The 114,300-nt window shown below is 67.4% G+C and carries 102 protein-coding genes, 4 tRNA genes and 1 pseudogene (2 of these 107 cut by a window edge); 52 read left to right on the top strand and 55 right to left on the bottom strand.

The genetic code is table 11. The features are described from left to right. On the top strand, positions 1–377 hold the 3' end of the coding sequence (locus tag MTY59_RS10875; protein ID WP_221045645.1) for an SDR family NAD(P)-dependent oxidoreductase. 397 nt of this gene lie to the left of the window's left edge; the window shows 377 of its 774 coding nt (coding positions 398–774); the start codon falls outside the window, past its left edge; the stop codon is at positions 375–377. After that, on the top strand, positions 374–970 hold the full coding sequence (locus tag MTY59_RS10870) for a TetR/AcrR family transcriptional regulator (RefSeq protein ID WP_221045644.1): 597 nt from the start codon (positions 374–376) through the stop codon (positions 968–970). The genes MTY59_RS10875 and MTY59_RS10870 overlap by 4 nt, the downstream gene beginning before the upstream one ends. 6 nt (positions 971–976) lie before the next feature. Here the strand turns inward: MTY59_RS10870 and MTY59_RS10865 are convergent, their stop codons facing one another. Then, positions 977–1,966: a D-2-hydroxyacid dehydrogenase family protein gene (locus MTY59_RS10865; RefSeq protein WP_221045643.1), complete on the bottom strand. Its 990-nt coding sequence runs from the start codon at positions 1,964–1,966 to the stop codon at positions 977–979. After that, a complete protein-coding gene (locus MTY59_RS10860; RefSeq protein ID WP_221045642.1) occupies positions 1,954–3,408 on the bottom strand; it encodes a short-chain fatty acyl-CoA regulator family protein in 1,455 nt (484 codons plus the stop codon). Before MTY59_RS10860 ends, MTY59_RS10865 begins: the two co-directional genes overlap by 13 nt. A 109-nt stretch (positions 3,409–3,517) precedes the next feature. On the opposite strand from MTY59_RS10860, the gene prpD reads away from it, so the two are divergent. The 4 genes from prpD to MTY59_RS10840 are packed head-to-tail and all read left to right on the top strand — an operon-like array spanning position 3,518 to position 10,453. Next, on the top strand, positions 3,518–5,023 hold the full coding sequence (gene prpD, locus MTY59_RS10855; RefSeq protein ID WP_221045641.1) for a 2-methylcitrate dehydratase PrpD: 1,506 nt from the start codon (positions 3,518–3,520) through the stop codon (positions 5,021–5,023). Further along, on the top strand, positions 5,023–5,940 hold the full coding sequence (prpB, locus tag MTY59_RS10850; protein ID WP_221045640.1) for a methylisocitrate lyase: 918 nt from the start codon (positions 5,023–5,025) through the stop codon (positions 5,938–5,940). The genes prpD and prpB overlap by 1 nt, the downstream gene beginning before the upstream one ends. Then, positions 5,937–7,064, top strand: a complete 1,128-nt coding sequence (locus tag MTY59_RS10845; protein WP_221045639.1) for a bifunctional 2-methylcitrate synthase/citrate synthase — start codon at positions 5,937–5,939, stop codon at positions 7,062–7,064. The genes prpB and MTY59_RS10845 overlap by 4 nt, the downstream gene beginning before the upstream one ends. A gap of 5 nt (positions 7,065–7,069) precedes the next feature. After that, the gene (locus MTY59_RS10840) at positions 7,070–10,453 is read left to right on the top strand and encodes a pyruvate carboxylase (RefSeq protein ID WP_221045638.1); all 3,384 of its coding nucleotides are present in this window, start codon (positions 7,070–7,072) and stop codon (positions 10,451–10,453) included. A gap of 28 nt (positions 10,454–10,481) precedes the next feature. Here MTY59_RS10840 and MTY59_RS10835 read toward each other — a convergent pair whose 3' ends face one another. The 3 genes and pseudogenes from MTY59_RS10835 to MTY59_RS10825 all read right to left on the bottom strand — a co-directional run bounded on the left by MTY59_RS10835 (position 10,482) and on the right by MTY59_RS10825 (position 13,953). Beyond that, complete coding sequence (locus MTY59_RS10835; protein ID WP_221045637.1) at positions 10,482–11,396, bottom strand: HpcH/HpaI aldolase/citrate lyase family protein; 915 nt, start codon at positions 11,394–11,396, stop codon at positions 10,482–10,484. A 16-nt stretch (positions 11,397–11,412) separates the two neighbouring features. Continuing rightward, on the bottom strand, positions 11,413–12,597 hold the full coding sequence (locus MTY59_RS10830; RefSeq protein ID WP_221046378.1) for a CaiB/BaiF CoA transferase family protein: 1,185 nt from the start codon (positions 12,595–12,597) through the stop codon (positions 11,413–11,415). Further along, positions 12,590–13,953: pseudogene (locus MTY59_RS10825) on the bottom strand (LLM class flavin-dependent oxidoreductase). The gene MTY59_RS10830 and the pseudogene MTY59_RS10825 overlap by 8 nt, the downstream one beginning before the upstream one ends. Positions 13,954–14,021: 68 nt before the next feature. On the opposite strand from MTY59_RS10825, the gene MTY59_RS10820 reads away from it, so the two are divergent. Then, positions 14,022–14,672: a GntR family transcriptional regulator gene (locus MTY59_RS10820; protein ID WP_221045636.1), complete on the top strand. Its 651-nt coding sequence runs from the start codon at positions 14,022–14,024 to the stop codon at positions 14,670–14,672. A 378-nt stretch (positions 14,673–15,050) separates the two neighbouring features. Here the strand turns inward: MTY59_RS10820 and MTY59_RS10815 are convergent, their stop codons facing one another. The 5 genes from MTY59_RS10815 to MTY59_RS10795 all read right to left on the bottom strand — a co-directional run bounded on the left by MTY59_RS10815 (position 15,051) and on the right by MTY59_RS10795 (position 19,522). Then, entirely contained in the window at positions 15,051–16,022 is a 972-nt protein-coding gene (locus MTY59_RS10815) for an LLM class flavin-dependent oxidoreductase (RefSeq protein WP_221045635.1), read from the bottom strand. Positions 16,023–16,035: 13 nt separating this feature from the next. Then, entirely contained in the window at positions 16,036–16,518 is a 483-nt protein-coding gene (locus MTY59_RS10810; protein ID WP_221045634.1) for a VOC family protein, read from the bottom strand. Further along, positions 16,515–17,753, bottom strand: coding sequence for an MBL fold metallo-hydrolase (locus MTY59_RS10805; protein WP_221045633.1), 1,239 nt, complete (start codon positions 17,751–17,753; stop codon positions 16,515–16,517). Before MTY59_RS10805 ends, MTY59_RS10810 begins: the two co-directional genes overlap by 4 nt. 14 nt (positions 17,754–17,767) lie before the next feature. After that, positions 17,768–19,039: a sulfotransferase family protein gene (locus MTY59_RS10800; RefSeq protein ID WP_221045632.1), complete on the bottom strand. Its 1,272-nt coding sequence runs from the start codon at positions 19,037–19,039 to the stop codon at positions 17,768–17,770. Positions 19,040–19,135: 96 nt separating this feature from the next. Beyond that, positions 19,136–19,522, bottom strand: coding sequence for a DUF2237 family protein (locus MTY59_RS10795; protein WP_065027515.1), 387 nt, complete (start codon positions 19,520–19,522; stop codon positions 19,136–19,138). Positions 19,523–19,652: 130 nt separating this feature from the next. Between MTY59_RS10795 and MTY59_RS10790 the strand changes: the two genes are divergently transcribed. From MTY59_RS10790 to MTY59_RS10780, 3 genes are all read left to right on the top strand, one after another. Then, a complete protein-coding gene (locus MTY59_RS10790) occupies positions 19,653–20,129 on the top strand; it encodes an NINE protein (RefSeq protein ID WP_221045631.1) in 477 nt (158 codons plus the stop codon). 230 nt (positions 20,130–20,359) lie between these two features. After that, positions 20,360–21,493 carry a cellulase family glycosylhydrolase gene (locus MTY59_RS10785; RefSeq protein ID WP_221045630.1) on the top strand — a complete coding sequence of 378 codons (1,134 nt, stop codon included), beginning with the start codon at positions 20,360–20,362 and terminating at the stop codon, positions 21,491–21,493. 138 nt (positions 21,494–21,631) lie between these two features. After that, the gene (locus tag MTY59_RS10780; protein WP_221045629.1) at positions 21,632–23,302 is read left to right on the top strand and encodes a putative alpha/beta hydrolase; all 1,671 of its coding nucleotides are present in this window, start codon (positions 21,632–21,634) and stop codon (positions 23,300–23,302) included. A gap of 637 nt (positions 23,303–23,939) precedes the next feature. On the opposite strand, the gene MTY59_RS10775 is transcribed toward MTY59_RS10780, so the two are convergent. The 6 genes from MTY59_RS10775 to MTY59_RS10750 form a co-directional block, all read right to left on the bottom strand. Then, positions 23,940–24,416, bottom strand: coding sequence for a CAP domain-containing protein (locus MTY59_RS10775; protein WP_221045628.1), 477 nt, complete (start codon positions 24,414–24,416; stop codon positions 23,940–23,942). A 129-nt stretch (positions 24,417–24,545) separates the two neighbouring features. Beyond that, complete coding sequence (locus tag MTY59_RS10770) at positions 24,546–25,550, bottom strand: glycoside hydrolase family 6 protein (protein WP_221045627.1); 1,005 nt, start codon at positions 25,548–25,550, stop codon at positions 24,546–24,548. Positions 25,551–25,648: 98 nt separating this feature from the next. Next, positions 25,649–26,365: a cutinase family protein gene (locus MTY59_RS10765; protein WP_221045626.1), complete on the bottom strand. Its 717-nt coding sequence runs from the start codon at positions 26,363–26,365 to the stop codon at positions 25,649–25,651. A 157-nt stretch (positions 26,366–26,522) separates the two neighbouring features. After that, positions 26,523–26,612: transfer RNA gene (locus MTY59_RS10760), tRNA-Ser, on the bottom strand. Positions 26,613–26,641: 29 nt separating this feature from the next. Further along, entirely contained in the window at positions 26,642–27,100 is a 459-nt protein-coding gene (locus MTY59_RS10755) for a nucleoside deaminase (RefSeq protein ID WP_221045625.1), read from the bottom strand. A gap of 38 nt (positions 27,101–27,138) precedes the next feature. After that, positions 27,139–27,660, bottom strand: a complete 522-nt coding sequence (locus MTY59_RS10750; RefSeq protein WP_221045624.1) for a tRNA adenosine deaminase-associated protein — start codon at positions 27,658–27,660, stop codon at positions 27,139–27,141. A 129-nt stretch (positions 27,661–27,789) separates the two neighbouring features. Here MTY59_RS10750 and MTY59_RS10745 point away from each other — a divergent pair, with 129 nt between their 5' ends. Beyond that, complete coding sequence (locus MTY59_RS10745) at positions 27,790–28,734, top strand: prephenate dehydrogenase (protein ID WP_221046377.1); 945 nt, start codon at positions 27,790–27,792, stop codon at positions 28,732–28,734. Here MTY59_RS10745 and MTY59_RS10740 read toward each other — a convergent pair. From MTY59_RS10740 to MTY59_RS10720, 5 genes are read right to left on the bottom strand one after another with little or no spacing between them, the layout of a single operon-like run. Continuing rightward, the gene (locus MTY59_RS10740; RefSeq protein WP_221045623.1) at positions 28,697–29,296 is read right to left on the bottom strand and encodes a putative glycolipid-binding domain-containing protein; all 600 of its coding nucleotides are present in this window, start codon (positions 29,294–29,296) and stop codon (positions 28,697–28,699) included. The genes MTY59_RS10745 and MTY59_RS10740 overlap by 38 nt on opposite strands. Beyond that, on the bottom strand, positions 29,297–30,013 hold the full coding sequence (locus tag MTY59_RS10735) for an ABC transporter permease (protein ID WP_221045622.1): 717 nt from the start codon (positions 30,011–30,013) through the stop codon (positions 29,297–29,299). It abuts the gene before it with no gap. Further along, positions 30,010–30,696 (bottom strand): ABC transporter permease, encoded by a 687-nt coding sequence (locus MTY59_RS10730; protein ID WP_221045621.1) that lies wholly within the window; start codon positions 30,694–30,696, stop codon positions 30,010–30,012. Before MTY59_RS10730 ends, MTY59_RS10735 begins: the two co-directional genes overlap by 4 nt. A gap of 3 nt (positions 30,697–30,699) precedes the next feature. Next, positions 30,700–31,812: an ABC transporter ATP-binding protein gene (locus MTY59_RS10725; RefSeq protein WP_221045620.1), complete on the bottom strand. Its 1,113-nt coding sequence runs from the start codon at positions 31,810–31,812 to the stop codon at positions 30,700–30,702. 1 nt (position 31,813) lies between these two features. Then, on the bottom strand, positions 31,814–32,707 hold the full coding sequence (locus MTY59_RS10720) for an ABC transporter substrate-binding protein (protein WP_415822769.1): 894 nt from the start codon (positions 32,705–32,707) through the stop codon (positions 31,814–31,816). 153 nt (positions 32,708–32,860) lie between these two features. On the opposite strand from MTY59_RS10720, the gene MTY59_RS10715 reads away from it, so the two are divergent. Then, positions 32,861–33,211: a LapA family protein gene (locus MTY59_RS10715; protein ID WP_221045618.1), complete on the top strand. Its 351-nt coding sequence runs from the start codon at positions 32,861–32,863 to the stop codon at positions 33,209–33,211. Here MTY59_RS10715 and MTY59_RS10710 read toward each other — a convergent pair. After that, positions 33,208–34,260, bottom strand: a complete 1,053-nt coding sequence (locus MTY59_RS10710) for a phosphotransferase family protein (RefSeq protein WP_221045617.1) — start codon at positions 34,258–34,260, stop codon at positions 33,208–33,210. The two genes, MTY59_RS10715 and MTY59_RS10710, sit on opposite strands and share 4 nt — an antisense overlap. Before the next feature lie 62 nt (positions 34,261–34,322). Continuing rightward, positions 34,323–34,961 carry a histidine phosphatase family protein gene (locus MTY59_RS10705; RefSeq protein ID WP_221045616.1) on the bottom strand — a complete coding sequence of 213 codons (639 nt, stop codon included), beginning with the start codon at positions 34,959–34,961 and terminating at the stop codon, positions 34,323–34,325. Positions 34,962–35,087: 126 nt separating this feature from the next. Here MTY59_RS10705 and MTY59_RS10700 point away from each other — a divergent pair, with 126 nt between their 5' ends. From MTY59_RS10700 to MTY59_RS10675, 6 genes are all read left to right on the top strand, one after another. Beyond that, positions 35,088–35,759, top strand: a complete 672-nt coding sequence (locus MTY59_RS10700; RefSeq protein ID WP_221045615.1) for a class I SAM-dependent methyltransferase — start codon at positions 35,088–35,090, stop codon at positions 35,757–35,759. Between the two features lie 52 nt (positions 35,760–35,811). Further along, positions 35,812–36,867, top strand: coding sequence for a phosphotransferase family protein (locus MTY59_RS10695; protein ID WP_415822761.1), 1,056 nt, complete (start codon positions 35,812–35,814; stop codon positions 36,865–36,867). Position 36,868: 1 nt separating this feature from the next. Beyond that, on the top strand, positions 36,869–37,633 hold the full coding sequence (locus tag MTY59_RS10690; protein WP_221045613.1) for an SDR family NAD(P)-dependent oxidoreductase: 765 nt from the start codon (positions 36,869–36,871) through the stop codon (positions 37,631–37,633). Positions 37,634–37,722: 89 nt separating this feature from the next. Beyond that, the gene (locus MTY59_RS10685; protein ID WP_221045612.1) at positions 37,723–39,006 is read left to right on the top strand and encodes an acyl-CoA dehydrogenase family protein; all 1,284 of its coding nucleotides are present in this window, start codon (positions 37,723–37,725) and stop codon (positions 39,004–39,006) included. Beyond that, on the top strand, positions 38,987–39,610 hold the full coding sequence (locus MTY59_RS10680; protein ID WP_221045611.1) for a TetR/AcrR family transcriptional regulator: 624 nt from the start codon (positions 38,987–38,989) through the stop codon (positions 39,608–39,610). The genes MTY59_RS10685 and MTY59_RS10680 overlap by 20 nt, the downstream gene beginning before the upstream one ends. Further along, positions 39,610–40,578, top strand: coding sequence for an NADPH:quinone oxidoreductase family protein (locus tag MTY59_RS10675; protein WP_221045610.1), 969 nt, complete (start codon positions 39,610–39,612; stop codon positions 40,576–40,578). Before MTY59_RS10680 ends, MTY59_RS10675 begins: the two co-directional genes overlap by 1 nt. Before the next feature lie 7 nt (positions 40,579–40,585). Here MTY59_RS10675 and MTY59_RS10670 read toward each other — a convergent pair whose 3' ends face one another. Beyond that, positions 40,586–42,472, bottom strand: coding sequence for an alkyl/aryl-sulfatase (locus MTY59_RS10670; protein WP_221045609.1), 1,887 nt, complete (start codon positions 42,470–42,472; stop codon positions 40,586–40,588). Between the two features lie 166 nt (positions 42,473–42,638). On the opposite strand from MTY59_RS10670, the gene MTY59_RS10665 reads away from it, so the two are divergent. Beyond that, complete coding sequence (locus MTY59_RS10665; RefSeq protein ID WP_221045608.1) at positions 42,639–43,124, top strand: lipoprotein LpqH; 486 nt, start codon at positions 42,639–42,641, stop codon at positions 43,122–43,124. Positions 43,125–43,129: 5 nt separating this feature from the next. Here the strand turns inward: MTY59_RS10665 and MTY59_RS10660 are convergent, their stop codons facing one another. The 6 genes from MTY59_RS10660 to MTY59_RS10635 all read right to left on the bottom strand — a co-directional run bounded on the left by MTY59_RS10660 (position 43,130) and on the right by MTY59_RS10635 (position 47,454). Next, complete coding sequence (locus tag MTY59_RS10660) at positions 43,130–44,659, bottom strand: sensor histidine kinase (RefSeq protein ID WP_221045607.1); 1,530 nt, start codon at positions 44,657–44,659, stop codon at positions 43,130–43,132. Further along, positions 44,637–45,341, bottom strand: a complete 705-nt coding sequence (locus MTY59_RS10655) for a response regulator transcription factor (RefSeq protein WP_064880192.1) — start codon at positions 45,339–45,341, stop codon at positions 44,637–44,639. The genes MTY59_RS10660 and MTY59_RS10655 overlap by 23 nt, the downstream gene beginning before the upstream one ends. A 151-nt stretch (positions 45,342–45,492) precedes the next feature. Beyond that, complete coding sequence (locus MTY59_RS10650; protein ID WP_155765891.1) at positions 45,493–45,648, bottom strand: DUF6131 family protein; 156 nt, start codon at positions 45,646–45,648, stop codon at positions 45,493–45,495. A 22-nt stretch (positions 45,649–45,670) separates the two neighbouring features. After that, positions 45,671–45,907, bottom strand: coding sequence for a hypothetical protein (locus MTY59_RS10645; protein WP_221045606.1), 237 nt, complete (start codon positions 45,905–45,907; stop codon positions 45,671–45,673). A gap of 105 nt (positions 45,908–46,012) precedes the next feature. Next, on the bottom strand, positions 46,013–46,423 hold the full coding sequence (locus MTY59_RS10640) for an MmcQ/YjbR family DNA-binding protein (protein WP_221045605.1): 411 nt from the start codon (positions 46,421–46,423) through the stop codon (positions 46,013–46,015). A gap of 86 nt (positions 46,424–46,509) precedes the next feature. Then, positions 46,510–47,454 carry a class I SAM-dependent methyltransferase gene (locus tag MTY59_RS10635; RefSeq protein WP_221045604.1) on the bottom strand — a complete coding sequence of 315 codons (945 nt, stop codon included), beginning with the start codon at positions 47,452–47,454 and terminating at the stop codon, positions 46,510–46,512. 125 nt (positions 47,455–47,579) lie between these two features. On the opposite strand from MTY59_RS10635, the gene MTY59_RS10630 reads away from it, so the two are divergent. Genes MTY59_RS10630 through MTY59_RS10615 form a run of 4 tightly spaced genes read left to right on the top strand, consistent with a single transcriptional unit; the run spans position 47,580 to position 50,053 of the window. Next, complete coding sequence (locus MTY59_RS10630) at positions 47,580–47,936, top strand: nuclear transport factor 2 family protein (RefSeq protein ID WP_221045603.1); 357 nt, start codon at positions 47,580–47,582, stop codon at positions 47,934–47,936. 39 nt (positions 47,937–47,975) lie between these two features. Continuing rightward, a complete protein-coding gene (locus MTY59_RS10625) occupies positions 47,976–48,974 on the top strand; it encodes a phosphotransferase family protein (RefSeq protein ID WP_415822768.1) in 999 nt (332 codons plus the stop codon). Between the two features lie 19 nt (positions 48,975–48,993). Then, on the top strand, positions 48,994–49,473 hold the full coding sequence (locus MTY59_RS10620) for a hypothetical protein (protein ID WP_221045601.1): 480 nt from the start codon (positions 48,994–48,996) through the stop codon (positions 49,471–49,473). Between the two features lie 10 nt (positions 49,474–49,483). Beyond that, positions 49,484–50,053 (top strand): GNAT family N-acetyltransferase, encoded by a 570-nt coding sequence (locus MTY59_RS10615; RefSeq protein WP_221045600.1) that lies wholly within the window; start codon positions 49,484–49,486, stop codon positions 50,051–50,053. On the opposite strand, the gene MTY59_RS27685 is transcribed toward MTY59_RS10615, so the two are convergent. Then, complete coding sequence (locus MTY59_RS27685; protein WP_284145693.1) at positions 50,050–50,178, bottom strand: hypothetical protein; 129 nt, start codon at positions 50,176–50,178, stop codon at positions 50,050–50,052. The genes MTY59_RS10615 and MTY59_RS27685 overlap by 4 nt on opposite strands. Positions 50,179–50,818: 640 nt before the next feature. Between MTY59_RS27685 and MTY59_RS10610 the strand changes: the two genes are divergently transcribed. Continuing rightward, positions 50,819–51,103, top strand: coding sequence for a hypothetical protein (locus tag MTY59_RS10610; RefSeq protein ID WP_221045599.1), 285 nt, complete (start codon positions 50,819–50,821; stop codon positions 51,101–51,103). A gap of 4 nt (positions 51,104–51,107) precedes the next feature. On the opposite strand, the gene MTY59_RS10605 is transcribed toward MTY59_RS10610, so the two are convergent. Further along, positions 51,108–51,180 (bottom strand) — tRNA-Arg (locus MTY59_RS10605). 43 nt (positions 51,181–51,223) lie between these two features. Beyond that, positions 51,224–51,312, bottom strand: a tRNA-Ser gene (locus MTY59_RS10600). Between the two features lie 83 nt (positions 51,313–51,395). Between MTY59_RS10600 and hisC the strand changes: the two genes are divergently transcribed. Continuing rightward, on the top strand, positions 51,396–52,463 hold the full coding sequence (gene hisC, locus MTY59_RS10595; protein WP_221045598.1) for a histidinol-phosphate transaminase: 1,068 nt from the start codon (positions 51,396–51,398) through the stop codon (positions 52,461–52,463). Between the two features lie 9 nt (positions 52,464–52,472). Then, positions 52,473–52,934 (top strand): DUF4334 domain-containing protein, encoded by a 462-nt coding sequence (locus MTY59_RS10590; protein WP_221045597.1) that lies wholly within the window; start codon positions 52,473–52,475, stop codon positions 52,932–52,934. Positions 52,935–53,018: 84 nt separating this feature from the next. Here the strand turns inward: MTY59_RS10590 and MTY59_RS10585 are convergent, their stop codons facing one another. Beyond that, the gene (locus tag MTY59_RS10585) at positions 53,019–53,603 is read right to left on the bottom strand and encodes a TIGR03086 family metal-binding protein (protein ID WP_221045596.1); all 585 of its coding nucleotides are present in this window, start codon (positions 53,601–53,603) and stop codon (positions 53,019–53,021) included. A 23-nt stretch (positions 53,604–53,626) separates the two neighbouring features. On the opposite strand from MTY59_RS10585, the gene MTY59_RS10580 reads away from it, so the two are divergent. Genes MTY59_RS10580 through MTY59_RS10565 form a run of 4 tightly spaced genes read left to right on the top strand, consistent with a single transcriptional unit; the run spans position 53,627 to position 57,092 of the window. After that, a complete protein-coding gene (locus MTY59_RS10580; RefSeq protein WP_221045595.1) occupies positions 53,627–54,451 on the top strand; it encodes a crotonase/enoyl-CoA hydratase family protein in 825 nt (274 codons plus the stop codon). A 25-nt stretch (positions 54,452–54,476) separates the two neighbouring features. After that, positions 54,477–55,715: a lipase LipE gene (lipE, locus tag MTY59_RS10575; RefSeq protein ID WP_221045594.1), complete on the top strand. Its 1,239-nt coding sequence runs from the start codon at positions 54,477–54,479 to the stop codon at positions 55,713–55,715. A gap of 29 nt (positions 55,716–55,744) precedes the next feature. Next, complete coding sequence (locus MTY59_RS10570) at positions 55,745–55,933, top strand: hypothetical protein (protein ID WP_221045593.1); 189 nt, start codon at positions 55,745–55,747, stop codon at positions 55,931–55,933. Positions 55,934–55,970: 37 nt separating this feature from the next. Then, positions 55,971–57,092, top strand: coding sequence for an Rv2629 family ribosome hibernation factor (locus tag MTY59_RS10565; RefSeq protein ID WP_221045592.1), 1,122 nt, complete (start codon positions 55,971–55,973; stop codon positions 57,090–57,092). Between the two features lie 3 nt (positions 57,093–57,095). On the opposite strand, the gene MTY59_RS10560 is transcribed toward MTY59_RS10565, so the two are convergent. Beyond that, positions 57,096–57,182, bottom strand: a tRNA-Ser gene (locus MTY59_RS10560). A 37-nt stretch (positions 57,183–57,219) separates the two neighbouring features. Here MTY59_RS10560 and MTY59_RS10555 point away from each other — a divergent pair. Beyond that, on the top strand, positions 57,220–58,194 hold the full coding sequence (locus tag MTY59_RS10555) for an NAD(P)H-quinone oxidoreductase (protein WP_221045591.1): 975 nt from the start codon (positions 57,220–57,222) through the stop codon (positions 58,192–58,194). A 16-nt stretch (positions 58,195–58,210) separates the two neighbouring features. Here MTY59_RS10555 and MTY59_RS10550 read toward each other — a convergent pair whose 3' ends face one another. After that, on the bottom strand, positions 58,211–59,407 hold the full coding sequence (locus tag MTY59_RS10550) for a cysteine desulfurase-like protein (protein ID WP_221045590.1): 1,197 nt from the start codon (positions 59,405–59,407) through the stop codon (positions 58,211–58,213). 118 nt (positions 59,408–59,525) lie between these two features. On the opposite strand from MTY59_RS10550, the gene MTY59_RS10545 reads away from it, so the two are divergent. From MTY59_RS10545 to MTY59_RS10490, 12 genes are all read left to right on the top strand, one after another. Next, positions 59,526–61,499, top strand: a complete 1,974-nt coding sequence (locus MTY59_RS10545) for a DUF6541 family protein (RefSeq protein ID WP_221045589.1) — start codon at positions 59,526–59,528, stop codon at positions 61,497–61,499. A gap of 77 nt (positions 61,500–61,576) precedes the next feature. Further along, positions 61,577–62,026, top strand: coding sequence for a bacterial proteasome activator family protein (locus MTY59_RS10540; protein ID WP_250160858.1), 450 nt, complete (start codon positions 61,577–61,579; stop codon positions 62,024–62,026). A 15-nt stretch (positions 62,027–62,041) separates the two neighbouring features. Continuing rightward, on the top strand, positions 62,042–62,890 hold the full coding sequence (wzt, locus tag MTY59_RS10535; protein WP_221045587.1) for a galactan export ABC transporter ATP-binding subunit Wzt/RfbE: 849 nt from the start codon (positions 62,042–62,044) through the stop codon (positions 62,888–62,890). Further along, positions 62,883–63,803: a galactofuranosyltransferase GlfT1 gene (gene glfT1 / locus MTY59_RS10530; RefSeq protein ID WP_221045586.1), complete on the top strand. Its 921-nt coding sequence runs from the start codon at positions 62,883–62,885 to the stop codon at positions 63,801–63,803. Before wzt ends, glfT1 begins: the two co-directional genes overlap by 8 nt. Further along, the gene (gene wzm, locus MTY59_RS10525; protein WP_221045585.1) at positions 63,800–64,630 is read left to right on the top strand and encodes a galactan export ABC transporter permease subunit Wzm/RfbD; all 831 of its coding nucleotides are present in this window, start codon (positions 63,800–63,802) and stop codon (positions 64,628–64,630) included. Before glfT1 ends, wzm begins: the two co-directional genes overlap by 4 nt. Before the next feature lie 102 nt (positions 64,631–64,732). Continuing rightward, the gene (locus tag MTY59_RS10520; protein ID WP_221045584.1) at positions 64,733–65,611 is read left to right on the top strand and encodes a TauD/TfdA dioxygenase family protein; all 879 of its coding nucleotides are present in this window, start codon (positions 64,733–64,735) and stop codon (positions 65,609–65,611) included. A 102-nt stretch (positions 65,612–65,713) separates the two neighbouring features. Continuing rightward, positions 65,714–66,193: a GreA/GreB family elongation factor gene (locus MTY59_RS10515; protein WP_221045583.1), complete on the top strand. Its 480-nt coding sequence runs from the start codon at positions 65,714–65,716 to the stop codon at positions 66,191–66,193. A gap of 43 nt (positions 66,194–66,236) precedes the next feature. Beyond that, the gene (locus MTY59_RS10510; RefSeq protein WP_250160798.1) at positions 66,237–66,671 is read left to right on the top strand and encodes a GtrA family protein; all 435 of its coding nucleotides are present in this window, start codon (positions 66,237–66,239) and stop codon (positions 66,669–66,671) included. A gap of 32 nt (positions 66,672–66,703) precedes the next feature. Beyond that, positions 66,704–68,095, top strand: coding sequence for a decaprenylphosphoryl-beta-D-ribose oxidase (dprE1, locus tag MTY59_RS10505; protein ID WP_221045582.1), 1,392 nt, complete (start codon positions 66,704–66,706; stop codon positions 68,093–68,095). Further along, complete coding sequence (gene dprE2, locus MTY59_RS10500; protein ID WP_221045581.1) at positions 68,096–68,860, top strand: decaprenylphospho-beta-D-erythro-pentofuranosid-2-ulose 2-reductase; 765 nt, start codon at positions 68,096–68,098, stop codon at positions 68,858–68,860. A gap of 2 nt (positions 68,861–68,862) precedes the next feature. Further along, positions 68,863–70,785 (top strand): galactan 5-O-arabinofuranosyltransferase, encoded by a 1,923-nt coding sequence (locus tag MTY59_RS10495; protein WP_221045580.1) that lies wholly within the window; start codon positions 68,863–68,865, stop codon positions 70,783–70,785. Positions 70,786–70,791: 6 nt separating this feature from the next. After that, positions 70,792–74,067: an arabinosyltransferase domain-containing protein gene (locus MTY59_RS10490; RefSeq protein WP_221045579.1), complete on the top strand. Its 3,276-nt coding sequence runs from the start codon at positions 70,792–70,794 to the stop codon at positions 74,065–74,067. A gap of 75 nt (positions 74,068–74,142) precedes the next feature. On the opposite strand, the gene MTY59_RS10485 is transcribed toward MTY59_RS10490, so the two are convergent. Further along, complete coding sequence (locus MTY59_RS10485) at positions 74,143–74,391, bottom strand: hypothetical protein (protein ID WP_221045578.1); 249 nt, start codon at positions 74,389–74,391, stop codon at positions 74,143–74,145. Between the two features lie 250 nt (positions 74,392–74,641). Here MTY59_RS10485 and MTY59_RS10480 point away from each other — a divergent pair, with 250 nt between their 5' ends. Then, positions 74,642–75,265: a maleylpyruvate isomerase family mycothiol-dependent enzyme gene (locus MTY59_RS10480; protein WP_221045577.1), complete on the top strand. Its 624-nt coding sequence runs from the start codon at positions 74,642–74,644 to the stop codon at positions 75,263–75,265. 3 nt (positions 75,266–75,268) lie between these two features. Here the strand turns inward: MTY59_RS10480 and MTY59_RS10475 are convergent, their stop codons facing one another. Next, positions 75,269–76,423 (bottom strand): BTAD domain-containing putative transcriptional regulator, encoded by a 1,155-nt coding sequence (locus tag MTY59_RS10475; protein WP_221045576.1) that lies wholly within the window; start codon positions 76,421–76,423, stop codon positions 75,269–75,271. Positions 76,424–76,629: 206 nt separating this feature from the next. Here MTY59_RS10475 and MTY59_RS10470 point away from each other — a divergent pair, with 206 nt between their 5' ends. The 5 genes from MTY59_RS10470 (at position 76,630) to MTY59_RS10450 (ending at position 86,259) form a co-directional block, all read left to right on the top strand. Then, on the top strand, positions 76,630–79,956 hold the full coding sequence (locus tag MTY59_RS10470; RefSeq protein ID WP_221045575.1) for an arabinosyltransferase domain-containing protein: 3,327 nt from the start codon (positions 76,630–76,632) through the stop codon (positions 79,954–79,956). Then, on the top strand, positions 79,953–83,180 hold the full coding sequence (locus MTY59_RS10465) for an arabinosyltransferase domain-containing protein (RefSeq protein ID WP_221045574.1): 3,228 nt from the start codon (positions 79,953–79,955) through the stop codon (positions 83,178–83,180). The genes MTY59_RS10470 and MTY59_RS10465 overlap by 4 nt, the downstream gene beginning before the upstream one ends. 165 nt (positions 83,181–83,345) lie before the next feature. Continuing rightward, entirely contained in the window at positions 83,346–83,861 is a 516-nt protein-coding gene (locus MTY59_RS10460; protein ID WP_221045573.1) for a hypothetical protein, read from the top strand. A gap of 134 nt (positions 83,862–83,995) precedes the next feature. Then, positions 83,996–84,442, top strand: coding sequence for an FHA domain-containing protein (locus MTY59_RS10455; protein ID WP_221046376.1), 447 nt, complete (start codon positions 83,996–83,998; stop codon positions 84,440–84,442). A 41-nt stretch (positions 84,443–84,483) separates the two neighbouring features. Further along, positions 84,484–86,259: an acyl-CoA dehydrogenase family protein gene (locus MTY59_RS10450; RefSeq protein WP_221045572.1), complete on the top strand. Its 1,776-nt coding sequence runs from the start codon at positions 84,484–84,486 to the stop codon at positions 86,257–86,259. A 76-nt stretch (positions 86,260–86,335) separates the two neighbouring features. Here MTY59_RS10450 and MTY59_RS10445 read toward each other — a convergent pair whose 3' ends face one another. The 12 genes from MTY59_RS10445 to glf form a co-directional block, all read right to left on the bottom strand. Continuing rightward, on the bottom strand, positions 86,336–87,706 hold the full coding sequence (locus MTY59_RS10445; RefSeq protein ID WP_221045571.1) for a tetratricopeptide repeat protein: 1,371 nt from the start codon (positions 87,704–87,706) through the stop codon (positions 86,336–86,338). 35 nt (positions 87,707–87,741) lie between these two features. Then, positions 87,742–89,307 (bottom strand): acyl-CoA carboxylase subunit beta, encoded by a 1,566-nt coding sequence (locus MTY59_RS10440; protein ID WP_221046375.1) that lies wholly within the window; start codon positions 89,305–89,307, stop codon positions 87,742–87,744. 8 nt (positions 89,308–89,315) lie between these two features. Next, a complete protein-coding gene (gene pks13, locus MTY59_RS10435) occupies positions 89,316–94,640 on the bottom strand; it encodes a polyketide synthase Pks13 (RefSeq protein ID WP_221046374.1) in 5,325 nt (1,774 codons plus the stop codon). An 85-nt stretch (positions 94,641–94,725) separates the two neighbouring features. After that, a complete protein-coding gene (fadD32, locus tag MTY59_RS10430; protein ID WP_221045570.1) occupies positions 94,726–96,624 on the bottom strand; it encodes a long-chain-fatty-acid--AMP ligase FadD32 in 1,899 nt (632 codons plus the stop codon). Positions 96,625–96,947: 323 nt separating this feature from the next. Next, positions 96,948–97,964: a carboxylesterase Culp6 gene (gene culp6 / locus MTY59_RS10425; RefSeq protein WP_221045569.1), complete on the bottom strand. Its 1,017-nt coding sequence runs from the start codon at positions 97,962–97,964 to the stop codon at positions 96,948–96,950. 258 nt (positions 97,965–98,222) lie between these two features. Further along, positions 98,223–99,125, bottom strand: a complete 903-nt coding sequence (locus MTY59_RS10420; protein WP_221046373.1) for an esterase family protein — start codon at positions 99,123–99,125, stop codon at positions 98,223–98,225. 160 nt (positions 99,126–99,285) lie between these two features. After that, entirely contained in the window at positions 99,286–100,329 is a 1,044-nt protein-coding gene (ag85A, locus tag MTY59_RS10415; RefSeq protein ID WP_221045568.1) for a diacylglycerol acyltransferase/mycolyltransferase Ag85A, read from the bottom strand. Positions 100,330–100,666: 337 nt separating this feature from the next. Beyond that, positions 100,667–102,640 (bottom strand): terminal beta-(1->2)-arabinofuranosyltransferase, encoded by a 1,974-nt coding sequence (aftB, locus tag MTY59_RS10410; protein WP_284145692.1) that lies wholly within the window; start codon positions 102,638–102,640, stop codon positions 100,667–100,669. Then, complete coding sequence (locus tag MTY59_RS10405) at positions 102,627–103,535, bottom strand: decaprenyl-phosphate phosphoribosyltransferase (protein WP_221045567.1); 909 nt, start codon at positions 103,533–103,535, stop codon at positions 102,627–102,629. The genes aftB and MTY59_RS10405 overlap by 14 nt, the downstream gene beginning before the upstream one ends. Beyond that, positions 103,532–104,074 carry a phosphatase PAP2 family protein gene (locus MTY59_RS10400; RefSeq protein ID WP_221045566.1) on the bottom strand — a complete coding sequence of 181 codons (543 nt, stop codon included), beginning with the start codon at positions 104,072–104,074 and terminating at the stop codon, positions 103,532–103,534. Before MTY59_RS10400 ends, MTY59_RS10405 begins: the two co-directional genes overlap by 4 nt. After that, the gene (locus tag MTY59_RS10395) at positions 104,067–105,953 is read right to left on the bottom strand and encodes a glycosyltransferase (protein WP_221045565.1); all 1,887 of its coding nucleotides are present in this window, start codon (positions 105,951–105,953) and stop codon (positions 104,067–104,069) included. The genes MTY59_RS10400 and MTY59_RS10395 overlap by 8 nt, the downstream gene beginning before the upstream one ends. A 47-nt stretch (positions 105,954–106,000) precedes the next feature. Further along, on the bottom strand, positions 106,001–107,209 hold the full coding sequence (gene glf, locus MTY59_RS10390) for a UDP-galactopyranose mutase (RefSeq protein WP_221045564.1): 1,209 nt from the start codon (positions 107,207–107,209) through the stop codon (positions 106,001–106,003). Between the two features lie 253 nt (positions 107,210–107,462). Between glf and MTY59_RS10385 the strand changes: the two genes are divergently transcribed. Both MTY59_RS10385 and MTY59_RS10380 read left to right on the top strand, forming a co-directional pair. After that, the gene (locus MTY59_RS10385) at positions 107,463–108,509 is read left to right on the top strand and encodes a PirG (protein ID WP_221045563.1); all 1,047 of its coding nucleotides are present in this window, start codon (positions 107,463–107,465) and stop codon (positions 108,507–108,509) included. A 129-nt stretch (positions 108,510–108,638) separates the two neighbouring features. Continuing rightward, entirely contained in the window at positions 108,639–110,312 is a 1,674-nt protein-coding gene (locus MTY59_RS10380) for an N-acetylmuramoyl-L-alanine amidase (RefSeq protein WP_415822757.1), read from the top strand. Positions 110,313–110,396: 84 nt separating this feature from the next. On the opposite strand, the gene MTY59_RS10375 is transcribed toward MTY59_RS10380, so the two are convergent. Further along, a complete protein-coding gene (locus tag MTY59_RS10375) occupies positions 110,397–110,768 on the bottom strand; it encodes a winged helix-turn-helix transcriptional regulator (RefSeq protein ID WP_221045562.1) in 372 nt (123 codons plus the stop codon). A gap of 104 nt (positions 110,769–110,872) precedes the next feature. On the opposite strand from MTY59_RS10375, the gene MTY59_RS10370 reads away from it, so the two are divergent. Beyond that, the gene (locus MTY59_RS10370; RefSeq protein WP_250160797.1) at positions 110,873–111,241 is read left to right on the top strand and encodes a DoxX family protein; all 369 of its coding nucleotides are present in this window, start codon (positions 110,873–110,875) and stop codon (positions 111,239–111,241) included. 35 nt (positions 111,242–111,276) lie between these two features. Here the strand turns inward: MTY59_RS10370 and MTY59_RS10365 are convergent, their stop codons facing one another. The 4 genes in view from MTY59_RS10365 to MTY59_RS10350 are tightly spaced (at most 34 nt apart) and all read right to left on the bottom strand, a layout consistent with a single transcriptional unit that may run on beyond the window. Then, positions 111,277–112,092 (bottom strand): HAD family hydrolase, encoded by an 816-nt coding sequence (locus MTY59_RS10365; protein WP_221045561.1) that lies wholly within the window; start codon positions 112,090–112,092, stop codon positions 111,277–111,279. Positions 112,093–112,126: 34 nt separating this feature from the next. Beyond that, positions 112,127–112,912 carry a lysophospholipid acyltransferase family protein gene (locus tag MTY59_RS10360; RefSeq protein ID WP_221045560.1) on the bottom strand — a complete coding sequence of 262 codons (786 nt, stop codon included), beginning with the start codon at positions 112,910–112,912 and terminating at the stop codon, positions 112,127–112,129. A gap of 14 nt (positions 112,913–112,926) precedes the next feature. Beyond that, the gene (locus MTY59_RS10355; protein ID WP_221045559.1) at positions 112,927–113,682 is read right to left on the bottom strand and encodes a lysophospholipid acyltransferase family protein; all 756 of its coding nucleotides are present in this window, start codon (positions 113,680–113,682) and stop codon (positions 112,927–112,929) included. Between the two features lie 6 nt (positions 113,683–113,688). Continuing rightward, positions 113,689–114,300, bottom strand: partial view of a lysophospholipid acyltransferase family protein gene (locus MTY59_RS10350; RefSeq protein ID WP_221045558.1) — the 3' portion only. It continues 156 nt past the right edge of the window; the window shows 612 of its 768 coding nt (coding positions 157–768); its start codon lies beyond the right edge, outside the window; the stop codon is at positions 113,689–113,691.

Below are 114,300 nucleotides of genomic sequence, written 5' to 3'. Positions count from 1 at the left end.
TGATGGTCGAGACCGGTGGCGGGTCGATCGTGAACCTCGGTTCGGGGACGGGCACCGGTGGCGAGCCTAAGTGGGGCGGCTATGCCGCCGCCAAGGAAGGCATCCGCGGACTGTCGAAAGTGGCCGCGCTGGAATGGGGCCGTGACAACATCCGCGTCAACGTCATCTGTCCCTTCGCCGAATCCGACGGCGTCAAGTTCTGGAAGTCGTTCGCGCCCAAGGAGTACGACAAGGCCGTGGGCCGTGTGCCATTGAAGCGCATCGGCGACGTCCGCACCGATGTGGGCGCGCTGGTGGCGTTCCTGCTCGGCAGTGACGCCACCTTCATCACCGGCCAGACCATCCACGTCGACGGCGGGATCGGTTGCTTCCGATGACCGGCGAGTCGCTCCGCGACCGGCAACGTGCACAGATCCGGGCCGATATCCGGCGTGCGGCGTTCCGCCTGTTCGTCGAGCGCGGGTACGACGCGGTGACCACCGAGGAAATCGCCACGGCCGCCGGCGTATCCGCGCGCACGTTCTTCCGGCACGTGCCGGCGAAGGAAGAGCTCCTCCTCGCGCCCGTGCGCTACGGCGGCGCCGCGATCGTCAATCTCCTCGAGGGGCGGCCCGCGGACGAGTCGCCCGATGTCGCGCTGATCAACGCCATCATCACCCGGACTCGCTCATTCGAGCAGGCCGACACCGAGGAGTGGCGCGAAGCCCTGCTGGTGGTTCCCGACCTGCTCGACAAGGTCACGGTGCACCGGCCGGCCGACAAGGAGCGCGCGACCAAGCTCATCGCCGAGCGGATGGGCGTCGACCCGGATGCCGATCTCCGTCCGGGCCTGTTGGTCCAACTCGCGTTCGCGGCGGCCGATTTCGCCTTCCAGCAATGGGTGCGACAGTCCGGAAAGCCGCGGCCGCTGGATCGATACGTCGCCGATGCGCTGGACGCGGTCAAGAGTCCGCATTGGAGACGGAAGTGAGCCGGTTTAATCTCGTTGCGTTACTTCGGGATTAGCGATCCTGATGGGCTTTCCGTCCAGGAAGGCCACCACCGATTCCACCGAGTCGGAGTAGAAGGCGCCCAGCATCTCGCGGGTGACGTACCCAAGGTGGGGAGACAGGGTCACGTTCGAAAGGAGCCGCAGCGGATGGTCTTTCGGCAGCGGCTCGGTGTCATAGACGTCGAGTCCGGCCCCGGCGATGCGCCGGCTTTCCAGCGCAGCCAGCAGGGACGCCTCATCGACGATCGGGCCCCTGGAGGTGTTGATCAAGTAGGCGTGTGGCTTCATCAATGCCAGCTCGGCCGCACCGACTAGTCCCCGGGTGCGTTCCGAGAGCACCAGATGAATGGAGACCACGTCCGAGCATTCGAACAGCGTCGCCTTCTCGACTCGGCGGGCGCCCACGCTCGCGGCGGCCTGCTCGGTGAGATTCTGGCTCCACGCAACGACTTCCATGCCGAACACCGAGGCGTATTCGGCCATGCGCCGGCCGACTCTGCCCAGGCCCAGCAGCCCGAGGGTCTTGCCGGACAGGGTGATACCCGCGCTGCTCTGCCACCCGCCGGCCCGCATGTTGCGATGCTCGTCGGCGAGATTGCGCACCGTCGCGATCATCAGCCCCCAGGCGAGTTCCGGCGTGGCATCGCGCATGGACTTGAATCGGGGATGGGCGAAATCCGAATGTGCCACCAAAATCCCGTGTTCGGTTGCTGCGGCCATGTCGAGGTTGGGCAGGCTCCTGCCGACGATCGTGATCAGCTTCAGGTCCGGCAGCCGCTCGATCAGGGTGCGCGGAAAGGCCATCCGCTCTCGCAGGGTGCACACCACATCAAACGGCCGCAGCGCATCGGCCGCCTCGTCCTCGGCGAGGTGCCGGCCGAAAACGGTTACCTCGGACCGCTTTTGCACGGGCGACCAGTCGGCAACCTGTAAGGCCACGCCCGCGTAGTCATCGAGAATCGCTACCTTGGGCATGCCGTCTCCCCAATCCGGTGCATGGCTATCGCTGGCGGGTAAGGAAGGTCCGTGCTGCTGTGCGGATCGACGTATACCGGGCGACCCAGATACGGGAAGGCGCGTTGCGGGCAGGCGGGCCGGTCACAGATCTTGCAGCCGGCGCCGATCGGCACGATCGATTCGGCGTTGGTCGGATCGATGCCTACGGAGTAGATGAGTTTCTCGGCATGGGCGACGTCGCAGCCCAACCCGATGGCGAAGCTCTTGTCCGGACCGAGGTAGCGGCTCGGCTCGGTCGTCGTGGTCCGCGCTATCCAGAAGTAGGTGCGCTCATCGGGCATCTGCGCGACCTGCGTCAGGAATTGGCCGGGCCGGGAAAACGCATGATGCACCACCCACAACGGACAGTTTCCGCCGACACGGGAGAAGTGAAACGCCGTGGCCGACTGCCGCTTAGAGATGTTTCCCGCGCTGTCGGTGCGGACGAAGATGAAGGGAACGCCGCGCGCGTTGGGGCGTTGCAGGGTGGACAGCCGATGGCAGATGGTTTCGAACCCCACATCGAATCGCCTTGCCAGCTGGTCGATGTCGTAGCGGACACCCTCTGCGGCTTCCAGGAATCTCAGGTAAGGCAGCAACAGGGCACCGGCGAAATAGTTGGCCAGACCGATGTGGGCGACGCCACGCGCATCGTCGCTGAGCTGATCGTCGCCGGCGATGATCCCGGTGATCATCCTTTCCTGGGTCAGCAGGGCGATCTGGGTGGCGAGCTGAAAAGCGCGCTGGCCGGGGTGAAGCCACCGCGCCAGATAAAGGGTCTTCGATTCGGGCGCAAACAGCCGTTTGGAGTTGGGACCCAGCGCCTGGCCGTCGTCGATCACCACCGCGACACCGAGTTGGTCGGCGAGCAGCTCCGCCAGCTGGCCGTCGAGACCCCCGATGCGCAACCGGTTCTCGTTGAAGAGATCTTCGGCCGCGACGTCCAGTTCGCCGATGTAGTTCCTGCGATCGTAGAAGAAATCGCGGACCTCTTCGAAAGGCATTGGCTGCTGGGACATTCCCGACATGTCGACATTCGCGCGACTGTGCAGCGCTTCGAGGTCGGCGGTGGTGTCATGCAGCCGGCGGTGCAGATTGACCAGTGTCTGCCCGATCGCCGGCATGCGGGCGACCAACTCCTCGACTTGCCCGGCCGTCGCAGACGTATCGGCCAGGACCTCACGCAGGTCCGACACCAAGCGGGCGTCGGATTCCGGTGCGAAGTAGTGCGTCGGCAAGTCGAACCGCTCGGTGAGCGTGAGTAGCACCGGAACCGTGATCGGGCGCTGATCATTTTCCAGCTGATTGACGTAACTGGTCGACAGTCCCAGGACGCGCGCCAGCGCCACCTGAGTCAGCCCCTGCTCCTCGCGCAATCGCCGCAGCCGCGCTCCGGCGAACGTCTTCGCCACCTGACACACGCTACGCCCGCCCCTTTCACAAAGTTTGCAAAACCCTGCCGCTAAGGACACACAATTACGCTTTTACAGGGGATTTACCCGGTATCCGGCGCTGCGTACTGTGTGGCTTATGCGGATCCATGATGTGCGAACCCGGCGCAGCGCCGACGACTTCCCGCGTAGCGAGCACTTGGCGTGGAAGATCGCCGAGGTCGCGGCGGACCCGATCTCCGTGCCTGCGGATACCGAGGCGATGGTGATCAACCGCATCATCGACAACGCCGCCGTTTCGGCCGCCTCGGTGACGCGTCGCCCGGTCGCCGCGGCGCGGGCTCAGGCGCAGGCGCACCCCAACTCGCTCAAGGGCGCGAAGATTTTCGGCATCCAGGGCGATTACTCCCCGGAGTGGGCGGCCTGGGCCAACGGCGTCGCCGTGCGCGAACTGGACTTCCACGACACCTTCCTGGCCGCCGAGTACTCCCACCCGGGCGACAACATCCCCCCGCTGGTGGCCGTTGCCCAGCACCTCGGGATCGGCGGAGCCGACCTGATTCGCGGCATCGCAACCGGTTACGAGATCCAGATCGATCTGGTCAAGGGTATCTGCTTGCACGAGCACAAGATTGACCACGTCGCCCACCTCGGCCCGTCAGTGGCCGCCGGCCTGGGAACCATGCTGCGGCTGGACAAGGAGACCATCTACCAGGCGATCGGGCAGGCGTTGCATGTGACGACGTCCACCCGGCAGTCACGCAAGGGCCTGATCTCCAGCTGGAAGGCGTACGCGCCCGCCTGGGCGGGCAAGGTCGCCATCGAGGCGGTCGACCGCGCCATGCGCGGCGAGGGCGCGCCCGCCCCGATCTGGGAGGGCGAGGACGGGGTGATCGCCTGGCTGCTCTCGGGTCCCGAGCACACCTACCAGGTCCCGCTGCCCGAACCCGGCGAGCCCAAGCGCGCCATCCTGGACAGCTACACCAAGGAGCACTCGGCCGAATATCAGAGCCAGGCGCTGATCGACCTGGCCCGCCGGATGCGCGAACAGATCGGCGACCTGCGCCAGATCGCCACGATCGTGCTGCACACCAGCCACCACACCCACTACGTGATCGGCACCGGATCAGGCGATCCCCAGAAGTTCGACCCCGATGCCTCCCGCGAAACGCTGGACCACTCGGTGATGTACATCTTCGCGGTCGCGCTGCAGGACGGAACCTGGCATCACGAAAGGTCTTACGCACCGGAGCGGGCACACCGGCCCGACACCATCGAGCTGTGGCGCAAGGTCTCGACGGTCGACGATCCCGAATGGACCCGGCGCTACCACTCCGCCGACCCCGCGGAGAAGGCATTCGGTGCCCGCGCCGAGGTCACGCTGAAAAACGGTGAGGTCATCGTCGACGAGATCGCCGTCGCCGACGCACACCCCTTGGGGGCCCGGTCGTTTGAGCGCAAGCAGTACATCGGGAAATTCACCGAGTTGGCCGAGGCTGTCGTCAGTCACACCGAGCAGCAGCGGTTCCTGTCAGCTGCTGAGGCCCTGCCGGACCTACAGGCGGGCGCGCTGGGTGCGCTCAACATCACCGTCGGTCCGCTGGTGCTCGAGAAGGCGCCCAAGATTCCAGCGGGAATCTTCTGATGAGCGGACTGATCGGCGCGGGCTCGCCCGCGGCAGAGAAACGGGCGCAATTCCGCGCCGCGCTGGAAAGTGGTCGGCTACAACGGTTTCCGGGCGCCTTCTCGCCCCTGGTGGCAAAGCTCGTCGCCGAACTCGGATTCGACGGGGTCTACGTGTCCGGGGCGGTGCTGTCGGCCGACCTCGGCCTGCCCGACATCGGCCTGACCACCCTCACCGAAGTCAGCGGTCGCGGCGCACAGATCGCTTCGGTCACCGACCTGCCCACCCTCATCGATGCCGACACCGGTTTCGGAGAACCGATGAGTGCCGCGCGCACCGTGACCGTGCTGGAGGACGCCGGGCTGGCCGGTTGCCATTTGGAGGATCAGGAAAACCCCAAGCGGTGCGGACATCTCGACGGCAAGGCGGTGGTGCCGGCCGGCGAGATGATCAAACGCCTGCGCGCCGCCGTATCCGCCAGGCGCGACCCGAATTTCATCATCTGCGCCCGCACCGACGCCGCCGGCATCGAAGGGATTCCGGCGGCGATCGACCGCGCGAAGGCTTATGCCGACGCGGGCGCCGACCTGATCTTCACCGAAGCGCTGCACACGCCGACGGAATTCGAACAGTTCCGCGCCGCGGTGGACACGCCGCTGCTGGCGAATATGACCGAGTTCGGCAAGTCAGAGCTGTTGACCGCTCGGCAGCTGTCCGACATCGGCTACAACGTGGTGATCTACCCGGTGACCACTCTTCGGCTGGCCATGCACGCGGTCGAGGCCGGCCTTCGTGAAATAGCCGACAGCGGAACACAATCCGGGCTTCTAGACCGCATGCAACAGCGCAGCCGACTCTACGAGCTGCTGCGCTACGCCGATTACAACCAATTCGATTCCGACATTTACAACTTCGCCCTCCGAGGAGGCGTGCAATGAGCACCGTCGAAGACAACCAACCCCGCATCTACAAGGGCCTGGCCGGTGTCGTGGTCGACACCACCGCCATTTCCAAGGTCGTCCCGGAGACCAATTCCCTGACCTACCGGGGATACGCGGTCCAAGACCTGGCGGCCAACTGCAGCTTCGAGCAGGTCGCCTACCTGCTGTGGCACGGCGAGCTGCCCGACGATCAACAGCTTGCGCTGTTCACCCAGCGGGAACGGGCCGCCCGCCGGCTGAACCGATCCCAGGTGTCGCTGTTGTCCAAGTTGCCCGAAACCTGCCACCCGATGGACGTGGTGCGCACCTTCATCAGCTCTATGGGCGCCGAAGATCCCGAAGAGGACGACAGCAGTCCGGCGGCCAACTACGCCAAGGCGCTGCGGATGTTCGCGGTGCTGCCCACCATCGTCGCCGCCGACATGCGCCGCCGGCGTGGCCTGGAACCCATCGCCCCGCACAGCCACATGAACTATGCGCAGAATTTCCTGCACATGTGCTTCGGTGACGTGCCCGAGCAGGTGGTCGTGGATGCGTTCGAGCAGTCGATGGTCCTGTATGCCGAGCACAGCTTCAACGCGTCGACGTTCGCCGCCCGGGTGGTCACCTCGACCCAGTCCGACATCTACAGCGCGGTCACCGCCGCCATCGGCGCTCTCAAGGGCCCGCTGCACGGCGGCGCCAACGAAGCGGTCATGCACGACATGCTCGAGATCGGTACCGCCGACAAGGCCGCGGAGTGGCTGCGGGGCAAGCTGGATCGCAAAGACAAGATCATGGGCTTTGGGCACCGGGTGTACAAAAACGGCGACTCACGGGTGCCGACCATGAAGGAGGCCCTCAAACGCGTCGCCGCGGCCCGCGCGGGCCAGAAGTGGCTCGACATTTACGAGGTCCTGGAGAGGGGCATGGCCGAGGCCAATGGCATCAAACCCAACCTGGACTTCCCGACCGGGCCGGCCTACTACCTGATGGGCTTCGACATCGGCATCTTCACGCCGATCTTCGTGATGAGCCGGATTACCGGCTGGACGGCACACATCATCGAGCAGACCGCATCCAACGCGTTGATCCGTCCGCTGAGCGAGTATGTCGGACCTCCGCAGCGCGCTCTATCGTAAATACCGTGTTTGCGAAGGTATTGGTCGCCAATCGCGGGGAGATAGCGATCCGCGCGTTCCGCGCGGCCTATGAGCTGGAAATCGGCACGGTCGCGATCTATCCCTACGAGGACCGCAATTCGGTGCATCGGCTGAAGGCCGACGAGTCCTACCAGATCGGCGAGGAGGGCCACCCGGTCCGCGCGTACCTGTCGGTCGACGACATCGTCGCGACGGCCCAGGCTTGCGAAGCGGATGCGATTTACCCCGGGTATGGCTTCCTGTCGGAGAATCCGGACCTGGCGGCAGCGTGCGGCGCGGCGGGCATCACCTTCGTCGGCCCGAGCGCGGAGGTGCTCGAGCTCACGGGCAACAAGTCGCGGGCGATCGCGGCGGCGCGGGAAGCCGGTCTTCCGGTGCTGGCTTCCTCGGCACCCTCGACGTCGGTGGACGAACTGATGACGGCCTCCGAGTCGATGGAGTTCCCGCTGTTCGTCAAGGCGGTCGCCGGTGGCGGCGGTCGAGGGATGCGCCGGGTGGCCGACGCCACGTCGCTGCCCGAGGCGATCGAGGCCGCCAGCCGTGAGGCTGAGTCCGCGTTCGGGGACGCCTCGGTGTTTCTCGAGCAGGCGGTGATCAATCCGCGGCACATCGAGGTGCAGATCCTGGCCGACACCCAGGGCAACGTCATGCACCTCTACGAGCGGGACTGCAGCGTGCAGCGCCGCCACCAGAAGGTCGTCGAGATCGCACCGGCACCCAACCTGGCCCCTGAACTGCGCCAACAGATCTGCGCGGACGCGGTGGCGTTCGCGCGCAACATCGGCTATACGTGTGCCGGCACGGTCGAGTTCTTACTCGACGAACGCGGCAATCACGTGTTCATCGAGATGAACCCGCGGATCCAGGTCGAGCACACGGTCACCGAGGAGATCACCGATGTCGACCTGGTGTCGGCGCAGCTGCGGATCGCCGGCGGGCAGAGCCTGGAAGACATTGGCTTGAACCAGGATTCGGTCGTCCCGCACGGCGCGGCGCTGCAGTGCCGGATCACCACCGAGGATCCGGCGAACGGCTTCCGCCCGGACACCGGCCGGATCACCGCCTACCGCACCCCGGGCGGCGCGGGCATCCGGTTGGACGGCGGCACCACGCTGGGTGCGGACATCAGCGCGCACTTCGACTCGATGCTGATCAAGCTGACCTGCCGGGGCCGCGACTTCGCCACGGCCGTGCGCCGGGCGCGACGGGCGGTCGCCGAGTTCCGGATCCGCGGTGTCTCGACGAATATCCCGTTCCTGCAAGCCGTTCTGGACGACCCGGACTTTCAGGCCGGCCGCATCACGACATCGTTCATCGAGGAGCGCCCGCAGCTGCTCACCGCCCGCACCTCCGCCGACCGCGGCACCAAGATTCTCAACTACCTGGCCGACGTCACCGTCAACAAGCCACACGGTGAGCGTCCGTCGGCGGTGTACCCGCACGACAAGCTGCCCGACATCGACCTCTCGACTGACCCGCCTGCGGGATCCAAGCAGCGGTTGACCGAACTCGGGCCGGAGCGATTCGCGACCTGGCTGCGCGAGTCGCCCGGCGTCGGCGTCACCGACACCACGTTCCGCGACGCGCACCAGTCCCTGCTGGCCACGCGGGTCCGCACCAGCGGCCTGATCAAGGTGGCGCCCTATATCGCGCGGACCACACCGCAGCTCCTGTCCATCGAATGCTGGGGCGGGGCAACTTATGATGTGGCGCTGCGCTTTCTGAAGGAAGACCCGTGGGAACGGCTGGCCACGCTGCGCGAGGCGCTGCCCAACATCTGCCTGCAGATGTTGCTGCGCGGGCGCAACACCGTCGGCTACACACCCTATCCGGAGACGGTCACCACGGCGTTCGTCCAGGAGGCGACGGCGACCGGCATCGATATCTTCCGGATCTTCGATGCGCTGAACAACGTTGACTCGATGCGGCCGGCCATCGACGCCGTGCGGGAAACCGGGGCGGCGATTGCCGAGGTGGCTATGTCCTACACCGGTGATCTCAGCGACCCGGCCGAAAAGCTGTACACGCTCGACTATTACCTGAAGCTGGCCGAACAGATCGTCGACGCGGGCGCACACGTGCTGGCGATCAAGGACATGGCCGGCCTGCTGCGCGCGCCCGCGGCCGCGACGCTGGTCTCGGCGCTCAAGTCCCGTTTCGATGTACCGGTGCACGTGCACACCCACGACACGCCGGGCGGGCAGCTGGCGACCTATGTGGCGGCCTGGCACGCCGGGGCCGACGCCGTCGACGGCGCCGCCGCCCCGCTCGCGGGCACCACCAGCCAGCCCGCGCTGTCGTCGATCGTGGCCGCCGCGGCCAACACGGCCTACGACACCGGGCTGTCACTGCCGGCGGTCTGCGACCTGGAACCGTACTGGGAAGCGCTCCGAAAGGTGTACGCGCCGTTCGAATCCGGGCTGCCGGCGCCGACGGGACGCGTCTACCACCATGAGATCCCCGGCGGCCAGTTGTCGAACCTGCGCCAGCAGGCCATCGCGCTGGGCCTCGGTGACCGGTTCGAGGACATCGAAAACGCCTACGCCGGAGCCGATGCCATCCTGGGGCACCTCGTCAAGGTCACCCCGTCCAGCAAGGTGGTCGGCGACCTGGCGCTGGCGCTGGTGGGAGCGGGGGTCAGCGCGCAGGAATTCGCCGACGATCCCGCACGCTACGACATCCCGGATTCGGTCATCGGCTTTCTGCGCGGCGAACTCGGTGACCCGCCGGGCGGCTGGCCCGAGCCGTTGCGCACCAAGGCATTAGAGGGACGCGGTCCGGCGAAGCCGGAGCAACAACTGTCGGCCGACGACGAGAAGGCGTTGGCCACACCCGGTGCCGACCGGCAGACCGCGCTGAACCGGCTGCTCTTCCCGGGACCCACCAAGGAACTCGAGGACCATCGCGAGCTGTACGGCGACACTTCGCGGTTGAGCGCCAACCAGTTCTTCTACGGGTTGCGCCACGGGGATGAACACCGCGTCGAGCTGGAGCGCGGCGTCGAGCTGCTGATCGGGCTGGAGGCCGTCTCCGAGGCCGACGAACGCGGTATGCGCACCGTGATGTGCATCCTCAACGGTCAGCTGCGTCCCGTCGTGGTGCGTGACCGCGGCGTCGCCTCGGACGTGCCCGCCGCCGAGAAGGCCGACCGCGCCAACCCGGACCACATCGCCGCGCCCTTCGCCGGCGTCGTGACGGTGACCACCGAGGTCGGCGGGGAAGTCGAAGCCGGCCAGACCATCGCGACGATCGAAGCGATGAAGATGGAGGCCGCCGTCACCACCCCGAAGGCCGGCAAGGTCGAACGAATTGCGGTGTCGCACACCGCTCAGGTGGAGGGTGGCGACCTGCTGGTGGTGATCGACTAGCGGCGATCGCGAGCGGGTCGCCGCCCCATCAGGCGAGGCTGCTCTTGATCAGGGCGGCGCGCGCCAGCGTCTGCTCGGCCTGCTTCACGTGGGCCGCGTCGACCAGCACACCGTTCACCCCGACCGCGCCGCGGCCCTCGGCCTCGGCTTCCCGATAGGCGGCGACATTGGCTTCAGCCCGGGCGATTTCGTCGGCGGTCGGGGCGTAGACCTCGTTGGCGACAGGCACCTGATCGGGATGGATGGCCCACTTACCGGTGTAGCCGAGCAACGATGCGCGCCGCGCGTCGCGCTCGTAGCCCGACAGGTCCCGGTAGTCGGGATACGGCGCGTCGATGGCGTCGATCCCGGCGATGCGCGCGGCCACGATCACCTTGTTGCGCGCGTAAGCCCAGAATTCGCCGGGATATTCACCGAGCGGGACGAAGTTGGTGTCCACCCGCGCGCCCTGGGACAGCGAGAAATCCCCCACCCCGAAGATCAAGGCGTCCAGGCGGGGGCTGGCAGCCGCGATCTCCTCGGCGTTGGCCAGGCCTTCCACCTCTTCGATGAGCACCTCGAGCCGAATGGCGTTGTCCAGGCCGAGTTTCGCTTCCAGCTGGGTGAGCAGCACGTCCACCCACCAGACGTCGCGGGCCCGCCGGGCCTTCGGAATGATGATCGTGTCGAGGTTCTGACCCGCCTTGGTCACCACATCGACGACATCGTCGTGGCACCACTGGGTGTCCAGGCCGTTGATCCGGATGGCGCGGGCCGTACGACCCCAGTCGACGTCGTTGAGAGCGGCGATGACCTTGGCGCGCGATTCCACTTTGACGCCCGCGGGCGTCGCATCCTCGAGGTCGAGGAACACCAGATCGGCACCGCACCGGGCGCCCTTCTCGAACATGTTGTCGTTGCACGCGGGGACCGCGAGTTCGGAACGACGGAGTAGATCGGTCACTAGCGAACTCCTTCTGTCACAACACGCCGCGGGCACGCAGATCGTCAATATCGTTGGCAGTCAGACCGAGTAGCTCGCCGTAAACCTCGGCGTTGTGTTCGCCGAGGCGCGGTCCGAGGTGGCCGAGCGCGCCGGGCGCCGATGAGAAACGTGGAACGGGAGCCTGCACCTTCATCGCCCCGAGCTGTGCATCGTCGACCGACATGAACACCTCACGATGTGTGAGTTGCTCGTCGGCGACCAGATCGCCGATGTCGTAAACCGGGGCCGCGGCCACCTCGTGGGCGTCGAAGGCCGCCATCGCCTCCGAAAGCGTCTTTGTCGCAACCCAATCGGCTACCACGGCGTCGACCTCACGCGCCCTGGCAAGCCGGCGCTGAGGATCGCAGAAGTCCGGATCTGTCACCAGGTCGTCTCGCCCGATCGCCCGGAACACCCGCAGCGCCAGCGCCGGTGAGCTCCCGGACATGGCCAGCCACCGCCCGTCTGCCGTCTGATAGGTGTTGCGCGGCGCCGAAATATCCCACCGATTGCCGGACCGCTCGGGTACCAGACCCAACTGGTCGTAACCCAACAACGTCTGTTCGAGCAGGCGGGCCAGCGGGTCGATCAGGTTGACGTCGATCAGCTGACCCGGCCCCCCGTGCACGTCGCGGTGATACAGCGCCATCATCACCGCGTAGGTGGCGTTCAGTGAAGCCACGCCGTCGGCCAGCATGAACGGCGGCAGTGTAGGCGGGCCGCCGGCCTGGCCGGTGATGTGCGCGAACCCGCTCATCGCTTCTCCCAATGTGCCGAACCCGGGGCGCTCACTCTTGGGGCCGGTCAACCCGTAGCCCGTGATGTGCAGCATCACGATCCGGTCGTTGACCGCGCGCAGGCTCTCGTAGTCCAGGCCCCACTTACGCAAGGTCTGCGGACGGGTATTGACGATGACGACGTCGGCATGCTCCACCAGTCGGCGCACCAGCGCCTGGCCTTCGGCGCAGCGCAGGTCCAGGGTGATCGAGCGCTTGTTGCGCGACAACGACTTCCACATGAGTCCCACGCCGTCGCGCTGGTGACCCCAGCCCCGGATCGGGTCGCCGTTGCGGGGATCCTCGACCTTGATCACGTCGGCGCCGAACTCGCCCAGGTAGGTCGCCACCAGCGGCGCGGCGGCCAGAGTGGCGAGGTCGAGTACCCGCAGTCCGTCAAGCATTGGCACCGGCGGCTGCCCGGGCGTTCGAAGGACGTCGCAGCCCAAGGTGTCCGCGCAGCGTCGAAGAATCGTACTCGGTGCGGAACAGCCCCCGGCGTTGCAGCTCCGGCACCACCATGCGCACGACGTCTTCAAACGCTCCGGGCAGATGCGTTGCGGCCAGCACGAATCCGTCGCAGGCGCCGGTTTCGAACCAGTCCGCCATCTGGTCTGCGACCTGCTGGCCGGTGCCGACGAAACGCGGCCCCTGCAGCAGGGTGGCGCGATGGTTGGCGAGGTCGCGCACGGTCACAGTGTCACCGCCGATGTGCTTGCGCAGGTTCTGCACCAGCCCGCGAATTCCGGAGACTGACGCGATCAGCTCGTCGGTGACGGGGTCGTCCAGATCGTGTTGCGCGAAGTCATAATTCATCAACTCCGACAACAGCGTCAGGGATGCCATGGGATGAACAGATCATCGAGGAACATGGCTTCGCGCTCCGTGGCGTGGGATTCCGACTCGCCGACGACCGCGTATGCCATGGGGCAGATGCGAACCGCGGCGGGATCGCGGCCGGCGTCGGCGATCCGGTCCTTTTGATCCGCATAGTGGCTGCGCGCGACGTCGATACCCGGGTCGCCGGTGAAGATCAATTCGGCCCACCGCGAAGCGAATTCGCGGCCGCGGCCCGACGAGCCGGCCTGGATGATGACCGGGCGGCCCTGCGGGGTGCGCGGTACCGTCAACGGGCCGCGCGATGAGAAGAACTGGCCGACGTGCCCCAACTCGTGCACCTTGGCGGGGTCCGCGTACTGCCCGGACACCCGGTCGTGCAGGATCGCGTCGTCCTCCCAGGTGTCCCACAGGCCGGTCACCACATCCATGAACTCGTCGGCGCGGTCGTAACGTTCGTCGTGGCCGAGGTGTGCGTCGACGCCGAAGTTCTGTGCTTCGCTGTCGTTGACCGACGTGACCACGTTCCAGGCGGCGCGGCCACCCGAAAGGTGATCCAGCGAGGCGAAGGTCCGCGCGACGTGGAATGGCTGGTAGTAGGTCGTCGAGTAGGTGGCGCCCAGCCCGATTTTCGACGTGGCCTGCGCGAGCACCCCGAGGATCACGCTGAGGTCCAGCTTGACCGGGCGGGCGCCGTACTGGACGGCTTCGTCCGCCGAGCCGCCGTAGACCCCCGGCATCGCCAAGCGATCGTCGAAGAACATCAGGTCAAAGCAGCCCTCTTCGAGCTGGCGACCGACCTTGGCGTAATAGGAGGCATCCAGGTATCGGTGCTCGGTTGCGGGGTGCCGCCACGAGCCGGCGTAGACGGAAGTGCTGCCGGCCTGCATGAAGGCGACGAGCGCCATTCTGTCGGTGCGCATGGTTTGAAACGTAACATCTGATATTTCAGATTTCAAACGCTAGATCTGTCGTTTGGTATTCTGCCCAGGTGGCAGGCATCGACATCGCCGGGACGGTCCGCGAGCGCGCAGCACGCGAGCTGCGCGACCGGATTCTCACCGGCGCCCTGCCTGCCGGATCACGCGTCGACCTCGACGCCATCACCGAGGAGTTCGCGACCAGCCGCACGCCGGTGCGCGAGGCGCTACTGGAGCTGTCCTTCGAAGGGCTGGTCCAAGTCGCCCCACGCAGCGGCGTGACGGTGCTCGGCATCAGCCCGGGTGACGTGCTGGACAGCTTCACCATTCTCGGTGTGCTGACCGGGCAGGCCGCGGCGTGGGCCGCCGAGCGGATCGAGACAGCCGAGCTGGAGACCCTGCATGAACTTGCGGCCGACGTCGTCGCACGGTCCGGCGACGACAGCATCGGCGAGGCCAACTGGCATTTTCACCAGATGATCCACCGCGCCGCCCACTCGCCGCGACTGTTGAATCAGATCAAGCAGGTCGCCCGCGTGGTGCCGAGCAATTTCCTCACCTTGTTCCCCGAGCACGAGAAGCACTCACTCGACGAACACCAGGAATTGCTGGACGCCCTCGGTGACAAAGACGCCGAGCGGGCGCGCACCATCGCCGAACGACATGTGCTGGACGCGGGTCGCTCGCTGGCCGAGTGGCTGGAGCAGCACAGCGGCGGTTAGTGCCGTTGCCGGGTCGGCTCAGCCACCGCCGCCGGCTCTCCCGCCTCCCCCCGCTCCGCCGCCGGCCCCCGCTCCCCCGCCGTTGGTGGTACCGCTCGCGCCGCCGCCGTATGGCACCTGGGGCGCGGGTGCGGGTGGCGGGGGCGCTGGCGCCGGGCTGGCCGACGTGGGCGTCGGTGGCGCCGCGGGAGCGTCGGCCGATGCAGTCGTGCCGGCACCCCAACCGATCCCGAGCGCCAACATGGCAGCACCGCCGGCTAATGTCATCGCCTTGCTTGCCTCAGATCTCATCGATCTCCCTCTTCGTAACTCAGCTTGGCTTCAAGCTCAGGTACCCGTAATCCGGGTTCGCAATCGGGGGTTGAGGATTCGGTGCGGTCAGTCGAGCGCGGGAAGGACTTTGTCGGTGAGCATCTGGACCGACTTCCACGCTTCGTCGACGGGCATGCCGCCGACCAGGGGATGCATGACGAGCGGGCCGTAATTGTCCGCGTCGCGCACCTCCGCGATCAGCTGATCGGGGGTGAGGAAGCGGTATCGGCCCGACGCCCTGACCTCGTCCAGGGTTCGGACACCCGGCAGGTGCATAAGCGAACGCTGGGCGGTTGACCATCGGCCGTAAGTGACTGCCTCCCAGAGAATGTGGTCGCCGAGCTCCGCCCATGCCCGGTCCGGATCCTCGTGCAGGTAGATCATTCCGCGATTGATCGGCCCCGGCATGAGGACGAACGGCGACATGCCGGCCTCGGCACACAGCTCGCGGTAGTACGCGGCGATGTCCGGCAGGTGATCGGCCAGGCTGAGCGGCAGCCGGAATCGGGCCGCGCGGCGCGCCGTGGCGCGAGCGCCGCCGCCGACGTACAGCGGTGGATGCGGCCGCGTCCAGGTGCCGGCGCAGATCGCGTTCTCCGGATCGCCGCCGGTCCAGACGGCCAGCATCCGCTCGAGCAGGCCGTCCATCAGTGCACCGCGCCGGCCGAAATCCGCTCCCAGTGCCTCGTATTCGACTGTGCGATATCCCAGACCCACCGTGGTGTGCAGGCGGCCGCGGCTCATGTTGTCAACGAGCGCGATGTCTTCGGCAAGCCGCACCGGGTTCCACAGCGGCCCCAGTGCGCAGTCGACGCTCGCGATCAGCGTAGAGGTCCGGGCCAAGAACATCGCCGCGGCCATGATCGGATTGCAGCTCCACCCGTGCCCGGTCGCGTGATGCTCGTCGACGCTGATGGAGGTGATGCCGTGGGACTCGCCCCACTGCCCAAGCTCGAGCGCCGCCGACAGAAGCTTAGCCTGCGTGCGTGGATCACCTTGCGGGGAAGCGAAGTTGAAGCGCAGTACCGTCAAGAGCATTGGCGGTCCCGCCTCATGACGCGTCCGGTCCGGCCGCCGCCTTCAGGAAGGCCGGAAAGTCCGGGAACAGCGCGCGGTCGACGATCTCGATGCGGGTTCCCGCCGCGTCGACGTAGTAGGCGAAGAGCGCCAGATCCGGGTTAGCGGTGTCGGCGGTCGCTTCGAAGGTGAAGCCGTTGTCTTCCAATCTCCTTGCGCTCTCGGCCAAATCGTCGGTCCAGTAGCCGAGGTGGTGAATCGCGTTGCCGGGTGCCGCCGTCCACGCCGTCCCCGGTACCTCCTTGATCAACTCGACGTGCGGCGCCTGCAGCGAATAGACGAAAGTCGATGTCACCTCCTGGGTTCCGCTCGTCATGCGAAACGGCAACGTGTAGCTGACCGGGGTGATCCAGCGGTAACCGGCCAGTGCCGTCAGCCGGGCCATCGCCGCCTCGAGGTCGGACACGATGATGCCGGTGTGGTAGAAGTCCTCGGGCCGTAGCGCGAATGCCGTCATGTGTTCCTCGCGATCTGGTGGCGGAGCCAGGCACTTTCCCAAAAGTTCGTGCTGTGGGCGAGCAGTTTTTCATGCGCTTCCCGCAGCACGCCGCGAGCCCCCGGGTGGTCGGCCGGGACAAGCTCGGCGAGGTGGATGGCCTGCAGCGCACGATCGGCGGCCAGGTGTGTCCGCGCCCGCTCCACCAGCGCATCAGCGCCGGCCAGCTCGACCACGTCGGCGGCGACGGAATCGAATGCGACCGGGTACAGCTCGGTGGTCGATTCGTGGTGGAACCAGCCCGAGTAGTTCTCCCAGACCGCCCGCACATCCCACGCGACTTTGCCGTACCCTTGGCCCACTTCGTATTCCGGTGGCAAGGTGATCTCCCGCATCAAGGCGCGAACGTCTTTGCCCGCGTTCATCCCGGCAACGGTCTGATCGTGGATGTATCGAATCGCGTCGCGCAGTCGGGTCAACTCCGCATTGATGCGTTCGGCACCCCTGATGGGCTCGAAGTGGCCGGTCACCAGCAGGTCGGCCTGCAGGTCGCGGACCCTCTCCACCGATGCGATGGCCGTCAACGCGTCCCGATACCGGTCGCCGCGCATGGTGACGAGATTGGGAATGTGCCCGATCAGGGGTCCGAACGTGTTTCCGCACAGACAGATTCGTTCGTTGGGCAACCAGATCACCAAGGAGTCGGTGGTCTCGCCGCCGGGCACGGAAATCAGTTCCATGCGTCGGCCGCCGACCTCTAGGCGCAGGGTGTCCTCGAAGTCGACGTCGACGACGGGCACGCTCTGGCCGGCCAGCCGGGTGGTACCGAGGCGCCGCTGGATGGCCTGGATGCCACTGGCCAGGGTGTCCTTGAAGGCGAAGACGCTGCGGTTGGCCCGGTATGGGATGAGCCGGTCGTTGTCGTCGCGCCAAGCCTTCCAGTTCGCTTGTGCGACAACGGTGGTCTCGGGATCTCGCACGCTGTCCAGGCCGCCGACATGATCCACGTGGCCCTGCGTGAAGATGATGTAGCGCACCGGCGACGAGTCCACGGCGTCGAAGTTGGCGCGATGCACCGGTCCCTCGAAGCCCATGCCGGTGTTGACGATCACCCGGCCCTCCGCCGTGGTGAGTAGATACGAGTTGGACAAGCCGGGCGAACACCACAATCCCGGGGCGATCTCTTCGGCCTTCTCGGCAGACGCCGGGCGCATCGCGTCGGCACCCGGCCTGCTCCGATAGACAGGTTCGGACATCGCTGGTGACTCCTTCATTCCGGGCGGACGTCGAACTTGTCGAAGTAGAAGCCGAAACGGCCGCGCAGTTCCTCGGCCGACGTGCCGAAGTGCCGCTGTAATTCGTAGCGGATGCGGCCGTGTTTGCCCCGCGGATTGCCGTCCAGGTAGCGCTGGAAACGTTGCCGCACCTTCGGCGGTAGATCGACACCGGCGCACCGGTAAAGCCGTTCGAGCACCGGCATCTCGTTGCCGTTGAGCTGATGGAAGTTGATGTCGATGCTGCGTTCGGACGCCACCAGGTCGCGGTCACGTACGCACGCGCTGAGCAGTCGGTGCACGCGATCGCTCCAATAGTCCAGCAGCCACTGCGGGTCAATGCTGTTGCGGCGCAACCGGTCCGAGTACGCCATCATGGTGATCGCCGACTGGATCACCGCGACGGGATCGCGGTGGGTGAAAGCCACTGTGGCATCGGGGAAAGTCGCCATCAGCGGGCCGAGCTGCTCGCAGTGCTGCGGACTCTTGAGCACCCACGTCCGCGGCCCGCGCAGGAAGGTGAGCGCCTGCAGGACCTTCTTCATGTAGGCGTAGTGCCGGGTCTGGTCGAGACCCAGGTAATAGTCACGCCAGCCGGGCACGCGCGCATGCCATTCCAGCACGTAGGAGGCCAGATCGAGGTCGAGGAGCTCCACTTCCTCCTCGATCGCCTCGGGGAACCGGTCGTGCATGGCGGCCACCACGGGGGCGCTGGCCATCAGCGCATCGTGTTCCGACTTGGCGCGCGCGTAGCGGGGGTCAACGCCGAAGATGTCCGGACCCTGCCCAAGCGCGGGGATGGGATCCTGGCTCTCCCAGTACGGCAGTGCGCGCCGACGTGGATCGGAGGCAATGAGATTCACCAGATGCGTGGTGCCGGAGCGCGGCATCCCGACGACGATGAACGGCTTCTCGATCGGGATCGACTCGACCTCCGGATACCGCCGGATGAGCTCGGTCAGCGACATGCGGTTGCGTAGCAGGCGCACGATTCGTTGGCGCAGCGAGCCGCGGGTGAGCTGACGCAGGCCTTCGTCGGCTTCGATCGCCGCGACGTGCGCGCGCAGGCGGTCGGCGAAACCGTCGGTGTCGTCGAGATCGGCGGCTCCGGCCGTCAGGCCGGTCTGCTCGACGGCCTCCGCGAGCATCCGATCGATGTCGAGGTCGACGGGCCGGGCTTCGGTGAACTTCAGGATCTGACGCTGCACGTCGGTCAGTTGGGGCGCGGTCAAGTCGTCGAAGTCGATGTCGTCAACCGCAGGACCCACTCCGAACCCCTCTTCGACGCGTCAGGTGAGAAATATGACACAGACGCTAGCCGCGGTGGAGATCCGTCGTTCATCCACCTCGCCGGTGGCCCGGCACTACAGGTTGGCCAGATCGTCGGGCACGTCGACCATGTGTTCTTGCAGCGCCTCCAGAGGCACCACTTCCAGGGTGCTCTCGTGAGTGGCCGCCAACACCACCGGCGCGGCGCATCCGTCGTGGTGAGCGCGCAGCCAGTTCAGCGCGGTCACGCACCAGCGGTCCCCCGGCAACAGGCCCGGGAACCGGTACTCGGGCACCGGTGTCGACAGGTCGTTGCCGATGGAACGCTGGTGTTCCAGGAATTCGGCGGTCATCACCGCGCAGATGGTGTGCCGCCCAAGGTCCTGAGGACCGGTCGAGCAGCAGCCGTCGCGGTAGAAGCCGGTCAGCGGGTCTGTGCCGCAGGGTTCCAGCGGACCGCCTAACACATTTCGATCAGGCACCCCTTCAGTATTGCGCTCTCAGGGGTGAAGTTTGAAGCAATTCCGCGGACCGCGCCGTCAGGTTTTTTGACGCCGGTCCCGTCGCCGGCCGATGTGGACGCCCGGCCGGCGGCCGTGTTAACTCGAACCGATGTCGACGCCGCCCAACCCACCCGGAAATCCGCCCAGCGAGCCGCCGTGGGGATGGCAGCCGCCCGGCTACGGATCGCAACCGAATCCGTATACGCCACCGCCGGGATATCCGCCTCCGGAGGCTTACCCCGGGCACGCCGGCTATCCGGCGTACGCCGGTTACCCGGGATATGTTGACCCGCAGGCGCCCTACGGCCGCGACCCGGTTACCGGGCTGGCGCTGTCGGACAAGTCCGCCACCACCGCCGGCCTGCTCCAGCTGTTTCTCGGCTTGTTCGGTATCGGCCGCTTCTACATCGACTCGACTCAGATTGCGGTAGCACAGTTGTGCGTTGGTCTGTTCGGAGTTCTCTTCAACCTGTTCTGTTTTCTGGGATTTCCGGTCTTGCTCGGCGGCATCGTCTGGGCGATCGTCGACGCGATCATGATCTTCACCGGCAGCGTCAAAGACAACCACGGCCGCAAGCTGCGTTAGTAACTCGAGAACGAACAGCGGTTCCGCTTGTCCGCCAACGTTTTTGGCTCGCGTTGGGCCGGATTTTAACCTGGACGGCTTTGCAACGGTCCGGGGCGCGCCGGTGCTGGTGGTCACGGATTGGTCACGATCGCGAGCGAAAGTCGCCACGCGACAGCGCTGACGACGAACCTGTTGCGACGCGCTGAGCAAATCCCGGGGAAATCGCGCCGAAAACTTATCGTCACATCGTGGAACGACGTACGGCCCTGAAACTCCCTCTTTTACTCGCGGCAGGCGCCGCAGTTGCCCGGATGCCCCGGGCTTCCGCGGAGGAAGCGGGCCGGTGGTCACCCGACCGCGCGAACCGTTGGTATCAAGCGCAGGGCTGGCTCGTAGGAGCAAACTACATTCCGGCGAACGCCATCAACCAACTCGAGATGTTCCAACCGGACACCTTCGATCCGCGGCGCATCGACACCGAACTGGGCTGGGCCCAGTTTTACGGCCACAACACGGCACGGGTGTTCCTGCACGATCAGCTCTGGGCGGCCGATCAGCGTGGCTTCCAAACCCGCCTAGGTCAATTCGTCGACATCGCGGCACGCCACCGTATCAAACCACTGTTCGTCTTCTTCGACTCCTGCTGGGATCCGCAACCCCGAGCGGGACGCCAGCGCGCGCCACGGCCCGGCGTGCACAACTCGGGGTGGGCGCAGAGCCCGGGCGCCGAACGCCTCGGTGACCCGAAGTACGTCCCGGTCATGCGCGACTACGTCACGGCGGTGATGACCCAATTCCGCAATGACGACCGGGTTTTGGGCTGGGACCTGTGGAACGAACCCGACAACCCAGCGCGCCAGTACCGCAACATCGAACGAAGCGACAAGGTGCAGCTGGTCGCCAACCTGCTCCCCCAGGTCTTCCGCTGGGCCCGGGCGGTGGAGCCCAGCCAGCCGCTGACAAGTGGTGTGTGGCAAGGGAATTGGGGGCAGGCGCAGGGCCGCAGCGCGATCAGCGACATCCAGCTCGCCAACGCCGACGTGATCACCTTCCACTCCTACGCCGGTCCCGCCGGGTTCGAGAACCGGATCAACGAGCTCAACCCGCTGGGCCGGCCGATCCTGTGCACCGAGTACATGGCGCGACCCCAGGGCAGCACCGTCGAGTCGATCCTGCCGGTTGCGAAGCGCCACAACGTCGGCGCTATCAACTGGGGCCTGGTCGCCGGCAAGACCCAGACCTACTTCCCCTGGGACTCATGGGATCACCCCTATACATCGGTCCCGAAGGTGTGGTTCCACGACCTGATCCGGCCCGAGGGACGGCCGTTCCAAGACATCGAGGTGCTGACGGTGCGAAAGCTGGCCGGTAGCCAGACATAAGCCGGGTTCCGGCCTTCGTAACCCTTCGCTGAAGTCAATCGAACACCAAACCCCCATAGACCTTCCGGTAGTAGGGTTTATACCTGCTCAGAAGGGGGCGGCGATGCTCGTCGGTATTGGTCGGCTGCTGGCGGCGCCATGACGTGGAAAAACTTTACCGAAGCGGAGCTGATCGCGTCGGCCGGCGGCGACCCGTGGGCGATCAACCAGAGCCTGCAGGCCGGCAGCCCGTTTCAGATATCCCAGTTGGCGGAGGCCTTTCATGGCGCCGGTCGTCATACCGCCGAAGCCGACCACGCCTTTGAGGACGCGCGGAAACGTTTCGCCGCGGCCTGGAACCACCAGGATGGTGGTCATCCGATCAATGACTCCGATGAAGTCCAACGGGTCACCAAATCCCTTGGTGCGCAGTCCGAGCAACTGCCGAAGATAGGCGCCGACCTGGAGTCCATCGCCGCCGCCCTTGCCGATGCACAAAAGCAGGGGGCTCACGAGATCGCCCTTCTGGACAGTGAACTGCGGGGGCTGGACAACCTCATAACCGCGATAGATCAGGACTTGACGCTCGACCTCCCTCCGGCGGAACACGACGAATTGGAGAAGTTGAGGCATGCCGCGCATGCCCAGGCCGTGGATGACGTCCGCGAAGCGGTCAAGCAGGTGAATTCAATCCGCAATGCCTACGCGGACACGTTGCGGAAGTCGATGGGGAATTTGCACAGCGACGGTTACGACCCTCCGGCCGCTGTTGACGACTGGATTGAGCAGCCGCTGCGGGGCGTTGTAAGAAATCTAGGTCCGGTTGCTGGCACCGGTGGTATCCCTGGTATCCCCGGAATTGGTGCGGCGGACCTGGGGGAAGTCGTCGAGGTGCCCGGGCAGAACGGACAGCCTGGGAAATTGTTCGCAATCTTTGGGGATTCGTTCACCGGTGACAAGGCTTACGACGGGAAGCACTACCCATCGGTGGCCGTGCCAGTCACCTTCGACGACCAAGGTCGTCCCCATTTCGGCACTCCGCTCACTGGGCAGGACGGCCAAAACGTCTTGTTCCCACCGCCACCTCAAGCAGCGGGGACAGACACGCTTCCCGCCGGGAGTATCCGGATGAATGACGGCATCACGTACATGATGGTTGCAGGCACCGACAAACTAAACCCCACGGGGGGTTCATGGCTCGTCAAAGTCACGAGCGAACCCGGCCAGGGGTGGAAGCCGATCGACGGGTCGTGGCGTCCCTGGACCCCGAACCCGCCGAATCCAAATGACCCCGTTCACCCCGGCACCAGCGCGACAAGCCAACCTACACAGATCAGCGGTTTTCAAGCCAAAGATGGCAAGGTGTACATCGCCGCCGACTCCTTCGACCGCAGCAGAGGCGTCACCATGTACCGGGTTGACCCCAATCAAGTCACCGACCGCGGCGCCTGGCAACCCTGGACCGGCAGCGGGTGGGGCAAACCCGGAGAACTTGCAACCGTGCCAATGAGCCCGAATACCTACGGTGAACTTAGCTTCCGGGAAGTGGACGGAAAGCCGGTGCTATCGGGCTTCAATAGCACCTTCGGCACGAATCAAGTAGAGGTGCGAGTCGCGAATAATCCCCTCGAAGTATTCAGTGGACGCGCTCCCACAGTCATTGCCCACAACGACACTGGGAACACTCCAATTTCGATACGACAGCCCTACGGCGGTTACATCCTGCCCGGTTCAAGCCTCAACAACCTGAACTTGTTCGTCAGCCAGTGGAATACCGATGTCAATGCGCCTTACAACGTGCAGCAGGTTCAAGTCACTCCGGCGCAATGACGGCCAAGGCAAAGGTCGTCTCCCCGCGTAACGTTTCTGATAGGAAAATCATGATCAGCAAGGCACTAGTAGCATCAGCAGCATTTGCGGCCGCCGCCGTGATCAGCGCCTGCAGTGCGCATGCAGATCCTCCACGCTTCCCCGACCTTGGCGGCTATACCCCAGCCAGTGTCGCCGACTACAGAGTTGACGCATCGACCCCCGGCATACCCGCTACCCAGGTATTTTTCCTCACTCCCGACGGCATCATCTGCAGCTTTCTGTCAGGCCAAGCGCAGTGCACCGGGAACAATCTTCCTGGAATCCCACCGGCTTCACCTGCATCCGATGGATCGCAGCGCGTCAATTGGATTGGAACCGCGTCACGTCTACAACAAATCACGCCCTCGGGCCCCACACCGAACGGAGTCAAAACCCTGCCGCCATCTCATTCCATCACGGTCGACGGGGTGATCTGTGGGGTTGATAACTCAGGGATGACCGCATGCAAAGACACTCAAGGAGAGGGATTTGTGCTGTCGCCGAAGGGATCTGGGTGGCTGCCCCACGTATGAGGGCCGCTCGCAAGCGGCGGCACGCCCACGGGACGGGCGCAGCGACCACAGTTGTGAATCGATACCACTTGCCCTAACAGGCTTTACGACGCCGCGAAGTCGCCGACGGCGGTCATCTTGTTGCCGTCCCAGGCGGTGGCGAAGCCGCCGGCGTTGTATGCGCAGTTCAAAATGATGTCTCGGTGTGGCTGACTCTGCATCCACATGTCGAGTGCTTCCCTGGGAGTCGCAGCGGATCCGGTTCCCCAGAAGACGATCTCACCGGAGTACCTGCTTCTGTAGCCGGCAGCGGTGATTCGCGCCTGGGGTGACGAGCCGTCCGAACCGATGTGTCCGCTCACCCCGTTGCGCAGCATGTCATCGGCGTGGCGTTGGGCGGCTTCGGTCAGGCGGGGATCGTCATTGATCGGCCCGCATCCTGGGCGAAGCTGGTTGATGCCGCTGTACAGCGCGGTCCCCGAATCGTCTGCGTGCGCGACGAAACCGGACAGTGTCCCGGGAGTCGTGATGAAGGCAGTAAGGATCGCGAGGACGGCGATGATCTCGACTCTCTTGGCCATGATGCCTCTTGTCGCGCGCTCGCTTTGCTGTTTTGGTATCTAAATGTTACCCATTTTCAACCAAGAACGATCACGAAGCGCAAATCCGTTCCGCGGCACCGACATGCTTACCGGCTCGACGGCGAGGGTCTAGTGACCGGCGTTGTGGGCGAGATCGATGGCGTACTGGCTCACGAAGTTGCCGGCCGGGGGATCACCTTTGCCGCAGGTTCCATCGGACTCGCCGGGACGTTTGATCCATAGGTACGCGTCGGCGTGCGCGCCCGCGGTGCTGGCGGTCGGCGGGGTGCCCAGCGCCCGGCCGCTCGGGTTGCACCAGTTGAGCTCGGAGTCGGGGGCCGGTCCGGCACCGTTGCGCGAGGTGTCGATCACGTAGTGCGAACCGTTGGTGAGCCCCGAAATGGCCTCGCCGTAACCGATTTCGTCCTCGGTGGTGAAGAAGTTCGCGGTGTTGATGCTGAAGCCCCGGGCGTGGCCCACGCCGGCCTGGTTGAGCCGGGCGGCCATGTCGTCGGCGCTGTGCCAACGCAGGTGACCCGCGTCGACGTACACGGCCGCGTTCGGATCCTTGGTCAGGGTGTCGACGGCGTAGCGGATGAGGTCGAAGCGTTCCTGGCGCGCATCACCCGACAAGCAGTCGGCCATGGCAAGCGCATCGGGTTCGACAACGATCGCCACCCGCGAAGCGCCCACACCGGATGCGATGCCGTCGATCCACGAGCGGTAGTCGTCGGCCGAGCCCATACCGCCGGCGGCGAAGCTGCCGCAGTCGCGGTGCGGGATGCCGTAAATCGCCAGAACCGGGATGGCGCCGGCCCCATTCGCGTCGCCGACATACTTGCCGACCGTTGCCACCGATCCGCCAGGGACGATCCAGTACGCCTGCGGCGTGTTGGCGATGGCGCTCAACTCGGGACTGGGCGGGTCGGCGCTCTGCGCGGCGCGCATGGCCGCCGACGTCGGGTTGACGTAGAACGGCGCTCCGGCCAACGGGTCGCCGTCGGCGACCAGCCGCACTGCGGGCGCCGGACGGACCTGCATCGGACCGGCCATAAGACCCACGCCGGCCACGGCTGCGAGTGTGAGCAAGGGGACGATCCACCGCGCGGCTGCACCTGCAGCTGAGAAGTTCACCTGAGGAAAATTAGTGGCTCGGAAGCATCTAGCGCCAATCGGCGCCGGCCCAAGCCGTGCGTCCGGCCGGCTGACTGAGGACGGCGACGGCCGTCCGGTTACATCGAGCCGCGCCCGCCAGGACTGTCGGCGAGAAGGCCGGCCGCAAAGGCCGCGCCCTTATCGATCGCCGCGGCGTTGGTCGAATACGTGTCATGCGCGGCGAAATTCATCCCGTCGGAGCAGATCGGGTCCTCGGCGGCGCACACCTGGATGGTCTTGGCCTGATAGAGCGGGCCGATGACGACCGGCGGCTCGCCGAAGAAGTTCATCGCCTTTTCGTTGGGTAAGGCGAAGAGGACGACAGAGGAGACGTGGTTGGCGACTTCCGGATCCAACGGTTTGGGCACGCTCGCAGGATCGATCCCATTCGGCACGACGGGCGAGGTGACGAAGCCCATCACCGCCGCGCCTTGGGAGTAACCGCCGAGCACCATCTTGGTGTTGGGACAGTCGTGCGCCATCGACAGGACATGGGCGCCCGCGTCCCTGACGCCGGCCTCGCCCGCGTTCGTCCAGTCATGAGTGGCGGGGTAATCGACCGGATATACGTCGAAGGACTTTGCGCCAACGCGCGGGTGCAGGGAGTCGACGAATGCCTGCCCGGTCGGGCCGAGGCCGGGTGGATCATCGGTGCCCCGGGCGAACACGACCTGGACGTCCGGGCACGGATCGGCGGTGGCGGCGGGGAGGGCGGTTGCGAGGACCGAAGCGGCGACGCCCGACGCCGCGGCTAGCGCAGGACCAAGGAGACGAGCGCTGGGACGTGCGATCATGCCGCAGTGTGCCCAGAATCGCAATTTTTAAACCGTGACTTTCGGCCGCAGACGGATGTGGAAACCGCCGCGACCAGGCGAACACGCGCAGGATGCGCTCACGCAACGATCAGCCGGTGTCCAGCAAATCTGGAAACCGCTTACGTCCGTGCAGTCTTGGCGGTGGCGGAGGGATTTGAACCCTCGGACGGTTTTAGCCGTCACACGCTTTCGAGGCGTGCTCCTTAGGCCGCTCGGACACGCCACCGCCGAGCAGCTTACCGAACAGCAGGCCCCTCACCCCAATCGCTGGCGGGCGAAGAAGGCCTCCAGTGGCGCGGCGCACTCCTGGGCCAGCACACCGCCGCGCACTTCCGGGCGGTGGTTGAGCCGCCGATCGCGGACCACGTCCCACAACGACCCGACCGCTCCGGTCTTGGGCTCCCAGGCGCCGAACACCAGCCGGGAGATGCGCGACAGCACCAGAGCGCCCGCGCACATGGTGCACGGTTCGACCGTGACCGCCAGCGTGGCGCCTTCCAGCCGCCATCCGTCCCCAAGGACCTCGGCCGCCGCGCGCAGCGCCAGGATTTCGGCGTGGGCCGTCGGGTCTCCCCACGCCTCGCGGGCGTTGACCGCACGGGCCAGCTCGGTTCCGTCGGCGCCGACCACCACCGCACCGATGGGCACGTCGCGGGGACCCGCCGTCGCGGCAACCGACAGTGCGGAACGGATCAGGTCTTCGTCAGATCTCACCGACCGTGCCTGATGGCGGCGACCCGCCGCGCTTGCGATCACCGACCGAGGCGGTCGATCACCGCCGACAGCTGATCGGCGAAGCCCATTTCACGGGCGATGCGCCCCAGCTGCTCGTCGGCGTACAGGTCGGTCTCGTCGACGATGACCCCAAGGACAGCCTCGGGCAGCCCGACGTCGGACAGCAGCCCTAAGTCGCCCTCTTCGAACGGATCCGAGTCCTCGAGATCCTCGGGATCGATGTCGGCGTCCAGCTTGTCGAGCACTTCCGCGGCGATGTCGTAATCCAGGGCTGCGGTGGCATCCGAGAGCAATAACCGCGTCCCCGACGGCGCCGGGCGCACGATCACAAAGAATTCGTCGTCCACATCGAGCAGACCGAAGACCGCCCCGGAGCTGCGCAATTCACGCAGCTCGGTCTCGGCGGCCGACAAACTCAACAACGATTTGCGGGCCATCGGGGCGCAGCGCCACTGCCCCTCTTCACGCACCACCGCAACGCCGAACCCGTCCGGTGTGTCCGCGGACAAGCCCTGGGCAGAGGCCCGTTGTGCTCCCATGGCCGCTTACGGTAGTCCCTGACCAGGCCCCTGACCAGATGGCTCCTGGTAGCCGCGAGATCTGACGGCGCCGTTCCCGGACGGATGTGCCAACCTTGGAATGTGGCAAGCCCTCCTTCTACGACACCGGTGTGTGTGCTCGGGCTGGGGCTGATTGGCGGCTCGATAATGCGGGCCGCCACGGCAGCCGGCCGTGAGGTGTTCGGCTATAACCGCTCGGTGGAGGGCGCGCGGGCCGCGACCGCCGACGGGTTTGACGCCACCACCGATCTGAGCGCGACCCTGTCTCGCGCCGCCGACTCCGGTGCGCTGATCGTGCTGGCGGTGCCGATGCCGGCGATGGCGGGCATGCTCGCTCACATCAAGGAGACGGCCTCGGCGTGTCCGCTGACCGATGTCACCAGCGTCAAGCAGGCGGTACTCGACGAGGTCGTCGCGGCGGGTCTGCAGGAACGCTTCGTCGGGGGCCATCCGATGGCGGGCACCGCCCACTCGGGTTGGAGCGCCGGCTACGCCGGGTTGTTCACCGGTGCGCCGTGGGTGGTCAGCGTCGACGATCACGTGGATGCGGCGGTCTGGTCGACGGTGATGACGTTGGCGTTGGACTGCGGCGCGGTGGTGGTGCCGGCCAGGTCCGACGAACACGACGCCGCCGCGGCGGCCATCTCGCATCTGCCGCACCTGCTCGCCGAGGCGCTGGCGGTCGTCGCTGGAGACGTCCCGTTGGCCTTCGCGCTGGCCGCCGGGTCATTCCGGGACGGGACTCGCGTGGCGGCCACCGCCCCGGATCTGGTCCGGGCGATGTGCGAGGGCAACTCCGATCAACTGGTACCCACGGTCGACCGCGTCATCGAGCAGCTGAGTCGTGCTCGGGAATCGCTGGCTTCCCACAACTCGGTCGCCGACCTCATCGAGGCCGGCCATGCCGCGCGAACGCGCTACGACAGCTTCCCGCGCAGCGACGTCTTCCACGTCATGATCGGGGCGGAGAACTGGCGTGCGGAATTGGCCGCCGCGGGCCGGGCGGGCCAGGTCATCAGATCCGCTCTGCCAAGCCTGGATAGTCGACGATGAACCCTTCTTCGTCGACGCTCACCGTGGTGTCGGCGATTGGTGTGCGCACCTTGATCCCGTCGCGGCTTCCCGTGCTGCTGTAGCTGACGGTGTCCGCGATGATGGACATCTCCGGCATGTTCACATAGACCACGGGCAGCGTGACCGACGCCGCTCGCTCGTGTAACCCGAGCCGCCGGATGGGCAGCGCATTGAAGAACGGGCTGAACTCCACGTCGACGTCGAGCGCGCCGTTGTACGCCGCGCGGTGTTCGCCCTGATGGTCGGTGACCAACCACATGTTCTCTTCGTCGCGGGCGAAAGAGAAGACGCGCTCACGCTCGGCCACGGTGACGGTCATCCCGAGCCGCTTGGTGGCACCGGCCTCATCGGTCAGCAGGTCGTAGTAGGCGCCGAATGCCGGATGGGTCTCGGTGGCGGCGGCAATGATGCGGCCATTGGCCTTGATTCTGTTGCCGGACACCTGGAGTCGTACCGATTCCATCCGGGGGTCATCCTGTGCGCGCCAGGTGAGCATCGTCTGCCACACGCGGCGAGACGGATCAGAGGGGGCTGCGTTCACTCATCTACCGTAAGACGTGCCCGCCAACCGCGACGGAAGTGCCCGGTATGTTCGCCGAAGCCGTCCGGTGCCCGGCACCGCAATCCACACCGCAACAGCCAGCAGACCGTCGAGCACCAGCGCCAACGCGGCCACCATCAGCGCACCGACCAGAGCGAGATGAAACTCACGTTCTTTTATCCCGTCAATCAGGTATCGGCCCAGACCGCCGAGGCTGGCGTAGGCGGCCACGGTCGCGGTGGCGACCACCTGCAGCGTGGCGTTGCGCAGCCCGCCCAGGATCAACGGCAACGCGTTGGGCACCTCGACGCGCAGCAGCACCTGGGCCTCGGTCATGCCCATCGCGCGGGCGGCATCGACGACCGTCGGCTCGACGTTGGCGATCCCGGCGTAGGTGCCGGCCAACAACGCCGGCACACCGAGCAGCATCAGCGCCACCAACGACGGGCCCAGGCCGAGCCCGAACATCAGCGTTCCGAACAGCAGCACGCCCAGCGTGGGCAGCGAGCGCAGCCCGTTGACGGCCCCCACCACCAGCAGGGTGCCGCGCCCGGTGTGCCCGATGATCAGGCCGACGGGGATCGCGATCAGCGCCGAGGCGCCCACCGCCAGGGCGGTGTACTCGAGGTGTTCCAAAATGCGGGCCGCGAGCCCGACCGGGCCGGTCCAGTTGTCGGCGGTCAACACATAGGAGATCGCCCGCTCGATGAAGTTCACCGCGCACCACCCACCACCGGTGCGACGACCGAGCGGCGGCCGGTGCTGCGCGTGGCGTGTGCCCACGGTGTGGCCAGCCGGCCGGCCACCACGATGAGCACGTCTATGACGACCGCCAGCAGGAACAGCGCGATGATGCCGGCCAGGATCTGATCGCTCTTGTTGGTCTGGTACCCCTGGGTGAACCAGCTGCCCAGCCCACCGATGCCGATGACCGAGCCGACCGACACCATCGCGATGTTGGTGACCACCACCACCCGCAGTCCCGCGACGAGCACCGGAACCGATAGCGGCAGTTCGACTTTCAGCATCCGCGTGATCGGCGGGTAGCCGACCGCGGTGGCGGCGTCGCGCACCTGGGTGGGCACCGCGTCCAGCGCCTCGAGCACCGCCCGCACCAGCAGCGCGGCGGTGTAGGCCGTCAACGCCACCATCACGTTGGCCTCGTCGAGGATGCGGGTCCCGATGAGCGTCGGCAACACCACGAACAGCGCCAGCGACGGGATGGTGAACACCACGCTGGCGGCCGCCGTCGTGAGCCGGCGGGCGATCCGGGTGCGCTGCACCAGCATGCCGAGTGGCAACGCGATCGCCAGACCGATCAGCACCGGCACCAACGCCAGCCGCAGGTGCACTCCGGTCAAGCCCCAGGCGTCGTCGAGATGGGTGAGCAGATAGTGCATCGGTCAGGTCCCCCTGGGCTCCGCCGAACCCAGTCGTCGGGAGTCCACCGCGGCCAGCACGTCGGCGGCCAGCACGCCGCCGATCACCCTGCCGCCGTCGTCGACGGCGACGCCGATGCCCGACGGCGACGACAGCGCCGCGTCCAGCGCCTGGCTCAGATTGCCCCGCGGCCGAAACAACGATCCGACCCCGCTCATGCTGTCGGGCAACGACACACCGTCGCGGTGCCGTCGCAGCCCCTCGCCGTCGATCCAGCCGAGCGGAACTCCGGCGTCGTCGACGACCACGGCCCAGCCGTCGGAAAGCCCCGTCGCGGAGAGCTGGTCGGCGGTGATCCGTTCGACGTCGTGCAACGGCAGCCCCGCCGCGTCGAGGAGTTGCAGCCATCGATAGCCGCGGCCCAGGCCGATGAACCGCGACACGAAGTCGTTGGCCGGCCGCGACAGCAGCCGGGCGGGCTCGTCGTACTGCTGTAGCGAACCGCCCTTGAAAACCGCGACGCGTTCACCGAGCCGCAGCGCCTCATCGATGTCGTGGGTGACGAAGACGATCGTTTTGTGCAATTCGCCTTGCAGGCGCAGTATTTCGTTCTGCAGGTCATGGCGGACCACCGGGTCGACTGCGGAGAACGGCTCGTCCATCAACAGGACCGGTGGGTCGGCGGCCAGCGCTCGTGCCACGCCGACCCGCTGTTGCTCGCCGCCGGAGAGCTGGGCGGGATAGCGGGTCGCGAGCTTGGCATCCAGCCCGACCCGTTCGAGCACCGCGTAGGCTTCTTTGCGGGCGGCCCGGCGAGGCTGGCCCCGCAAGACGGGAACCGTTGCCACATTGTCGATTACGCGTTGGTGGGGCATCAGACCGGCGTGCTGGATGACGTATCCGATGCCGAGGCGCAGCTTCACCGGGTCGCGGGTGGACACGTCGACGCCGTCGATCGTGATGGTGCCCGAGCTGGGCTCGATCATCCGGTTGATCATGCGCAGCGCCGTGGTCTTGCCGCTACCGGAGGACCCGACGAACACGGTCAGCTTGCCGGTGGGGACGCTGAGGCTGAGCTGGTTCACGGCGATGGTTCCGTCGGCGAAGACCTTGCTGACGTTGTCGAAGATGATCAAGTCATCCTCCGATCGGATGGTCGAAGCCGTTGTCGCGTACCCAGTTTCGCGCCGCCTGGTCGGGATCGATGCCCGAATTCCCCGACACCGCGGCGTTGAGTCCGGCGACGCCGGACGTGGTCAGCTTCGCCGAAACCGCATCCAGCACGTCTTTGAGCCGCGCAGATCGCTTCTGCGAATTGAGCAGCGGCACAATGTTTCCGGCGACGAAATTATGTTCGGGGTCGTCGAGGGCCACCAAGTGGTTCTGCGGAATGGCCGGTGAGGTGGTGAAGATGTTGGCGGCGTTCACCCTGCCCTCGACCAATGCGCGCACGGTGACCGCGCCGCCGCCGTCGTCGATCGCGACGAAGTTGCCCGGCCTGATCTCGAGTCCGTACTTCTGCCGCAGCCCGGGCAGCCCGGCCGGCCGGGTCGCGAACGCCGAGGGCGCACCGAATCGCACGTCGGCCGAATGGACGGCCAGATCGGCGATTGTCTTCAGGTTCCAGGAGTTGGCCGTCTGCCCGGTCACGCTGACGGTATCGGTGTCGGTGGCCGGGGCGGGCGTCAGAATTGAGAGGTCACTGGGCAGGCGCTGGTCAAGCTCACGCTCGACGGCATCCAGCGTGGTGGCGTTTGACTGTGGCGAGATGTAGAGCAGCAGATTGCCGATGTACTCCGGTACCAGATCGATGGAATGGTCTTTGAGCGCAGGAATATACGTCTCCCGACTCCCGATTCCCATCCGCTTGCCCACTTCGAAACCATTGGCCTGCAAGGCTTGTGCATAGATCTCGGCGATGATCTGCGATTCCGGAAAGTCGCCGGAGCCGATGACAATGGAGTTCGGGCTTCGAACCTGCGCTCTGAGCGGATCGGAATTGCTGCACGCCGCAACGACGAACATGGCCATCACCAGTACCGCCGCGCGCGTGATCACGCCCCGCACGTGCGGCAGTGCCGTCATAACGCCGACCCTAACGCCCGAACCGCGCGGACGCTGCCGCGCGAGGACCGGTTGCGCGAATCTGTTTCAATCTGCGCCGGAGAGGGCAAAGATGGCACTATGAGCAGCCAAACCCCTGCCTCGCCCGGCCAGCCACCGCCCAAGCCCAACCCTGCCGCCAAGACCGGCGCACCCGCCAGAGAACCGGCCATCGGGTTCACCCGCGCCGGCGCTCTGTGGTCGTCGCTGATCGCCGGCTTCGTGATCCTGATCCTGTTGCTGATTTTCATCACCCAGAACACGACCCCGGCAGACTTTCAGTTCCTGGGCTGGCACTGGAGCCAACCCAAGGGAGTTGCGATCCTGCTGGCGGCCGTGGTCGGGGGGCTGATCACGGTTGCGGTCGGCACCGCACGGATCTTGCAGCTGCGCCGCGCGGCCAAACGGCAGCACGCAGCCGCGTTGCGCTAGCCGGGCAGCTTGGCCAGTTCGGCCAGACCCCGGGAGATCAGCGGCGCCACCACCTCGGGTGTGTGCTCGGACGCGTCGCCCGCACCGCGGGCCTGATCCGACATCCGCCGGCGGAAGTCGATGCCCGCGGCGATGATGGCGAGCTTGAAGTAGGCCAGCGCCATGTAGAACTCCCAGTGCGCCAGCGGTATACCGGCCACCAGCGAATAGCGGTCCGCCAGTTCGTCGGCCGTCGGCAACAGCGGCGACGTCCACGCGGCCTGCGCATTGACGATCAGATCCAGCGCGGGGTCGCGGTACACGCACATCAGGGCCGCGTCGGACAGCGGATCCCCCAGGGTGGAGAGCTCCCAGTCCACGACCGCACGAACCTTGGTCGGGTCGTCGGCGTCCAGGATCGTGTTATCGATGCGGTAATCGCCGTGCACGATCGACGTGCGGCTCTGCTGCGGAATCGCCTCGCCCAGACCGGAATGCAGCCGTTCCACGTCGGCGTCGCGCCGATCCTCGGGCAACCGCACCAGCGACCATTGCGAGCCCCACCGCCGCACCTGGCGCTCCAGATAGCCGCTGGGCTTGCCGAAGTCGGTCAGTCCGACGGCGTTGGGGTCGACGGTGTGGAGGTCGACGAGCACGCGGATCAACGAGTCGACGCAGCCGCCGATGACCGTGTGGCTGAACGACTCGAGTTGAGCGCGGCGGCGCACCACCTGTCCGGCGACGAATTCGACGATCTGGAAGGGGGCGCCCAGCACCGAATAGTCCTCGCAGAGCCCGATCGTGCGCGCCACCGGAACGGGCGTGTCCTGCAGCGCCGCGACGACGCGGTACTCGCGGGCCATGTCGTGCGCCGACGGGGTCAACCCGTGCAGTGGCGGTCGCCGCACCAGCCAGCTGGTGCTGTCGTCGTAGACACGGAACGTCAGATTGGAGCGACCACCGGAAATGAAGTCCGCGCGCAACTCGCCGTCGCGCCCGATCCCGAGCGAACGCAAGTAGGAGTCCAGCGAGGCCAGGTCGAGCCCCTCGAGTTGGTCAGCTGAAGTCACCGAACTTGTCTACCATCGCCGGGCTCGACGCGGCGCACCACCTGCGATTTGCCGGTCGCCGCTCAGGCCTTGCCACGGCTCGCGTCGTCGTCGAGCAGCCTCTGGTTTCGCGGCAACAGGTCCCAAACGTGTTCGGTGGTGTTGACCGCTGCCACCGTGGCTTGCCCGGACCGGGAGAACAACAGCCGAGTGACCGATGCGTAGTCGACCGGAAAGGACAGCAGTCGGGCGGTGCCGAGTATCTCGTGCAGGAGGACGTTGATGACCCCGCCATGGCTGAACACCGCGACCGTGTCGTCGGGGTCGCCGGTGGCGACCAGGTCGTCGACCGCGGCGCGCACCCGGGCACGAAAAGCGTCCTCGTCAACCGCGCTGGGCAGATGCCCCTGAGCCAGGCGCGCCCATTCCTCTGGCATCTCCGCGCGGATCTGCTCGACGGGGATGTACACGGGAAGGTCGCGGTCGTACTCGGCGAAGCGATCGTCGATCTCGACGGTCAGACCGCGATCCGCCGCGACCGGCTCGGCGGTCTGGATGGCCCGGCGCTGCGGGCTGCTCACCACCCGCGCGATCGGAAACCTGGCGAGCGCCTTGGGGAGTCGCTCGATCTGTGCCAACCCTTCCTCCGACAGGTCCGGATCGGCACCTTGTTCGTGTTCGCTGCGCAGCGGCAGCGCGTGCCGGACCAGAAGCACTTGCATGTTTCTTCCTGTCTTGTCGAAAGGTTGTGCCGGTCCGAAGTCTCTCATCGCCCCTTGCCCGTCGTTCAGGGCGTGCACAATGGCATCGCTGCACTAGCTTCATGCCCGCAGTGCCGAGGAGGACGGATGACTGCACCGGACAGGGATTGGGACGCCGCCTACCGACAAGCCGCCCCGCCTCCCTGGAGCATCGGCCGGCCCCAACCCGAGCTGGCGCTGCTCCTCGACCAGGGCAAGATCCGCGGCGAGGTGCTGGACTCCGGTTGCGGCCACGCCGCGTTGTCGCTGAACCTCGCCGCGCTCGGCCACACCGTGGTGGGCCTGGACGCCAGCGCGACCGCGATCCAGGCGGCCACCGCCGCTGCTGCCGAGCGAGGGCTGACGACGGTGACGTTCGCCCAGGCCGACGTCACCAGCTTCGGCGGCTACGACGGTCGCTTCTCCACGATTCTGGACAGCGGACTGTTTCACGCGCTGCCGCCCGAGCGGCGCCAGGACTACGTGCGGTCCATCTTTCGGGCCGCCGCGCCCGGCGCCGCGCTGTACATCCTGGCCTTCGCCGCCGGCGCATTGGACGACGCCCATTCGGGCCGGCCGGGCCCGCCCGGCTTCACCGAAGCCGAATTGCACGACGCCGTCGCGACGCTGTGGCGGGTGGACGGTGTCCGCTCGGCGAAGGTGTACGGCACCGACGATGCGGCCGGTTCGCCCGACGGCCCTCTGGCGCACCTGGACCACGACGACGAGGGCCACTTCATGGCGCCCGGATTCCTGCTGAGCGCGCACAAACCGGACTGATACCGCACTTGCCCCTAGCACGGAGAATGCTATTCTCCCGACAGAGATCGGGGTGTGCAGAGAGGGTTGGCGAGTGACTGGTGAATCGGGACTCGACGCGGGCGTCCTCGCTCGCTGGCTGGATGCGAACGACGCCCCGGGCGATGGCGAACAGGCGCGGCTGACCCAGCTGAAGGGCGGTTCGCAGAACACCCTTTATCTGATCGAGCGCGGTGGCCAGCGGATGGTGTTGCGGATGCCCGGCGTCCGGGCCGACGCCGCCCGCATCGACGGGCTGCTGCGGGAGATCCGCCTGGTGCGGGCGCTGTCCGGCACCGATGTCCCGCACGCGGCGCTGATCGCCGCCGATGACACCGGCGCCGTTCTAGGGATGCCGTTCTACGTCATGCAGGCGATCAACGGGTGGAGCCCGATGGACGGTGGCTGGCAATCGCCGTTCGACACCGACCTCGAGGCCCGGCGCGGCCTGGCCTTCCAATTGGTCGACGGCGCGGCCAAGCTGGGCCGAGTGGAGTGGCGCAAGCAAGGACTCGAAGGCTTCGGCCGCCCGGACGGATTCCACGAGCGGCAGGTCGATCGCTGGCTGGCGTTCCTCGACGCCTACAAGGTTCGCGAGCTGCCGGGTCTGGACGAGGCCTCCGACTGGCTGCGCCGCAACCGTCCGGCGCGTTACCGGCCGGGCATCATGCACGGCGACTATCAGTTCGCCAACGTGATGTTCGAGCACGGCGCCCCCGCGCGCCTGGCCGCGATCGTGGACTGGGAGATGACCACGGTGGGCGATCCACTGCTCGACCTGGCGTGGTGTCTGCTGGGCTACGACGGCGAAAAGCCGCGCGAGGACGGGTTTTATCTCGACATGCGCGGCATGCCGACGCGCAGCGAGCTGTTGGAGCATTACGAAACCGTCAGCGGATTGTCGACCGAGAACATCGACTACTACCTGGTGCTGGCCAACTGGAAACTGGGCATCGTGCTGGAGAAGACGTACGCGGCCGGGGTGCGGACCGGCAAGGTCGACCCCAAGATCACCGACGCGTTCGGCCCGATGATCCTCCAGCTCATCGCCACGGCCGCCGAACTCGCCCGATCTACCAAGGGATCCTGAAATGGGGTATGCCGAGCAGCTTTTCGATCTCACCGACCGCGTCTTCCTGATCACCGGGGGTAGCCGCGGCCTGGGACGCGAGATGGCGTTCGGCGCGGCCCGCTGCGGTGCCGACGTGGTGATCGCGAGCCGCAACATGGACAACTGCGTGTCCACCGCCGAGGAGATCGAGGCCGAGACCGGCCGTTCGGCCATGCCGTATCAGGTGCACGTCGGGCGTTGGGATCAGCTCGACGGCCTGGTCGAGGCGGCCTACGAACGGTTCGGCAAGGTGGACACGTTGATCAACAACGCGGGCATGTCCCCGTTGTACGACAAGCTGACCGATGTGACCGAGAAGCTGTTCGACGCCGTGGTCAACCTCAACCTCAAGGGCCCATTCCGCTTGTCGGCCTTGGTGGGTGAGCGCATGGTGGCGGCCGGTCGGGGCTCGATCATCAACGTGAGCACGGCCGGCTCGCTGCGGCCAACACCCGACATCATCCCCTACGCCGCGTCCAAGGCCGGGCTCAACGCCATGACCGAGGCGCTGGCCAAGGCGTTCGGTCCGGCGGTGCGGGTCAACACGCTGATGGCCGGACCGTTTCTCACCGACGTGAGCAAGGCCTGGAATCTCGGTGCGGCCGAACAGAATCCGTTCAAGCACCTTTCCTTGCAGCGCGCAGGCGACCCGCGCGAAATCGTCGGCGCGGCACTGTTCCTGGCGTCCGACGCGTCCAGCTTCACCACCGGCTCGATCCTGCGGGCCGACGGCGGGATCCCCTGACGTGGCGATCGTAAGCGCGGCGCAGCCGGGCGCTGGGGGCACCTCCCGCTTGCGGGGGACGGATCGCCACTAATGAAAGGAGTGTTCGAATGTCCTGGGACTTTTCTACCGAGCCGGAGTTCGAGGAGAAGCTCGAGTGGATCCGCGGCTTCGTTCGCGACGAGGTGGAACCGCTCGAGGTGCTGTTTCCGGGCTGCGAGTTTCTGCCGCTGAACGACGAGCGGCGCCGCATTGTCGACCCGCTCAAGCAGCAGGTGCGCGACAAGGGTTTGTGGGCACCGCATCTGGGGCCGGAGCTGGGCGGTCAGGGATTGGGTGCGGTCAAGCTGACGCTGATCAACGAGATCCTGGGCCGCAGCCCGTGGGCGCCGATCGTCTTCGGAACGCAAGCGCCCGACACCGGCAACGCCGAGATCATCGCCCGCTTCGGAACCCAGGAGCAGAAGGACCGCTACCTGGCGGGCCTGCTATCCGGGGAGATCTTCTCGTGCTTCTCGATGACCGAACCGCAGGGCGGCGCGGATCCGCGGGTCTTCACCACCCGCGCCGTCCGCGACGGCGACGACTGGGTGATCACCGGGCGAAAGTACTTCTCCTCCAACGCCTCCGTCGCCTCGTTCTTCATCGTCGTGGCGATCACCGATCCCGACGTGCCGGTCCACACCGGTGCGTCGACGTTCCTGATCCCCGCCGGCACCGAGGGCTTGATCCTGGAAGCCAATCACCACCTGGTCGGGGCCGACCCGCACGAGCCGGGTCATTCGCTGGTGCATTACAACGACGTCCGGGTGCCCGCCGACGCGCTGCTCGGCGAGCCCGGCCAGGGCTTTTTGATATTGCAGACCAGACTGGCCGGCGGGCGCCTGCATCACGCGATGCGCTCCATCGGGATGGCGCAACGCGCCGTCGAGATCATGTCCCGCCGGGCCAAAAGCCGCTTCACCCAGGGCAGTCTGCTGGCCGACAAGCAACTGGTCCAGGAATTCGTCGCCGACTCGTACACCGAGCTGATCCCGTTCCGGCTGACCGTGCTGCACGCCGCGTGGCTGATCGACAATGGTGACGAGCGCGCCGCCCGCGCCGAAATCGCCGCCTGCAAGATCCTGGCATCGCAGGTGCTCAAATCGATTGCCCTGCGGGCCATTCAGGTGCACGGGGCGCTGGGACTCACCGACCAGCTGCCGCTGGTCAACGTCCTGCTGGGCGGCATCGCGCTGGGCCTGGCTGACGGGCCGACCGAGGCGCACAAGGTCAACCTGGCCCGGATGCTGCTGAAGGGTTATCACGCCGAGGAGGGCGACTGGCCCAGCGAGATGCTCGACGTGCGGCGCGCCGCCGCGCGCGCCAAATACGGTGAGCTCGTTGAGCTCTAACCGGGTGACCGCCGCGGTCGAGCGGGCACTGGATGACCGCCAGCGGGAGGCCACCGAGGAGGTCGAGCGCATCCTGGCCGCCGCGGTGCGCGTCATGGAACGCGTCGCACCCGAACCGCCGCGGGTCAGCGACATCGTCGTTGAGGCGGGCTCGTCGAACAAGGCGTTCTACCGCTATTTCGCCGGTAAGGACGATCTGATCCTGGCCGTTATGGAACGCGGCGTGGGCATCGTGGTGTCCTACCTCGAGCATCAGATGGCCAAGGAATCCGAGCCGCGCAACAAGGTCGCGCGGTGGATCGAGGGCACGCTGGCACAGGTGGCCGACCCGCACCTGATCAGCATGACACGTGCGGCGGCCGGCCAGATGTCGTCCGGAACCAGCTGGCGCGGAGCCGACCAGGAGATGATGCGGCCACTTCGCGAGCTCCTCGTGGAACCCGTTGCGGCGCTGGGCAGTAGCGACGTCGAGCGCGATGTACAGGCGGTGTTCAGCTGCACCGCCGCCACCATGCGCCGCTACGTGGGCTCGGCCGAGGAGCCCGGCCCCGACGACATCGCGCACGTGGTGCGGTTCTGTTTACGTGGTCTGGAGGCCGGTTGATGCGCGCGGTGATCTGTCGTTCCTACGGCGCTCCCGAGGACTTGGTGATCGACGACGTGCCCGATCCCGTCGCGGCCCCGGGCCAGTTGCTGGTGCGGGTCCGCGCGGCCGCGGTCAACTTCCCCGACGTGCTGTTCATCGCCGGCAAGTACCAGGTCAAGATTCCGCCGCCGTTCATCCCCGGCAACGAGATCGCCGGGGAGGTCATCGCCGCCGGTGACGGTGCGCCGTTCAGTCCCGGACAACGGGTTTCCGGAACCACATTCGGGGCGTTCGCCGAACAGGCGCTGCTCGACGCGAGCCAAGCCGAGCTCGTGCCCGACGATGCCGACTTCGCCTCGGCCGCGGCGTTCGGCGTCACCTACCGCACCGCCTATCACGCGCTGCGCTCGACCGCGGCTGTCACGCAAGGAGATTGGGTGGTGGTGCTGGGCGCCGCGGGCGGCGTGGGGCTGGCCGCGGTCGACCTGGCGGTCGCGATGGGGGCCCGGGTGCTGGCCGCGGCGTCGAGCCCGGAGAAGCTCGAGCTGTGCCGGCAGCGCGGCGCCGAGGCGACCGTGGACTATGACCGCGAGGACCTGAAGACGCGGATCCGTGAGCTCACCGCCGACAGCGCCCGCGTGGTGCTGGACCCGGTGGGCGGATCGTATTCGGAGCCGGCGCTGCGCGGGCTCGCGCGTGGCGGGACCTTCGTCACGCTGGGCTATGCGGCCGGCACCATCCCCGCGATTCCGCTGAATCTCATTCTGCTCAAAGACATCTGCGTACGCGGCATGGAGATCCGCACGTTCATGACCGACCGGCCCGATGACGCCGTGCGCGATCTCAAGGAGTTGGCAGACATGTTCGCCGCCGGCACGGTGCGACCCTACATCGGCGCGCGATTCCCGCTGTCGGAGACGGCCGCGGCCTTACGGCATGTCGCCGACCGCAAGGTGCTGGGCAAGGTGGTAATCGACGTCGCGTGACGCGGCGTCACGGCGTGACGATGTTGAAATCCGGGTCTGGCCCGTCGAGCACATCCAAAAAGGCCTGCAGCGCGGTCTGATCACCAAGGAGCTCCAGGCCGGGCGAGCTGAAGTCTCCCAGCACCACGGCGAGTAGCCGAACCTTGGTGGCCAGCTTGATCGTCACGGTCGCCGTCGAGGGATCGGGCGGCACCCTGCGGCGAACGAGCACCCCGTTGCGCAGGGCCAGCCGGTAGTTGGTCGCGGTGTCGACGAAGGCGATATCGATTGCGATGTTCAGATCCCAGCTGCGTGGACCGTTGACCCGAATCGCCAAACCGTCGAAGATCTGCTCCGGCGTCAGCTGGCTGAGCATCGAGAGGGACGTCGTCGTGGTCGCGGTGCCGAAATTACCGTCGCGCAATTCCGTTGCGCCACTGAGGAAGAAGTTGCGCCAGGTCGCGTTCTCGGCCCCGTAGGCCAACTGCTCGAGCGTGTCCGAGTACAACGCGCGGGCGACCGCGTGCTCGCTGTCGGTGAAGACCGCATGGTCTAGTAATGTTGCGGCCCAACGGAAGTCCCCGGAATCGAAGGCCTCCCTGGCGAGGTCGACGACGCGATCGATCCCGCCCATCGCCTCGACATACCGGGGCGCCAGGGCCTCGGGCGGATGGGGCCACAGCCGACCGGGGTTGCCGTCGAACCAGCCCATATACCGCTGGTAGATCGCCTTGACATTGTGGCTCACCGATCCGTAGTACCCGTGCGTATGCCAGGCCTGCTCGAGAGCCGGTGGCATCTGGAACATCTCGGCAATTTCGACACCGGTGTAGCCCTGGTTGAGCAACCGTAACGTCTGGTCGTGCAGGTACGCGTACATGTCGCGCTGCAGCGACAGGAACGTGACGATGCTGTCCCGTCCCCAGGTCGGCCAATGGTGGGAGGCGAACACGACGTCGGCGCGATCGGCAAACGTGTCGATCGCCTCGGTGAGATAACCCGACCAGGCATGCGGGTCACGCACCAACGCGCCACGCAGCGTCAACAGATTGTGCAGATTGTGCGTGGCGTTCTCGGCCATGCACAAGGCGCGGAAACGTGGGAAATAGAAATGCATTTCGGCGGGCGCCTCGGTGCCCGGCGCCATCTGGAATTCGATCTCCACGCCGTCGATGGTGTGTGTTTCACCTGTGGTGCGGATGTCGATGGTGGGCACGATGACGGCGACCTCGCCTGTGGACGGCGCCTGCCCCAGCCCGCAGCCGACCTGATCCATCGGTCCACGGGGCAGCAGCGAGCCGTACATGTAGGTTGCCCGTCGCGTCATTGCCGGTCCGGCATAGACGTTTTCCTGCACCGCGTGCTCGATGAAGCCCTCCGGCGCCAGGACGGCCACCGCACCGGCATCCACGTCCGCCTGCGAGGTGACGCCCAATACGCCGCCGAAATGGTCGACGTGGCTGTGCGTGTAGATCACCGCGACGACGCGGCGCTCGCCGCCTCGGTGGGTGCGATACAAGGTCAGCGCCGCCGCGGCCACCTCCGTGGACACCAGGGGATCGATGACGATGACGCCGTTGTCGGATTCCACGAACGTGACGTTCGAGATGTCAAAGCCGCGAACCTGATAGATACCCGGAACCACTTGGTAGAGGCCCTGTTTGGCGGCCAGCATCGATTGCCGCCAGAGGCTGGGATGCACCGACGCCGGTGCGGGCCCGCCCAGGAACGAGTAGGCATCGTTGTCCCAGACCACCCGCCCGTCGGCCGCTTTGATCACGCACGGCGACTCCGCGGCAATGAATCCCCGGTCGGCGTCGGCGAAATCCGTTTCATCGTGAAACGGCAGCACGTGGTCGCGGTGGGCCGACTCGATGACGGCGCTGGGAGGCTTGTGATCCACCCTGACAACCATGCCATTAACGCACCGCCCGCCAAGGCGGTTCGGACGGCTTTTCGTCGTCTAATTAATGAACACAGCAACAATTTCTTCGGGCTCTGGATCGCGACTCAGTTAACCCGCATACTGCCCAGACGGCCCTCGATGCCGAGGACCGCAACTATCGGGCAAAGGAGAACAGGTGAAGCGTCAACTGACGGTCGCGGTGGCCGGTGCGGCAATTCTTGCCGCGGGAATTTCTGGCTGTTCGAGTAATAACAAGTCGACCACGGGCAGTTCCTCGAGTAGCTCTAGCACCAGCGCGTCGGCCAGCTCCGGTGCATCCGGCGGTACGAAGGTCACCATCGATGGCAAAGACCAGAACGTCACGGGCTCGGTCGTCTGCACGAACGCGGGCGGCACCATCAACATCGCGATCGGTGGCGCGGCGACCGGCATCGCCGCCGTGCTCAGCGACGGCAGCCCGCCGCAGGTGAAATCGGTTGGGCTGGGCAACGTCAACGGCGTGACCCTGGGCTACACCTCCGGCGCCGGCCAGGGCAATGCCTCCGCCAGCAAGGACGGCAACACCTACAAGATCAGCGGCACCGCCACCGGGGTGGACATGGCCAACCCGATGCAGCCGGTCAACAAACCCTTCGAAATCAACGTGACCTGCAACAGCTAATCAGGTCAGGCGCCTTGCGCGCCTTCGGAGTTCGACGCGGGCGGTTGCCATCCGTTGGGTGGCAACCGCACCGTGAACTCGGTACGACCCGGCGCGCTGTCCACCGCGATAGTTCCGTTGTGCGCCTTGACAACCGCGGAGACGATCGCCAGGCCCAGCCCGGTGCTGCCGCCCTTGCGGGAACGCGACGAGTCGCCGCGGGCGAACCGTTCGAACACCTCGGATTGCAACGCCGCCGGGATGCCCGGCCCGTTGTCGATGACCTGCAGCACGGTGTGCGACGGCTCGGCGCACAGCCGCGTCGTCACGACCGTGCCCGCCCCCGTGTGGACCCGGGCGTTGGCAAGCAGATTGGCCAGCACCTGGTGTAGCCGCGCCGCGTCCCCTGTGACGACGACCGGCTCCTCGGGCAGGTCGAGTTCCCATTGATGATCGGGCCCGGCGACGTGAGCGTCGTTGACCGCGTCCACCGCCAACCGCGACAGATCCACCGGTTCGCGTTCCAGCGGCCGGCCGGAGTCCAGCCGGGCCAGCAGCAGCAGGTCCTCGACAAGGCGCGTCATCCGCTCGGTCTCGGAGGCCACCCGGCTCATCGCCTGCGCCACCGCCTCGCGGTCGTCACCCATCCGTTGGGTCAGTTCGGTGTAGCCGCGGATCGCCGCCAGCGGCGTGCGCAACTCGTGGCTGGCGTCGGCGACGAATTGGCGGACCCGCGTCTCGCTGGCCTGCCGCGCCGACAGCGCCGCCGCGATGTGGTCCAGCATCTGGTTGAGGGCCGCGCCGAGCTGCCCCACCTCAGTGGAGGGGTTGGCATCGGATTCGCCCACCCGCATCGGGAGTTCGACCTCGCCGCGCGCCAACGGCAAGCCGGCTACCTCGCTCGCGGTCTGCGCGACGCGGCGCAGCGGCGCCAGCGCCCGCCTGATGATGATCACACCGGCCGTGGTCGCAGCGACCAGCGCGATGACGGTGACGATCCCGAAGATCACCAGCATCCGCATCAGGGTGGCGTCGATATTGGCCATCGACAGGCCGGTGACGATGACGTCGCCGCCGTTGCGGCTCGGGGCCGCGACCACCCGGTAGCGGCCCAGCCCGTCGAGGTCCACGGTCACCGGCTTGCGGCTGCCGGCGATACCGGACAGCTGCAGCTGGGCGGTCGGGGTCAGCTCCGCCCGGTCGCCGCTGCTCGTCGTGTAGCCCGCGTCCACCGTGTTCCCGTGGCTGACGACCGCCGCCACCATGCCCGCCGGCTGGCCCGGAGCGTCCAGGAATCGCGGGCCGGGGCCCGGCCTCGGATAGACGTGCTGATGCCGCCAGCCCGAGTGCGGCGGCTCGGGGTACATGAGCGCCGAGCGGTAGGAGGTGCCGGCGAGCTGCCCGTCGAGCTGGGCCACCAGGTGGTGCAGCAGCGCCAGTTCGGTCGCCGCGGTGATGCCCACGCAGACGATCGCCAACACGACGATCTGACCGACCAGCAGCCGCAGCCGAAGGGACCAGGCCCTTCGCGTGTCAGCGGGCCGGCTTGAGGACATAACCCGCGCCGCGCAGCGTGTGGATCATCGGTTCCCGGCCGTTGTCGATCTTCTTGCGCAGGTATGAAATGTAGAGTTCGACGATGTTGGACCGGCCGCCGAAGTCGTAACTCCATACCCGGTCCAGAATTTGGGCTTTACTCAGCACCCGCTTGGAGTTGCGCATCATGAATCGCAACAGCTCAAATTCGGTGGAGGTCAACGAGATTGGCTCACCGGCCCGGGTGACCTCATGGCTGTCCTCGTCCAGCACCAGGTCGCCGACGACCAGTTGCGCGCCGCTGTCCACCGTCGTCACACCGGTGCGGCGCAACAGCGCGCGCAGGCGCAGCACGACCTCCTCGATGCTGAACGGTTTGGTGACATAGTCGTCGCCGCCCGCCGTCAGGCCGGCGATGCGGTCTTCCACGGCGTCCTTGGCGGTCAGCAGCAGCACGGGCAGTTGCGGGTTCTCCTCGCGAAGTTTGTGCAAGACGTCGAGGCCGCTCATGTCGGGCAGCATCACGTCCAGAACAACCACATCGGGCCGCTGTGAGCGTGCGCTCGCGATGGCCGATGCCCCGTCGCCGGCGGTGGAGATGTTCCAGCCCTCATACCGCAGTGCCATCGACACCATGTCGGCCAGGACAGATTCGTCGTCTACCACCAAAACGTTGATGGGGTTGCCGTCAGCACGACACATGACAACCCGCTCTACAGAGGCTCGGGGCTGCGTCACAAGTTCCAGTATCCGCTGCGGGCTGAGCCGACGCTATGCCAAACCTATGCGCATGCTGTGAAACGAATCGCGCGACTGCTGAGCAGCCGCGCGATTCGATCCCCAGTCGAGGTTGTTAATACCAATAGCGGCGGCCGGCGACGGGCCGACCGATCGAGCCCAGAATCCACAGGATCGCGCCGATGACCAACAGCACGATACCCAGAGTGGTCAGGATGGGTACGTGGAAGAAATAACCGAGAATAAGCAGGACAATTCCTAAGATAACCATGTTGATTCCTTTAATTGAGTGGTTAGTTGATTGATTGCATTGAACTTGGTTGTGGCAGATGGCAATCCGTGACCTTTGGATTGACACCGAAGTAATTCAAGGGTCCAGCGATTACGGTCACCGCAACCGTGCCCGCCGAGGCGCAAGATGTGTTGTCGTTTTTGAAGTAGTCGCGCTGCCACGCCGCGAAGACTCCGATCAGCAACCACACCAGCGCAACAGTTGTGATGATCCCGCTGCCACGCATCGTGACCTCCATTGTGGTCGAGAAGAAGTTTTCTCGTGGACCTGAAGTTACCCGTTCGACTCATGTCTAAACATGCAATGGGTTATGCGGCAGTGCTTGTCGGTGCAGCTCGTGGGGCTAGAGGTGGTCGGCGAGCCAGGTGGCGGCCCGCTTCTTCGACGCCCGGGACAACCAGGCGTCCTGAATCAGCTCAGCTAATTCGGTCCTGCTGATTTCCGCCAGCCGACCGGCACGGACCAGGACCGAAGGATGCCCGTCGAAATGGTCGCTGGTGAAAAACGGCGACGTGGGATCGGAAACCAACGCCAATTTGTCGCTCTCCGATTCCACCCACAGCATGATCACGTCCGCATAGCGTTCGCCGGTGTCCGGATCGGACGCGTCCGGCCGGGGCGTGCGGAAGAAGACGAACGACTTGCCGCCGACCTGGTAGATGGCATTGCCCCTGGGCCCCTCCAGGCGCTGAACGTGCGGCATTGCGGCGGCGATCTCATGCACGTCGCTCACCCGGGCGCGTCGGCCAGCCATAACGGCGAGGGTACCGATCGCCGCGGTTTAGCTCATCGCCGCTACGAGAAGTTCTGCGGCGCTACAGGTTTGGGCCTCGCGGCGGATCAGCCCGCCGTCCGCTGCGCGGACACGTAGAGGGTAGGCGGCATCGAGTCCTCCGCGCCCTGCGGAACGCTGCGGCCGTACCGCGCCATCAACTCCGCGAACGACGCCGTCGTGACGTCCCAGCCGCGGTCACGCAGCCAGTCGTCGACGGGAGTGCGCTCCTCCGCGTACCAGAGATCGTCGACGTCGGTGATCTCGGCGTTGACCAATTCGGCGGCCGCGGCCCGCATCCGCCGCATGTCGTCGCGCTGGCGCTGCACCCGGCCGGGGTCGGTGAAGCCCGCGGCGGGCACGTTGGACGCCAGCCAACTGCCCGCAGCGCTCAGCGAATCGATCCGCTCGAACAGCAGGTCCTGGGCCTGTGCCGGCAGGTAGCGGACCAGCCCCTCGGCCGACCAGACCGCCGGCTTGGAGGCATCAAATCCCGCATCCTGCAACGCTTTCGGCCAATCCTGGCGCAGATCGATCGGAACGTTGACCAGCTGCGCCTTGGGCTCCGCCCCGTGTTCACGCAGCGTCTTGGATTTGAACTCGAGCACCTTGGGCTGGTCGAGCTCGTAGACGACGGTGCCGTCGGGCCACGGGAGGCGCCAGCTGCGTGCATCCAGGCCGGCCGCCAGGATCACCACCTGCCGAACGCCGGCGTCGGCGGCGCCGAGGAAGAACTCGTCGAAGAACGCCGTCCGGGTCGCCATGAAGTCGACCATCAGCTGAAGGCGATCGCGCAGATCCGGCTCGATGTCGCCCGCCTTGGCCAGCAGCGCCGGATCGGCGTAGATGCTCCACATGCCCTCGCCCGCGGCGTCGACGAACACGCGCGCGAACGGATCGTTGATCAGTGGATTCTCGCTCTCGGTTTCGGCTGCGCGAGCTGCGGCGACACCCAGCGCCGTAGCGCCCACGCTCTGAGTGATCTCCCAGGAATCATTGTCGGTCCGCGGCATCGCCAGTTCCCTTCCCCAGAAAGTAAGTTATGCACACTATTCTTCCAGTCGCCGCCGCCCGGGGCCTCCCGTCGCCCCTGCCCTACCCTTTTTCTCAGACGGTCCACAGGTTGCAAGGGAGTGCCATGACGCCCGCCCCGCGTACGCCGCAGGAGGTGTTCGCCCACCACGGCACCGCACTGGCCGCGGGCGACCTCGACGAGATCGTCGTCGACTACGCCGAGGATTCGGTGCTGCTCAGCCCCGCCGGCATCGCCCGCGGCAAGGACGCCATCCGCACCGTCTTTGCGACGTTGCTCGCCGATCTGCCGGATGCGCAGTGGGACTTGCGAACTCAGCTCTTCGACGGGGACGTGCTGTTCCTGGAGTGGGCCGCCGATTCGGACGTCAACCGGGTTGACGACGGTGTTGACACCTTCGTGTTCCGCGACGGCATGATCCAAGCGCAGACCGTCCGATACACGCCGCACCCGAAGGGCTGAGAAGTGGATTACGTGAATCTGGAAGCCGTAGCGGAGTGGATGTCCGGACAGGGGCTCGGCGAGGGGCCGCTACAGGACGTTTCCAACGTCACCGGCGGAACCCAGAACGTCATGCTGCGATTCACCCGGGCCGGCCGGCCATACGTGCTGCGGCGCGGGCCACGACACCTGCGCCCACGCAGCAACAGCGTGATCTTGCGGGAGACGAAAGTCCTTGCCGCACTGGCGGGTTCGGACGTCCCCCATCCCCACCTGATCGCCGCCTGCGAGGACACCGGTGTGCTGGGCGACGCCGTCTTCTATCTGATGGACCCGGTCGACGGCTTCAACGCGGGCGAAGGCCTGCCGCCGTTGCACGCCGGCGACGCCGAGATCCGCCACGGCATGGGCCTGTCGATGGCCGACGCGCTGGCCAAGCTGGGCGCGGTCGACCACGTCGCGGTGGGTCTCGCTGATTTCGGCAAACCCGAAGGCTTTTTGGAACGTCAGGTGCCGCGCTGGCTATCGGAGCTGGAGTCCTACAACCAGTACGACGGCTACCCCGGGCCCGACATCCCCGGCATCGAGGAGGTGTCGAATTGGCTGGACCGGCACCGGCCGGCCAGCTGGACGCCGGGGATCATGCACGGCGACTACCACGCCGCCAACGTGATGTTCTCCCGCACCGGACCCGACGTGGTCGCGATCGTCGACTGGGAGATGTGCACCATCGGCGACCCACTGCTGGATCTGGGCTGGCTGCTGGCCACCTGGCGCCAGTCCGACGGTTCCAGCGTCTTCAGCCACGCGCTGGGCGGGCAGGACGGGTTGGCCAGCACCGACGAGCTCTTCGAGCGCTACGCCGCCCACACCACCCGCGACCTGTCCCATATCACCTGGTACACCGTGCTGGCCTGCTTCAAGCTCGGGATCGTGATCGAGGGGACGCTGGCCCGCGCCTGCGCCGGCAAGGCGGAGAAGGAGGTCGGCGACCAGTTGCACGCGGCCACGGTGCATCTGTTCGAGCGGGCGCTGGGCCTCATCTCCGACGAGGGTTGACCTACTACCATTTCCTCTCGTGCCGCCTTATCCCGAGGAACCGGATTTTTACTCCGAGCCCACCGCGGCCGCGCGGTACGGCGGGTCTTACCAACCCGAGCCACAGCCGCCGGAGCCGCCGACGCCGTGGTACCGCCGTCCGGCGGCTCTGGTCGCGGCCGGCGCCGTCGGGGTGATCCTGCTGGCCGCCCTGGTGTTCGCGGTGGTCAAGCTCACCAGCGGCTCCCCGGCGCCCGCCCCCGCGACGACGACGCCCGTCCCGTCCACCACCGCACCGGTGACCACCACGGAGCGGACGCCGCGGCATCACAGGGGCGGCGGCGGTGGCGCGCCGACCCAGACGGTGACCGAGACGGCCCCGCCGCCGAGCACCGACACCGGCACGACGACGGAGCCGCCCACCACGGCCGCACCGAGCACGGAAACCAGCACCGTCACGCAGACCGTGACCGAACCGCCCCGCCGGGGGCCGTTCCAGCCGTTCCAGCCGCGGCCGTAGCGCGGGCGACATGCACGCGAGCGGCGGCCTAATCCGCCCGGCGACGGCAGCGGATGCGGCTGCGTGCGTTGCCATTTACCGGCCGTACGTCGAGCACACGGTTATCAGTTGGGAAACCGAAGTCCCCACCGAAAAGGAAATGGCCGCGCGGATCGCCGCTGCGCAGGCGAGCCACGAATGGCTTGTCCTGGAACGCGATTGCCGGGTGATCGGCTTCGCCTACGGCCACGCCCTGAATCGCCTTGCCACGTACCAGTGGTCGATCGAGACCGGGATCTACCTCGACGCCGGCCATCGCGGTACCGGAGGAGGGCGCGCGCTCTACACGGAAATGCTGCGCAGGCTCGCCGAGCGGGGCTACCGGCAGGCGTTCGCCGGTATCACCCAGCCCAATGAGGCCAGCAACGGCTTCCACCGGTCGTTCGGGTTCACCGAAGTGGGCCTGTACCGGCGCGTCGAGTGGAAACACGACGGCTGGCACGACGTCGCGTGGCTGCAGCTCGATCTGGCGGCTGCCGAGCCGGATGAAGCACCCGGGCCGATCATTCAGCCGGGCCGGGTGCGCGAGTCCGGGGCTTAGCCGCCGGCGGCGCCACCGCCCAGGAAGCCCCCGCCGGCGCCACCACCGACGAAACCACCTCCGGCGCCGCCACCAACGAAGCCGCCGCCCGCGCCGCCACCGATTTGCTCAATGTTGATTGTCATGGGCGCAAAGTATCGGCGAAAAGCTGCGCCGACAAGAAACTGGGTCTTAACGATTCAAATCATTTTGGGTTGCCGAGCCCTCAGCTACCGAGCGCCCGAAGGGATTCGAACGTCGGCACCGCGGTTACGGCTAGCGCGTGAGCAACGCGCCCGCGGACCCACTCACTTTTGTGAGTCGTCGGCTTCAGCAGACTGCGCGTCTGCTTCCTCTTCTTTGCCCTCGGTGGCCTGTGGCGGTTGTTCGTCGCCTTCTGGCGGTGGCTGTTCGGCGGTGGTCAACGGGCTGCTCCGTCCAAGTGGTGTGTTCGCATGCCACCTACCCCGGTCTGTGGCATAGCAAACTGCGCTCGGTCAGCTGTCGCGGCGCCCGACCGGGGTGCTCTCGGACGGCTCTTCACCGGATTGGGGTCGAGTCCGCGTCTGAATAGGACCGTCCGTTGCCCCACCGAGGCGGACCACTTCGGGGAGTGGGCCGCGGAATTGGATTTTGCGACGACCTATCCACCGCTCGTGCGAATCTGCGGCTCGAGTCGCGCTAACTAAACGAGTCTCGCAGCAACGTTCGCGCGCCCGGATTAGCCAGGAAGTTTGAGCGCCGAAAGCACTCGGGTAGATAGCCGGCGTGGGGGGAAATGACCCGATGGGTCGACGGCAGATTGCCCAGGCCGTCGAGTTCGTTCGAGCGCTACACGTTCAGCTGCAGGAGCTGAACGACAAGCTCGCGTCGATCGAGCGTCAGATCGGAACCGCGAGCAACGCCAGGGCACGCGCACTGCGAATCGAAGCAACGACGCTGCGCCGGGATATCCGGGAGGCACAGTCTCTCGTCGAGCAGCTCGAGCGCTGCTATCTCGGGGGGAACTCCGTCGATCCGGCACGGCCGGCGGCTAGACAACGGCAAGCGCGGCTGGCCGCCAGCAGGTGATGAGCGCGCCCGAAGGGATTCGAACCCCTAACCTTCTGATCCGTAGTCAGATGCTCTATCCGTTGAGCTACGGGCGCCTGTTCTTCAGTTGTCGTTCCGTGTTGCCGCTAAAGGATCTAGCGGAGGCGAGAGGATTTGAACCTCCGGTCCCCTTTGAGGGGGACAACTCATTAGCAGTGAGCCCCATTCGGCCGCTCTGGCACGCCTCCCTTGGACTTTCTGAGGGTACCGACCCCTTTCCGGTCTCGCGGAACCGGCCATACTGTACACAGTCGAGACATAAACTGTCGAAGTGACCGCTCGCCTTCGCAACGAACTGGCCGGACTGCCAGTGTATGTCCCCGGCAAGAACGTCCCGGGCTCCATCAAACTGGCCAGCAACGAGACCGTGTACGGCCCGCTGCCCAGCGTGCATGCGGCCATCGAGCGTGCGGTTGCCGTCGTCAACCGCTACCCGGACAACGCCAGCGTGGACCTCAAGGCCGCGCTGGCCATGCACCTGGGTTCGGACGTCGCGCCCGAGCAGATTGCGGTCGGTAGTGGTTCGGTCACGTTGTGCCAGCAGCTGGTTCAGATCACCGCGGCGGCCGGCGACGAGGTGATGATCGGCTGGCGCAGCTTCGAGTGCTACCTGCCCATCATCCAGGTGTCCGGTGCGACCACGGTCAAGGTGCCGCTGACCAACCACACGCACGACCTCGAAGCGATGCTCGCCGCGATCACCGACCGCACCCGGCTGATCTTCGTGTGCAACCCGAACAATCCGACGTCCACCGTCGTCGAACCGGACGCGTTGACGCGATTCGTCGACGCGGTGCCGCCGCACGTCCTGATCGCCATCGATGAGGCCTACGTCGAATACATCCGCGACGGCATGCTGCCCAACAGCCTGGAGCTGGCCCTGACGCGCAGCAACGTCGTTGTGCTGCGGACCTTTTCGAAGGCCTACGGGCTGGCGGGGCTGCGCTGCGGTTACGCGGTGGGCCACCCGGACCTGATCACCGCGCTGGACAAGGTCGTCATGCCGTTCGCGGTGACGAACGTCGCGCAGGCGGCCGCCATCGCGTCTCTCGAGGCTTCCGACGAGCTGATGGCCCGCACCGACGCGCTGGTGACCGAGCGGACCCGCGTGAGCGACGCCCTGCGCGAGGCCGGGTTCGAGCTGCCCCCGTCGCAGGCCAACTTCGTCTGGCTGCCGCTGGGCGAGCGCACCATGGACTTCACCGAGCAGGCCGCCGACGCGCGCCTGGTAGTGCGGCCGTTCGCGTCCGAAGGCATCCGTGTCACCATTGGTGCGCCGGAGGAGAATGACGCCCTGCTGCGTTTCGCCTGCGACTGGATCGCCCGCACCGAATCGTAAGGAGTCGCCGTGGACCTCGCGCGGAAGAAGTTCACCGAACTCAAAGAGCGCAGCGGCGACATCGCGGATTCCGAGCTCGACGAGTTCTGGGCCGAACTTCAGCCCGCGACGATCGACGGGATGCTCGGCGAGTGGAAGGGCGGCGAGTTCCAGACCGGCCACAAGATGAACGGCCAACTGGAAAAGGCCGGCTGGTACGGCAAGACCTTCAAGTCCGTTCGCGACGTGCAGCCGCTCGTGTGCCTGGACGCCGAGGGCAACAAGTTCTCCAACGTGGAGATGGGCAAGGGCGAGGCCAGCCTGTGGCTGGAGGACTTCCGCGGCGAGGTCACCGCCACCATGGTTTACGACGGCCAGCCGGTGCACGACCACTTCAAGAAGATCGACGACGACGCCGTGATGGGCATCATGAACGGCAAGGGTGTCCGGGATAACGGCAAGTACTACTACTTCTACCTGGAGCGGGTGTAGTCGACCGCGCGCGAGTGTGCGGCTAGCCGCACACTCAACCTCCAGCGTGCGGCAGGCCGCACACTCGGCCGATCGGTTAGGGGCTTAGCCTGCCGGATTGCGGCCGGTGAACGCGACCAACTGCTCAAGCGCGCCGACGTCGGCCTGGACCTCGACCGGGTCGTCGAACCCTGCCTGACCACGTAACTCCGGCCTGATGATCTGACGCGCCAGCCCCAGCACGTATTCGGACAGCGGCTCTGGCGCGTGGATGTCGTGGCCCACCGCGGCGGCGTAATCCCAAGCGTGGACCAGGAATTCGATCGACAGGATGCCGCACGCGCTGTTCGCCGGTATCTCGCCCTTGCCGAACGGCACCGATCCGTCCAGGCCGTGGCGGTGCCAGGCGTCCAGCGCGGGCCGAGCCGCGGCGATCACCTGGCGCTCGACCGAATCGCCTTCCTCGCGCTCCGGGATCTCCGCGCCCACCATGCCCCCGAGCGCCGAAATCGAGTTCAGCAGATGCCCGGTGAGCGCCTCCACGTCGAATTCCGTGCACGGCGTCCGCCGCGACAGGTCGTCGGCGGCGATGGTGTGCAGGACCCGCTGCAGCACCCCCAAGGTGTCCTCGGCGCTGTGCAGCTCGTCGGTGGGCGGGGAATGCGGTCCGGGTCGCAAGTCAGGAGCCATATTCGCCACGCTACGGTCTCGATATGGCGCAAGCATACGAATCCGTCACCGTCGAGACGAAAGACCACGTCGCCCAGGTGACGCTGGTCGGACCGGGCAAGGGCAATGCGATGGGACCGGCCTTCTGGTCGGAGATGCCGGAGCTGTTCGCGGCGCTGGACGCCGACCCCGAGGTGCGGGCCATCGTGCTGACCGGTTCGGGCAAGAACTTCAGCTACGGCCTGGACGTGCCGGCGATGGGCGGCTCGTTCACGCCGCTGCTGTCGGGCGACGCGCTGGCCGGCCCGCGCGCGGTGTTCCACCGCGAGGTCAGGCGCATGCAGGGCGCGATCAGTGCGGTCGCCGACTGCCGGACCCCCACGATCGCCGCGGTGCACGGCTGGTGCATCGGCGGCGGTGTCGACCTGATCTCGGCGGTGGACATCCGCTACGCCAGCGCCGACGCCAAGTTCTCGGTGCGTGAGGTCAAGCTCGCCATCGTCGCCGACGTCGGCAGCCTGGCCCGCCTGCCGATGATCCTGAACGACGGGCATCTGCGCGAGCTGGCGCTGACGGGCAAGGACATCGACGCGGCCCGTGCCGAAAAGATCGGTCTGGTCAACGACGTGTACGCCGACGCCGACGCCACCCTGGCCGCCGCGCACGCCACCGCTGCGGAGATCGCCGCCAATCCCCCGCTGACCGTGCACGGTGTCAAGGACGTTCTCGACCAGCAGCGCACCGCGGCCGTCTCGGAAAGCCTGCGATACGTGGCGGCGTGGAATGCGGCCTTCCTGCCGTCCAAGGACCTGACCGAGGGCATCTCGGCGACGTTCGAGAAGCGCCCGCCGCAGTTCACCGGGGAGTAGTCCGGCGCCACGTACCCTCGCTGAGGTGACGACACCAGACGGCAAGATCCGCCTCCCGGCAGACCTGGACTCCGTGACGGCGATCGGCGCCGAAGACCACTCCGAAATCGACAGCGCCGCCATCGAGCGGATCTGGCAGGCCGCCCGGCATTGGTACCGGGCCGGCTTCCATCCCGCCATCCAGCTCTGCATCCGCCGGCACGGCCGCGTCGTGCTCAACCGCGCGATCGGGCACGGCTGGGGCAACGCCCCCAGCGATCCGCCCGACGCGGAGAAGATCGCGGTCACACCGGACACACCGTTCTGCGTGTACTCGGCGGCCAAGGGAATGGCGGCGACCGTGGTGCACATGCTGGTCGAGCGCGGCGTCTTCTCGCTCGACGACCGGGTGTGCGAATACATCCCCACGTTCACCAGTCACGGCAAGCACCGGATCACCATCCGGCACGTGATGACGCACAGCGCGGGACTGCCCTTCCCGACCGGCCCCAGGCCGGACGTCACCCGCGCCGACGACCACGAATACGCGCAGCAGAAGCTGGGCGAGTTGCGGCCGCTCTACCGTCCCGGCCTGATCCACATGTACCACGCGCTGACGTGGGGTCCCCTGGTCCGAGAGATCGTCTACGCGGCCACGGGCAAGGAGATTCGCGAGATCCTGGCCACCGAGATCCTCGACCCGCTCGACTTCCGCTGGACCAACTTCGGCGTAGCGAAGAAGGACGTGCCGCTGGTCGCGCCCAGCCACGCCACCGGGCAAACGCTGCCGCCGGTGGTCGCCCAGATCTTCCGCAAGGCGATCGGCGGAACCGTGCACGAGATGATCCCGTACACCAACTCCCCGGCGTTTTTGACCACCATCATTCCGTCGTCCAACACGGTGTCGACCGCGCAGGAGATGTCGCGGTTCGCCGAGATATGGCGCCGCGGAGGCGAACTCGACGGCGTCCGGGTGATCAGTCCGGAGACCATGTACGGCGCGGTGACCCAATGCCGAAGGCTGCGACCGGATTTCGCGGTCGGCCTGCAGCCGGCCCGGTGGGGCACCGGCTACATCCTGGGCACCAACCGGTGGGGCCCGTTCGGCCGCAACGCGCCGCACGCGTTCGGCAACCTGGGCCTGGTGAACATCGCGATCTGGGCCGACCCCGCGCGCGAGCTGTCGGCCGGCGTGGTGAGCAGCGGCAAACCCGGCCGGGATCCCGAAGCCCGGCGGTACACCGCCCTGCTGGACGCGATCACCGCCGAAATTCCGACGGGTTGATCACGACGGCAGTGGGAACACTGCCAGGCATGGCTACCTATCGAGTGCTCGATCCGAAGGGCAACGTCGTCGCGACCAAAGACATCGAAAGTGCCGACGACGCACACGCATGGTTCGTCGACAACAAGGCCGACAACAGCGAGCTCGGCTGGCGCATGGAAGTCCAGCACGACGGCGACTGGCACTTCTTCGACGACAGCGAGGGCGATCGAAGCTAGGTGTTTGCCCCTCGGCTCGTGGGGCAACCAACAAAGCATGGACTCGCACCGCTTCCGCAAACTTCTGGACGCACCGGGGCCGTTCGCTTCGGTGTATTTCGATGACACACACGACACCCATGACGCCGAGGCTCAGCTCGAGCTGAAGTGGCGCGCGGTCAAAGAGGAGCTGGAGCGCCAGCGCGCCGCCGCGACGGTGATCGACCAGATCGAGGACGCCGTCATGAACCTGCGCCCGCCGATCGGCCGCAGCGGACGCGCGGTGATCGCCAGCGCCGACGTCGTGGTGATCAACGAGCACCTGGCTCGGCCCGCCGCCACCGACGTCGTTCGCGTCTCCGAATTGCCTTATCTGGTGCCGATTCTCGAGCAGAGCTTCGATCACCCGGACTACGTGCTGGTGATCGTCGACCACAGCGGTGCCGACATCACCACCCACATCGGCGGGACGCTGCGCACCGAGACCGTCGACGGCGGCGGCTATCCGGTGCACAAATCCTCCGGTGCGGAGACGGCCGGCTATGGCGACCCCCAGTTGCGCACCGAGGAGGCGGGCCGCAAGAACCTTCGCGCCGTCGCCGACCGCGTCGCTGAGCTGGCCGACGACAAGGCGATCGAGGTGATCTTCGTGGTGGGTGAGGTGCGCTCGCGCTCCGATATGCTCGCCGCACTGCCCGAACGCCTGCAGGAGCGGGCGGTGGCACTCGAGATCGGCGCACGGCATAGCGGGCACGACTTCGGCGAGATCGAACATGCCATCGAGGGCGAATTCGTCAAGCGCCAGCTACGCACGATTGACGGTGCCGCGCAACGCTTTACCGCCGAGATCGGGCGGCACTCGGGGCTGGCGGCCGAGGGACTCGGCGCGGTCTGCTCGGCGCTGCGTCAAGGCGCGGTGGAGACACTGATCATCGGCGACATCGGCGATGCGACCGTCGTCGCCGACGAGGGCTTGACGACGATCGCCCCGGACGAGAACGTGCTGTCCGAGCAGGGCGCCGCGCCGGCCAAGACGCTGCGGGCCGACGAGGCGCTGCCGATGTCGGCGATCTCGGTCGGCGCCGCCCTGGTGCGGACCGACGAGCGGATCTCCCCGGCCGACGGCGTGGGCGCGGTGCTGCGCTACGCGCCGACGCTGCACCAGAGCGTCGACCGCTGAGAGCGGTGGCGGAGGGATTTGAACCCCCGGACGGTTTTAGCCGTCTCTCGCTTTCAAGGCGAGTGCATTAGGCCGCTCTGCCACGCCACCGCTGATTAGGGTAGCGGGACTCGGTAGCGTGGCCACCATGCGCGCCATCGTCGCCGAATCCGCCGAGCAACTCTCCTGGCAGGAAGTGCCGGACGTCTCCGCCGGGCCGGGTGAGGTCCTGGTCAAGGTCACCGCCGCCGGCGTGAACCGCGCCGACCTGCTGCAGGCCGCCGGTAAATACCCGCCGCCGCCCGGCGCCAGCGAGATCATCGGCATGGAAGTATCCGGCGTCATCGCCGATACCGGCTCCGGTGTCACGAATTGGTCTGTCGGGCAAGAGGTTTGCGCGCTGCTCGCCGGGGGCGGATACGCCGAGTACGTCGCCGTTCCCGCCGGCCAGCTGCTGCCGATTCCCTCAGGTGTCGGCCTGGTTGACGCGGCCGGACTGCCCGAAGTGGCCTGCACCGTGTGGTCGAACCTGGTGCTGACCGCCCACCTGTGCGAAGGGCAACTGCTGCTGATGCACGGCGGGGCCAGCGGCATCGGCACCCACGCCATCCAGATCGCCCGGGCGCTGGGGGCCCGGGTGGCGGTCACCGCCGGGTCCGAGGAAAAGCTGCAGACCTGCCGCGAACTGGGCGCCGAGATCACCATCAACTACCGCGACGACGACTTCGTCGCACGGGTGCAGGAGTTCGGCGGCGCCGACGTGATCTTCGACATCATGGGCGCCTCCTATCTGGACCGCAACATCGACGCCCTGGCCACCGACGGCCAGCTCGTCATCATCGGCATGCAGGGCGGCATCAAGGGTGAGCTCAACGTCGGCAAGCTGCTCGCCAAGCGGGCCCACGTCATCGGCACCACGCTGCGGGGCCGTCCGGTGAGCGGACCGAACAGCAAGAGCGAGATCGTGCAGGCGGTGACGGCCAAGGTGTGGCCGATGATCGCCGACGGCCGGGTTCGGCCCATCATCGGCGAGCGGATCCCCATCGAGCAGGCGGGCACCGCCCACCAGAAGCTGGCGGCAGGAGAGGTGCACGGCAAGGTCGTGCTGACGCTGCCGGCCTAGGCCACGGCCCGGCACCTCAGCCCAGGGACGCCAGCGCGCGCACCAACTGATCGACTTCGGCTGTCGTCGAGTAGTGCGCCAGCCCGACGGTGACCGCGCCGCCGACGTCGTTGACGCCCAACACGTCGAGCGCGCGGGAACTTTCGTTGGTGACGGCCAGAATCCCGTTGTCCGCCAACCGCTGCACGACCCGCTCGGCGGGCACGCCGTTCAGGGCGAAACTGACCACCGGGATCCGCACCTCCGGGCGGCCGATCACCATCACCAGCGGCAGCGAGCGCAGCGAAACCATCAGGTAGTCATAGATCCGGTTCAGATACGAAGTGGCGGATTGCATCGAGACAGCCAGGCGTTCGCGCCGGGTGCCGCGGGCGGATTCGTCGAGCGACGCCAGGTACTCGATGCTGGCCACCACCCCGGCCAGCAGACCGAACTGGTGCGCGCCGATCTCGAGGCGCGCCGGCCCGACGGCCTTGGGGTCCGGCGAGATGGAGCTGAACGAGTTGAGCAGCGCCGGCTCACGGAACACGATCGCCCCGATCGGGGGACCGCCCCAGGCCGCGGCGTTCACCGCCACCACGTCGGCGTCGGTTTCCTTGACGTCGAGCAGCCGGTAGGGCGCCGCGGCGGAGTGATCGACGACCACCAGCCCGCCGACGTCGTGCACCAGTTTGGTCATCGCCCGCAGATCGGTGACCGTGCCCAGCGTCCCGGAGGCCGAGGCGACGGCGACCAGCCTGGTCGACTTCCCGATCAGTCCCTCCCACTGCCACGTCGGGAGCTCTCCGGTCTCGATGTCGATCTCGGCCCACTTGACCTTGGCGCCGTACCGGTGCGCCGCGCGCAGCCACGGAGCGATGTTGGCCTCGTCGTCCAGGCGGCTGACGACGACCTCGTAGCCCAGGCCGGCCCGCGACGACGACGCCTCGGCCAGCGCCGACAGCAAGATCGCCCGGTCGGCGCCCAGCACGACCCCCGCGGGCTCGACGTTGAACAGATCGGCCACCGCGGCCCGCGCCGCCTCCAGAACGGCGGCGCTGCGCTGCGCGGACGGGTGTGCGCCCACGGTGGTGGGACCGGACCTGCGGAAGGCCGTCGACACAGTGGTCGCGACGGAATCGGGGACCAGCATCCCGCTCGGGGCGTCGAAGTGTACCCACCCGTCACCCAGCGACGGATGCAGTCCGCGCACCCGGGCGACGTCATATGCCATGTGGGCCACCTTAGAGCTTCCGCTTTTTTGCGAAACTGTGACGGTAGCGGGCGCCACACACGTTCCGGCCAGCTGGTGGCTTCCCGAGCCAGGGCACCCGGCCAGCCATACTAGTCGAGTGGGGCTCTGGTTCGGAACGCTCATTGCATTGTTTTTGCTGATAGCGCCCGGGGCGATCATCGCACGCATCAGTCAGTTGTCTTGGCCGGTGGCTGTCGCGGTCGCTCCGGCGCTGACCTACGGCGTGGTCGCGCTGGCCATTATTCCGTTTGGTGCCATCGGGATTCCGTGGAACGGCTGGACGGCGCTGGCCTCGCTGGCCGTGGTGTGCGTGCTGATGATCGGGCTGCAACTGCTGCTCGGCCGCTACCGCGATCGCGATGCCGAAGCCCGCTCGGTCAGCCGCTGGCCCGCCGTCACGGTGGGGGCGGGCGTGGCGTTGGGGGCGCTGCTCATCATGTGGGCCGCTTATCGTGGCCTGGCCGCCCACTGGCAGACCATCCCCAGCACCTGGGACGCCGTCTGGCACGCCAACGAGGTCCGGTTCATCCTGGACACCGGCCAGGCGTCGTCCACCCACATGGGCGAGCTGCGCAATGTCGAGACCCATAAGACGCTGTACTACCCCTCGGTGTTCCACGCCCTGACCGCGGTGTTCTGCCAGCTGACCGGGGCCGCGCCCACCACCGGCTACACGTTGAGTTCGGTCGCCGCATCGGTCTGGCTGTTCCCCACCAGCGCGGCGATGCTCACCTGGCAGCTGATGCGGCCGCGCACGACCGAGTGGCGCTGCGCCGGGGCCGCGGCCACCGCGGCCGCGTTGTCGGCGTCGTTCACCGCGCTCCCCTATGTCGAGTTCGGCGTCGCCGCGATGCCCAACCTGGCGGCCTACGGGGTCGCGGTCCCGGCGTTCGTCTTGATCGCTTCCACGCTGCGGCACCGCGACCGCATCCCGACAGCGGTGCTGGCCTGGGTGGGCGTCATGTCGGTGCACATCACTGGCGGGGTGATCGTGCTGTTGTTCCTGGTGGCCTGGTGGCTCATCGATGCGCTGTGGCACCCGGCGCGTGGCCGGCTGGCCGATTTTCTGGTCCTGGCCTGCACTGCCGTGCTGTGCGGACTGATCCTGCTGCCGCAGTTCATCAGCGTCCAGGGGCAGGAGGACATCATCGCCGGGCACTCCTTTCTGACCCACCTCAGTAAGAAGCGGGGCATTTTCGACGCCGTCTTCCAGCACTCCCGCCACCTCAACGACTTCCCGGTGCAGTACGGGTTGATCGCGGTCACCGCCGTCGGTGGGGTCATTTTCCTGGTCAAGAAGATCTGGTGGCCGCTCGCCTTGTGGCTGGTGCTGGTCGTGGTCGACGTCGACGCCGGAAATCCGCTGGGCGGCCCGGTCGGTGCGGTGGCCGGAATGTTCGGCGAGTTCTTCTACAAAGATCCCCGCCGGATCTCGGCCGCCATCACCCTGCTGCTGGAGCCGATGGCGGGTGTCGCGGTGTTCGCGATCGTCGTGGGCGTCGTGGCCGCCGCCAAACGGGTCACCGGCCGGTTCAAACCATTGCCCGCCCCGGTCTGGATCGCGACCACGGCGGTGCTTCTGGTGGCAACCACGGTGCTGACCGGGCGCCACTACCTTTATCGGCACATCGTGTTGTTCGGCGACAAGTACGACTCGGTAATGATCGACCAGCGCGATCTGATGGCCATGGCCTACCTGTCCAAGCTACCCGGCGCGCACGAGACTCTGATCGGCAACGCCAACACCGACGGCACGGCGTGGATGTACGCCGTCGCCGACCTGCACCCGCTGTGGACCCACTACGACTACCCACAACAGATGGGTCCGGGCCCTAACCGATACATCTTCTGGGCGTACGCGCGCCGGGGCGACTCCGATCCGCGGGTCCTCGAAGCGATAAAAGCGCTCAACATTCGGTACATCTACACCAGCTCGCCGACTGTCCGGGGGTTCGCGGTACCCGAAGGACTAGTGTCACTGGATAAGTCGAAGTCGTGGGCGTTGATCTACGACAACGGCGGTGCCCGAATTTATGAATGGCGCGGAAACGGCACGACGCCACACTCATAGTCCAGGATGGTGAAGCATTGAGTACCCGCAACGACGATGACGACGTCGAAGTCATCGGTGGTGTCGATCCGCGCGTGATGGCACTGGCCGACGACGACGAGGACGAGCGGTCCCTGACCGACCTGGTCGAGCAGCCGGCGAAGGTGATGCGCATCGGGACCATGATCAAGCAGCTGCTCGAGGAGGTGCGCGCCGCACCGCTGGACGAGGCCAGCCGTAACCGGCTGCGCGAGATCCACGCGACCAGCATCCGGGAACTGGAAGAGGGCTTGGCACCCGAACTGCGTGAGGAGCTCGACCGCCTCACCCTGCCCTTCAACGAAGACGCCGCGCCGTCCGACGCCGAATTACGCATCGCCCAAGCGCAGTTGGTCGGCTGGCTGGAAGGACTGTTCCACGGCATCCAGACCGCGCTGTTCGCCCAGCAGATGGCCGCCCGCGCGCAGCTGGAAAACATGCGCCAGGGCGCCCTCCCCCCGGGCATGGGTAAGCCCGGGGGCGCGCCCGGGCACGGTCAGTACCTGTAAGCAGACGCAGCATCAATGGCGCCGGATTCTGGTCCTCACATCGAGACGCACAACGCGTGGGTGGAGTTTCCCATCTTCGACGCCAAATCACGCTCGTTGAAGAAGGCATTCCTGGGCAAGGCCGGCGGCACGATCGGCCGCAACAGCTCCAACGTGGTGGTGGTCGAAGCGCTGCGGGATATCACCATGTCCCTCGAGCTTGGCGACCGGGTCGGGCTGGTCGGCCACAACGGGGCAGGCAAATCGACTCTGCTGCGGCTACTTTCGGGCATCTACGAACCCACCCGGGGCTGGGCGACGGTCACCGGCCGGGTGGCGCCGGTCTTCGATCTCGGCGTCGGCATGGACCCCGAGATCTCCGGCTACGAGAACATCATCATTCGCGGCCTGTTCCTGGGTCAGACGCGAAAGCAGATGCTGTCCAAGGTCGATGAGATCGCCGAGTTCACCGAACTGGGTGACTACCTGTCGATGCCGCTGCGCACCTATTCCACCGGCATGCGGGTGCGGCTGGCGATGGGCGTGGTCACCAGCATCGACCCCGAGATCCTGCTGCTCGACGAGGGCATCGGCGCGGTGGACGCAGACTTTCTGAAGAAAGCACAATCGCGATTGCAGAGTCTGGTGGAGCGCTCCGGAATCCTGGTGTTCGCCAGCCATTCCAACGAATTCCTGGCCCGGCTGTGCAAGACGGCGATGTGGATCGACCACGGCGTCATCCGCATGTCCGGCGGCATCGAAGACGTGGTGCGCGCCTATGAAGGGGAGGACGCCGCCCGCCACGTCCGCGAGGTGCTCGAAGAGGACCAGCACGCGAATCGGGTCGAGACACCCCTGGCCCAAAGAGCATCCGGGGATGAGTGAGACAGTCGTCGCCGTCGTCGTCACCCACCGGCGCCCCGACGAGCTGGCCAAGTCGCTGGACGTGCTAAGCACGCAGACCCGGCTGCCCGATCATCTCATCGTGGTGGATAACGACGGTCCGCGCGACGGCCGGATCCGCGATCTGGTTGCCGGCCAACCGATCCCGACGACCTACTTGGCATCGCACCGAAACCTCGGCGGCGCAGGAGGTTTCGCGCTGGGCATGCTGCACGCATTGGCCCGGGGCGCCGACTGGGTGTGGCTGGCCGACGACGACGGGCGCCCGCAGGACTCGAACGTGCTGGCCACTCTGCTGGCCTGCGCCGAGAAGCACGGCCTGGCCGAGGTATCGCCGATGGTCTGCAATATGGACGACCCGCAGCGGCTGGCGTTCCCGCTGCGGCGCGGCCTGGTATGGCGCAGGCACGTAAGCGAATTGCGCACCGAGGCGGACCAAGACCTGCTGTTCGGGATCGCCTCGCTGTTCAACGGCGCCCTGTTCCGGGCCGCCACCCTGGACGCGATCGGCGTTCCGGATCTGCGGCTGTTCATCCGCGGCGACGAGGTGGAGATGCACCGCCGGCTGGTTCGCTCCGGCCTGCCGTTCGGGACGTGCCTGGACACGATCTACTTGCACCCCTGCGGATCCGACGAATTCCGCCCGATTCTGGGTGGCCGCATGCACACCCAGTATCCCGACGACGACACCAAGCGGTTCTATACCTACCGCAACCGCGGCTACCTGCTGTCGCAGCCCGGCCTGCGCAAGCTGCTGGTGCAGGAGTGGGTGCGGTTCGGCTGGTTCTTCCTGGTGACCCGTCGCGACCCGCGCGGCCTGCTGGAATGGATCAGGTTGCGGCGTTTAGGCCGTCGCGAGCAGTTCGGCAAGCACGATGCGGGAGGTTCCCGATGACGTTTTTCGACGCGGCGGCACAGTCGCGGACCTTCACCCGCGCGCGGGGCGATCTCGCCGACGGCTTCCACCGGCACGAGCTCTGGCTGCACCTGGGGTGGCAGGACATCAAGCAGCGCTACCGCCGCTCGGTGCTGGGGCCGTTCTGGATCACCATCGCGACCGGGACCACGGCCGTGGCGATGGGCGGCCTGTACTCCAAGCTGTTTCATCTCGAGCTGTCGCTGCATCTGCCGTATGTGACGCTGGGGCTGATCATCTGGAACCTGATCAACGCCGCCATCCTGGAGGGCGCCGACGTCTTCGTCGCCAACGAGGGACTGATCAAGCAACTGCCCACGCCGCTGAGCGTGCACGTCTACCGGCTGGTGTGGCGGCAGATGATCCTGTTCGCACACAACATCGTCATCTACGTCGTCATCGCGATGATCTTCCCCAAACCGTGGTCGTGGGCCGATCTTTCGGTGATCCCGGCGTTGGCGCTGATCGTACTCAACTGCATCTGGGTGTCACTGTGTTTCGGCATCCTGGCGACCCGCTATCGCGACATCGGCCCGTTGCTGTTTTCGATCGTGCAGCTGCTGTTCTTCATGACGCCGATCATCTGGAACGACGACACCTTGCGGCAGCAGGGCGCCGGACGGTGGTCGAAGATCGTCGAACTCAACCCGCTGCTGCACTATCTGGACATCGTTCGCGCCCCGCTGCTCGGGTCGCATCAGGAATTGCGGCACTGGGCCGTGGTGCTGGTGCTGACGGCCGTCGGCTGGATCCTGGCGGCCTTCGCGATGCGCCAATACCGCGCCCGGGTGCCCTACTGGGTGTAGCCCGGCGGGCGGTCGCTCGAGGCCCCGCGCCGGCTTGGTTGCCGCGGACCCGCTTTGGGTGGAAAGTCGTGCTCAGACCTCGAACGCGATGGAGGGCGCGCGATGGACATCGTGCCGCTGGGCCCGGGCTTTGCCGCGGAAGTGCGCGGAGTCACCACGGACGAGGTTGCGGCGGCCGACGCCGCATACGCGGCGGTGCGCGCGGCGTTCGAGGAGCATTCGGTTCTGGTCTTTCGTGACCAGGACGTCACCGACGAAGCACAACTCGCCTTCACCCGCCGGTTCGGCCCGCTCGAGGTCACCAAGCCGGGGTCGGTGGGCGCCGGCAGCAACCTCGTCGTCCTCAAGACACTCGACGAGGAGGGCAACGTGGTGCCCGCAGACCACCGGCTCGCCCTTGAAAACAAGGCGAACCAGCTGTGGCACACCGACAGTTCGTTCAAGCGGGTGCCGGCGCTCGCTTCGGTGCTGTCGTCGCGCATCGTTCCGGCACGGGGAGGCGAGACCGAGTACGTCTCCACCCGGCTTGCCTTCGAGCGCCTCGACCCGGCGCTGCAGCGCCGGTTGGAGAATTCGTTCGCCTGGCACGAATACGCCTTTTCGCGCGCCAAGATCGCGCCCGACCTTGTCGGGCCGGCTGAGCGGGCGGCGCTGCCGCCGCAATGCTGGCGTCTTGTGTGGAAGAACCCGGTCAATGGCCGCAAGGCGCTGTACATGGCCTCGCACACCTTCGCGATCGAGGGCATGGGGCGGACCGCGGCGCAAGAGCTGCTGGCCGAGCTGACCCAGGCGGCGACCGCCCCCGGAGCGCGCTACCTGCACTCGTGGCGCAAGGGCGACGTGGTGATGTGGGACAACCGCGCGATCATGCACCGCGGCCGGCCGTGGCCGGCGCGAGAGCCGCGCCACATGGTGCGGAGCACGATCGCCGCGACGGCCGGGGACGGGCTCGACGCGATGCGTGCGCCGATGCGCCGGTGACAGGCCAATCCGACGGCCACGCGGCCCATGATGGTGGCGGGTGCGTCGTGGTGGTGTCACACTGGAACGCCATCTGCGCAACCGGTCGAAAGGTCCACCGACGTGAGCAAAAAGGTCCCATCGGCAGCGGACGCCGCGCGGAACAACCTCGAAGCTGAGCTGGACCGGCTACGGCAACGGCGTGACCGGCTCGAGGCCGAGGTCAAGAACGACCGCGGCATGGTGGGCGATCATGGCGACGCCGCCGAGGCGATCCAGCGGGCAGAGGAACTGGTGGTGCTCACCGACCGGATCAACGAGTTGGACCGGCGATTGCGGGCCGGGCCATCCGACGCCGATGCGTCGGAGACGCTGCCCGGCGGCACCGAGGTGACCCTGCGGTTCTCCGACGGTGAAGTCGTCACGATGCACGTGATCTCTATCGTCGAGGAGACTCCCGTCGGCCGGGAGGCCGAGACGCTGACCGCGCGCAGCCCCCTGGCCCAGGCCCTGGCCGGGCGCAAACCGGGCGACAAGGTGACCTACTCGACGCCGCAGGGCGAGAACCAGGTCGAGCTGATCTCGGTCAAGCTGCCCCGCTGACGCTTGCCGGGGAGCGCCCGCCGGCCCCGTTAGACTCCCCTCGATGGTTGCCCCGCTGCCCGATGCCGCGTCTGAAGACGCGCGCCCGCACTTGAGCCTGACGACGCAGGTCACCCGGTTCGTCGTCACCGGTGGCCTGGCGGGGATCGTGGACTTCGGGCTCTACCTGCTGCTGTGGAAAGTCGTGGGCGTCCAGGTTGACCTGTCCAAGGCCACCAGCTTCATCGTCGGCACCATCACCGCCTACCTGATCAACCGGCGCTGGACCTTCCAGGCGTCGCCCAGCACCGCCCGGTTCGTCGCGGTCATGGTCCTCTACGCCATCACGTTCGCCGTGCAGGTCGGGCTCAACCACGTGTGCCTGGCGCTTCTGCACTACCGCGGCTGGGCGCCGCTCGTCGCGTTCGTGATCGCGCAGGGCACCGCGACGGTGATCAACTTCGTCGTGCAGCGGGCCGTAATCTTCCGCATCCGCTGAGCCGCCCTCGGCAAGCGGTACCCTCTTTGACGATGTCGAGCACCGATCCCCCGACCAAGCCCGCCCGGCTGATGGGCTTCGGGCGCACCGCACCGTCGGTGGCCCAGGTGCTCTCTGCCCGCGATCCCGAGGTGATCGGCAAGGCGGTGGCCCGGGTGGCCGACTCGGGCGATCCCAACAGCCGGGGCGTGATCGCCCGCGGGCTGGGCCGGTCCTACGGCGACAACGCCCAAAACGGTGGCGGCCTGGTGATCGACATGACCGGGCTCAACCGCATCCACTCGATCAGCGCCGACACCCGGCTGGTCGACGTCGACGCCGGCGTCAGCCTGGACCAGCTGATGAAGGCGGCGCTGCCGTTCGGGCTGTGGGTGCCGGTGCTGCCGGGAACGCGCCAGGTCACCGTCGGCGGCGCGATCGCCTGCGACATCCACGGCAAGAACCACCACAGCGCGGGCAGCTTCGGTAACCACGTCCGGTCGATGGACCTGCTCATGGCCGACGGCACCGTCCGCACCATCACCCCCGACGGGGACGATGCCGACCTGTTCTGGGCGACCATCGGCGGCAACGGCCTGACCGGGATCGTGCTGCGCGCCACCATCGCCATGACGCCGACGGAGACGGCGTACTTCATCGCCGACGGTGTCGCCACCCACGACCTCGACGAAACGGTCGCCGTTCACCTCGACGGCAGCGAGGCCAACTACACCTACTCCAGCGCGTGGTTCGACCTGATCAGTCCGCCGCCGAAGCTGGGCCGGGCCTCGGTCAGCCGGGGCAGCCTGGCCAAGCTCGATCAGCTGCCGGAGAAGCTGGCCAAAAACCCGTTGAAATTCGATGCGCCGCAGCTGTTGACGGTGCCCGACGTGTTCCCGATCAGTGCGATGAACAAGCTGTCATTCATGGCGATCGGCGAGGTGTACTACCGGCTGGGCGGGACCTACAGCGGAAAGATCCAGAACCTGTCGCAGTTCTATCACATGCTCGACCTGGTCAGTGGCTGGAATAACGCTTACGGCCCAAGGGGTTTCGCGCAACACCAGTTCCTGGTTCCGCCGGACGCGATGAATGAGTTCAAGGCCATCATCCGCTGGATCCAGACCACCGGCCACTACTCGGCGCTGAACGTGTTCAAGCTTTTCGGGCCGGGCAACCGCGCACCGCTGAGCTTCCCGATGGCGGGCTGGAACGTCGCCATGGACTTCCCCAACAAGCCGGGGATCAACGAGTTCCTCAACGAACTCGACAGGCGCGTGCTGGAATTCGGCGGAAGGGTCTACACCGCCAAGGACTCCCGCGTGAGCGCCGAAACCTTCCACGCCATGTACCCGCGCATCGACGAGTGGATCGCCGTGCGACGCAAGGTGGATCCGACAGGGGTGTTCGCCTCCGACATGGCCCGACGTTTGGAGCTGCTCTAAATGGTGCTCGATGCCGTAGGTAATCCGCAGACCATTCTGCTGCTCGGCGGTACCTCCGAGATCGGCCTGGCCATCTGCGAACGCTACCTGCAGAACGCGCACGCCCGGATTGTGTTGGCCGCCATGCCCGGCGACCCCGGCCGCGACGCCGCGGTGGCGCAGATGCGGGCCGCCGGCGCGCGCTCGGTCGAGCTGATCGATTTCGAAGCCACCGATCCCGACGCCCACCCGAAGATGATCGACGCGGCCTTCGCCAACGGTGACGTTGACGTGGCCATCGTCGCGTTCGGCATCCTGGGGGACGCCGAGGAGCTGTGGCAGAACCAGCACAAGGCGGTGCAGGCCGTCGAAATCAACTACACCGCGGCGGTTTCGGTGGGAGTGCTGCTGGGCGAGAAGATGCGCGCCCAGGGCTTCGGCCAGATCATCGCGATGAGCTCGGCGGCCGGTGAGCGGGTGCGGCGGTCCAACTTCGTCTACGGCTCCACCAAGGCGGGACTGGACGGCTTTTACCTGGGACTCGGAGAAGCGTTGCGCGAGTATGGAGTTCGCGTCCTGGTGATCCGGCCCGGCCAGGTGCGTACCCGGATGAGCGCGCACGTCAAGGAAGCGCCACTGACCGTCGATAAGGAATACGTCGCCAACCTCGCGGTGACCGCGGCCGCCAAAGGTAAGGAATTGGTTTGGGCACCAGCAGCATTCCGTTATGTGATGATGGTGTTGCGACACGTCCCGCGTCCCATCTTCCGCAAGCTTCCCATCTGATAATGCGGAACGCGCTGGCCACCCTCGGCCAGATGGCTCTGGCGGTGCTGGTCGCGGTTGTCGTCGCGGTGGTCTCGCTGGTCGCCATCTCCCGGGTGCAGTGGCCGGCGTTCCCGTCCTCCAATCAGTTGCACGCCCTGACCACCGTCGGGCAGGTCGGCTGCCTGGCCGGGCTGGTCGCCGTCGGCTGGGTGTGGCGGCGCTGCGCGAGCCCCCGCGGCCGGCTGCTGACCCAACTGGCCGGGCTGGTCTTCGTGTCCGCGTTCACCGTCGTGACGCTGGGCATGCCGCTCGGGGCGACCAAGCTGTACCTGTTCGGCATCTCCGTAGATCAACAGTTCCGCACCGAATACCTGACTCGCCTGGCGGACAGCCCCGCCCTGCGCGACATGACCTATCTCGGGCTGCCGCCGTACTACCCGCCGGGCTGGTTCTGGATCGGCGGGCGCGCCGCGGCGCTCGGTGGGGCGCCGGCCTGGGAGATCTTCAAGCCGTGGGCCATCACCTCGATCACCATCGCCGTCGCGGTCGCGCTGGTGCTGTGGTGGCGGATGGTCCGGTTCGAATACGCGCTGATCGTCACCACCGCGACGGCCGCGGTGACGCTGGCCTACGGCTCTCCCGAGCCCTACTCGGCGATGATCACGGTGTTGTTGCCGCCGATGCTGGTGCTGACCTGGTCGGGCCTGCGCGCCGGTGACCGGCCGGACGCGGGCGGCCGTGCGGGCTGGGGCGCGGTGATCGCCGCCGGGCTGTTCCTCGGCTGGACGGCCACCTGGTACACGCTGCTGTTCGGGTTCAGCGCGTTCACCGTCGGATTGATGGCACTGTGGCTGGCCGGCGTGCGCTGGCAGCGGAACCGCAAGACCGGCGGGCTCAGAGTCGCCCTCGATCCGCTGCGCCGGTTGGCCGTCATCGCCGGCATCGCCGTGGCGATCGCCTGCACGACGTGGTTGCCGTTCGTGGTGCGAGCGGTGCGCAGCCCGATCAGCAACTCCGGCAGCGCCATGCATTACCTGCCGGCCGACGGCGCCGAGTTGACCTTCCCGATGCTGCAGTTCACGCTGCTGGGCGTCGTCTGCCTGATCGGCACCCTGTGGCTGGTGCTGCGGGCCCGATCGTCGGTGCGGGCGGGCGCCCTGGCCATCGGCGTGCTGGCGATCTACCTGTGGTCGCTGCTGTCCATGCTCACCACGCTGGCGCGCACCACCCTGCTGTCGTTCCGGCTGCAGCCGACCCTGAGTGTGCTGCTGGTCGCCGCCGGGGCATTCGGCTTCCTCGAACTCGCCCAGGCGCTCGCCGCTGCGGGCCGCGACCGCAGCTGGGGCCGCGCCATCGCCCCGGTGGCCGGCGCCATCGGCCTGGCCGCCGCCATCGCCTTCAGCCAGGACATCCCCGACGTGCTGCGACCGGACCTGACCATCGCCTACACCGACACCGACGGTCACGGGCAGCGCGGCGACCGCCGGCCGCCCAGCGCCGAGAAGTTCTACGCCACCATCGATCACGCCATCACCCAGGTGACCGGCAAGCCCCGCGACCAGACCGTCGTGATGACCGCCGACTACAGCTTCCTGTCCTTCTATCCGTACTGGGGATTCCAGGGCCTCACCTCGCACTACGCCAACCCGCTCGCGCAATTCGATCTGCGGGCCGTGCAGATCAACAAGTGGTCCGACCTCAAGACCGCCGACGAGCTGATCCATGCCCTGGACACCTGTCCCTGGCCCCCGCCGACGGTTTTCCTGATGCGCCGCGGCGCGGGAGGCAACTACACGCTGCGGCTGGCCGAGGACGTCTACCCCAACCAGCCCAACGTGCGGCGGTATACCGTCGATCTGCGCGGAGCCCTGTTCGACAACCCGCGCTTCGTCGTCCAAAGCGTCGGCCCTTTTGTGCTGGCCATCCGCAAGCCCGGGACGTAACTGCTGATGAGCACCGACACTGCGCCTCAAACGGGGCCCCGTACCCCTGAAGAACTAGCATCTAGCTCCGTGAACGACACGGAAGCGAATCACCGGATCGCCCGGCTGGTCGCTTCCGTCGCCGGGCTGCTCGGGGTGCTGCTGGCGATCGCCACCCCGCTGCTTCCGGTCGACCAGACCACCGCCCAACTCAACTGGCCGCAGAACGGCACCTTCGGCAGCGTCGACGCGCCGCTGATCGGCTACGTCGCCACCGATTTGACCGTCACCGTCCCGTGCGAGGCCGCCGCCGGGCTGGCCGGGCCGGGCAACGCGGGCAAGACGGTGTTGCTGTCGACGGTGCCCAAGCAGGCGCCGAAGGCCGTAGACCGGGGACTGCTGATCCTGCGCGCCAACAACGACCTGGTGCTGGTGGTGCGCAACGTCCCGGTGGTGACCGCCCCGCTGAGCCAGGTGCTCAGCCCGGCCTGCCAGCGGCTGACCTTCACCGCGCACGCCGACCGGATCACCGCCGAGTTCGTCGGCCTTACCCAGGGACCCAACGCCGAGCATCCCGGCTCGCCGTTGCGCGGCGAGAAAAGCGGCTACGACTTCCGGCCCCAGATCGTCGGCGTCTTCACCGATCTGAGCGGACCGGCGCCGTCCGGCCTGAAGTTCTCGGCGACCATCGACACCCGCTACAGCAGCAGCCCCACCCCGCTGAAGATGGCCGCGATGATCCTCGGGCTGGTGCTGACGGCCGCCGCGCTGATCGCGTTGCACATCCTCGACACCGCCGACGGGACGCGGCACCGCCGCTTCCTGCCCGCCCGCTGGTGGTCGATCGGCGGTCTGGACGCCCTGGTCATCGGTGTGCTGGTGTGGTGGCACTTCGTCGGCGCCAACACCTCCGACGACGGCTACATACTGACCATGGCCCGCGTGTCCGAGCACGCCGGCTACATGGCCAACTACTACCGCTGGTTGGGCACGCCGGAGGCGCCGTTCGGCTGGTACTACGACCTGCTGGCGCTGTGGGCGCACGTGAGCACGACCAGCGTCTGGATGCGGTTGCCCACCCTGGCGATGGCGCTGACGTGCTGGTGGGTGATCAGCCGTGAGGTCATTCCGCGGCTGGGCCATGCCGTCAAACAGAACCGCGCCGCGGCGTGGACCGCGGCGGGCATGTTCCTGGCCGTCTGGCTGCCGCTGGACAACGGCCTGCGTCCCGAGCCGATCATCGCGCTGGGCATCCTGCTGACCTGGTGTTCTGTGGAACGCGCGGTGGCCACCAGCCGGCTGCTGCCGGTGGCGATCGCCTGCATCATCGGCGCGCTGACCCTGTTCTCCGGGCCGACGGGCATCGCCTCGATCGGCGCACTGCTGGTCGCGGTCGGGCCGCTGCGGACCATCCTGCACCGCCGCTACAAACGGTTCGGCGCGCTGCCGCTGGTCGCACCCCTGCTGGCCGCGGTCACGGTCACCGTCATCCTGATCTTCCGCGACCAGACGCTGACCGGTGAGATCCAGGCCACCATGCTCAAACGCGCCGTGGGGCCCAGCCTCAGCTGGTTCGACGAACACCTCCGCTACGAGCGACTGTTCATGGCCAGCCCCGACGGGTCGGTCGCCCGGCGCTTCGCCGTGCTGGCGCTGGTCCTCGCGCTCGGGATCACGGTCGCGATGTCGTTGCGCAAGGGCCGGATTCCGGGCACGGCCGCCGGTCCAAGCCGGCGCATCGTCGGGATCACCATCATCTCCTTCGTGGCGATGATGTTCACGCCCACCAAATGGACCCACCACTTCGGCGTGTTCGCCGGGCTGGCCGGGCCGCTGGGCGCGCTGGCCGCGGTCGCGGTGACCTCCGTGGCGATGCGATCCCGGCGCAACCGCACCGTGTACGCCGCCGTGGTGCTGTTCCTGGTGGCGTTGTCGTTCGCCAGCGTCAACGGCTGGTGGTACGTCTCGAATTTCGGTGTGCCCTGGTCGAATGAGTTCCCGGCCTGGCATTACGCCTTCGCCACCGCGCTGCTCGGGTTGACCGTGGTGGTACTGCTGCTGGCCGCCTGGTTCCACTTCGTCGACCCGGACAACGGGCCGCCCAAGACCCGCCTGGGCGCACGGGCAGCCGGAATCGTCCAGTCCCCCTTGGCAATTGCGACCTGGGTGCTGGTGGTGTTCGAGGTCGTGTCGCTGACCCTGGCGATGACCGACCAGTATCCGGCGTGGTCGGTCGGCCGCTCCAACCTGCAGGCTCTGACCGGCAAGTCGTGCGGACTGGCCGATGACGTGCTGGTGGAACAGGACGCAGGCGCCGGCATGCTGACGCCGGTGAACGCGTCGGTGGCCGACGCGCTGGGCGCGGGCCTGTCAGAAGCCTTCACGGCCAACGGAATTCCCGCCGACGTGCGCGCCGACCCGGTGATGGAACGCCCGGGTGACCGCAGCTTCGTCAACGACGAGGAGAAGACGGGCAGCAACCAGGCCGGCACCGAGGGCGGCACCACCCCCGCGCCGGGAATCAACGGTTCGTCGGCCCAGCTGCCCTTCAACCTCGACCCGGCACGCACACCGGTGCTGGGCAGCTGGCGCTCGGGCATCCAGGTGCCCGCGCACCTGCGGTCCAGCTGGTATCGGCTGCCCGCCCGTGATAAGGCCGGGCCGCTGCTGGTGGTGAGTGCCGCCGGGCGCTTCGACCCCCGCGAGGTCCAGGTGCAGTGGGCCACCGACGACCAGGCGGCCGGCGGACACCCCGGCGGCTCGTTCCAATTCTCCGACGTCGGCGCATCGCCGGCCTGGCGCAACCTGCGACTGCCGATGTCGGCAATTCCGGGTTCCGCCACCCAGATTCGGTTGGTCGCCGACGACGAAGACCTTGCCCCGCAGCACTGGATCGCGCTGACCCCGCCGAGAACTCCGCAGCTGCGCACGCTGCAAGACGTGGTGGGCTCCGCCGACCCGGTGTTCCTGGACTGGCTCGTCGGGCTGGCCTTCCCCTGCCAGCGACCCTTCGGCCATCAGAACGGCGTCGACGAGACCCCGAGATGGCGCATCCTGCCCGACCGATTCGGCGCCGAGGCCAACTCCCCGGTGATGGACAACAACGGCGGCGGCCCGCTGGGCATCACCGAGCTGTTGGCCAAGGCGACCACCATTGCCACCTACCTCAAGGACGACTGGTCTCGCGACTGGGGCTCGCTGCAACGGCTGTCGCCCTACTATCCCGACGCCCAACCTGCTCACCTGCTGCTGGGGACGGCCACGCGCAGCGGCCTGTGGGGCCCGGCCCCGCTGAGACACTAAGGCGCACAACGAGTTCTGCCCCGCTTCCGGCCGAAGCATGGAAGCGGGGCAGACTACTGCGCGATCGAACTCAGATCATGGCAGGGCGGCGTTGAACGGGTGCGTGACGGTCCAGCCCGGGTTCAGGAAGTTGGCGGCGTAGTGGCGCACCGGGTGCAGGTGCCCGCTGTGCGGGACGTCGGGGCTTGCGGAGGCGACTGCCGGCATCAGCGACCCGGCGATCGACAAACCGATGGCGCCCAACCCGACACCCGCGGCGATGCGGAGCTTGGAGACCTTCTTGACGTCGGTCTGGGTGTCTGCGCCGGCGATGTTGTCCTTCATGGTGGTCATTCCTATCTGCCGTACTTTGCGTATTTGCGTACTTTTTCCTGGGGCCGATCTTGCTGACCGGCAACACCAGGTTGCGGCAGACGGCTTGCCAGATGGTTCAGAGATTCTTGCGGAATTCTTGCGTCCCCCGGTTGACCTGCGCCGCAACCCTTGAGGCTCGATATCGATGGGTCTAGATTTACGGTTCGTGGCCGCTGCAGCCGGGGCGCGGCCGAACCATGTTGAGCGATGGTGACCCGCGATGACGTCCGATCTGATGACCATGGCCCGCGCCGAGCGCGCCGACCTCGCGGAATTCCTTGCCACTTTGACGCCGCAGGACTGGGAGGCGCCGACGTTGTGCACTCGCTGGAACGTCAAAGACGTTGTCGCGCATGTGATCAGCTATGACGAACTGGGCGCGCTGGGGCTGCTGAGACGCTTCGCCAAAGGCTGGATCGTGCGGGCCAACCAGGTGGGCGTCGACGAATTCGCGGCCCTCACGCCGCAACAGCTGCTGGAGTTCCTGCGCAGTCATCTCCAACCACGCGGTCTGCCAGCGGGTTTCGGCGGAATGATCGCGCTTGTCGACGGCACCGTCCACCACCAGGACATCCGCCGCTCGCTGGGCCGGCCGCGCGTGGTGCCACCCGATCGACTCGAGCGGATTCTTCCCCTGGTGCCCGGCAACCCGCGGCTCGGCGCGGGACGCCAAATCAGGGGCCTGGGGCTGCGCGCCACCGATGTCTCGTGGACACATGGCGACGGGCCCGAGGTGACGGGGCCCGGCGAAGCACTCCTGCTGGCGATGACGGGCCGTCCGGCCGCCCTGGCCGACCTCGAGGGTCCCGGGCTCGCCACGCTGGCCGACCGGGTCCGCGGATAGCGTTCAGGCGGGGCGGATTTCGAAGACGAACTCCGAGTTGCCGATGCGGATGTGATCGCCGTCCTCCAGGGTGGCGCTGCGCCGCACGCGCCGGCCCCGCACCTGCACACCATTGGTGGATTTCATGTCGGTGATCAGGAAATCCGTTCCGGTGTCGATGATCACGGCATGGTGGCGGCTGACCTCAGTGTCGTTCAGGACGATCTCGTTGTCGTCGAGCCGTCCGATCCGGGTGGTCACTCCGTTGAGCTGATAGTGCCGGCCGGCCTTGTCACGCAACCGGGCGACGACGGGATCGCCGACCAACGCCGCCGTCGACTCCGAGCGCACGGTGCTCTGCTTGTGGGTGGTCATCACCGCCCGCTTGCCGGCCCGCTCGGGTTGCTCGGGGCCCAGCGGCTCCTGGCGCAGGATGCGCTGTTGCAGCGCGTTCACCGTCGGTCCCGGATCGATGCCCAGCCCGTCGGCCAACGCCGTCTTCAGGCGCCGATACGCACCGAGCGCATCCGACTGCCGCTCGGTGACGTAGTAGGCGGTGATCAGTTGCGCCCACAGCGGTTCGCGAAAGGGATGCCGGGCGACGAGCGCTTCCAGCTCACCGATGACGCCATCGGCGCGCCCACAGGCGATCTCGGCTTCGGCGCGTGCGGTATAGCTTGCCACCCTCTCTTCGAGCAGCATGCTGGCGAACGCCTCGACGAAGGCGAAATTGTGCAGGTCGTCGAGCACCGGCCCGCGCCATTCGCCCAGCGCCGCCGACAGGTGGCTGCTGGCTTCCTCGAAGCGGCCCAGGCTGGCGGCCTGGACTCCCGCGGTCTTATGGGCGCGGAAACGTCCCAGATCGCAATCGGCGTCGGCGACGCTGAGCTGATAGCCCGGCGGGGCGCTGGCCAGCACCCCGTTCGGGTTGGCCACCGCGCTGCGCAGCAGCCGACGCAGCGTGGAGATGTAGGACTGGATGCTGGTGCGCGCCGCGGGCACCGGAGCCTCGCCCCACACGGCATCGATCAGGGCTTCGACGGACACCGGCCGGTTGCGGTGGACCAGGAGCATGGCCAGCACCGCGCGCTGTTTCGGGGCGCCCAGCGACAGCTGGGTGCCGTTGGCCGTCATCGACAACGGTCCCAGGACGCCAAATCCCAGACCTGCGTTCGTCACGCGTTGTCAGCCTCCCGGGGGTTTCGGCGGCCGCACTCAAGGCCTCAGCCCCCCATTTTGAACGCATAGACGCAACGAATGCTGAATTGGCTGGCGGGTTTTGCTGTGATTCGCACCCGGTATAGCGGCGTGGGCAGCCCGTCCCCGGGCGTTGCGCGGCCACGCGTCCTCATCGGACAAAGCCGCGTCGCTTACGATCGAGCCTCGTGCCCCACGACGGTAGAGAGCGATCGCAGCGGATCCCCCGGTCGGTGGCCGCCGTCGCGGGCATCGTGGGCCTGCTGCTGTGCCTGTCCGTGCCGCTGCTTCCGGTCAAACAGACCACCGCCACGGTGCTCTGGCCGCAGGGCAACACCGACGGGCACGTCAGCCAGATCACCTCGCCGCTGGTGTCGGGGGCGCCCCGCGCGCTGGACATCTCCATTCCCTGCCCGGACATCGCCACCCTGCCAGCGGGCGGCGGCCTGGTGGTCTCGACCCTGCCGCCCGGCGGCATGGACGCCGGGAAGAACGGGCTGTTCGTGCGCGCCAACACCGACGTGGTCGTGGTCGCGTTCCGGGACACCGTGGCCGCGGTCGCACAACGCTCGGCCGTCGCCGCCGGGGGCTGCAGCGTGCTGCACGTCTGGGCCAACGCCGGCGCCACCGGAGCCGACTTCGTCGGCATCCCCGGCGCCACCGGGGTGCTGTCGCCCGAGAAGAAGCCCCAGGTCGGCGGCCTCTTCACCGACATGAAGGTGCCCGCTGGACCGGGGCTGTCGGCCCGCATCGACATCGACACCCGCTTCATCACCGCGCCCACCGTCATCAAGGAAATCGTGATGGTCCTGGGCGCCCTGGCCGTGCTGACGGCCATCATCGCGCTCGCGGTGCTGGACCGCCGCAGCCGGGGCGGCAGCTTGATACTCAACTGGCGCTCCCCGATCGCCTGGCTGTCCCGGTATCGCCCGGGCACGCGCCTGGCCAACTGGCGGCGGGTGGGAATCGCGACCTGGATCGCCGACGCCGGGGTGATCGCAACCCTGCTGGTGTGGCACATCGTCGGCGCAACCTCCTCGGATGACGGCTACAACCTCACCATCGCGCGCACCGCCCCGCATGCCGGATACATTCCGGACTACTACCGCTACTTCGGCACGACCGACGCCCCCTTCGACTGGTATCTGGGGCTGCTGGCCAAGATGGCCTCGGTGAGCACGGCCGGCGTGTGGATGCGGCTGCCCGCCACGGTGGCCGCGATCGGGTGCTGGCTGATCATCAGCCATTGGGTGTTGCGCCGGCTCGGACCGGGCCGCGGCGGCCTGGCGGCCAACCGGGTGGCGGTCTTCACCGCGGGCGCCGTGTTCGTGGCGGCGTGGCTGCCATTCAACAACGGCCTGCGGCCCGAACCGCTGATCGCCCTCGGCGTGGTGGTCACCTGGATGTTGGTGGAACGCGCGATAGCGCTGCGGCGGTTGACACCCGCGGCGGTGGCCATCATCGTGGCGCTGCTCAGCGCGACGCTGGCGCCGCAGGGCCTGATCGCCGTCGCCGCGCTGCTGACCGGGGCGCGGGCCGTCGCCCAGACGATCCGGCGCCGCCGGGCGACCGACGGACTGCTGGCACCGCTGGCGGTGCTGGCGGCCTCGCTGTCGCTGATCCTGGTGGTGGTGTTCCGCAGCCAGACGCTGGCCACGGTCGGCGAATCGGCCCGGATCAAGTACAAGGTCGGCCCGACCATCGCCTGGTACCAGGACTGGCTGCGCTACTACTTCCTCACGGTGGAATCCAATCCCGACGGATCGATGGCGCGGCGATTCGCGGTGCTGGTGCTGCTGCTGTGCATGTTCGGGATGCTGGTCACCCTGCTGCGCCGGGGCCGGATTCCGGGCGTGGCCAGCGGCCCGGCGTGGCGGTTGATCGGCACCACCGCGTTCGGCCTGCTGCTGTTGACGTTCACACCGACCAAGTGGGCGGTCCAGTTCGGCGCGTTCGCCGGGCTGGCCGGGGCGCTGGGCGCGGTCACCGCGTTCGCCCTGGCCCGGATCGGCCTGCACAACCGCCGCAACCTGACGCTCTACGTGACCGCCCTGCTGTTCGTGCTGGCGGTGGCGACCTCGGGCGTCAACGGCTGGTTCTACGTCGGCAACTACGGGGTGCCGTGGTACGACATCCAGCCCGTCATCGCCAGCCACCCGGTGACATCGATGTTCCTGGCGCTGTCGATCGCGACCGGCCTGCTGGCCGCCTGGCAGCACTTCCGGATGGACTACGCCGGGCACACCGAGGTCAAGGACAACCGGCGCAACCGGGTGCTCGCGTCGACCCCGCTGCTGGTGGTCGCGACCATCATGGTCGTCGGTGAAGTCGCGTCGCTGACCAAGGGCGCGGTGTTCCGCTACCCGCTCTACACCACCGGCAAGGCCAACCTCGCCGCGATCAGTTCGGGGCTGTCGCCCGCCAGCTGCGCCATGGCCGACGACGTGCTCACCGAGCCGGACCCCAATGCGGGCATGCTGCAGCCGGCGCCCGGGCAGACCTTCGGCCCGGACGGCCCGCTGGGCGGCAGCAACCCGGTCGGCTTCAAACCCAACGGCGTAGGCGACGACCTGAGGTCGTATCCGGTGGTCACCAAACCGGGCGTGGTGAACTCCGACGCGTCACCGAACAAGCCCAACGCGGCCATGAGTGACTCCGCGGGCACGGCCGGCGGGAAGGGCCCGGTCGGGGTGAACGGGTCGAACATCGCGCTGCCGTTCGGACTCGACCCGGCCCGCACCCCGGTGATGGGCAGCTACGGCGAGAACACGCTGGCCGCCACCGCCACCTCGGCCTGGTACCAGCTGCCGCCGCGCACCGGCGACCGGCCGATCGTCGTGGTGTCTGCATCCGGCGCCATCTGGTCCTACAAGGAGGACGGGACCTTCACCTACGGGCAGTCGCTGAAACTGCAGTGGGGTGTCACCCGCCCCGACGGCACCACCCAGCCGCTCGGTGAAGTCCAGCCCATCGACATCGGGCCCGAGCCGGCGTGGCGCAATCTGCGGTTCCCGCTGACCTGGGCGCCGCCCGAGGCGAACGTGGCGCGCATCGTCGCCTACGACCCGAACCTGAGCTCGGACCAGTGGTTCGCGTTCACCCCGCCGCGGGTGCCGGTGTTGCAGACCCTGCAGCACTTGATCGGATCGCAGACGCCCGTGCTGATGGACATCGCCACCGCCGCGAACTTCCCGTGCCAGCGGCCGTTCTCCGAACACCTTGGCGTGGCGGAACTTCCGCAGTACCGCATCCTGCCCGATCACAAGCAGACGGCGTCGTCGTCGAACGGGTGGCAGGCCAGCGAGACCGGCGGGCCGTTCCTGTTCCTGCAGACAATGCTGCGGACCTCGACGATCTCGACGTATCTGCGTGGCGACTGGTATCGCGACTGGGGATCCGTGGAGCAGTATTTCCGGTTGGTGCCGGCTGATCAGGCGCCGGACGCCGTAATCGAACAGGGTGTGATGACAGTGCACGGCTGGAGCCGGCAGGGACCGATTCGGGCACTGCCATGAGCGTCACGACCGTCGACAGCCGCGCAGACCAGGCGGCGCCCGGCCAGAACGTGCGGGTGACCCGGTGGGTCGCGACGATCGCCGGGCTGATCGGGTTCATCCTGTCGATCGCGACGCCGCTGCTGCCCGTCGTGCAGACCACCGCGCAGCTGAACTGGCCGCAGAACGGCCAGCTGAACAGCGTTACCGCGCCGCTGATTTCGCTGACACCGGTCGACGTGAACGTGACCGTGCCGTGCTCGGTGGTGCGCGCCCTGCCGCCGGAGGGCGGGGTGGTGCTCAGCACGGCGCCCAAGAAGGGCAAGGACGCCGCACTCAACGCGCTGTTCGTGGTCGTCAACGGCAAGCGCGTGGACGTCACCGACCGCAACGTGGTGATCGCCAGCGCGGCGCGGGATCAGGTCGCGTCTCCGCAATGTCAGCGCATCGAGATCACCTCGACCAAGGCGGGCACCTTCGCCACCTTCGTCGGGCTGAATGATCCGGCGGGCAAACCGATCAGCGGCGGTTTTCCCGATCCGAATCTGCGGCCGCAGATCGTGGGGGTGTTCACCGACCTCAGCGGGCCGGCCCCGGCGGGTTTGAAGCTCTCGGCGACCATCGACACCCGGTTCTCCACCACCCCAACGACTTTGAAGCTGGCCGCGATGGTGCTGGCCATCGTGTCCACCATCGTCGCGTTGATCGCCTTGTGGCGGCTCGATCAGCTGGACGGTCACCGGATGCGCCGGCTCATTCCGGCGAACTGGCGCACGTTCACCCTGGCCGACGTCACGGTGATCTCCGCCTTCGTGCTGTGGCATGTGATCGGGGCGAACTCCTCGGACGACGGCTACATCCTGGGCATGGCCCGGGTCGCCGACCGCGCCGGCTACATGTCGAACTACTTCCGCTGGTTCGGCAGCCCCGAGGACCCCTTCGGCTGGTACTACAACCTGCTGGCGCTGATGACCCATGTCACCGACGCCAGCCTGTGGATGCGGTTGCCGGACTTGATCGCCGGGATCGTGTGCTGGCTGCTGCTCTCGCGTGAGGTGTTGCCCCGGCTCGGGCCCGCGGTGGCCTCCAGCAAGGCGGCGAATTGGGCGGCGGGCATGGTGCTGTTGACCGCCTGGATGCCGTTCAACAACGGCCTGCGCCCCGAGCCGATCATCGCCGTCGGGTCGCTGATCACCTATGTGCTGATCGAGCGCTCCATGCGCTACAGCCGGCTGACTCCCGCGGCGCTGGCGGTCATCACCGCGGCGTTCACCCTCGGCGTGCAGCCCACCGGATTGATCGCGGTGGCCGCGCTGGTCGCCGGTGGCCGTCCGATCCTGCGCATTCTGGTCCGCCGTCATCGCCTGGTCGGCACGTGGCCGCTGGTGGCTCCCATGCTGGCGGCAGGCACGGTCATCCTGACCGTGGTGTTCGCCGACCAGACGCTGTCAACGGTGTTGGAAGCCACCAGGATTCGCACCTCGATCGGCCCCAGCCAGGCCTGGTACACCGAGAACCTGCGCTACTACTACCTGATCCTGCCCACCGTCGATGGCTCGCTGTCGCGCCGCTTCGGGTTCCTGGTCGCCGCGCTGTGCCTCTTCACGGCGGTCTTCATCATGTTGCGGCGCAAGCGGGTTCCCGGTGTAGCGCGCGGCCCGGCCTGGCGCCTGATGGGTGTCATCTTCGGCACCATGTTCTTCCTGATGTTCACCCCGACCAAGTGGGTGCACCACTTCGGGCTGTTCGCCGCGGTGGGAGCGGCGATGGCCGCGTTGACGACTGTGCTGGTGTCGCACGAGATCTTGCGCTGGTCACGCAACCGCATGGCGTTCGTGGCGGCGCTGCTGTTCGTGCTGGCGCTGTGTTTCGCCACCACCAACGGCTGGTGGTATGTCTCGAGCTTCGGCGTGCCGTTCAACAACGTGATGCCGAGGTTCCACGGAATCAGCGTCAGCACAGTCTTTTTCGCGCTGTTCGTGCTCGCCGTGCTGTACGCGGCCTACTTGCACTTCGCGTCCCGGGACCGCGGCGAAGGACGGCTGGCGCGGGCGCTGACGGCCGCCCCAATCCCCATCGCGGCCGGCTTCATGGTGCTGGTGTTCATCGCGTCGATGGTGGCCGGCATCGTCCGTCAGTACCCCACCTACTCCAATGCCTGGGACAACCTGCGCGAATTCAGCGGAGGTTGCGGGCTGGCCGACGACATCCTCGTCGAGCCGGACAGCAATGCCGGCTTCATGGCCGCCCTACCCGGCGATTACGGCCCGCTGGGGCCGTTGGGTGGAGTCAACCCAACGGGATTCACGCCCAACGGGGTACCGGATCGCACCCTGGCCGAGTCGGTCAAGGAAACCTCGGTGCCGCAGCCCGGTACCGACTACGACTGGGATGCACCGCTGAAGCTGCCGACGCCGGGCATCAACGGGTCGACGGCGCCGCTGCCGTACGGTCTCGATCCCGCGCGGGTTCCGATGGCCGGCAGCTACACCACCGGCGCGCAGCAGCAGAGCAGGCTGACCTCGGCCTGGTACCAGCTGCCGAAGCTCGACGACGGGCACCCGCTGGTGGTGGTCACGGCTGCGGGCACGATCGCCGGCAACAGCATCCTGCACGGCCACACCAACGGGCAGACCGTGGAGCTGGAGTTCGGCAGGCCCGGTCCGGGCGGCGCGGTGCAGCCCGCCGGCCGGCTGGTGCCCTACGACCTGTACGGCGAACAGCCGAAGGTGTGGCGGAACCTGCGCTTCGCGCGGTCGGCGATGCCCGCCGACGCGGTCGCGGTGCGGGTGGTCGCCGAGGACCTGTCCCTGACGCCGGATGACTGGATCGCGCTGACCCCGCCGCGGGTACCGGAGCTGCGTTCGTTGCAGGAGTACATCGGTTCGAAGCGGCCGGTGCTGATGGACTGGGCGGTCGGGCTGGCGTTCCCATGCCAGCACCCGATGCTGCATTCCAACGGCGTCACCGAGATCCCGGAGTTCCGCATCACCCCGGATTACAACGCCAAGAAGCAGGACACCGACACCTGGCAGGACGGCGTCAACGGCGGCCTGCTGGGCATCACCGACCTGCTGCTGCGTGCCCACGTCATGTCGACGTACCTGTCCCACGACTGGGGCCGCGACTGGGGATCGCTGCGTAAGTTCGACACCATCGCCGACGCGCACCCGGCGCAGCTCGACCTGGCCACCGCCACCCGCGCCGGATGGTGGTCGCCCGGGCCTATCCGCATCAAGCCGTAGCGAGCGGTAAACATTTGCAAATGGCTTTGCGCCGTCATTATTCACCGGTGTAATAGCGCGCTGAATTAACGGCAGAGTAATTACTGGTCGAGGGTTTAATTCCGCCATTTCCTGGTCAATACTAATTCCGCTGTGATCCATTTCACACGACGGAAAAGGTGGCCGATGCACACGCTGACACGCCTGGGAACCTGCACGGCAGCGGTCGCGCTGCTGATCGCGCCTGCCGCGGCATCGGCCATCGGGACGGCGGCCGCCGAGGGCGGCGGTACGACGGTCGTTTTCGACAACTACCTGCGGCGTTGCGATTTCAGCAAGGTCAGCACCGCCCCCAAGGTGCCCAGCCCGATGCTCGGCACCGGTTCGGCCATCGTCCGGACCAGCGGGTCCCGGGCCGTTGCCGAGGTCCACCTGTACGACGAGCCCGAGCCGGGCATGCATTTCGACGTCGGCCTTATCGAAGAACCCCGACCGTCCTCGTCGACCTGTGGGCCCGGTGACCCGGGGAGCGCCTTTAGTGGCATGGATCTCGACGGCGCGGGAAACGGAACGACCGCCGTTGCCGACACCATTCGGCCGGGCACGACCGGCGTGTGGGTGATTATCGAGCGGGCGAACGCAAACTCGCAGAACCCGGCGGAGTTCTATACGTCCGAGTTCGTGGTGCCGGTGAGGTCGTAGGCGCCCGGCGCACGGCCCTAGACAACCCTCGGGCAGCTGTCCCAGAGGAAACAGGGACTTCGGTCCCTATCTTGACGCTCACGTTAAATGCTGCGATGGAGGTATCGACGAGACGAACCTGGTGAAAGGGCGTGGTGTCGGCGTCATACGGGGAGACGAGCCAGCAACCAATCGCGCCGGACGAACCGACCGGCGACATCGGTTCGGTGCTGCGTGCCGACGTCCGCGACGAAATAGACACATCGTCGGCCGTCGCCGAGGCGGCGGCGACGCTGGCCCACGGCTCGGCCATGCTCGTGGTGAAGCGGGGTCCCAACGTCGGGGCGAAGTTCGTGTTGAACGAGCCGGTGATGAACGCCGGGCGGCACCCCGCCAGCGACATCTTTCTCGATGACATCACGGTCAGTCGCAGGCATGCCGAATTCCGCAGCGAGAGCGGCGAATTCCGCGTCGTCGATCTCGGCAGCCTCAATGGGACCTATCTCAACCGCGGTGCCGTCGACTCTGCGGTGTTGACCAACGGCGACGTGCTCCAGATCGGCAATTTTCGGCTGGTTTTCCTGACCGCCCAGGCGGGCTGACATCGACCCTGACGATCGGTCCGGCGCGTAGCGTCTGAGCCATGAGCGACTACGCCGTAGAGGCCGTGGACCGGCTGCCGTTTTCCACCGACGAGAAATCGCAGCGCTACGCGACGGAGAACTACCGCGGGGCCGTAGGACTCAATTGGTACCTCACCGACCCCACCCTGCAGTTCACCATGGCGTACTACCTCAAGCCCGAGGAGCTGACGCTGGCCGAACGCCACCTGACGCGCATCGGTGACCTGATGGGCGGCCCGGTGGCGCAGTGGGCCGAGGAGACGGATCGCAATCCCCCGCGGCTGCAGCGCTACGACCGGTGGGGCCACGACATCAGCGAGGTCGTCATGCCCGCGTCCTTCACGCGGTCCAAGGGGACGGTCCTGGACGCCCAGCAGGCGCTGCGAACCGAGGCCCGCGAGGCGAAGATGAGCTCGTCGTTCACCATGTTCGCGTCGAATTATCTGCTCAACCAAGCCGATATCGGCATGGGCTGCGCGTTGGGCACCGGCGGCGGCATGGTCCAGTCGCTGGTGGCCGCCTACGCGCCGCCCGATGTGGCCGAGCACGTGCTGGCCAAATTCGCCTCCGGCGAGTGGGCCGGCGAGACGGCGCAGCTGCTGACCGAACGCACCGGCGGCTCGGATCTGGGAGCGCTGGAGACCACCGCCACCCGGCACGGTGACGCGTGGTTGTTGAACGGCTTCAAGTGGTTCGCGTCCAACTGCGCCGGCGAGGCGTTCGTCGTCCTGGCGAAACCCGAAGGCGCACCGGACTCTTCGCGCGGCGTCGCCAACTTCCTGGTGCTGCGCACCCGCCGCGACGGCTCACGCAACGGGGTCCGGGTCCGCCGGCTCAAGGACAAGCTCGGCACCCGCTCGGTGGCCTCGGGTGAGGTCGAATTCGTTGATGCCGAAGCCTTTTTGCTGTCCGGCGAGCCCGCCGACGCTACCGCCGGGCCGTCGGACGGCAAGGGGCTGGGACGCATGATGGAGCTGACCAACGCCGCGCGCCTGGGCATCGCCTTGTTCGCGCTCGGTAACGCGCGGCGCGCCCTGGTCGAATCGCTGTGCTATGCCCGGCAACGCCGGGCGTTCGGCGGCGCGCTCATCGACAAGCCGCTGATGCGGCGCAAACTCGCCGAGATGATCGTCGACGTCGAGGCCGCGCAGGCGCTGGTGTTCGACGGCACCGGCGCCACCAACCATCGTCAGCCCCGCAGCATGCGGCAACGGATCGCCGTGCCGGTCACCAAGCTGCGGGTGTGCCGGCTGGGGATCACCGCGGCATCGGATGCGATCGAAATCCACGGCGGCAACGGCTATATCGAGACCTGGCCGGTGGCGCGGCTGCTGCGCGACGCGCAGGTGAACACCATCTGGGAAGGGCCGGACAACATTCTGTGTCTGGACGTGCGGCGCGGAATCGAGCAGACCCGAGCGCACCAGGCGCTGCTGGCGCGAATGCGCGACGCGGTGTCGGTCGCCGACGACGGCGAAGCCACCCGGTTGGTCGCCGGCCGGATCGAGGATCTCGACGGCGCGGTCACCGCGTGGTCCAAGCTCGACAGGCAGACGGCCGAGGCAAGGCTGTTCCCGCTGGCCCAATTCATGGGTGACGTCTATGCCGGTGCGCTACTCATCGAGCAGGCCGCCTGGGAGCGGGCCGCCCGCGGCGGTGAGCGCAAGGCGCTCGTCGCGTCGCTCTACGCGCAGCGCTATCTCGCCGATCGCGGGGCGCTGCGCGGGATCGACGCCGACTCCGACGAGGCGCTGGAGCGCTTCGACGAACTGGTGGACGGGGCGCTGGCGCTGTGATCCCGAATTTCGTTGCGTGGCTTGCTATTTTGCAGCAGGGCCGCAACGACGGCACGCCGGTTCGGTAGCGGGCCCGCTACACCTTTGCGCTGCCATCCCAGAACAGAGGCAGGCCGCTCCAGGTTTGGGTGTCGACGAACTGCAACATCGTCCGCGATGCCTCGGTGAGTTCGTGGTTGTCTCCGAGCAACCGCGCACAGTCGTCGATCAGGCGCCGGGTGCGCTGGCCCGCTGTCCCGAATTCGTGCCCCTCCCAGAACCGCCAGGCCAGGAAGTAACGCCACAGCAGGGTCTCGTAGGCGTCATTGCCCGCGGCGCGGGCGCTTCGGGACAACGCCTTCTTCGCGGCCACCACGTTCTCCATCAAGTCGGCGCGCTGGGAGCGCTCGTCGTCGGCGTCCTCGATCACCTTCTCGACCGCGTCGTCGTCGAGGTTCCCCGGATCCGCCCAACCGCGGCCAGGCGGCTGGTCGACGTCGCGCTCCTCGGATTCCATGTCGACGAACAAATGGAACGCGAGGCTCCGCACTTCGTCGAGATCCTGCTCCCATTCGGTGCGCACCGCCGCCAACTGCTCCCGGGCGGCGGCGGTCAGCGGGTGCTCCTCGCCGAGGCCGCGGGCCAGGTCGTCTTCCAGCAACTCCCACTCGGAGATCCAGTCCACGTCGTTGCCCGCGGTCCTGGGTGTCCACAGCGCCAGGATGTACCGCGCCCGCAGGGTCATTTCGTCGTCGTGGCCGAGCGCATTGCCGGCCACCGTGACCAACTCGTCTAGGCCCTTCAGGACGAAAGCGGTTGCGCCCGTGGCTTCGCCGAGCCACGCCAGTCGCGCCAGTTGGGTGGCCAGGGTCTCGGGGTGATGTTCGCCCAGGCGCTGGCGGCGGTACATCACCACCGACACCGCATCCGCGCTGGCGCCGAACGGGTCGCCGAGATCGTAGCGGGCCTGCGCCACCATGTAGGCCGCCGAAAGCGTCACCTCGTGCTCGACGCCGAACGCGCGAGTTTCGGCCCCGCACAGCCGCACCCAGCGCACCAGCCTGCTCGCGGGATCCTCGCCGGGATACTCGACGTAGGCCGCCACATGACTCGCGCGCAGTGTGTCGGGATGCTCGGCGCCCAACGCGTGAACCATGCTCGGAAGCAGTTGGCGCAGTTGGTCAACCGCATCCGGGTCACCGAGCAGGAAGCGCCACCGCGCCACCGCGCCGGCCACCACGAGCGTCTCCGGGTGTTCCGGTCCGAGCGCTGTGCGACGGATGTCCAGAACTACGGCCGCATCACGGACGGCGCCGAGGGTGTCGCCGGCGTTCTGCCGGGCCTCGGCCAACGCCAGCAGCGCGGTCAGCGTCGTTTCGTGCTGCGGCCCCAGCGAGGTATGCGCCGACTGCCAGGCCTGCAGTGGTCCCGCGACGGGATCCACTGCGTCCCCTGGGTTTTCGGACATGCGTTCCCCCTACGCGCAGGCCCGGGGCCGGGCCTTTAAATCGGGATCAGCCCGTGCTTACGCGCCGTGCGGAACCACAGTTGCTTCTCCCGCAGCAGCTTCATCGACTTACGCAGCAGCAGCCTGGTCTCGTGCGGGTCGATGACCGCGTCGATGAAGCCGCGCTCGGCGGCGGTCCACGGGATCGCCATGTTGAGGTTGTAGCCCTCGATGAAGTCCTTCTTGATCTGCTGCGCCTCGGGCGTGGTGGGGTCGGGGAACCGCTTCATCAGCAGCTGCGCGGCGCCCTCGGCGCCGATCACCGCGATCCGCGCGGTTGGCCAGGCGAAGTTGAAGTCGGCGGTCAGCTGCCTGGACCCCATCACGGCGTAGGCGCCGCCGTAGGACTTGCGGACCGTGATGGTCACCTTCGGCACGTCGGCCTCGACGACCGAGTACAGGAACCGGCCGCCGCGCTTGATGATGCCGTTCTTCTCCTGCTCGGCGCCCGGCAAGAAGCCCGGCGTGTCCACCACGAACACCAGCGGTATGTTGAACGCGTCGCAGAACCGGATAAATCTCGCCGCCTTGTCGGAGGCCTCGTTGTCGATCGACCCCGACAGGTACATGGGCTGGTTGGCGACCACGCCCACCGGATGCCCGTCGACGCGGGCGAACCCGGTGATGATGGCCGGCCCGTGCTGAGCGGCCACGTCGAGGAAGTCGCCGTCGTCGAAGATCCGCAGCAGGATCTCGTGCATGTCGTAGGCCATGTTGTCCGAGTCCGGCACGATCGAGTCGAGCTCCAGATCGGTCGGCGTCGTCTCCGGCTCCAGGCCCGGGTTGACGATGGGCGGCTCGCTGACGGCGCTCGACGGCAGAAACGACAGGAAGTCGCGCACGTACTGGAACGCCTCGGCCTCCGAGTTCACCACCTGGTGGATGTTGCCGTTGCGGGCCTGCGCGTCGGAGCCGCCGAGCTCGTCGAGCGTGACGTCTTCGCCGGTGACCTCCCGGATCACGTCCGGCCCGGTGACAAAGAAGTAGCCCTGGTCGCGCACCGACACCAGCAGGTCGTCCTGGATCGGTGAATACACCGCTCCCCCAGCGCATTTGCCGAAGATCAGGGAGATCTGCGGCACCAGCCCGGACAGCGCCTCGTGGCGGCGGCCCAGCTCGGCGTACCACGCCAGCGAGGTGACCGCGTCCTGAATCCGCGCGCCGCCGGAGTCCTGGATGCCGACGATCGGGCAGCCGACCATCGCGCACCACTCCATCAGCCTGGCCACCTTGCGGCCGAACATCTCGCCCACCGTGCCCTGGAACACGGTCTGGTCGTGGGAGAACACCCCGACCGGCCGGCCGTCGATCATGGCGTGCCCGGTGACGCAGCCGTCGCCGTAGAGGGCGTTCGGGTCGTTCGGCGTCTTGGCCAGCGCGCCGGTCTCGAAGAAGGTGCCCGGGTCGACCAGCGCGTGGATGCGGGCCCGGGCGCTGGGGATGCCCTTCTTGTCGCGCTTGGCGACGGCCTTCTCGCCGCCGGGCTCTTTGGCCAATTCCAGGCGGCGGTAGAGCTCGGCCAGCTTCTCGGCGGTGGTGTGCTGGATGGGGGCGGGCGCCATCTCCGTCACTACTTGCCTACCTCACTCGTCTGACTGGTTTCGGCCTCCACCTTATTCAGCACCTCGGAGAGGTGAGCACCGACCTTGCCGATGATCGGTTCGTCGATCGCCTGGATGTGCTCGCCGCCGATCGGTACCACCTCGAGGTCGGCCACGTACTCGCCCCAGCCGCCGTCGGGCCGGCGGACCGCATATCGCGGCTCGAACTCGATGACGTCATCGTGGTAGCGGTCGGCCATGTACAGAGTCACGTGGCCGTCGTACGGCTCGATCTGGACGGTCTCGAGCGCCCGGTTGTCCAGGTAGGACGTCCGCTGGTGCTCGACAATGCCACCCGGGATCTGCACGCCGCTCTGCTGGACGATGTCCAGCACGAATTTGACCTGGCCCTCGTCGTCGAGCTCTTCGAGCTGCTCGTAGGGGATCGCGGGAATCTCGACGTTGAAGGTGCGCTCGGCGAACTTCGCGTACCGGTCCCAGCGCTTGCGGGTTTCCTCCCGCGTCTGCGGGATCTCCTCGCCGGCGCGCACCGTGTCGATCATCCCGACGAAGCGCACGTCTTCGCCCGCCCGCTTCAGACCGATCGCGCAGGCGTACGCCAGCGCGCCGCCCAGCGACCACCCGGTCAGGATGAACGGCTTGCCCGCGTTCATCTCCAACAGCTTGGGCACGTACTGGGCGGCCCGTTCCTGCACGGTGCCCTCCACGCGCTCGAACCCGTACATCGGGGTGTCCGCGGGCAACCGGTTCAGCAACGGCTCGTAGACCACGGTCGAACCGCCGGCCGGGTGGAACACGAACACCGCGGGTTTGGAGCTGCCCTCGGGGCGCGCCCGCAGGGTGCGGACGAAGCCGTCGATCTGCCCGGCCTCCAGGTACTGGCGGACCTTCTCGGCCAGCGCCTCGATGGTGTCCGACGTCAGGACGTCCTCGGTGGTGACGGCGCCGTCGGCGCGCTCCGAGAGCCGCTGCGCCATCTTGGCCGCGGTGTCCTCGTCGAGCTTGGGCAGCGGGTTGAAGATGCCGCCCGGCGACTTGCCCGTGACGATCGCCCAGGTGGCGAAGGTGACCCGCTCGGCGGCATCACGTGGCGGCACATCGGAATTCAGCGCTTTGGATACCGCCTCCTGGCTGAGCGCCCCCGCGAGATCCGGCTTGGCGCCGTTGGCCGCCGCTCCCTTCGGGCCGGACGGATCCGTCGGCGGCGGCGGGATCGTCGCGTCCGGCGCCGGCGGGGCCGGCTGAGTCTCGGGCTCGGCCTGCGGGTCCGGCGCGGGTGCGGCGACCGACGTCGGCGTTGCGCCGCTGAGCAGCTGAGCCTGCTCCCGGGCGATCTCCTCGGGCGTCTGCGTCTGCTGGTGCTCGTGCAGCTGATCGACCTCGTCGCGGTGCTCGACCGCATACTCGATCAGCTTCTCGATGGCGTACAGGTTGGCATCGCGCACGGCCGTCAATTGGATTGGCGGCAGGTCGAAGTCGTATTCGACGCGGTTCTTGATCCGCACCGCCATCAGCGAGTCCAGGCCGAGCTCGATCAGCGGCACCTCCCACGGCAGGTCCTCGGGCTCGTAACCCATTGCGGCCGAAACGATCAGGCCCAGCCGCTCGCCGACGCTTTCGCCGGACTCCGGTGTCCACCGGCCCACGCTGGAGGGCAGGTAGCGGTTGGTCAGGCTGTCCGACAGCGTCTCGGCGTCGGGCTCCTCGGCGGGCGCGGCGGGCGCCTCGACCGCGGCCGTCGTGGTCGGGGCTGCAATGGCCGCACCGGCGCCCACCGCGATGGGCAACGCGGCCACACTCTGACCGGCCCGCGACACCAGCGCGTCGTAAACCAGCGTGAAGGACTCGTCGATGCGGGCGTGCACCTGCACCGCGGCGCCGCCGGGGTGCCGGGTCATCGTCGTCACCAGCCGGGCGCCCGCACCGGGCACTGCGCGCTGCTCGGAGGCCACCAACTGCGCATCCGAAAGAACCTGTGTAGCAGCCGATCTCACCAGCGCTGCCAGATCCGTCTCACCGTTGCGCGGCGCGTACTCCCAGACGTGACGGCCGTCCGGCAACGCGACGTGGGTCCCCGGCATGATCACCGACCCGTCGCCCGAGAAGTGCACGTCCAGCCAGTGCTCTTTGCGCTTGAACCGGGTCGGCGGGATGTTCGCGTAATCCTCGGGACCCTGCGCGCGGCTGAACAGCGTGCGTATGTCCAGGTCGTGACCGTGGACGTAGAGCTGGGCCATCGCCGAGATCATCGATTCGACGTCGTCCTGCTTGCGGGCCAGCGTCGGAATCAGTTGGGCGTCATGCAGACCCGCGGCGGCGGTGGTCAGGCCGATCTGCATCAGCGCCACCGGGTTGGGTGCGAGCTCCAGGAAGGTGGTGTGGCCGCTGTCGACGGCGTTGCGCACGCCGTGGGTGAAGTACACCGAGTGCCGCATTCCCTTGACCCAGTAGTCGACATCGTGCACCGGCTCGCCGCCGGGCTTGATGTAGGTGCCCTCGTGCACCGTCGAGAAGATCCCGACCGTCGGCCTCAGCGGCACGATGCCCTGCAGCTCGGCGGAGAACTCACCGAGCAGCGGGTCCATCTGCGAGGTGTGGCCCGCGCCCTTGGTCTGCAGCTTGCGCGCGAAGCGGCCCTCGGCCTCCGCGCGGGCGACGATCGCGTCGATCTGGTCCGGCGGGCCGCCGATCACGGTCTGGCTGGGCGCGGCGTAGACACACACCTCCAGCCCGGGGAAGTCGCCGAACACCGTCTTGAGCTCATCGGCGGAGTACTCGACGAGCGCCATGAACCGGATGTACTCGCCGAACAGCATCGACTCGCCCTCGCCCATCAGGTGCGAGCGCGACGCGATCACGCGGGCCGCGTCCGCCAGCGACAGGCCGCCGGCGAAGTACGCCGACGCGGGCTCGCCGAGCGACTGGCCCACCACCGCAGCGGGTTTCGCGCCGTGGTGCTTGAGCAACTCGCCCAGCGCGATCTGGATCGCGAAGATGACGACGTTGCTGGTCTCGATGCCGTAATCGACTGAGTCGTCGAGGATCATCTCGAGCACCGAGTAGCCGCGCTCGTCCTGGATCAGCGCGTCGACCTTCTCGATCCACTCGGCGAAGACCTCGTTACGCAGGTACAGGCTCTTGCCCATCTTGCGGTGCTGCGCCCCGAAACCGGCCATCGCCCACACCGGGCCACTGGTCACCGGGCCGTCGGTGCTGAACACATTGGGCCGTTGCTTGCCCTCGGCGATCGCGCGCAGGCCCTTGATGGCCTCCTCGTGGTCGTGGGCCAGCACCACCGCGCGCGAGCGGCCGTGGTTGCGCCGCGACAGCGACCGGCCGATGGATTCCAGCGACGAGGCCTGCCCCTCCGGGCTTTCCATCCAGTCCGCCAGCTCGGCGGCGGCGGACTTCTTGCGCGATGTCAGAAACGCGGACACCGCGAGCGGGATCAGCGGCTTGGTCGGCTCCGACTCCTCTTGTGCGGCAAGCTCTTCCAGCGCGATCTCTTTGAGGCGCAGCGCCTCGTCGGTCACGCCAGGGAGCTCGTACTCCGCCTCCTCGGCCTCGGAGGCGTCGGGGATGATGTTGCCGAAGTCGTCGAACCGCAGCGAGTGGCTCTCCAGCGTGGGCGCCTCGGCCGCGTCGGCGGCCGGCGCGGCGGCGACGGGCTGCGGCTCGGGCTCACGCTCGATGACGTCGCGGGGCAGCACCTCGCGCACCACCAGGTGCGCGTTGGCACCGCCGAAGCCGAAGCTGGACACCCCGGCCAGCGCGTAGCCACCGTAGCGCGGCCAATCACTCGCGCTGTCAATGACTTTCAGGTGCATGCCGTCGAAGTCGATGTAGGGGCTCGGCCCGGCGAAGTTGATCGACGGCGGCAGCTTGTCGTGCTGCAGGGCCAGCACCACCTTGGCCAGGCTGGCCGCGCCGGCGGCCGACTCGAGGTGTCCCACATTGGTTTTCACCGCGCCCAGCAGCGCCGGACGGTCGGCGGGGCGACCCCGGCCGATGATGCGGCCCAGCGCCTCGGCCTCGATCGGGTCACCCAGGACCGTGCCGGTGCCGTGCGCCTCGATGTAGTCGACGGTACGTGGGTCGATGCCCGCGTCCTTGTAGGCCCGGCGCAGCACCTCGGCCTGGGCGTCCTGGTTGGGGGCGATCAGGCCGTTGGACCGGCCGTCGTGGTTGACCGCGCTGCCGGCGATGACGGCCAGGATCTGGTCGCCGTCGCGGCGGGCGTCGTCGACCCGCTTCAGCACGAACATGCCGCCACCCTCGGAACGGGTGTAGCCGTCGGCGTCCGACGAGAACGACTTGATCCGACCGTCGGGAGCCAGCACCGCGCCGATCTCGTCGAAGCCGAGCGTCACCAAGGGCGTGAGCAGCGCGTTGACGCCACCCGCGACCGCCACGTCGCACTCACCGTTGCGCAGCGCCTGCACTGCCTGGTGCGTTGCCACCAGCGAGCTCGAGCAGGCGGTGTCCAGCGCCACCGACGGGCCGCGGAAGTCGTAGAAGTAGGACACCCGGTTGGCGATGATCGAGCTGGCCGTCCCGGTGATCGCGTAGGGGTGCGCGACCGTGGGGTCGGACACCGCCAGGAATTGGTAGTCGTTGTTGGAGAAGCCGACGTAGACGCCGACGGACTCGCCGCGCAGGCTCGACGCCGGGATGCGGGCGTGCTCGAGAGCCTCCCAGGTGAGCTCCAGCGCCATCCGCTGCTGCGGGTCGATGTTGTCGGCCTCGGTCTTGGCGACCGCGAAGAACTCGGAGTCGAAGCCCTTGATGTCCTTCAGGTAGCCGCCGCGGGTGCGTGCGGTGGCGACGCGCTGGGCGATGCGCGGCTCCTCGAGGAATTCCGACCAGCGGCCCTCGGGCAGATCGGTGATGGCGTCGCGGCCCTCCATGAGCGCCGCCCAGGTCTCGTCCGGGGAGTTCATGTCGCCGGGCAGCCGGGTCGACAGGCCCACGATCGCGATGTCGACGCGCTCGGCCGGGCCGGTGCGGGTCCAGTCGGCGCCGTCGAGGTCGTCGTCGGCGACCTCGGGCTCGCCCTCGATGATGCGGGTGGCCAGCGATTCGATCGTCGGATGCTGGAAGGCCACCGCGACCGACAGGGTGACACCGGTCATGTCCTCGATGTCGGCGGCCATCGCCACGGCGTCCCGCGACGCCAGGCCCAGCTCGACCATCGGCACCGACTCGTCGATGTCGTCGGGTGATTTCCCGACCGCGCGGCCCACCCAGTTGCGCAGCCACTGGCGCATCTCGGGGACGGTTGTTGGGCGCCGCTTGTCCTCATCGCTGCGCTCTGCATCGTCGCCGGCGCGCATCTCCGTCGTCTTGGCGGGCACCTCCCCGTCAGGGCCCGGGGTGTGGTTTTCGGGGTGCTCAGTGTCAGCCATGGTCCTCAGGGATTCAGTCAGTGGAGCTGGCGAAGGCCGTCGGGGACCCGACGCCGCTTCGCAGACTGCCGTCGAGGTAAGCCGCGCGGCAGGCGCGGTGCCCGATCTTGCCGCTGGAGGTACGCGGGATGGTGCCCGACTGCACCAGCAGCAGGTCGCGGACCGTGACGCCGTGGCGCACGGCGATCGCGGCCCGGATGTCGTCGGCGATGGGCTGGTAGTCCAGCTTGTGCGAGCCGGCGGCGCGCTCGGCGACGATCACCAGCTGCTCGGAGCCGTCGTCCGGGTCGTACTTGATGCCGGCGTGCGGGTTGTCGAACACTTCCTGCGGCAGCTGGTTGGCCGGCACCGAGAAGGCGGCGACGTAACCGGTGCGCAGCGCCTTGCTGGCTTCCTGCGCCGAGTATTCGAGGTCCTGCGGGTAGTGGTTGCGGCCGTCGATGATGACCAGGTCCTTGATGCGGCCCGCGATGTAGAGGTGGCCCTTGTGGTAGGTGCCGTAGTCGCCGGTCTTGACCCACATGCCGTCGTCGGGGGCACCCTCGGCGTGGGACTGGCTGATCCGCGACTTGAGGATGTTGCGGAAGACGTCGTTGGTCTCTTCTTCCTTGCCCCAGTAGCCGATGCCCAGGTTGTTGCCGTGCAGCCAGATCTCGCCGATCTGTCCGTCGGGCAGCTCGCTCGCGGTCTCCGGGTCCACGATGACGGCCCACTCGTCGACGCCGATGACGCCGGCGGAAACCTGCGGAACGGCCTTCGGCGAATCGGCGGGCACCTCGACGAAACGCTGCTTGTTCAGCTCGTCGCGGTCGACGTGGATGACCCTGGGCGCCTCGTTCATCGGCGTGGTGGACACGAACAGCGTCGCCTCGGCCAGGCCGTAGGACGGCTTGATCGCGGTCTCGCGCAGACCGTAGGGCGAGAACGCGTCGTAGAACTTGCGCATCGAAGCCGGGGACACCGGCTCGCTGCCGTTCAGGATCGCCTTCACGTTGCTCAGATCCAGCGGCGGCTCGCCCTCCTTGGGCACCCCGCGGACTGCCGCGTGCTCGAACGCGAAGTTGGGCGCCACGGTGATGACCTCACAGTCCGGGGCGTCCTCGGGCTTGCGCGCCATCTCGCGGATCCACCGGCCGGGCCGGCGCACGAAGGCGGCAGGCGTCATGAAGGTGAACTTGTGACCGACCACCGGTGACAGCAGGGCGGTGATCAGCCCCATGTCGTGGAAGAACGGCAGCCAGGACAGGCCGCGGTCGGCCTCCTTGCCCTCCAGGCCGTTGAGCACCTGCAGCACGTTGGTGGGCAGGTTCAGGTGCGTGATCTCCACGCCGGTCGGGGTGCGGGTGGAGCCCGAGGTGTACTGCAGGTAGGCGATGGTGTTCTCGGTGGCCTCCGGCGGCTCCCAGGTGGATGCAACCTCGTTGGGCACCGCATCGACGGCGATGACGCGGGGGCGCTCCTTGGCGGCCCGGGCACGGATGAACTTACGGACGCCCTCGGCGGCCTCGGTGGTGGTCAGGATCGTCGTCGGGGTGCAGTCGTCGAGCACGGCGTGCAGGCGGCCGACGTGGCCGGGCTCGCTCGGGTCGAACAACGGCACCGCGATCCGGCCGGCGTACAGCACGCCGAAGAGTGCGACGAGGTAGTCCAGGTTCTGCGGGCAGAGCACGGCGATGCGGTCGTCGGGCTGGGTGACCTGCTGCAGCCGCGCGCCCACGGCGCGGTTGCGGGCGCTGAACTGCGACCAGGAGATGTCGCATTCGACGCCGTCGCGCTCGGTGGAAAAGTCCAGGAACCGGTAGGCGAGCTGGTCGCCGCGAACCTTCGCCCATTTCTCAACGTGCTTGACCAAGTTCGTGTTGTCCGGGAACTTGATCTTTCCATTCACGATGAACGGGTTGTGGTACACCATGCCGCTCTCCTGTCGCACCTGTTTTCGGTCGGCTGGGCCGACGCGTGGTTCCTAGGTCGTTCCGCCGACGGCTTCGTTCTCAAGCCGGCTCGACCGACGGTTACATGTCTACGCGCACGCCGGACCCCGCACCGCACCCGCTGGGGAACGCCGGTGATGTGCCAGCCCCAGCCGGCATCTATCCCGACCGGGCGCGCGACAAAGGTCCAATAGCTCTTAAATTCCTCTTAATGTTACGGGGCTGCCTACGGCAGACCAAATCACAAGGTACCGCTGATCGTCATCGGCAACCGCTACCTACCGCTTGTGTCCCACCGTCCCGGTCATCCGTGTTTCGGTTGTGGCGCATTCGCGATCAGATTGTGAGCCCAGTTGAGCGTCCAGTCGGTGGCGGGTGCCCCGTCGATGCTCCAGCACTGCGTCGTGGCATACAGCGCGTGGACCGGCTGACCGGCACCGCCGGCCAACGTGTTCAGCGTGCTCGGCAGGTTGGCGATGCTGAACGCCTCCTCCGGAGCAGCGCAGATCAGGTCGCCCGGCGCGCAGATCTCGTTGGTCTTGCCGTTGAGATCGCCGAAGCCGCCGGGGCGGGCGCCGGTCATGGTCAGACCCATCCCGGACAGGATCGGCACCTCGTGCAACGTGACCTCGGCACCCTGCCCCGGCGGGTTGGGTCCGACGTCGTTGCCGACCCCCATCTGGCGACGACCGTCCGCGATCAATGTCACGCCCAGCACCAGGTCGTCGTCGACGGGTCCGCGGCCATTGCCGATATCGCTGGCGATGTCGCCCGCGATCACCGCGCCCTGCGAGAAGCCCATCAGCACGTAACTGGTCAGCGGGCACTTGGTGTTCATGTCGGTCATCGCCTGCACCGTGGCGCGGGTGCCCTCGGCCCGGCTGGCGTTGTAGGACATCTGCGTGTCACCGCTCAGCGGGTTGTGGAACTGCGCGGTGTACGGGGTGGTGTACGCCTGCACCCGCGACGAGGGGAACTGCTGGGTGAGGGTCGCGGTCGCCTGATGCAGCAGCGCGTTGGGGAATTGGACGGGGTTGGCGGGGTCGTCCTGCAGGGCGGACTCCCACGTCCCGGGAACGTCGACCAGCAACACGTCCGGGCACGACGCGTCCTGAAACGCGGGTCGCGGCTTGTGCGGGTGCGTCGCTGTCGACGACGACGATGGGGGCAGGACCCCGGGCGGCACCGCGCTGGGCTCCGACTGATGGCCGCGCAGCAAGGTCACCGCAGCCAGGATGCCGAGGAAGACGACGGCGGCGACCGACAAGGCGGCGATCCACGCGAGGGTGCGTTGGCGCTTACGCCGCGCGCTTGTAGCCATGTTCTCCTGCCAGCAGAGTCGGTGGATCGCAGCTACGCGGTCCTCCCGACCCCTGCTGCACCCCCTATACGGTACCGGCTTGGCCGCGTGGGCCAGTCGGGCGCCGACCCGCTGCGCCCGGCTCCGCCGCGCTTGCGATCGTCTTTAGGCCAGTCGGGCGGCGACCCGCGGCGCCCGGCTCCGCCGCGCTTGCGATCGCCGCTAGGCCAGTCGGGCAGCGACCCGCGGCGCCCGGCTCCGCCGCGCTTGCGATCGCCGCTAGCGGATGGCGCCGACGATGTCGCCCGACATCGCCCCGAGCTGCCCCGACCACGAACCCCAGCCGTTGTCGCCGCCGCCGGGGAAGTCGAAGTGGCCGTTGTGTCCGCCGTTGCTGCGGTACTGCTGATAGAACTCCCGCGAACTGCCCATCGCAGCGCCGGCCTGCCCGATCATCGCGGCGTCGTCGCCGCCCATGTTGGTCGGGCTGTAGACCCAGACGCGGGTGTTGTTCTGCGCCAGCAGCGAGGCGTGCACGTAGGGGTCGTGCCACTTCCACCGGCCCAACTGCGGGGCGCCCCACATGCCGTTGCCGTCGATGCCGCCGAACTGCTGCAGGCCCGCCAGGATCGCGCCGTTGTAGTTGGTGCTCGACGGGTAGAGGAAGCCGGACAGCGATCCGGCGAAGCCGAAGCGGTCGGGATGGAAGCAGGCCAGCGCCATCGCCGCATAGCCGCCCTGCGAGGCACCGACGGCGGCGTGGCCGCCGGGCGCCAGGCCCTTGTTGGCGGCCAGCCAGTCGGGCAGCTCACTGGACAGGAACGTGTCCCACTGCTTGCTGCCGTCCTGCTCCCAGTTGGTGTACATGCTCCACGCGCCTCCGGCCGGGGCCACCACCGAGATGCCCTTGCCGCCGAGCGTGTTCATCGCGTTACCGGCGGTCACCCAGTTGCTGACGTCCGGGGCCGCGTTGAACGCGTCGAGCAGGTACACCGCGTGCGGACCACCGGCCATGAAGGCCACCGGAATGTCGCGGCCCATCGCCGCCGACGGAACCATCAGGCTCTCGTAGCCCGCCGCCCTGGCTTTGCCGAGGGTCGCGGCGGTCTGCAGTGCGAGGGCCAACCCGACGGCCAGCACGGCTACGCAGAACACCCGGAACAGCGCCGACATACCCCGCACTACCGTCATGTCCACCCTCCATCGTGTAGTCGCTGAAAGCACATTAGCCAGGGCCGTAGTTCCCCCGCGCGCCGGGTAGTGAAACAAGTCACACGCCGCAAACGACTAGCGGCGGAAACCCCGAAGGGTTCCCGCCGCCTGTCGTACTGCTTGGGTGTGTTTAGGTGCCCTGGCCGTTACCGGCGTTTGTGGTGGCGGCCGTGGCCGGACCCGCACCCGGGGTGGCGCCCAGCACCGACTGCAGCTCAGGCTTCATCGCCTGCAGCTGCGCGCCCCAGTAGGGCCAGTCGTGGGTGCCGTTGGCGTCGAAGTTCCACACTGCGTTGTGGCCACCGGCGGCGTTGTAGGCGTCCTGAAACTTCAGGTTGCTGGTCCGCACGAAACCCTCGAGGAACTTCGCGGGCAGGTTGTCGCCACCCAGGTCGGACGGCTTGCCGTTACCGCAGTACACCCAGATGCGGGTGTTGTTGGCGACCAGCTTGCCGACCTGCAGCGACGGGTCGTTGCGCGCCCACGCCGGGTCGTCCTTCGGACCCCACATGTCGGCGGGCTTGTAGCCACCGGCGTCGCCCATGGACAGGCCGAGCAGCGACGGGCCCATGCCCTGCGACGGGTCCAGCAGTGCCGACAGCGAGCCGGCGTAGATGAACTGCTGCGGGTGGTAGGCGGCCAGGATCAGCGCCGACGAACCGGCCATCGACAAACCGACCACAGCGCTGCCGGTCGGCTTGACCTGCTTTTCGCTCTGCAGGTATGCCGGCAGCTCGCTGGTCAGGAAGGTCTCCCACTTGTAAGTGGTGCAGCCGGCCTTACCGCAGGCTGGCTTGTACCAGTCGGAGTAGAAGCTGGACTGGCCACCGACGGGCATGGCGACCGAAATGCCCGACTGGTTGTACCACTCGAACGCCGGGGTGTTGATGTCCCAGCCGTTGAAGTCGTCCTGCGCACGCATACCGTCGAGCAGGTACAACGCGGGCGAGTTGGCGCCACCGCTCTGGAACTGAACCTTGATGTCGCGGCCCATTCCGGCGGAAGGAACCTGCAGGTACTCCACCGGCAGACCGGGGCGCGAGAAGGCCCCAGCGGTCGCGGAGCCTCCGACGGCGCCAATCAGGCCCGAGAGCAGCGCCGCACCAGCGGCCGCCACAACGAGCCGGCGCGGCATACCCGCCACGGCGCCGCGCAATCTGTCGACAAGCGTCATCCTTGCTTCCTCATCCTTCTTGCAGCCCTCGGCGCATTTCACCGACCGGCCACTTTCTTGATTGGGTCGAACTGCCTGCGCGCAGGCGCGGCAGTGCTCGTGTAGTCAACCACACGTTGTGCCATTCGGTCGCATCGAGGCGCGGTCGCCAACAGTCGAGCAGTCCTCCTACCCAGGGCATTTCAATTCAAACATGTGTCGAAAAGGCACCGTTTTCAGGTGTGCTTGCCCGTCATTGCGAGCTGGTGAGGGGCCAAATGTGATGTTGCTGCCATTTTTTCGCGACCGGCGCACTGTGATTTGTTCGTCCTGTGCCGAAATTTCTTCTGCGCGATGCTTACTCACGCGGTGGGGGCGGTGGCTCCGGCGGTATCGGCAGCCCGCAGCGGGCCAGTTCGTAGCGCGGCACCCGGTCGATCCGGTACCCGGTGAACTGGAAGGAGTTCACCAGGTTGGACAGGAATCGGTGCGGGGTCATCGGCGCGCGCACCGAGCTGAGCACCGCCTTCGTCTCGGGACATTGCAGCGCCGCGACGGCCTCGGCGACCCACTGCGCGTCCAGGTAGCCCGGAATTCCCGGGGGGAGCTTCACCCAGGGGCCGTCGGCGATCACCCAGTCCGGAAAGAGGTTCTTGTCGTGCCCGATGCGGCCGTGCTTGAGCCGTTCGGTGTGTTGCGCAAGCGGATTCGCCAACCCGATCTGATCGATCACCCTGACATCGAGCCCGACGTTCATGCCGACCATGCCGAGGTTGGTGAAAAACACTGCATGCTGGGGCTTTTGCGCAGACTTGTCGCCCGGCGCCGGCTGGGTCTGCGGCACCAGGTCCCACTGGATGTAATTGCCCGACGGCAGCAGCAGCGCGCCTTCGGGGGTGTTGTTCAGCGCGGTCAGGATGGCCGCCATCCGCGGGTAGCCCAGGTAGTCCGCGGCGGTCAGCGGGTGCGCGTTGCCGGTGGCCTGGGAGTAGAAGCGGCGTTCGTCGACTATCCCGGAGTAGGTGACGTGGGTCGCGTCGTCGCCCATCCCGGGTGAATTCGCCGCCCACAGTGCCCATCCGGCCAACCCCAGCCACAACGCGCCGGCCGCGCCGGCAACCCAGTTACCGGTCTCCCGCGAATAGTCCTGGCCGTCGGGGATGGCGATCGGGATGACGGCGATCGGAGCGAGCAGGCAGAACAGCGGGGCCAGCAGCACGCGGGCGTGCATGAAGTCGCCGCCCTGCCGGGTCCAGTAGAGGGCCTGCAACAGCCCGCTGATCAGCACCCACGCCACCACCGCAGGCGGGCTGTGCACGGCGCGGGCCACCCGTCCGTAGTTGGGTGCCAGCGCGGGGCGCAGGAACGACGGCCGCCGGCGCGCGGCGAACAGCAGCACACCCAGCGGCACGAGGAGCACCAGCGGGATCCACACCGCATAGGGCGCGTTGAAGTTGGAGAGGTAGATCATGCCCTGGGACCACTTGTCCCCGGCCGCGTCCTTGGCCAGGGCGGTGCCCGGCACCAGCAGGCCGTAGTAGCCCATCCGGAAGATTTCGTAGCCGACCGGCAGCAAACCCCCGGCCACCACGATCAGCACCCGGCGGCGCCAGGTCCGGGCAGCGACCAGCATCATGATCAGCGCCAGCCCGCCCATGAGCGCCAGCTCCGGCCGGACCAACACGCTGAACCCGGCGACGAACGCCAGCAGGCCGGCGAACACCTTGTTATCTGTGCGGTTGCGCACCGGCTGCGCCCAGCAGACCATCATCCACCACAGCAGCCCGAGATAGGCCAGCGCCAAACCGCTTTCCAGCCCGGAGGTGGCAAAGTCCCGCGCCGGCGGCAGCGCGATGTAGACCAGCGCGCCGGCGGGCAACATGATGGCCCTGCGGCCCCGCAGACTGGGGGCGTACAGCCGCGCGGCGCCCAGCATCAGCAGCGCCACCCCCACCACCGAGAGCACCAGCGCGAGCGCGAGCGCCACGTACTCCATGCGCAGCGGGCCGCCGACCCAGCTCCCGACGTACATCAGGTAGGTCCAGGCCGTGGAGGTGTTGGCCTCCACCCGCTCACCCTGGTTGAAAACCGGGCCGTTGCCGGCGAGCAGATTGCGCACGGTGCGCAGCACGATCAGCCCGTCGTCGGCGATCCACCGCCGCTGCCAACTCCCCCACCCGAACAGGATGGCGACCAACGCCACGCTGATCCACAGGCTGACCCGCACCATCGTGGTGTACGGAAACAACGGCCAGCCGGGCCGCCTGATCACCGGCCGGCCGCGCATCATGCGCGCTTTGAGAGCCTGCAGTTCGGGGCTAACCGAAGGCAACGGCGGCTCCGACCGTCGCGATCCACGCCAGGAACAGCAGCTGCAGCACCCGGTCCCGCAGCGCGATGTCTTCGGGTTCGCCGGCCAGCCCGCCGTCCACGTCGACCGCGTAGCGCAGGATCGCGATGGTGAACGGAACCATGGACACCGCGTACCAAGACCCGGAGTGGTGCCCCCGCTCGAACGCCCACAGGCCGTAGCACATCACCACCGCGGTGGCCGACAGCGTCCAGACGAATCGCAGGTAGGTGCTGGTGTAACTCTCCAGTGACTTGCGGATCGCCGCGCCGGTGCGCTCGGCCAGCTGCAATTCCGCATAGCGCTTGCCGGCCACCATGAACAGCGATGCAAACGCCGCGGAGAGTAGAAACCATTGAGACAGCGGGATTTTGGCAGCCACACCGCCCGCGATGGCACGAAGTAGATACGCCGACGACACGATGCAGATGTCAAGCACGGCTTGGTGTTTGAGGCCGAAACAGTACGCCAGCTGCATGCCGAGGTAGACGGCCATCACCAGCGTCAGGTTGGGCGTCACCGCCCACGCGATGCCCAGCGAGGCCACCCCCAGCAGCAGCGCCAGGACGTAGGCCAGCCACTCCGGGACGATGCCCGCCGCGATCGGCCGGAACCGTTTGGTCGGGTGTTCGCGGTCGGCCTCGACATCACGCACGTCATTGACCAGATACACCGACGACGCCGCCAGGCTGAACACCACGAACGCCAGGCCCACCTGCGTGAGCAGCTGCCCGTAGTCGTAGCGGACACCGCCGCCCAACGCGGCCAGCGGTGCGGCCAGCACCAGTACGTTCTTCACCCACTGCCGGGGGCGGATCGCCTTGATCACCCCGGAGACCAGGTTGGCGGGCGGCCGGGTCACGACGTCCTCACTCATGCGGCTTCACCTCTTGCGACCTCTCCTGCGCGGCGCGCGATCGCCGCGACGACAGCACCGAGCGCGATGCCGAACGCCACGTCGCTGGGGTAGTGCACGCCCAGCAGCATCCGCGACAACGCCATCGGGGGCACCAGGACGGCGGGCAGCGGCAGACCCGTGGTCCGGCCCATCAGCAACGCCGCGGCCGTGGTCGAAGTGGCATGTGCCGATGGGAAACTCAGTTGGCTGGGCGTGCCGACGTTGACCGCGACGGCGGGATCATGCGGCCGCTTGCGGCGCACGATCCGCTTGACGATGACGGCCGCGGCGTGTGCGGCGAACGCCCCGGCGCCGGCCACCAGCCAGTCCCAGCGCCGCTTCGGGGACAGCAGCGCTCCGAGCGCGGCGACGGCCACCCAGCCGATGCTGTGCTCGCCGAAGTGGGACAGCGCGCGCGCCACCGGCAGCGCCCCGGGACGATCGCTCAGTGCCGCCTGCACCGCGACCAGCGCGGCCACCTCGCCGCGGGGCGCCTGCGCAGCGGCGGCCTCATGCATGTTCTGCAGCGGGCAGCAACGCCGTCTCCCACTTCTGCTTGCTGGACAACACGGGCAGCGCGTCGCGATACACCCGGCGCATCCCGTCGAACCGGCTGAGCAGCTTGCGCTGCCGGCGCAGCGATGCGAACAACAGCGAGAACATCTTTCGCCGGTCCCGCTGCCGGTAGACCACGCCGCAACCGTCGGCGGTGGTGACCGTCACGCCGTCGACCGTGCACAGCCGGAACCAGCGCGCATCCTGGGTCGGCACGTTGAACTCGGGCCGGGTGTGGGATTCGGTGTCAGCCTTGGTCATGTTGTGCAGGATGCCGCGGGCCAGCCGGTAGCTGATCGACACCGGGTTCACCGGCGGCTTCATCGCCTTGGTCTTGTGCGATGGCGCCGGCAGTTCGCTGGCCGCCGGCAGCACGACGGCGTCCGGGTATTCCTTGCGCAGCCGGTGCACCTCGGGCAGACCCGATTCCAGGATCGAGAAGATGTGCTCCGGGCCGGCCAGGAAGTCGTCGATGGCCCGGTTCTGAATCGCAACCGTCGAATACTCAAGGCAGGCAAGGTGTTTCAGTGTCGCCTTGAGGTGGCTGCGGACCAGTCCGGTGATGTCGCCGTCCCAGTGCAGCGCCGCCACCACCAACCGGTTGCGCAGGTGGAAGTAGGCCTGCCAGTCGATGGCGTCGTCCTTGTCGCTCCAGGCCATGTGCCAGATCGCGGCGCCGGGCAGCGTGACCGTCGGATAGCCGTGCTCGCCGGCGCGCAGGCCGTATTCGGCGTCGTCCCATTTGATGAACAGCGGCAGCGGTTGGCCCAGTTCCTCGGCGACCTGTCGCGGGATCATGCACGTCCACCAGCCGTTGAAGTCGACGTCGATGCGCCGGTGCAGCAGCGCGCTCCGATCGTTCTTGTCGTTCAACGGGAATTCGGCGAAGTTGTGGTCGTACTCGGCGTGCGGCGCGGCGGTCCACATGAAGTTCGCCTGGTTGACGACCTCGCCCATGATGTGCAGGTGCGACGGCTCCTGCAGGTTGAGCATCTGCCCGCCGATGAGCGTCGGCTTCTTGGCGAAACGGTTGAGCGCCAGCACCCGCAGGATCGTGTCCGGCTCGATGCGGATGTCGTCGTCCATGAACAGGATCTGTTGGCAATCGGTGTTTTTCAGCGCTTCGTACATCACGCGGCTGTAGCCGCCGGAGCCGCCGAGGTTGGGCTGGTCATGGATGGACAGCCGGCTGCCCAGTCCCGCGGCCGCCGCCGCGAAGTCCGGGTGATCACGCACCTTGCGCACACCCTGGTCCGGCACGATGACCGCACCGATCACCTTGTCCACCAACGGATCCGCGGTGAGGTCGGCCAGCGCGTTGACGCAGTCGGCGGGGCGGTTGAACGTGGGGATGCCGACGGCGATGTTGGCCGTGCCCGGTGCGGGCTCGGTGGCGTACCAGCCGCCGCTGATGAGGTTGACCGCGGTGTCGGTGGTGATGTCGAACCAGATCCAGCCGCCGTCCTCGAACGGCTTGAGCGGTACCTCGATCTCGACGACGGCCGGCTGGTCGTCGGTGCCGACGAATTGGCGGCCCTCCACCGAGATTCGCACCCCGGTCGCCTTGGTCCGGTACACGTCGACGCGCCCGGTTCCGGTCAGCTCGACGCGCAGCGCCACCGACTGACAGATCGACCAGCGGCGCCAGTAGCTGGCCGGAAAGGCGTTGAAGTAGGTGGCGAACGACACCTCGGACTCTTTGCCGATCTCCAGCGACGTGCGGCTGGTGGCGTGGGCACGCCGGGCGTTGGTCGTCGACTCCTCGAGATACAGCTTGCGCACGTCGAGCGGCTCGCCGGGACGCGGCAGGATGATCCGGGACAGCAGGCTCACGGCACTCATTTAGGCGCCACTCCTTCTCATCGCTTCGCTGTGCATCGTGGCGCGCATCAGCGCGCGCCTTCCTCTTTGTTCTGGGCTTCGATCAGGGATGTGCCGTCCCGCAGGTGCGGCGCGAGCACGTTGTCGTACATGTTCAGGGCGCTGGCGATCGCCATGTGCATGTCCAGGTATTGATAGGTGCCCAGCCGGCCGCCGAACAGTACCTTCGACGACGCCGTCTCGGCCTTCGCCCTGGCTCGGTAGGCGGCCAACAGGGAGCGGTCGGCTTCGGTGTTGATCGGATAGTAGGGCTCGTCGTCGTCTTCGGCGAAGCGCGAGTACTCCCGCATGATCACGGTCTTGTCGGGGGGATAGTCGCGCTCGGTGTGGAAGTGACGGAACTCGTGGATGCGGGTGTAGGGCACGTCGGGGTCGTTGTAGTTCATCACCGGGGTGCCCTGGAAGTCGCCGGTGGGCAGCACCTCCAGCTCGAAATCGAGGGTGCGCCAGCCCAGCCGGCCCTCGGCGTAGTCGAAGTAGCGGTCGAGCGGTCCGGTGTAGACGACCGGCGCGTCGGGGCTGTCCGCGCGCAGTTGGTCGCGCACGTCGAACCAGTCCGTGTCCAGCCGGACCTCGATGCGATCGTCGGCGGCCATGTTGCGCAGCCAGGCCGTGTAGCCGGCGACGGGCAGGCCCTCGTAGGTGTCGCTGAAGTAGCGGTTGTCGAAGGTATAGCGCACCGGCAGCCGGGTGATGTTCGCGGCCGGCAGCTCTTTGGGGTCGGTCTGCCACTGCTTGGCCGTGTATCCCTTGACGAAGGCCTCGTAGAGCGGCCGGCCGATCAGCGAGATCGCCTTCTCCTCGAGGTTCTGGGCGTCGGCCGTGTCGATCTCGGCGGCCTGCTCGGCGATGAGCTTGCGGGCTTCCTCCGGGGTGAAGTACTTGCCGAAGAACTGCGATACCAGGCCCAGCCCCATCGGGAACTGGTAGGCCTGCCCGTTGTGCATCGCAAAGACGCGGTGCCGGTAGTCGGTGAAGTCGGTGAACTGCCGCACGTAGTCCCAGACCCTCTTGTTGGAGGTGTGGAACAGGTGGGCACCGTACTTGTGCACCTCGATGCCGGTGTGCGGCTCGGCTTCTGAGTAGGCGTTGCCACCGATGTGCGGTCGGCGGTCCACGACCAGGACGCGCTTCCCGAGCTGGGTAGCCACGCGCTCGGCAATGGTCAGTCCGAAGAATCCAGAGCCGACGACGAAAAGATCGAAACGAGCGGTCATCGGTTGCTTAGGGTATCCGACCGCGTGGCCCTAACCCATTTGGCGAGGCCATGCAGCGGCGTTGGGCCTGTGACGACGGCCGTTGAGGCGCCCGGGCTCCGCGATCACAGTCGGGGTCGCAAATGCCTCACGATTCAATATCACCACTCTAGTAACAGGCTCACCACTCGTACCATCGACCTTGTGTGATTCCCACCAGTTAGGAGCGGTGGGACGCGCCGACACAACACATAGTCAGATAGAGGAGACTTCCGTGCCGAACCGACGCCGACGCAAGCTCTCAACAGCCATGAGCGCGGTTGCCGCCCTGGCAGTGGCGAGTCCTTGCGCGTACTTCCTGGTCTACGAATCGACTGCCGGCAACAAGGCGCCCGAGCATCACGACTTCAAGCAGGCCGCGGTGATGAGCGACCTGCCCGGCGAGCTGATGGGTGCGCTGTCGCAGGGGCTGTCGCAATTCGGGATCAACATGCCCCCCATTCCTGCCTTGAACGGGGGTGCGACCGGCACGCCGGGTCTCGCCAGCCCCGGCCTGGGCACTCCAGGCCTCGGAACCCCCGGGCTGGGGACCACGGGCCTGACCAATCCGGGCGTGACCAGCCCCGGTTTGACCAGCCCCGGCCTGACCAGTCCCGGCTTGACGAGCCCTGGCCTGACCAGCCCCGGTATGGCGCCCATGACGCCCGGGCTGACCGCGCCCGGCGCACTGCCGACCACCCCTGGTGGCGGTGTCGCGACCCCGGGTGCCGGGCTCAACCCGGCGCTGTCCAACCCCGGGCTGACCAGCCCGGCCGGGGTCACTCCAGGCCTGGGCGGCACGGCGATGTCGCCGAGCGAGGTGCCGATCGACTCCGGAGCCGGGCTGGATCCGGGCGCCGGTGGCACCTATCCGATCCTGGGCGACCCGTCGACCTTCGGTAGCGCTTCGCCGATCGGCGGTGGCGGTACCGGCCTGGGCGGCGGTTCGGGCACCGGCGGTGCCAGTGGCGGTCTGGTCAACGACGTGATGCAAGCCGCCAACCAGCTGGGTGCGGGCCAGGCGATCGACCTGCTCAAGGGCCTGGTCATGCCGGCCATCACGCAGGGCATGCATGGCGGTGCCGGTGCCGCGGGTGCCCTGCCGGGCGCGGCCGGTGCGCTGCCGGGAGCCGCGGGTGCCCTGCCGGGTGTCGCGGGTGCCCTGCCGGGTGCCGCGGGTGCCCTGCCGGGTGCCGCCGCGGGCGCTCTTCCCGCCGCCGCGGGTGCGGCCGGTGCGTTGCCGGCGGCCGCCGGTGCGGTACCGACACTGCCCCCGGTCTAGTCCTTTACAAACCCTCCACAAGACGGCACCGCAGGATCATCTGCGGTGCCGTCGATTTTGTGCAGATTCGCCGGTGCTCAATTCGTGTCGTCCCATAGATAACATTAGAAACACACGTAACATCGCCTGGTGTCTCGCAGTCGTGCGCCGACGATGTTGCTCACCGCCATGGCGGCGACCGTGGTGCTCGTCTCGTGGCTGTCGGACACGACACGCGACCGCGGCACCGCCGGCGCGCCGCCGTCACGCGGCACCCAACTCGTCGAACAGCCGCTGGTCGGGCTGGGCGCGGGCGTCACGGTTCGCGAAATCAGCCAGACCACCCCGTTTGCCCTGGTCGCCCTGACCGGCGACCTGGCCGGCACGTCGACCCGCGTGCGCGCGAAGCGCCCCGACGGCTCGTGGGGCCCCTGGTATCAGACCGAGTACGAAACCGCGGCACCCGACCCGGCGTCCCGAGCGGGCGGCGAAGAGTCCGTCGGGCCCGACCATCCCGGCGCGGCGACGGAGGGGCCACGCGGCACCGATCCGGTGTTCGTCGGCACCACCACGACCGTCCAGATCGCGGTCACCCGTCCGCTCGACGCGGCGGTGACGCAGCCGCCGCCGGCGCCGCCGAGCGACAAGCCCGACCTGGGCTACAAGCCGGCAAGCAGGGAACAGCCCTTCGGCCAGAACATCTCGGCCGTCCTCATCTCCCCACCGCAAGCGCCGGCCGAAACTCATTGGACACCACCGGCCGGGGTGTTGATGCCGGGCCAGGCTCCGCCGATCATCAGCCGCGCGCAGTGGGGCGCCGACGAGTCGCTGCGCTGCGGTAGCCCACAGTACGACAACGGGATTCGCGCGGCGGTCGTGCACCACACCGCGGGCAGCAATGACTATTCGCCGCTGGAGTCGGCCGGGATCGTCAAAGCCATTTACACCTACCACAGCAAGACGCTGGGCTGGTGCGACATCGCCTACAACGCACTGGTCGACAAGTACGGCCAGGTATTCGAAGGCAGCGCGGGCGGACTCACCAAGGCGGTCGAGGCCTTCCACACCGGCGGATTCAACCGCAACACGTGGGGTGTGGCGATGATCGGCAACTTCGACGACGTGCCCCCCACGCCGATCCAGCTTCGGACCATGGGCCGGCTGCTCGGTTGGCGCCTGGGCCTGGACGGCGTCGACCCCAAGGGCACGGTGCAATTGGAGTCGGCCGGCAGCCACTACACCACCTTCCCGGCCGGCTCCATCGCGACGCTGCCGACCATCTTCACCCACCGCGACGTCGGGAACACCGATTGCCCCGGCAACGCCGCCTACGCGCTGATGGACGAAATGCGTGACATCGCATCACATGTCAACGATCCGCCCGAAGAACTGCTCAAGGCGCTGGAGGGCGGGGCGATCTATGACCACTGGCAGGCGATCGGCGCGATGAACAGCGTGCTGGGCTCGCCGACCTCCCCGGAAGACAGCGCGGAGGGCGATGCCCGCTTCGTCACGTTCGCGCGGGGCGCGATGTACTGGTCCCCCGAGACCGGCGCCCAGCCGGTCACCGGCGCCATCTACGACGCCTGGGGTTCGGAGAGCTACGAACGCGGCCCACTCGGCCTGCCGACCAGCGCGGAAATCCAAGAGCCGCTGCAGATTACGCAGAACTTCCAGCACGGCACGCTGAACTACGAGCGGTTGACCGGAAACGTCACCGAGGTCGTGGACGGGATCACGGTTCCACTGACGACCGAATCTCCAAGCGGCCCAACGGTTCCGTCCGAGCACTTCTCGCTGCCGTCGCACCCCACGCCCACCTAGGGCAACTTCTCCGCAACCACGCAAGCGGTCTCGCCGTGAGCGGAATTGACCGGTGCCCGACGCCAGTCTCGCGCTCGAAGACGCTTACTCGTCCTTGATCTGCGACGTGCGGTTGGCGTTGATCTGCTCATGGTGTGCCATGGCCCACTCGGCGAGCGCGATCACCAGCGGTAACAGCGTCCGCCCCAGCTCGGTCAGCTCGTACTCCACCCGCGGCGGCACCTCCGCGTAGGCCGTGCGGCGGACCAGGCCGTCCTCGACCAGGTGCTTCAACGTCAGGGTGAGCATCCGCTGCGAGATGCCCGCCACGGTCTCCGCCAGCTCACCGAAACGCAGCGGCCCGCCGCGGAGTGTGCCGATCACCAACAGACTCCACTTGTCCCCGATGCGGTCGAGTACCTCCCGGACCGCTCCGCCTTCGGGTATGCGCGCGACCTTCCGTGTGATTTGCGTCATACCGAGGCCGCCTTCCTGGATGCATACATCGGTGTGCCTTTTGTCGCCGCCCCCACGCTCACACACGATGTGCCTACGCACAAATAGTAAGGATTGGGGATTCGGTGAACATCGCACTTTGGACCGTGCAGGGCCTGCTCGCCGTCGTCTATCTCGCCGCGGGCGGACTAAAGGTCGTTCGGTCGCGCGAGCAGCTCGTGGCGACAGGTCGGCTCGACTGGATGAAGGACAATTCTGACGCGGCAGTGAAAGCCGTCGGCGCGGTCGAGATCCTTGGCGCGCTCGGGCTGATCCTGCCCGGAGCCACCGGCATCGCCCCCGTCCTGACCCCGATCGCGGCGGTCGGTCTGGTCGTCGTGCAGATCGGCGCATTCCGCGTGCACCTGACCCGCCACGAGCGGCAACCTTTGCCCGTCAACGCGATACTCCTGCTGCTCGCGGCCTTCGTTGCGATCGGCCGCTTCGTTGGCTGAAATCCCTGCCTCGTGCCGCACCCGCTACTGGCCGCCTAAAGCCACCAGCGTTCCAGCACCCGGCCCACCCCGTCGTCGTTGTTCGCGGTGGTGACCTCGTCGGCGGCTGCCCGCACGTCCGGATGGGCGTTGCCCATGGCCACGCCGTGCCCCGCCCACCGCAGCATCGACAGGTCGTTGGGCATGTCGCCGAAGGCCACCACCTCCTCGCGGGCGATCTCCAGCGGCCGGGCGATCTCCTCGATGCCGGTGGCCTTGCTGGTGCCCAGCGGCACGATCTCGATCAGGCCGTTGTTGGTGGAGTAGGTGATGTCGCCCTCGATGCCGACATGCTTGGCCAGTTCGGCTGCCATGTCTGCGCTGCGGGCCCCGGCGCGGCGGATGAGCAGCTTGATGGCCGGGGCGCTGAGCAGATCCTGGATCGACACCTCGGTGTTGTCCGGGTTCAGCCAGGCATGCTCGTAGCCCGGCGAGCTGACGAACTGGGGCGTCGCCGTGTCATGGGCGCTCTCGCCGATGCGCTCGACGGCCAGCCCCGCACCGGGGATGACGCGGGTCGCCAGCTCGGCCAGCTCGGCCAGGGTGTCGACGGGCAGCGTGTGGGTCGACACCACCCGGTCGGTCGCGGCGTCATAGATGACGGCACCGTTGGCGCACACCGAGATTGGCGCGAAACCCAGCGCGTCGACGACGGGCCTGATCCAGCGCGGCGGACGGCCGGTCGCCACCACGAACTGCGCGCCGGAGGCCACCGCGGCGCGGATCGCGTCGCGGGTGCGCGGTGAGACCTTCTCGTCGTCGTCGAACAGGGTGCCGTCGACGTCGCAGGCGATGAGCGCCGGCAGGGTCATCGAAACCGCCCGCCCCGGCGGCTGGCCGGGGCCCTCAATGCCGTCCGCTCTGGCTCTGCCCGGGTCGCGTCACGCCGTCGGTTCCGTACTTCTGCAACCGCTCCTGCAACTCCGACAGCCGAAGAGCCCGGGAATCCTCCTGGGTGGGCGCGCTGCCACCCAGCCGTCGCGGTACCCAGAATTCGTCTTTCGGGTGCGGATACTCCTCCTGCACCCGGTACAGCAGGTCGTTCATCGCCGAACGCAACAGCAGGTTGAGTTCCTCGGGCGTGCCCCGCGGCGGCAACGGCCGGCCGGCAGCCACGGTGATCGGAACCTTGTTGCGAAACACCTTCTTCGGATGATCTTTGGGCCAGATCCGGTGAGCGCCCCACACGACGATCGGAACGATCGGCACCCGGGCGTCCAGCGCCATGCGCGCCGCACCGGTCTTGAACTCGCGCAGCTCGAAACTGCGGCTGATCGTCGCCTCGGGGTGCATCCCGATCAGCTCACCCTCGCGCATGCGCTGCACGGCCACATCGAGGGCGTCGTGCCCCGACCTGCGATCCACCGGGATGAGCCGGGCGTGATTGATGACATAGTTGACCGCCTTCACGTCGGCCATCTCGGCCTTGATCATGAAGTACGCGCGCCGCTTGCGCTCACGGACGGCCATCAGCGTCGGGAGCCAGTCCAGGTAGCTGGTGTGGTTCTGGGCCAGCAGGGCGCCGCCGCGCGCCGGAATGTTCTCCAGGCCGTGATAGGTGAACTTGGTCCCCTGCATCGCCACCATCGGCGGGACGACCCACTCCGCCAACCGGTAGAACCCCTCGGGCATGTCTTCTCCTTCGCCTACTGCGACGGGCGCTCGGTCCTGTTGGCCGAGCGGGCCGCCGCCTCGGTGGCCTCCACGCGGGCGGCTTCCGCCAGGGTTGGCGCTCCGCCGCCCAGCCGGTGCGGCATCCAGTACGCCCCGGGCTCGCCCGGATAGTGCTGTTGCGCCCGGTGCAGCAAGGTGGTCATCGAGTCGCGCAGGGCAGCGTTGGTCTGCGCGATGTCTTCGTGCGCCCTTATCGGCGCGCCTACCTGCACAGTAATGGGTATTTTGGCGCGGCCCACATTCCGCGGGTGATCCTTGGTCCAGATTCGCTGCGCTCCCCAGACGATCACCGGCACGATCGGGACCTCGGCTTCGATGGCCATCCGGGCCGCGCCGGTCTTGAACTCCTTGAGCTCGAAGCTGCGGCTGATCGTGGCTTCCGGGTACACCCCGACCAGCTCACCTTCGCGGAGCCGCTGCACCGCGATCGCATAGGCACCCGCCCCGGCGCCGCGGTCCACCGGGATGGTCCTGGTGTGCTTGATCAGGAAATTGACCGGTTTGACCTGCTGCATCTCCGCTTTGATCATGAACCTCAGCCGACGTCCCCGCCGATGTACGGCCAGCGCGGCGGGCAGGAAGTCGACATAGCTGGTGTGGTTGATCGCCACCACCGCGCCGCCCTGCTCGGGAATCTGCTCCTCACCCTGGAGGGTGATTTTGGTGCCGGTGGCCTTGACCGCCAGTTGAGCCAGTAGCTCCAAAGCGCGGAAGGTCGGCTCCACCATCGAGCACTACTCCGACGCCCCTGCGGACCGGGCCCGGCGAGCCGCCCGGGCGGCCGCCTCCTCGGCCTCCAGCTGGGCCGCTTGCGCCAGCGACGGAGCGCCCCCACCCAGCCGGTGGGGCACCCAGAACTCGCCGGCCGGGTGCGGCCCGTACATCTCCTGAGCACGTTCCAGCAGATGCTGCATGCGCGAATGCAGCAGCCCCTTCAGTTCCTCGATGCCCAGCGTCGGCTCGATCGGTTCGCCGACCAGCACCGTGATCGGAACCTTCGGACGCCACAGCTTCTTCGGGTGGTCCTTCGTCCAGATCCGCTGGGCACCCCAGACGATGTGCGGAACGATCGGCACCCCGGCCTCGACGGCCATGCGCGCGGCCCCCGATTTGAATTCCTTGATCTCGAAGCTGCGGCTGATCGTGGCTTCGGGGTAGACGCCGACCAGCTCGCCGTCCTTCAAGTGCCGGACGGCGGCCTCGAAGGAGGCGGCGCCGTCTTGTCGATTCACCGAGATGTGCCGCAGGCTGCGCATGATCGGCCCGGTGAACTTGTGGTCGAAAACCTCCTGCTTGGCCATGAACCGCACCTTGCGCCCCAGGCCCTGCTTGTAGGCCGGCAGTCC

This window comes from Mycobacterium senriense (assembly GCF_019668465.1).
In the GTDB taxonomy this organism is placed as follows: domain Bacteria; phylum Actinomycetota; class Actinomycetes; order Mycobacteriales; family Mycobacteriaceae; genus Mycobacterium; species Mycobacterium senriense.
Note: the sequence above shows the minus strand (reverse complement) of the source record. Positions and strands in the feature narration are given on the sequence as shown.

Bases quoted from the DNA above. Each gene is read 5' to 3' on its own strand.
- MTY59_RS10460 (WP_221045573.1), top strand. From the start codon at position 83,346: ATGCACACGCTGACACGCCTGGGAACCTGCACGGCAGCGGTCGCGCTG.
- MTY59_RS10715 (WP_221045618.1), top strand. From the start codon at position 32,861: ATGAGCAGCCAAACCCCTGCCTCGCCCGGCCAGCCACCGCCCAAGCCC.
- MTY59_RS10440 (WP_221046375.1), bottom strand. From the start codon at position 89,307: ATGGCGCCCGCCCCCATCCAGCACACCACCGCCGAGAAGCTGGCCGAG.
- MTY59_RS10685 (WP_221045612.1), top strand. From the start codon at position 37,723: ATGTCCTGGGACTTTTCTACCGAGCCGGAGTTCGAGGAGAAGCTCGAG.
- MTY59_RS10730 (WP_221045621.1), bottom strand. From the start codon at position 30,696: ATGCACTATCTGCTCACCCATCTCGACGACGCCTGGGGCTTGACCGGA.
- MTY59_RS10670 (WP_221045609.1), bottom strand. From the start codon at position 42,472: ATGGTTGTCAGGGTGGATCACAAGCCTCCCAGCGCCGTCATCGAGTCG.
- glfT1 (WP_221045586.1), top strand. From the start codon at position 62,883: ATGAGTGAGACAGTCGTCGCCGTCGTCGTCACCCACCGGCGCCCCGAC.
- prpB (WP_221045640.1), top strand. From the start codon at position 5,023: ATGAGCGGACTGATCGGCGCGGGCTCGCCCGCGGCAGAGAAACGGGCG.
- MTY59_RS10645 (WP_221045606.1), bottom strand. From the start codon at position 45,907: ATGGAGGTCACGATGCGTGGCAGCGGGATCATCACAACTGTTGCGCTG.
- pks13 (WP_221046374.1), bottom strand. From the start codon at position 94,640: ATGCGCGCCGGCGACGATGCAGAGCGCAGCGATGAGGACAAGCGGCGC.
- MTY59_RS10610 (WP_221045599.1), top strand. From the start codon at position 50,819: ATGGGTCGACGGCAGATTGCCCAGGCCGTCGAGTTCGTTCGAGCGCTA.
- MTY59_RS10465 (WP_221045574.1), top strand. From the start codon at position 79,953: ATGAGCGTCACGACCGTCGACAGCCGCGCAGACCAGGCGGCGCCCGGC.
- MTY59_RS10630 (WP_221045603.1), top strand. From the start codon at position 47,580: ATGACGCCCGCCCCGCGTACGCCGCAGGAGGTGTTCGCCCACCACGGC.
- MTY59_RS10830 (WP_221046378.1), bottom strand. From the start codon at position 12,597: ATGCTTGACGGACTGCGGGTACTCGACCTCGCCACTCTGGCCGCCGCG.
- MTY59_RS10395 (WP_221045565.1), bottom strand. From the start codon at position 105,953: ATGAGTGCCGTGAGCCTGCTGTCCCGGATCATCCTGCCGCGTCCCGGC.
- MTY59_RS10640 (WP_221045605.1), bottom strand. From the start codon at position 46,423: ATGGCTGGCCGACGCGCCCGGGTGAGCGACGTGCATGAGATCGCCGCC.
- glf (WP_221045564.1), bottom strand. From the start codon at position 107,209: ATGACCGCTCGTTTCGATCTTTTCGTCGTCGGCTCTGGATTCTTCGGA.
- dprE1 (WP_221045582.1), top strand. From the start codon at position 66,704: ATGTCGAGCACCGATCCCCCGACCAAGCCCGCCCGGCTGATGGGCTTC.
- MTY59_RS10865 (WP_221045643.1), bottom strand. From the start codon at position 1,966: ATGCCCAAGGTAGCGATTCTCGATGACTACGCGGGCGTGGCCTTACAG.
- MTY59_RS10485 (WP_221045578.1), bottom strand. From the start codon at position 74,391: ATGAAGGACAACATCGCCGGCGCAGACACCCAGACCGACGTCAAGAAG.
- MTY59_RS10570 (WP_221045593.1), top strand. From the start codon at position 55,745: ATGGCTACCTATCGAGTGCTCGATCCGAAGGGCAACGTCGTCGCGACC.
- MTY59_RS10490 (WP_221045579.1), top strand. From the start codon at position 70,792: ATGAGCACCGACACTGCGCCTCAAACGGGGCCCCGTACCCCTGAAGAA.
- MTY59_RS10625 (WP_415822768.1), top strand. From the start codon at position 47,976: ATGTCCGGACAGGGGCTCGGCGAGGGGCCGCTACAGGACGTTTCCAAC.
- MTY59_RS10520 (WP_221045584.1), top strand. From the start codon at position 64,733: ATGGACATCGTGCCGCTGGGCCCGGGCTTTGCCGCGGAAGTGCGCGGA.
- MTY59_RS10355 (WP_221045559.1), bottom strand. From the start codon at position 113,682: ATGGTGGAGCCGACCTTCCGCGCTTTGGAGCTACTGGCTCAACTGGCG.
- wzm (WP_221045585.1), top strand. From the start codon at position 63,800: ATGACGTTTTTCGACGCGGCGGCACAGTCGCGGACCTTCACCCGCGCG.
- MTY59_RS10650 (WP_155765891.1), bottom strand. From the start codon at position 45,648: ATGGTTATCTTAGGAATTGTCCTGCTTATTCTCGGTTATTTCTTCCAC.
- MTY59_RS10690 (WP_221045613.1), top strand. From the start codon at position 36,869: ATGGGGTATGCCGAGCAGCTTTTCGATCTCACCGACCGCGTCTTCCTG.
- dprE2 (WP_221045581.1), top strand. From the start codon at position 68,096: ATGGTGCTCGATGCCGTAGGTAATCCGCAGACCATTCTGCTGCTCGGC.
- MTY59_RS10400 (WP_221045566.1), bottom strand. From the start codon at position 104,074: ATGCATGAGGCCGCCGCTGCGCAGGCGCCCCGCGGCGAGGTGGCCGCG.
- MTY59_RS10635 (WP_221045604.1), bottom strand. From the start codon at position 47,454: ATGCCGCGGACCGACAATGATTCCTGGGAGATCACTCAGAGCGTGGGC.
- MTY59_RS10580 (WP_221045595.1), top strand. From the start codon at position 53,627: ATGGCGCAAGCATACGAATCCGTCACCGTCGAGACGAAAGACCACGTC.
- MTY59_RS10550 (WP_221045590.1), bottom strand. From the start codon at position 59,407: ATGGCATATGACGTCGCCCGGGTGCGCGGACTGCATCCGTCGCTGGGT.
- prpD (WP_221045641.1), top strand. From the start codon at position 3,518: ATGCGGATCCATGATGTGCGAACCCGGCGCAGCGCCGACGACTTCCCG.
- MTY59_RS10360 (WP_221045560.1), bottom strand. From the start codon at position 112,912: ATGCCCGAGGGGTTCTACCGGTTGGCGGAGTGGGTCGTCCCGCCGATG.
- MTY59_RS10790 (WP_221045631.1), top strand. From the start codon at position 19,653: ATGTCGACGCCGCCCAACCCACCCGGAAATCCGCCCAGCGAGCCGCCG.
- MTY59_RS10780 (WP_221045629.1), top strand. From the start codon at position 21,632: ATGACGTGGAAAAACTTTACCGAAGCGGAGCTGATCGCGTCGGCCGGC.
- MTY59_RS10540 (WP_250160858.1), top strand. From the start codon at position 61,577: ATGGCACTGGCCGACGACGACGAGGACGAGCGGTCCCTGACCGACCTG.
- culp6 (WP_221045569.1), bottom strand. From the start codon at position 97,964: ATGGCTACAAGCGCGCGGCGTAAGCGCCAACGCACCCTCGCGTGGATC.
- MTY59_RS10775 (WP_221045628.1), bottom strand. From the start codon at position 24,416: ATGGCCAAGAGAGTCGAGATCATCGCCGTCCTCGCGATCCTTACTGCC.
- MTY59_RS10495 (WP_221045580.1), top strand. From the start codon at position 68,863: ATGCGGAACGCGCTGGCCACCCTCGGCCAGATGGCTCTGGCGGTGCTG.
- MTY59_RS27685 (WP_284145693.1), bottom strand. From the start codon at position 50,178: ATGACAATCAACATTGAGCAAATCGGTGGCGGCGCGGGCGGCGGCTTC.
- MTY59_RS10870 (WP_221045644.1), top strand. From the start codon at position 374: ATGACCGGCGAGTCGCTCCGCGACCGGCAACGTGCACAGATCCGGGCC.
- MTY59_RS10585 (WP_221045596.1), bottom strand. From the start codon at position 53,603: ATGGCTCCTGACTTGCGACCCGGACCGCATTCCCCGCCCACCGACGAG.
- MTY59_RS10805 (WP_221045633.1), bottom strand. From the start codon at position 17,753: ATGTCCGAACCTGTCTATCGGAGCAGGCCGGGTGCCGACGCGATGCGC.
- MTY59_RS10480 (WP_221045577.1), top strand. From the start codon at position 74,642: ATGACGTCCGATCTGATGACCATGGCCCGCGCCGAGCGCGCCGACCTC.
- MTY59_RS10810 (WP_221045634.1), bottom strand. From the start codon at position 16,518: ATGACGGCATTCGCGCTACGGCCCGAGGACTTCTACCACACCGGCATC.
- MTY59_RS10660 (WP_221045607.1), bottom strand. From the start codon at position 44,659: ATGTCCTCAAGCCGGCCCGCTGACACGCGAAGGGCCTGGTCCCTTCGG.
- MTY59_RS10615 (WP_221045600.1), top strand. From the start codon at position 49,484: ATGCACGCGAGCGGCGGCCTAATCCGCCCGGCGACGGCAGCGGATGCG.
- MTY59_RS10700 (WP_221045615.1), top strand. From the start codon at position 35,088: ATGACTGCACCGGACAGGGATTGGGACGCCGCCTACCGACAAGCCGCC.
- MTY59_RS10450 (WP_221045572.1), top strand. From the start codon at position 84,484: ATGAGCGACTACGCCGTAGAGGCCGTGGACCGGCTGCCGTTTTCCACC.
- MTY59_RS10445 (WP_221045571.1), bottom strand. From the start codon at position 87,706: ATGTCCGAAAACCCAGGGGACGCAGTGGATCCCGTCGCGGGACCACTG.
- MTY59_RS10675 (WP_221045610.1), top strand. From the start codon at position 39,610: ATGCGCGCGGTGATCTGTCGTTCCTACGGCGCTCCCGAGGACTTGGTG.
- MTY59_RS10720 (WP_415822769.1), bottom strand. From the start codon at position 32,707: ATGGCCATGTTCGTCGTTGCGGCGTGCAGCAATTCCGATCCGCTCAGA.
- MTY59_RS10405 (WP_221045567.1), bottom strand. From the start codon at position 103,535: ATGAGTGAGGACGTCGTGACCCGGCCGCCCGCCAACCTGGTCTCCGGG.
- MTY59_RS10555 (WP_221045591.1), top strand. From the start codon at position 57,220: ATGCGCGCCATCGTCGCCGAATCCGCCGAGCAACTCTCCTGGCAGGAA.
- ag85A (WP_221045568.1), bottom strand. From the start codon at position 100,329: ATGACGCTTGTCGACAGATTGCGCGGCGCCGTGGCGGGTATGCCGCGC.
- MTY59_RS10510 (WP_250160798.1), top strand. From the start codon at position 66,237: ATGGTTGCCCCGCTGCCCGATGCCGCGTCTGAAGACGCGCGCCCGCAC.
- MTY59_RS10365 (WP_221045561.1), bottom strand. From the start codon at position 112,092: ATGACCCTGCCGGCGCTCATCGCCTGCGACGTCGACGGCACCCTGTTC.
- wzt (WP_221045587.1), top strand. From the start codon at position 62,042: ATGGCGCCGGATTCTGGTCCTCACATCGAGACGCACAACGCGTGGGTG.
- MTY59_RS10750 (WP_221045624.1), bottom strand. From the start codon at position 27,660: ATGGGAGCACAACGGGCCTCTGCCCAGGGCTTGTCCGCGGACACACCG.
- MTY59_RS10565 (WP_221045592.1), top strand. From the start codon at position 55,971: ATGGACTCGCACCGCTTCCGCAAACTTCTGGACGCACCGGGGCCGTTC.
- MTY59_RS10705 (WP_221045616.1), bottom strand. From the start codon at position 34,961: ATGCAAGTGCTTCTGGTCCGGCACGCGCTGCCGCTGCGCAGCGAACAC.
- MTY59_RS10655 (WP_064880192.1), bottom strand. From the start codon at position 45,341: ATGTGTCGTGCTGACGGCAACCCCATCAACGTTTTGGTGGTAGACGAC.
- MTY59_RS10765 (WP_221045626.1), bottom strand. From the start codon at position 26,365: ATGATCGCACGTCCCAGCGCTCGTCTCCTTGGTCCTGCGCTAGCCGCG.
- MTY59_RS10375 (WP_221045562.1), bottom strand. From the start codon at position 110,768: ATGACGCAAATCACACGGAAGGTCGCGCGCATACCCGAAGGCGGAGCG.
- MTY59_RS10845 (WP_221045639.1), top strand. From the start codon at position 5,937: ATGAGCACCGTCGAAGACAACCAACCCCGCATCTACAAGGGCCTGGCC.
- MTY59_RS10815 (WP_221045635.1), bottom strand. From the start codon at position 16,022: ATGCTCTTGACGGTACTGCGCTTCAACTTCGCTTCCCCGCAAGGTGAT.
- fadD32 (WP_221045570.1), bottom strand. From the start codon at position 96,624: ATGGTGTACCACAACCCGTTCATCGTGAATGGAAAGATCAAGTTCCCG.